We start from the raw sequence: 115,343 nt of genomic DNA, 5'->3' as shown, positions 1-115,343 counted from the left end.
GTGGCGCGGAAGGCCGCCACCAGCTGATGCGGCAATTCGCGCACGAAGCCGACCGTGTCGGAGATCACCACGTTGCCCACGTCCTGGCCCAGGTAAACCCGGCGCGAGGTGGTGTCGAGGGTGGCGAACAACTGGTCGGCGACATACACGCCGGCCTTGGTCACGGCATTGAACAGCGTCGACTTGCCGGCATTGGTATAGCCGACCAGGGACACGGAAAATGTGTGATTGCGGCCGCGCGCGCGGCGCTGCGTTTCGCGCTGCTTGTGCAGCTTTTCCAGGCGCGCGCGCAAGGCCTTGACGCGGTCGCCGATCAGCCGGCGGTCGGTCTCGAGCTGCGTCTCGCCGGGACCGCGCAAGCCGATACCGCCCTTTTGCCGCTCAAGGTGGGTCCAGCCGCGGATCAGGCGCGTGGCCAGATGCTGCAGCTGGGCCAGTTCGACTTGCAGCTTGCCCTCGTGGCTCTTGGCGCGCTGCGCGAAGATGTCGAGGATCAGGCTGGTACGGTCGAGCACGCGCACATTCAGGCGCTTTTCCAGATTGCGCTGCTGTGCTGGCGAGAGGGCGTGGTTGAAGATGACGATTTCCAGGCCATCGTTGACGACGACGTCGCCAATTTCATCGGCCTTGCCGCTGCCGACGAAATACGCGGAATCCGGACTGGAACGCTTGGCCGTGATGGTGGAAATCGGGTCGGCGCCAGCCGAACGCGACAACAGCATGAGTTCCTCCATGCTGGCGGCGAAGTCGCTGTGACCGAAGTCAACCCCGACTAGTGCCGCGCGCATGATGGCAACTGATGAGTTGTGGCGGACGCCGACGCCGATGCAAACGCATCAGCGCCGCTGGCGCGGACGGGGGCGATGGAGGGTGAAAGGCGCTGGGCCGTCAAGCTCAACGCTTTACTCCGCTTCAGATTCAATATTGAGATTGACGGCACGGGCCGGCACCACTGTCGAGATGGCATGCTTGTACACCATCTGTGTCACGGTATTGCGCAGCAATACGACATATTGATCGAACGATTCGATATGGCCCTGCAATTTAATGCCATTGACCAGGTAGATCGAGACAGGAACATGCTCTTTGCGTAATGCATTGAGGAATGGGTCTTGTAACAGTTGCCCTTTGTTGCTCATAACAGCTCCGTTGTTTATGTTGTTGTGTAAGAATTGGAGGCGACTCGCTTGATTTCAAGTGCTCTCACACCTTTCAAAGAAAGAAAGATGCGTCATAGCTACTGTAACCTGTTTTCGCGATCGCTGTCGCGCATGGCGCATTAACACTTTATTATTTCCGTGCAAAAGCCATTGAATTGGCTGTCGGCGCCGCATTATCTCCGCGGCGCCTTAATATGCACTTAATTTTACTTGCTTGGCGTGCGTGCGAACGGGTTTTTACCCGTGCGCAATTCGATACGCAGCGGCGTGCCGACCAGCGCAAACGTATCGCGGAAATGTTTTTCCAGATAGCGTTTGTAAGGATCGCCGACGGCGTCGAGCGCATTGCCGTGAATGACGATCACAGGCGGGTTCATGCCGCCCTGGTGGGCATAACGCAGCTTCGGACGAATCGAACCCTTGCGGCGCGGTTCCTGCTTCTCCACGGCCTCGATCAGGGCGCGCGTCAGCTTCGGCGTCGACAGGTCGCACATGGCGGCTGCATACGCGGCGTTGAGCGATTTCATCAGCGGACCGATGTTGGTGCCCTTCAGCGCGGAAATGAAATGCATTTGCGCGAACGACAGGAAATCGAGCTTGCGGTCGATATCGATCTTGATTTCGTCGCGCTGGTGCGATTGCAAGCCATCCCATTTATTCACGGCCACGACCAGCGCGCGGCCCGATTCCAGGATAAAGCCGGCGATATGCGCATCCTGTTCGGAAATATCTTGCTGCGCGTCAAGCATCAGCACGACCACGTTGGCTTCGGAAATCGACTGCAGGGTTTTCACCACCGAGAATTTCTCGATCGCTTCAAACACCTTGCCGCGGCGGCGGATACCGGCCGTGTCGATCAGGGTGTATTGCTGGCCGTCGCGCTCGAACGGGATTTCGATCGAGTCGCGCGTCGTGCCCGGCATGTCGAAGGCGATCACGCGCTCTTCGCCCAGCAGGGTGTTGATCAAGGTCGACTTGCCCACGTTCGGACGGCCGACGAGGGCGATCTTGATGCCGCGGTCGGTCTTGTCCAGCTCTTCAGGCTCATCCGGACGCTGCGCGAACGCCAGGTCCAGCATCACTTCGACGAGGTCGTTGACGCCGTCGCCGTGCGCCGACGAGATCGCATACGGATCGCCCATGCCCAATTCATAGAATTCGGACACGACGGCCGTGTAGCGCATGCCTTCGCTTTTGTTGACCACCAGCAAGACCGGGCGGCCGCTCTTGCGCAGGAAGTCGACGATGGTCTTGTCATGCGGGGTCAGGCCCTGACGGCCGTCCACGATGAACACCACCACGTCGGCCTCGGCCACGGCCTGCTTGGTCTGCAGTGCCATCTGGTGCATGATGCCTTCCTTGGCGACGGGTTCGAACCCCCCCGTATCGATGACCAGGAAGGGACGTTCGCCGACACGGCCTTCGCCATAGTGACGATCGCGCGTCAACCCAGGCAAATCCGCCACCAGCGCATCACGCGAGCGGGTCAGACGATTGAATAAAGTCGATTTCCCAACATTGGGTCGACCTACTAGTGCAATTACCGGCTTCATTGTATTACTCGACCGCGAGAGCGGTCACTGTCCCTGATTGGGTTTGAAAAATCAAATTCGAACCGGCAACAACGGGAGCCGAAACAATCGGGCTACCGTCGGTGCTGACACGACCTATTAATGCGCCATCTTCCCGTGACAGGAAGTGGATATAACCTTGATAGTCGCCGACGGCGACGCTGCGGCCGTAGGAGGCCGGCGTCGACAGGCGGCGGCGCGCCAGCGCCTCATTCTTCCAGGCGCTCTGGCCGCCTTCGCGGCTGAACGCCACCACGGCGCCCTGGTCATCGGCAACAAACATGAAACGCTGGTCGATGGCCACGCCCACATCGGACGAGATCGGCTTGGTCCAGCGCGGCACGCCCGTGGCGGCATCGAAGCAGCCTGCCTTGCCCTGGTACGTGACGACGCACACTTCGCCTTCGAACGCCACCGGCGTGCCGGCGATGTCGGAGACGCGCTCCAGTTCGGTAGCGCCGCGCGGTTCGCTGACGACGATCTCCCAGCGTACCACACCAGTAGCCGCCGTCAGTGCCAGCAGCTTGCCGCCCGGCTGGGCCACGTAGATATTCGCGCCGCCCAGCACCATGCCCGGCGCATTGCGCAAGGTCAAGGCCGGCGTGGCGCGCTGCACCGTCCACTTGCGCTCGCCCGTCTTGGCGTCGAAGCCGACGATGCGGTTGTCCACGCTGCGCACCACGACCACGCCCTGCCCCACGACGGGCGCCGTCAATACTTCGCTGGACGCCTGCGCCTTCCACAGTTGCTTGCCATCGGCGTCGAACGCCAGTACGGCGCCCTTGGCGGCGCCCACGGCCACAAGCGCGCCATCGCTGCCGGCGCTCGAGGTGATGTCGCTGCCGGCCTTGATGCGCCACGTTTCACGGCCGCTGGCCGCATCCAGGCGCGCCAGCGCGCCATCGGCATTGACCACGTACAGGCTGTTACCGGCCAGCGCAGGCGTAAACGCGTACACGCCGGCCTTGCCGATCGAATACTTCCAGGCGTCGCGCACGGCGATGCTCGATTTTAACTCGACCAGCTTGGCCGGTTCGACTTTCGGATCTTTCGAGGCGAACGGGTTCCAGGACGAGCAACCGGCCATCAGGGCCAACAGACTTGCAGCTACCAGCTTTTCAGTGACACGCATAAGTGTTATCCAACCTTTTTCTTGTACTTGTAAGGGCAAGACCGGCGACGTATAACGCCGCGCGGCCACGCCATCAGTGTTCCTGTCAGGCGGCAGCCTTGTCAGCCTTGGCCTTGTCTTCCGGTACCGTACCGCCGATCGCTTCCAGTTTGACCTGGATCAATTGACGGCCTGGATTGTTCTTGTCCGTCGCTGCCAGCGCGGCCAGGTAGGCCGTGCGTGCCTCGGCCAGCTTGTTTTGCGCCACCAGCACGTCGCCCTTGCGGTCGGCCACGGCGCCGGCAAATTGCGCCACGGAAGCCGTCGCCAGCACTTTCAGCGCTTCATCGTAGGCTTTTTCGTCCAGCAAGACGCCGGCCAGGCGCAGCTTGGCGATGGATTTGTACTCTTCCGTGCCATGCTCGGCCACCCATTGCAGCTGGGTCTTGGCCGTTTTCAGGTCATTCGCGTCGAACGCTACCTTGGCCGCGGACAGGGCGCTCATCTGTGCATACGCCGTGCCGCTGAAGCGCGATTGCATGTCGCCGGCCGCGCGCATCACCTTGGCCGTGTCCTTGGCGGCGATGGCGTTCTGCAGTTCGTCGTACAGCTGGCCCGCTTGCGCAGCCTGCGTGCGCTGGTAGTACTGCCAGCCAGCCCAGCCGCTGTAGCCTGCCAGCGCCACGATCAGGACCCAGGAGGTCAGATTGCCATTGCGCTGCCACCAGGCCTTGAGGGTTGCCAGTTGTTCTTGTTCTTCGTGATCGTATGCCATGGGTCGTCAGTTTTAATGAGTAGTTGATCGAGGGTAGAACGGTATTGCGTCAAATCAATGGTGATGATGCACGTGGCCGCCAGGACCGTGGTCATGGCCGCAATCGTGGTCGCCGATGATCTGGTCCACCACGTAGTCGACGACATCGTCGAACGGCACCGTGTTCTGCTGCGCGCCGGCATCGGCTTCGCGCATGGCTTTCACCGTCGCGACGTTATTGGCGATTTCATCGTCGCCCATGATCACGGCAAACGCCGCGCCGCTGGCATCGGCCTTTTTCATTTGCGTCTTGAAGCTGCCGCCGCCGTTGCTCGCTGCGCAATGTAGCACAACGTCCAGGCCCGCATCGCGAATCCGCTCGGCCAGCACGAAGGCTTGCAAGCCCGCCTGCTCGCCCTGATGCACCAGGTAGACGTCGCACTGGGCCGGGGCTTCCGGCTCGGCTGCATCCTTCATCAGCAGCACCAGGCGTTCCACGCCCATGCCGAAACCGACGGCGGGCGTCGATTTGCCGCCGAACATTTCCACCATGCCATCATAGCGGCCACCGGCGCAGACCGTGCCTTGCGCGCCCAGCTTGTCGCTGACCCACTCGAACACGGTGCGGTTGTAGTAATCGAGGCCGCGCACCAGGCGTGGATTGATGGTGAACGGAATGTTGTTGTGGTTCAAGATCTTCTGCACGCCGTGGAAGTGGGCCAGCGATTCCTCGCCCAGGTAGTCCAGCAGCTTCGGCGCACCGTTGACCAGGTCCTGCATGGCAGGGTTCTTGGTGTCGAGGATGCGCAACGGATTGCTGTGCAGGCGGCGCTTGGCTTCTTCGTCGAGCAGCTCGCTGTGGCTTTCCAGGTAGGCGATCAGGTCGGCGCGGTGGCGCAGGCGCTCGGCCGCGTCGCCGATCGAATTCAGTTCCAGGCGGATGCCTTCCAGGCCCAGGTCATCCCACAGGCGGCGCGACAGCATGATGATTTCCGCGTCGATATCCGGGCCCGTAAAACCGATGGCTTCCACGCCGAACTGGTGGAACTGGCGGTAGCGGCCTTTTTGCGGGCGCTCGTGGCGGAACATCTGGCCCTTGTACCACAGGCGTTTCGGGCCTTCGTAGACCAGGTTGTGCTCGACCACGGCGCGCACCACGCCGGCCGTGCCTTCAGGGCGCAGGGTCAGGTTGTCGCCGTTCATCGAATCGGTGAACGAATACATTTCCTTTTCAACAATATCGGTCACGGCGCCGATGGCGCGCGCGAACAATTTCGTTTCTTCCACGATCGGCGTGCGAATTTGCTGGAAGCCATAACTTTGCAGCACGGATTGCGCCGTGTTTTCAAACAATTCCCACAGCGGGGCGTCGGCGGGCAGGATATCGTTCATGCCTTTGACTGCGGTGATCTTATCGGCTTTTTTATTTTCTGACATGGTATCTACTTTATTAGCTACGATTGCTGTTCAATTTTGGGCTTATTGAGGAGTATAGGCTTGCAAGCCTATACCGCTACGCTGGCGAGCGACATGTCGCTCGAAACCCCAGCTACGCCATAGTGACTCTTTACATAATTCAAGACGATGTCCTGGAATTCCTCGACGATGCGTTCGCCGCGCAGGGTGACGACTTTTTCGCCGTCGACAAACACGGGCGCGGCCGGCGACTCGCCCGTGCCGGGCAGGCTGATGCCGATGTTCGCATGCTTCGATTCGCCGGGACCGTTGACGATGCAGCCCATGACGGCCACGTTCATCGCTTCCACGCCCGGATACGACTTTTTCCACTCCGGCATCTGCTCGCGCAGATACGTCTGGATGTTGTCGGCCAGCTCCTGGAAGGTGGTCGACGTCGTGCGACCGCAACCGGGACAGGCGATCACCATGGGCGCGAACTTGCGCAAGCCCATGGTTTGCAGGATTTCCTGGCCGACGATGACTTCACGCGTGCGGTCGCCGCCCGGTTCCGGGGTGAGCGAAATGCGGATGGTGTCGCCGATGCCCTCTTGCAACAGCACGGCCAGGGCCGCCGTCGAGGCGACGATGCCCTTGCTGCCCATGCCCGCTTCCGTCAAGCCCAGGTGCAGCGGATAGTCGCAGCGCTGCGCCAGTTCGCGGTACACGGCGATCAGGTCCTGCACGCCAGACACTTTACAGGACAGGATGATCTTGTCGCGCGCCAGGCCCAGCTCTTCGGCGCGCACGGCGTTTTCAATGGCCGACGTCACCAGTGCCTCATACATGACGGCTTGCGCCGGCCACGGTTCGGCACGGCCCGCGTTTTCATCCATGATGCGCGCAAGCAAGGCCTGGTCCAGGCTGCCCCAGTTCACGCCGATGCGCACCGGCTTGTCGTAACGGCAAGCCGCTTCGATCATTTGCGCGAATTGCGTGTCGCGCTTGGCGCCCTTGCCCACGTTGCCCGGATTGATGCGGTACTTCGACAGCGCGCGCGCGCAATCGGGGTAATCGTTGAGCAGGGTATGGCCGTTATAGTGAAAATCGCCCACCAGCGGCACGTCGATATCCATCTTGTCGAGCTGCTCGCGGATGTAGGGCACGGCCGCGGCCGCTTCCGGACGGTCCACCGTCAGGCGCACCAGTTCCGAACCGGCACGCGCCAGTTCCTTGATCTGGATCGCCGTGCCGATGGCGTCGGCCGTATCCGTGTTCGTCATCGACTGCACCACCACGGGGGCGTCGCCGCCCACCCAGATCTGGCGCTGGCCGTGCGCGATCAACACCTTGCGGCTGTCGCGCCGGCCGGATGGACCGGAGCCGATCGCTGTTTTCGAGGTAGCCATAATATTATCTTCTGAGTTTGCGTGAACGATTACTGCAATTATTTGATGCTGACACGGGAAATCGTGCCGCCGGCAACGGTCGGCAAGTCAAGCTTGGCGCCGCGCAAAGTTGCCTGCACGACACCAGGCTTGCCCACCACCAGGGTGGCCGGACCCGTGATATCGAACGTTTCCGTGCTGCCCGCCTTGACCATGCGCGAAATCAGCGGCGAGGTGCCGGGACGGCGAATTTCCACCCAGGAATCTTGCTCCACCTTCAGCACCAGCGCATTCGCGCCCACGGCAGCCGCCGGCGGCGTGACGGCGGCCGTGGCCGCTGGCGTCACGGCTGGCGTCGTTGCCGGCGCAGCTGCTGGCAGCACGGCGGCGGCCGGCGCCGAAGCGATGGCGGAGGCCGGTGCGCCCGTCTGCGTATCGTTGCCTGGCGGCGGCGGCACGGAAATCAGGGGCACGGACGGCGACTGCACGGGCGTCAAATCCTGGCCCGGCTTGATCAGGGTCGTTTCCACGGGGCCCACTTCCGCATGCGCCGCTTCTTTCTCGACATGCGCGGACAGCAGGCTGGCCGGCACATAGCCGAGTTTATAGGCGCCAAAGGCGGCCGCCACGACGACAGCCACGGCGCCGGCGATCCAGAGGGGAGTCTGGTTCGACGAACGCTGCGTCATCGACGGGAAGCGCGATTCGGAAAACGTGGCGGAAATCTCGCGCCGCACGGGTGCGGCCGGATCTTGCGCCGGCGCCGGATGGACTTCGATCATGGCCACCAGCGGCGCCGCGTCGAGGCGCACCACCTTGGCGTAGGCGCGCACGAAACCGCGCACCACGGCCACGTTCGGCAAAGCCGCCATGTCGCCCTCTTCCAGCGCGATCACCTGGCGCGGCGCCAGCTTGAGCTGGTCGGCCACCTGTTCCACCGGCCAGCCCAGCGCTTCGCGCTGCGCCTTCAACTGTGCGCCTGCCAACGCAAGATTGCCCTGGGGCTGCTGCTGAGGCGTTTCTGCCCACTCTGAATTCATTGGTATCCCTGTCTCACTCATCAAACGCCCCATTTTGATAAGCAGCATATTCGGGGGAGCTGGAATGGTGGTTGCGCAAATGCGCCCCCAGGCCAGCTTCCGCACCCGCATCCCCGAGCTTATGCTGCACCTTGATCCCGAGCCACAGCACATCGGCCGTCTGGCTCTCCATTGTTGCTATCCTGCCGAGCCGCTGCAAATAATAAGCCGCTTGCCGGTAGTCTTGCTGTTGGTAATACACGCGCACCAGGCCGGCGTTCGTCACTGCCACGTCCGGTGCGATGCGCACGGCGCGCATCAAATATGCGCCCGCACGCGGGTAATCGTTCAGGGCCAGGCTGCAAGCCCCCCCATTGTTGAGCGCTTTTTCCGGCGACACATACGCCGCATCGGCCAAGGCCGCATCGAAATACGCCAGCGATTGCGCGGCGCGTCCCGTCTGGCACAAAAACAGGCCGTAATTATTGCTCAACTCAGGATTGTGGGGCGCAAGGCGCAAAGCGTAAAGGAAATCTTTCTCAGCAGGCACAGTTTGCCGCTGGGCCGCGAGGATCAGGGCGCGCACGCCATAGGCTTGCGCATCGTCCGGCGCCAGTTGCACGGCTTGTTCCGCTTCCGCCAGGGCCACGTCGAGCTGGCCTTGCGCATAATACGCGCTGGCCAGCTGCAAGCGCAGCGCGGCACGCTCCTGCGTACTCGCCAGCGCCTCCTGGCGCAAGGCGGCGCCCGCATCGACGGGAGCGGAAGCACAGCCGACCAGCAGCACGGCCAGGCAAACAGCGGCCACAGCGAGCGAGCGTTGGTAAGCCATGCCTTCCCTCATCAGGAGCGGATTTCCACGATCTTGCCGAAATTGGCGCCAAATTTTTGTTGATACTCAGTCATCTTTTCCATGCGCTCCTGCACCCGCGTGCGGTCCTTGACTTCGCCGGCCAGCTGGCCGCAGGCCGCATCGATATCGTCGCCGCGCGTCTTGCGCACGGTGGTGATGATGCCGCCATCCATCAGCACCTGGGCAAAGGCCTTGATGCGCGGGTTTTTCGAGCGGAACAGGCCCGACTCGGGGAAGGGATTGAACGGGATCAGGTTGAACTTGCAGTTCACGCCGAACTCGCGGTCTTGCACCAGCGCCAGCAGTTCGCGCGCGTGCTCGTCGCTGTCGTTGACGCCGTCCAGCATGCAGTATTCGAACGTGATGAAATCGCGCGGGGCGAATTCCAGGTAGCGCTTGCAGGCCGCCATCAATTCCTTCAGCGGGTATTTCTTGTTCAGTGGAATCAAACCGTCGCGCAAGGCATCGTTCGAGGCGTGCAGCGAGACGGCCAGGGCCACCGGCACTTCCTGCGACAGCTTGTCCATCATCGGCACCACGCCCGACGTCGACAGGGTCACGCGGCGGCGCGACAGGCCGTAAGCGTTGTCGTCGAGCATCAATTTCAAGGCCGTGACGGTCGGCTCAAAGTTCAGCAGGGGCTCGCCCATGCCCATCATCACCACGTTGGTGATCTGGCGCTCGCCTTTCGGGCCCGGTTCGATGCCCTTGGTGCGGCGCAATTCGAATTCGGCCATCCACAGCTGGCCGATGATTTCGCCAACGCTGAGGTTGCGGTTGAAGCCTTGCTTGCCCGTCGAGCAGAAACGGCAGTTCACGGCGCAGCCGGCCTGGGTCGAGATGCACAGGGTGCCGCGGTTTTCTTCCGGAATGAACACGGTTTCCACGGCATTGCCATTGCCTACGTCAACCAGCCACTTGCGCGTGCCATCCGTCGACGTATGGTCGCTGATGATGGCCGGGGCGCGCACTTCGGCACGCGTGGCCAGCTTGTCGCGCAGCGACTTGGCCAGGTCCGTCATGGCGTCGAAATCGGAAGCGCCGAACTGGTGTATCCAACGTTGCAATTGTTTCGCACGAAACGGTTTCTCTCCCAACTCGGCGCAGTAGGCGATGAGTTGCGCGGGATCAAGGTCCAGCAAGTTGGTGAGGGTCGTCGTATTCATGATCATGTCTATTCTAAAAATCCGTCCCCGCGCGCATCCGGAGCGAAAACTCCACAGCGCAGCGGGAACAGGGGGTGATAAGTTATTTCACAGATAACGCCAGGAAATAACGTTATCTAAGGCAATTAAGCCTTCAGTTCTGGGAAGAAGTAAGCGATTTCCACTTTAGCAGCTTCGACAGCGTCGGAACCGTGTACGGCGTTAGCGTCGATCGAATCGGCGAAATCGGCGCGGATCGTGCCTTTTTCTGCTTTCTTCGGATCGGTCGCGCCCATCAGGTCACGGTGGGCCAGAACGGCGTTTTCGCCTTCCAGGGCTTGGATCATGACTGGACCGGAAACCATGAAGTCGACCAGATCCTTGAAGAAGCCGCGTTCTTTGTGCGCTGCGTAGAAGCCTTCAGCTTGTTCGCGCGACAGTTGGGTCATGCGTGCTGCAACGATTTTCAGGCCAGCGTTTTCAAAACGGGAGTAGATTTGACCGATTACGTTTTTTGCAACTGCGTCTGGTTTGATGATCGACAGGGTGCGTTCGATTGCCATGTGTGAAAACTCCAATAAAAAGTAAGGTTTAAAACGGTAAATTGATAACTCAATCAACCTTTGATTTTACCATACTCCACCCCATATCACCCAGACAGGCAGGGGGCATCTTGCCGCCCTGCCCCCGTTTAATGAAATCTTAAGCTGCTTTTTTGGCAAATTCCGGCCCTCATGCTATCCTTGGGCAAAGCAGTAATTTGAATTGACAACACGGAGGCACTATGAATCAGAACATGCAACGCACCTTTGACCTGTCGGGGGGCATGCAGCAAGTCCGCCATCAGGTCTTGCGAAACACTTACTGGCTGCTGGCACTGTCCATGATCCCGACCGTGCTGGGCGCCTTCATCGGCGTGCAGATGCATTTGCCGATGCTGACCGGCGGCATGGGTTTCATCATCTTCATGGCCGTCGCATTCGGCTTCATGTACGCGATTGAAAAGACCAAGAACTCGGGCCTGGGCGTCGCCGTCCTGCTGGGCTTTACCTTCTTCATGGGCCTGATGCTCACGCCCATCCTGACGCGCACCCTGGGCTATTCGAACGGCGGCATGCTGATCATGACGGCATTCGGCGGTACGGCCACCATCCTGGCCGTGATGGCGACCATCGCCACGGTCTCGAAGCGCGACTTCTCGGCCATGGGCAAGTGGCTGTTCGCCGGCGTGATCGTGCTGATCCTGGCATCGGTGGCGAACATCTTCCTGGGCCTGTCGGCACTGTCGATCGTGATCTCCATGGTCGCCATCGCCATCTTCTCGGCTTACATCCTGTATGACGTGCAGCAAATCATCAACGGCGGCGAGACCAACTACATCTCGGCCACCCTGCGCATCTATCTGGACGTGTACAACATCTTCACCAGCCTGTTGTCGTTGTTAGGATTTGCAGGCGGCAGCCGCGACTAAGCATTGCGCTTATACGCATGAAAATAAAAGCCGACCCTCGGGTCGGCTTTTTTACGTCTGTCGCATCTATTTACCCCTTTCCGCCACCTCCAGCAGGCAGGCGCGGGCGCGGTCCAGGGTCGGGTTGTCGCGCTGTGCCGCATACACGGCGTAGGCGGAATGCGAGAATTCGGGCGCGTCGCGCACGCGGAACAGGAGGCCCGCATCGAGATAGGGTTGCGCGCTGCCGATACGGAAGTAACTGGCGCCGCCCACGTCCAGCAGGTAGACGAGCGCCAGCGGCCCCAGCGAGATCGAGATGGGCGGGCTGCTCAGCTCCGGATACGCGGCCTGGTGATTGGCGGCGAAACTGGGGCCCCAGTCCACGTACACATACGTATCGGCCTGCATCTGGCCGTCATCGCGCGTGGTCACCATCACCAGCTTTTCCTCGGCCAGCAATTCGCTGGCCAGGCCCGGACGCTGGGGCGGGTTGTACAGCACGGCCAAGTCGAGCGAGCCGTCGTGCACGGCGTCGAGCAGGCGCGCGGGACTGTCGACTTCCGCGCGCAAGGCGATCTCGGGGCAGTCGCGGCTCATGCGTATCAGCCAGTCGCCGAGCAGCGGCTGCCACAAGCTCAGCTCGCAGCCGATGCTGACGGCGTCGTCGCGCCCCGGCGGCAAGGCCACCTGGTGGCGCGCCCGCTCCCACACCTGCACCATGGTGGCCGCGTGGCGCATGAAGCGCTCGCCGGCCGGCGTCAGGCGCGCGCCCGCCTTGTTGCGCACGAACAATTGGCGCCCCAACTGCTGCTCCAGGGTACGGATGCGGGCGCTGACGGCCGTCTGCGTCACGTGCATGCGTTCGGCGGCCATGATGAAGCTGCCGCAGGAAGCCACTTCCAGGAAGGTACGCGCTTGATTGATATCCATCAATCCATCATATCAGTTGCCGCGCATCTCAACTGACACGCTCATAGCCACCGAGCACGCCCTGCTTCGACAAGACCCATTGCCACAGCTGCAAATCGCGCGCGCGGAAGGCGCCCGCGCAGGACAGCAGATAGTATGACCACATGCGGTGGAAGCGCTCGCCCAGCTGGGCAGCAAAGCGCGGCCACGCCTGCTCGAAATTCGCATGCCAGGCCATCAGGGTCTTGTCATAGTCGGCGCCGAAGTTGTGCAAGTCTTCGGCCACAAATAAATCGTCCATGGCGTCGCCGATCTGACCCAGCGACGGCAAGTCGCCGTTCGGGAAGATGTATTTGTCGATCCACGGGTCGCACGTGGAATGGCGCTTGTTCTTGCCGATCGTGTGCAGCAGGAACAGGCCATCGTCTTCCAGGCAGCGGTGCGCCACTTCCATGAAGGTGCGGTGGTTCTTGTGGCCCACGTGTTCGAACATGCCGATGCTGACGATGCGGTCGAATTTTTCATCGGTATCGCGGTAATCCTGCAGGCGGAAGTCCAGGCGCTCGCCGCCCGGCATGCCGCGTGCATACGCGGCCTGCTCTTTCGAGATCGTCACGCCCACGCACTGCACCTGGTATTTTTCCGCCGCATAGCGCATGAAACTGCCCCAGCCGCAGCCGATGTCGAGCACGCGCATGCCGGGTTCCAGCCCGAGCTTGCGGCAGATCAAATCGAGCTTCGCTTCCTGCGCCTCGGCCAGGTTGCCCGCATCCTTCCAGTAGCCGCACGTATAAGTCATGCGCGGATCGAGCATGGCCGCATAGAAGGCATTGCCCAGGTCATAGTGCTCCTTGCCCACCATCCAGGCGCGGCGCTCCGTCTGCAAGTTGAACAGGCGCGCGTACAGGGCGTGGAAGGCCAGGCGCATGGGGCGCACATCATCGGCCACCCTGGCGCGCAGCAAATGGCAAAAGAATTCATCGAGCTGCTGCGCATCCCAGTCGCCGTCCATGTACGCTTCGCCCAGGCCCAGGTTGCCGCTGGCGAAGGCGCGCTCCGGCACGCCCGGCTTGCGCAGCTGCATGTCCCAGGCGGCGCGGCCATTCAAATGGATGTCGGCCTTCGCCAGCAATTCGGCCGCTTCGCGCGTCAGCCGCGTGTCCACGGTGATTTTCGGTGTTTGCTGCAACTGCATTGCTGCTTGTGTCGTGTGCTGCGTGTTCATGCCCTGCCGCCTCCAGATGGTTGTCGGTGCTGGCGCGCGCCGGCAAACCCCATCAGCGGCCCGGCGCAGCGCCAGCCATAAAATTATCCGCCCGCCATCGCCATCTGGATAATGAAACATCATGGTCATTCATATCAAAATAATTGCTGCAAAATGATTTGAATCAATTATTTTATGGAAATATTTTATACAAGTATGGCCCCGTAACGTGCAAAAAGCCGCCCGTAAGGCGGCTGTTCGCGGCAGGTTCGCGCCATGCGGCGCCACGATCAAAAGTCGTGATTCGATGGGTACTTGCTGTAAAAATCGTTATCCCATCTGAAATTGGTAAACGCCACCGTCATCGATACGTCGAGCGCTTCGACGAAATGCCAGCAGCCGACGGGCAGGAACAGGATCTCGCCCGGCGCCAGCACGCATTCGCGCACCTGCACGTCGGCCATCAGCGGATAGCGCCGCAGGTCGATATCGCGCCCGTCGACGGGCGTAAAGCAGTGGCGCTGGTTGTACACGCGCGCCACCTCGCAGGCGGCCATGATGCGCAGGCGCTTGCGCCCCTTGACCTGGGCCATGAAGTTGTTCGTCAGGTCGTGGTGGAATGGCGTCACCGTGCCGGCCGGACCAAACCATAGAAATCCCGTGGGGCCGCCATCCTGGCGCAGGTATTCGGGAAGCTGGCCGATATCGTCCCACAGCTCGCGCAAGGCTTGGCGGTTCTGCGAATTGTTATTCGCCGTCATGTAGAAATCGTTGGTCGCACCGCTGCTCTCGACCAGGCTGGCGTACTCGCCGAACGCCATCTTGCGCTTGTGCGCCACGCTGTTCATTTCATATTGGGCATCCGCTTCGCGGCCGAACTGCACTTCCACTTCGCGCTGCGCGTAATACTCGCGGAAATACGCGGGACTCCATTTCGCTATGGCGGGCCAGTCATCCATCATGCCCGTGATGATGACGGGCTGGTTGGTGGAATAGTATTCGTCCAGGAATTCCTGCGCGGACAGCTTGTCGCGGCGGGGAATCTCGGGGGTGCGCAGGTGGTTCAGCTTGCGCTGGATGTCGATCACCCAGTCGCGCTTGGCCAGGCGGTTCGACAGGCGCACGGCGCCGGCCAGGTAGGGACTCTGCAGCGCCAGCTCCACTTCGCGGCGCGCCAGGGCCTCCGCGATGCCGGCCTGCTGCAGCACCGGCATCAGCGCCGACGGATGGCTGCCCAGCATGAGGTTTTCCGCGATCCAGCTGCGCCACTCGCGGCTCAGCTCCTGCTCCTGCTGCTGCTCCTGTTGCTGCTTCTGCTTGACTCCGAATGTCGATACCGCCGCCATCGCCCGCCTCCCGTGTTTTTATATGAATAAGCGGCCGGACAGCATGGCTATCCGGCCGCGTCTTACGCTACATCAACATTACCGCACTTTCCACACCTCGGTTGCCAGCACGCCATTCGCGTCGCCATCGAGTTCCCACGAGAACGCGCCGCGCAAGCCCTGGTCCTTGACGTATTTCACCTTGGTGCCGATGACGGTCGGATCGTCATAGCTCCACCACTGGCCGCCCGCCCCCGTGTACAGGTACAGCTGCTTGGTCACGGGATGGTAGTAGCGCGTGCCGGCCTTGGCGACGAGGATTTTATAGTCCTCGATGCCCGACTCGTAGGTGCCTGGCGCCGTGCCCGTGGCCGCCTGGTACAGGCCATCGCCATTCGGTCCCGGCGCCACGCCCGTCCAGCCGCGGCCATAGAACGGTATGCCCAGCAGCAGCTTGTCGCGCGGCACGCCGGCGGCAATCATGTACTGCACCGCCTTGTCGCCCACGTATTCGCGCGCCATGCCTGTCGACGGATCGGCAGGGTCGGCAAACAGCTGGGCGTTGAAGTTGGTACTGTTTTCCCAGCCGCCGTGGAAGTCGTAGGTCATCAGGTTGATCCAATCCATGTACTGCGAGTACAGGGCCGGTTCCGTGTTGTCGATCTTGTCCTTGCCGGCACCGACAGCGGCCGTCAACAGGTAACGCTTGCCGTTGGCGGCGCCGAGCGCATCGAGCTGGGCGCGGAATTCCGCCATCAGCAAGGTGAAATTGCGCTTGTCGTTGGGGCTGACCGTGTTGTACGGCTGGCCGCCGCCGACCGGATATTCCCAGTCGATGTCGATGCCGTCAAAGATATTCGCCGCCGCGCCCACGCCGCCACGGCCGCCCTGCACCGGCAGGTTGCCCTTGATGTAGATGTCGATGCACGAGCGCACCATCTGCTTGCGCAGCGCATCCGTGGCGGAACCGACGGAGAAGTTCTTCGACCAGCTCCAGCCGCCCAGCGAGATGAACAGTTTCAAGTTCGGGTGCGCCGCCTTGAGCTTTCTCAACTGCAGGAAGTTGCCCGACAACGGTGCATCCCACGGGATGGCCTGGCCATCGACGGTGCGCTTCGGCGTGCGGATGTAGTCGGCCTCGGCATCGCCGCCCGTGCCCGCATCCGGCGAATTCGGATTCGTCGCGCCCGGCTCCGTCTTGGTGATCATGGCGCATTCATAGCCGCCGTTTTTCGGATAGATATTGCCGAAAGCGTAGTTGATGAAGGTCAACTTGTCGGCCACGCCGCTGGTATGCACGTTTGCCACTTCATAGTCGCGGCCATACACGCCCCATTGGGCGAAATAGGAACCGACTTCGCGGCCCGTTGGCGTCGGCGTCGGCGTTGGCGTTGGCGTCGGCGTCGGCGTCGGGGTCGGTGTCGGCGTCGGCGTCGGGGTAGGCGTTGGTGTCGGCGTGGTGCTGCAGATCTCCAGGCTGGTCCATGGCTTGCCCGTGCCGGCGGCGCCGCTGCTGGTCGACGGGTTGTCGCCCTGCGTCCAGTAATTGGCGCGGTAATTCGTGCCCGCATAGCTGACGGTGGCGCCCGCGCTGTAAGCCGTGCCGGCCACCCACGCCAGCGCGCACGTGCCGCCGGTTGGCGTTGGCGTCGGGGTGGGCGTCGGATTCGGCGTAGGCGCCGGTGTCGGCGTGGGCGTGGGCGTCGGGGTCGGTGTCGGCGTAGGAGTTGGCGTGGTGCCGCCATCGCACGTGCCGCCGGCGCTCCACAGGCTCGGCGTGGAAACGGGGTTCCAACCCGAGCCGACGTGATCGGTCTGCGTCACCAGGGCCGTGTAGTTGGCGCCCAGGTAGGTGACCACCGTGCCCGCGTTATACGTGCCGCCCTCTTGCCACGGCACGCACGCGACCACCGTGCTGGCCGCCAGCAATTGCGAACCGGCCGGCGCGCCGGCGTCACCGCCGCCGCCGCAGGCCGCCAGCACGCCACCGCTGGCCAGACATACCATCATGTTCCTGATCGTTTTCTTGAGTATTAAATTTTCCACGTTGTCTCCTGTTCAGGTTTGCGGAAATACCACTCTGCTTCAATGAAAAAGCTACCCTGTGATTTTGTTTTTTGCAGTTGCAAGAACAGCATGCTGCTGAAAAAATAGGCGGTCAAGTGGTTTTGAAGTGGCCTCAAAGTGGGCAATACCACTTTACGCAGAAAGCATCACGGCGGAGACGGACGGCGCGTTGTCCTACTGGACAAGCAAAAAAACGGCAGAGGAAGGATGAAAAAAGACGCTGGATCAGGAAAAGACAGACCAGTTTTATAACACGCTGTAAGTGGTATTGCTGTGGAGTCAGGAGAAAAGGCAGAATTTGTGCAAGCGCCCTGAATAGCCTCGGTGCGCCTGAAAAACGTTCAGAGCAAGGCGCCTTGCCGAAGACAGTACGAATAGTACGGCTAGGCAAGGCAACGCAGCTATGGACGTTTTATCAGGTGTGCCCTCAGATCAAATCAAACACCGCCATCGATTCCACGTGCGAAGTATGCGGGAACATGTTCACCACGCCCGCCTTGCTCAGCACATAACCGGCTTCCAGCGCCAGGATGCCGGCGTCGCGCGCCAGGGTGGACGGGCTGCACGACACATACACGATGCGTTTCGGCAGCAGATCCGGACGCACTTGCGACAGGCCGACCAGCGCCTGGCACAGGGCCATGGCGCCATCGCGCGGCGGGTCGACGAGGATGCGGTCGAACTTGCCCAGCGCGATCAGGTCGTCCGTCGTCACTTCGAACAGGTTGCGCGTGGAGAACGAGGTTTTTTCCGCCAGGCCATTGGCCAGCGCGTTTTCCAGCGCCCGCTCCGTCAGGGTGGTGCTGCCTTCGATGCCCACCACTTCGCTGCCTTGCGTGGCCAGCGGCAAGGTGAAATTGCCCAGGCCGCAGAACAGGTCGGCCACGCGGTCCGTCGGCTGCACTTCCAGCAGGCGCAAGGCTTTCGACACCAGCACGCGGTTGATGTGGTGGTTCACCTGGGTAAAATCGACGGGCTTGAACGGCATCTTGACGCCGAATTCCGGCAGCAGGTAGTGCAATTGCTTGTCCAGCGGATAGAACGGCACGGCCGTTTCCGGGCCTTTCACCTGCAGCCACCATTGCACGCCGTATTCGTCGGCAAAGGCCTTCAATTTCGTTTCGTCATCCGCCGTCAAGGGCGCCATGATGCGCAAGACCATGGCGGTGACGTCTTCGCCCACGGCCAGCTCGATCTGCGGCATCTGGTCGAAGATGGACAGCGAAGCAATCAATCCACGCAGCGGCAGCAGCATGGCGGAGATGTGCGGCGGCAAGATTTCACAGCTATCCATGTCGGCCACGAACGCCGATTTCTTTTCATGGAAGCCCACCAGCACGGCGTCTTTCTTCTTGACGTGGCGCACGGACAGGCGCGCGCGGTAGCGGTAACCCCACGTCGGGCCATACATGGGGCGCATGATGCTTTGCGGACGCACTTTGCCGATATGCCACAAGTTGTCTTCCAGCACGCGCTGCTTGATCGCCACCTGCGCCGACGGCTCCAGGTGCTGCATCGAGCAGCCGCCGCAATTGTCGAAATGCTTGCATTTGGGCGTCACGCGCATCGACGATTCGCGGTGCAGTGCCGTCATGCGGGCCATTTCCCAGTTCTTCTTTTTCTTGAACGTCACAAAGCTGACGCGCTCGCCCGGCAACGCGCCTTCGACAAACACGACCTTGCCCGGCGAGCCGTCTTCGTTCTCAATATGGCCAACGCCACGGGCGTCCATGTCGAGCGATTTGATTTCGATGATATTTTCTTGCATAGCGATCAATAGGTAAGAGTGGGCCAGGACGCAGGGCCGCGCTGGAACTTGAAAGAATGGGGGAAAGGTCAGGCGCCGCGAGCGGGGCGTATGATAGCAGATCGCGACAGGCAAAAGCCGCTCAAGCCCTCACCGGGCAGCAAGCCTGAGAAAATGCGCTGGGCAAGGCGCGTGGCCGAAGACAGTACGCCAGTACGGCGAGGCCATGCAACGCCGCCATGGGCGTTTTATCAGACTTGCTACAGTAAGGAGTCGCGCACGACGCCGCGTGCGGCCATGGCCCGTTTGAGCTTGATCAAGGCTTCCTGCTGGATCTGGCGCACCCGCTCGCGCGTCACGCCCATTTCCTCGGCCAGGGTTTCCAGGGTGGCAGGGTCGTCGTTGTCGAGGCCGAAGCGGCGCATGATGACCACGCGCTGCTTGTCGGGCAGCTTGGTCAGCCAGTCGCGCACCAGCACCGTCATTTCATGGTGTTCCGCGCGCGCGTCGGGGCTGTCTTCGCTGGCGCCGGGCAACATGTCCATCAGCGACGATTGCGGGTCGTTGTCGAGCGGCGCGTCGAGCGACGTGGCGTGCTCGGACAGGGCCAGGATATCCTGCACCTCTTCCACGGGACGGCCCACCAGGTGGGCGATGTCTTCCGCGGTGGCATCCTTGCCATCGTGGTGCTGGGCTTCCAGGTGGTACTTGCCGCGCAGAATTTGATTCAGTTCGCGCACCATGTGCACGGGCAGGCGCACCGTGCGCGCCTGGTTCATGATGGCGCGCTCGATGCTCTGGCGTATCCACCAGGTGGCGTAGGTAGAGAAACGGAAACCGCGCTCTGGCTCGAACTTGTCGATGGCCCGCATCAGGCCGATGTTGCCTTCCTCTATCATGTCGAGCAAGACCACGCCGCGGTTGATGTAATGCTTGGCGATCGACACGACCAGGCGCAGGTTGTGCTCGATCATGGTTTGCCGGGCTTCGAAATTGCCCTGCTTGGCGAGGGTGGCGTAATGCACCTCTTGCGCCGCCGTCAGCAGGGGCCGCGTGCCGATCTGGTTCAGATAGTGCTGGGTGGTATCGGTCGACAACTCGGCCGCCAGCACTTTTTTCAATTCATCGACACTTTCGACCAGCACGCTGACGCTGGCCACCTCGCCGCCCTCGCCCGCGTCGACGGCGTCGATGCCGTCAAGTTCGCCGGCATCGTCCGTCACGACTTCGTCTGCCCCGTCTTCCGGCAGTTCCGGGTCATCGTCCAGCTGGTCGTGCGGCGCGTGTGTCATTGCTTTACCTAACGGTTAGGCAGGAATTTCGAAGGGTCGACAGGCTTGCCCTGCTGGCGAATTTCAAAGTGCAGCTTCACGCGGTCGGCATCGGAATCGCCCATTTCGGCGATGGCCTGGCCTTTGTTGACGTTCTGCCCTTCCTTCACCAGGATGCTGCGGTTATGCGCATACGCCGACAATAAACTATTACTGTGCTTCACGATGACAAGATTACCATAACCACGGATTCCGCTCCCGGCATACATGACTTTTCCCGCGCCGGCGGCCACCACTTGCTGGCCCGCCTTGCCGGCGATATCGACGCCCTTGTTCTTGCCTTCGTCGAAAGTGCCGATGACCTTGCCTTCGGACGGCCACATCCAGCTGATCTTGTCGTCGCCAGGCGCCGATGCCGCAGGGGCTGCCGCGGCGGCGGCCGGTGCGGCGGCGACGGTTGCCGCCGGGGCTGGCGCAGGCTTGGCGTCGCCCGTGCCGCCATCGGCGCGCAATTCGGCCAGGGTGGCGTCGGAATACGCGCGCTTCTCGCCGCGCGGACCCGTTTTCTTCGGTACGACAGGCGCGGCCGGCTTGACTTCCGTCGCTGGCGGCATGACGATGGCCGACGTTTGCGCGCCGCCCGTGTCGCCATTCGGCGGCAACACGCGCAGCACCTGGTCGACCTTGATGTCGTTCGGGTTGCTCAAGTCATTCCAGGCCACCAGGTCGCGGTAATTCTGCCCGTGCTCGAGGGCGATGCGCAACAGGGTGTCGCCACGCTTGACCGTGTAATAGGCCGGGTCGCGGTCGCGCGGATCGCTGGCGGCGGCGCTGCTGCTCGAGGGGTGGCGCTCGACGACGGGCGCCTGGACGCCCGTCGTGCCGCAACCGCTCAACAGCGCGGCCAAAGTGATGCTACATAGAAGTATGTTACTTTTCTTAATCATTCGCATGTATTTATATGTCCTGCTTGCTAGCTGATCCGGGGATCATATGGTGCCCGGGCGCAAAGGTACGAAATGGCAATCTTCCAGGGTTTGGCTAGTCCATTCCATTTTCCCCACCCGGGTAATGAGTTGTAAGTGTTGCAATTTAGCCCCCACCGGCGCAACCAGACGCCCGCCGGGCGCCAGCTGTTCCAGCAGGGCTTGCGGGACTTCCAGGCCGGCTGCGGCAAGGATGATCCCGTCGAAGGGCGCCGCCTGCGGCAGGCCAAGCATACCATCTCCGTACTGCAAGCGCAGATTCGACACGCGCAGCGGGCGCAAATTCGCCTTCGCCAGCTCGTGCAGGGGCCGGATGCGCTCGATCGAATACACCTCTTTCGCCACCAGCGACAGCACCGCCGCCTGGTAACCGCAGCCCGTGCCGATTTCCAGCACGCGCTGCAACGCCCCGCCCTGGCGCATCACTTCGATCATGCGCGCCACGATGTACGGCTGCGAGATGGTCTGGTGGTGGCCGATGGGCAGGGAGGCGTCGATATACGCCTGCGACGCCAGCGCCTCGTCCATGAACATGTGGCGCGGCACGGCTTGCATGGCGTCCAGCACCACCTGGTCCTTGACGCCCTGTTTCGCGATGCGCGCCACCATGGCACGGCGCACGGCCTCCGAAACGAGCGGATTTTGCCGCGGCGGCGACACCGCCACCGGCTGCGCCCGCTCATTGGCGATGGCCTGGGCCCGCGACGGGGCGATAGGCACAGCGCCATGGTGCGGCGCCCCGCCGCGCGCCGCGCTCTGCGCCGCATTCTGCGTGGCCGTCTGCGGCGTGGCGATCCTGGACTGGGCCAGCGACTGCCCCCCGCCCTGCCTGGCGGGCTTGCCGGCCAGCGAATCGAGGGACAGGGGGAAGGTGCGCGGCTTATCGGTCATGGTTATCGGTCATCGTGAGCGGTCATGCCAGGCCTTTTGCCAGTGCATCGAGTTGGGTGGTATGGGTCAGGTCGACCTGCAGCGGCGTGATCGATACTTGCCCATGTTCAACAGCATGGAAGTCCGTGCCCGGCCCCCCCTCCTTGGCGGCGCCGGCGGGGCCGATCCAGAAGATTTCACGGCCGCGGGGGTCGAGCGCGCGGATCACGGGTTCGGCCGAATGGCGCTTGCCCAGGCGCGTGGCCACCACGCCTTGCATTTGCTCGTAAGGAATCGCCGGGATATTCACGTTCAGCAGATACGGTTTCTGCAGGGCGTCAAACTGGCGCTCGACGATTTCCCTCGCCACGCGGGCGGCCGCGTCCAGGTTGGCCCAGCCAAACTGCGACTGGGAAAAGGCGATGGCGGGAATGCCGAACAGATAGCCTTCCGTGGCGGCGGCCACGGTGCCCGAATACAGGGTGTCGTCGCCCATGTTGGGACCGTTGTTGATGCCGGAGACCACCAAATCGGGGCGCTCGATCAGCATGCCCGTCAGCGCCACGTGCACGCAGTCGGTGGGCGTGCCGTTGACAAAATAAAAGCCATTGGCGGCCTTGTGCACAGACAAGGGCCGGTCCAGGGACAGCGAATTGGAAGCGCCCGAACGGTTGCTGTCGGGCGCCACCACGACGATGTCGGCAATGGGGGCGAGCGCGTCGGCCAGGGCCGCCAGGCCAGGCGCCAGGTAGCCGTCGTCGTTACTGATAAGAATTCTCATAACGAGATTTTACCTGAAGCAATGCCAACACTGCGCGTACCGCACGCCGATAGACAGCATTATTTGTGCCGCCGCGCGGACATAGCGCGCCGCATCAGCGCTGCTCGATGCGCGCCTCGGACAGCGCCCCTTCCAGCGCCTGCACTTCATCCTCCTGCAAGGCCAGCAAGGCATTCAAATCGCCTTGCAATTTGTACATCCTTTTCAGCTGCGCCATGCCGCGCCTGCGCAGCTTGCCCGGCACGCCCGGACGCAGCAGGCAAGACTTCAACTGTTCGGCCAGTTCGCCCGCCTGCGCATACTGTTCGCGCTCGATCATGCCTTGCAGCATAGAAATCATGCTGGCCAGGGTCTCCGGCTCGGCCCCTTCGTGCCCGTTGGCGCGGCCGGCCAGGATGGTTTCCTGCAAATGCCGCGCGCCGTCCAGCACGCTGTCCGCATGTCCCGTGACGGGTGCGTTCAAGAGCCGGTCACTGCCGCTGAGGACGGCGTCTTCCAGCAGGCGCGCCGCCGCGCTGTCGCCCTGCTGCTGCAAGGTGCCGGCCAGTTGCGTCTTGCTGTGCAAGGTATCGAGGTGGTCTTCGCCCAGCAGGCGCGCATGCACTTCCAGCACCTGCTCCTGCACGCTGCGCGCCGCATCGAGTTCACCGCGCCGCAGCAGCGCCTCGGCCAGCTTGCGCTGGCTCATCAGGGTTTCCGGATGATCGAGCCCGTGCGTGCGCTCGCGCGCCGCCACCTGGTCTTCATGCAACTGGCGCGCGCCGGCCCAGTCGCCCTGCCCGGCGACGATGTCGGCCAGCAAATCGCGCGTGGCCAGGGTGGCCGCATGGTCGCTGCCCAGGCGCCGCTCCTGCGCCTGCAGCACGGCAGCGAACAGGCGCCGCGCCCCTTCCAGGTCGCCTTCGCGCCCCAGCGCCTGCGCCAGGGCCAGCTTGCTGCGCAAGGTATCGCCATGCTCGGCGCCAAACAGGCGCTCGCGCGCCGCCACCACCGTGGCCAGCACTTGCTGCGCCTGCGCCAGCCGGCCCATGCGCAGCAAGGTGGCGGCGCGGCCATCCATCGCTTCCAGGGTCAGCGGATGCTCGCCGCCCAGCTGGCGCGCGTAGCTTGCCAGCACCGCATCCTGCAGCAGCAGCGCCGCCGCCAGTTCACCCTGCAGCAACAGGGTTTTCGCCAGGCAGGCCCGGGCGGCCAGGGTATCGGGATGTTCGCTGCCCAGCACCCGTTCGCGCACGTCGAGCACGTCCTCTTCCAGGAAGCGTGCTTCCTCGAGCTTGCCCAGCTGGCGCAACAGGCGCGCCATGCCGCTCTTGCACGCCAGGCTGTCGGGATGTTCCTCGCCCAGCAGGCGCACGCGGATCTCGACGCTTTGACGGAAGGCATCAAGCGCCTGCCCGCTGCGCCCATCCTTGCGGTACAGCTCGCCCAGGCGCGCCAGGTCGCGCGCCAGCGGCAGGGCCACGGCGCGGCCCGGTTCGGCCTGCAAGGCCTGGCGCGCTTCGCTGATGGCGCCCAGCAAGGCGATTTCACGGCTCGATTGCCATGGGAAGTAGCCGCCCGTCAGCCAGTGCAAAAAGGCTTCGAAGGTGCGCGTGAGGGAAAAGCGGTCGCCGCCCTGATCGATGCGCACGGCCAATTGCTCGCCGTAGGCAAAGGTTTTCGTCTGCTGCAGCTGGACTTCGTCGAAATAACTGTCGAGGGCGATCTGCGGCAAGCCGTAGGAAGTGCGCAGCAGGCGCTCGAACATGGGCTGGAAACCGGCGATGCCCTTGTGCACATCGCCGCGGCGCCACTCGGCGCGCTGCGCCCCGTCGCCCATTTCTATGCGCGAGGGCAAGGGGTACACGAGCAGCGGGCGCTGTTCGTCTTCATGGCTGCGGCGGTATTCGATGGCCCGCGTGACAAGCGCGTCGACGCCTTCCAGGCTTTGCCGGTTCGGCGTGAAGACCACCACCAGCTTTTTCGGCAGCAAGGTGGTGCAGATGCCCGCGCTGTCCGTGCGGCCCGTGCGCGAATCGACCAGCACGTAACGGAAATGCTGGGCCAGGGTATCGGCGAAGCAGCGGAACAGGGCCGGGCAGCTGTCGAACAGCTGATCCCAGCGCATCTGCGCCAGGCGCTCGCTGTAGCTGGCGTCGAAGCGCCCCGCGCGCATCAGGTACAGCGGACTGCCCTGATCGACGCGCACCACGTACTGCTGCCAGTCGATGGCGTCGAGCACGCGCTGGGCCAGCGCCGCGTCCTCGCGCCCCCCATCTTCCCGCCCCCTGGCCTGCGCACCGGCGCGCGCACCCGCCGTTTCCAGGCTGATGCGTTCGAGCTGCTGGCGGCACGCCTCGAAGAACTCGAGCACGCCCGGTCGCTCCTCGTGCTGTTCGAAATAATGGTGCAGGCCCGGCGCTTCCATGTCCCAGTCCAGCATCAGCACGGGCACGCTGGCGTTTTCGCGGCGCGCCAGCAGCACGGCAATGTTCGACAGGGCCATGGTGCGGCCGGTACCGCCCTTGTAGGAGTAGAAGGTGACGACTTCGCCAGGGGCGCTCAAAGGCGGCAGGGAGAGGCGTTGGCATTCCATGACAGGACCTTTTACGTGATTAACGTGGAAAGTGGGGAGGCGGAATGGCGCGCCATTCCGGCGGAATAGCGGGCAACACGAAACGGCTGCAATCGTGGCCGGGCGGTGTTGACCGCTTGAGCAAGTGGTAATGCGTGGCGATGCGCTGCACGATGCGTTCGATGTCGGGCAGGTATTGCGGATTCGATTTCAGGTCGCCGCTGGCCAGGGTATAGCCGGAAAAGTCCACGTACAGGCCCGATTCCGTGATTTGCGGCGGCAAGCCGTCCGGATGGCGCGTCATGATGATGGGAATGATCAGGTGGCTGGGCAAGTCGTACCAGGCGCGCCGCTCCTGCTCGATCAGTTGCATGGCGGCAAATTCGCGCCGCGTGTAGCCGTGCGCTTCATATTTCGGCGTGTACAGCACGATCATGCACACGCTCTGGCACATGGCGCGCGCCACGCGCAAGTCGATATCGTCGCCGCCCCCCAGTTGCTCGCTATCGATGAACAGGACTTCCTCGCGGTCCAGGTGCGGTTCCAGATAGCAAGCCAACGCCTCGATGAGGTCATTCTTGAACTTGTTCATGAACGCATATTGGCCGTGCGCGTAGCTCAAGAAACAGCCGTAGCGGATCTCCATGGCATCCCCCTGTTCCCCGTGCGGCCCTGCCATCGCCGCGCCTTGACCCTGCAAGGCATGAGCTCACTGTAGACCGCTCGGCAACAAGCCTGTTTGCGCTGGCGCAAAGATGTGTCTGGCGTCCTGGACATGAGGAAAAATGCCAGAAACTGGCACGATCGCGCCGATTTCTGGCATGCCGGGCGCGCAAGCGGGCGCCGCGCGAAAAACGCCATGTGATTGATAACAAAGGGAAATACGCCGGCGCGCGGATGGCGCCGGCAGGCAGGACTTAAGCGAGGACTTAGGCGCCCCTGGCGGGCAGGTTGCGGAAGAACTCCACCACTTCGGCGGTGTCGCGCGTGCGCTTGAACGGCGGCAGACTTTGCCAGATACGCTTGCCGTACGGCTTGGAAATGAGGCGCGGATCGCAGATCATCAGCACGCCCCGGTCGCCCTCGTCACGGATCAGGCGGCCCGCGCCCTGCTTCAGGTTGATGATGGCTTCCGGCAGCGAATGGTGCATGAAGCCGTTCTTGCCCTGCTTTTCCATCACTTCGATGCGCGCCGCCAGCACGGGATCGTCGGGCGGCGCGAACGGCAGCTTGTCGATGATCACCAGGGACAGCGCGTCGCCGCGCACGTCGACGCCTTCCCAGAAACTCTGGCTGCCGATCAGCACGCCATTGCCGGCCGCGCGGAACTGGTCCAGCAATTCCGTACGGCCCTTTTCTCCCTGCACGAACAGGGGGAAGTTCAGGCCCCGCTGCTTGAATTCGTCGGCCAGGCGCTCGGCCGCGCGCTTGACGGCGCGCAAGGTGGTGCACAGGAAGAAAGTGCGCCCGCCCGCCGCCTCGATGATGGGCAAGGCGCAGTCGATGACGGCGTCCGTGTAGCCCAGCGAGTTCGGTTGCGGCAGGTTTTGCGGGACGAACAGCAAACCTTGCTGGCCATAGTCGAACGGCGACGGCCACGTATGCGACGGTTCGCCCGTCAAGCCCATCTGTTCAGAAAAATGCTTGAAGTCGTTTTTCACGGCCAGGGTGGCGGACGTGAAAATCCAGCTGCGCGGCGTGCCTTCGCGCTGGTTGTTGAAGATGGGCGCGATCGACAATGGTGTTTTATGTAATTGCAAGGAGCTGGAAAACGCTTCCACCCAGAATACGGCTTCTTCGCCGGCCGCAACCTTGGCCTTCGGATCGAACTTCCAGCCGCTCAGCTGCTGCGCCAGTTCGACGCCGCGCACGCGGCACTGCTCCAGCGTTTCCGCCCGTTCCGCCTGGGTTTCCAGCACGGCGACCATGCCGTCGAGCTCATCCTTGAGGGTGTCGAGCGCGGGGAAAAAGTCGCTCGACGGGGCGATCTGCGGCAAGGACAGGCGCACGATATCCTGCGGGAAGGTCAGGCGCAGGTCGCGCGCCGCCTTTTCCACCACCGTGACGGTCTTGGCCCAGTCGATGCCGCGCGCATGCGCGAGGCCCTCGGCCAGCACGTCGCGGCACAGTTCCAGGATTTGCGACGTCGACACCGTATTGCCAAAAAATAAAGTGGCGGTATCGGGCAGCTGGTGCGCCTCATCGAAGATGATGGTGTTGGCCGAGGGCAGCAATTCCGCCACGCCCGTATCCTTCAGGGCCACGTCGGCAAAGAACAAGTGATGGTTGACCACCACCACGTCGGCCTGCTGGGCTTCCTTGCGGGCCTTCATGACGAAGCAATCCTGGTAATACTGGCACTCGGCGCCCATGCAGGTGTCGCGCGTGGACGTCACCAGATTCCAGATCATGGCGTTTTCCGGCACCTTGGTCAGCTCGGCCTTGTCGCCCGAGCTGGTCATCTTGATGAAGCGCGAAATTTCGCGCAGGTGGCCCACGTCGTCGCGCGACGTCATGCGCCCGTTTTGCAGGGTGCGTTCCAGGTGATAGTGGCAGACGTAGTTCGAGCGCCCCTTCAGCAAGGCGACGGACACGGGCGCCTGCAGCGCGGCGCGCACGGTGGGGATATCGCGCAGGAATAGCTGATCCTGCAAGTTTTTGGTACCGGTGGACACAATGGTCTTGCCGCCCCACATCAGGGCCGGCACCAGGTAGGCGAAGGTCTTGCCCGTGCCCGTGCCCGCCTCGGCGATCAGGGTCGTCTGGCTGTCGATGGCGCTGGCGATGGCTTTCGCCATTTCCGTTTGCGAGCGGCGCGGCTTGTAGCTGCCCACGGCCGGACCGAGCGGGCCGCCGGCGCCAAACAGGCGCTCGATGTCGGCATCGTGCTTGCCAGGCGGCGCCTGGAGCTCGGCGGGCAGACTGGCTGGCAGATCGGCAGGCTGGCCATCTGGGCTTGCGGGCAATAAATTGTGATCGGTCAAAATATACTTAGGTGAAGGCTGGACTGGACGCTACTGGCGCCCCTCAGGCGGGAACGTCGGGCACCAACTGCATTTTCAGCAAGGTGATGTGATCCTTCAATTGCAATTTGCGTTTTTTCAGGCGGCGCAGTTGCAGCTCGTCATGGTGGCCATCGAGTATCAGCAACTCGATGACGGCATCGAGGTCGCGGTGTTCCACGTTGAGTTCAATCAGGCGCCGCTCTATTTGCTGTGCATCGCTCATGTGTTGCGTTCCAGGCAGTGTTGGTAACGGTGTTGGGAAACCGGCGCGCGCAGCGTACGCAGGCAGCCAGTGGGCGTAGTTTAACCTGCCGCGCGGCTTAGGGCACGCCCTTTCCGGCCTGCCCCCTGCGCGGCAGCGTTATTTGGCCGGCGGCACAGGCACAGGTACAGCAACGGCCGGCGTGCTGGCAGCGGCGGCCGCCGCCTTGGCAGCCTTGGCCTGCGCCTCGGCCTGGCGCTCGGCCAGGCGTTGCGCCACCCGTTTCTGGCGCGCCACGGCGTCAGCCTGTTTTTTCGAATAGGCTGCTTCGCGGGCGGCGCGGCGCGGGGCCTCGGCAGCGTCGGCGGCGGCCTGTTTCGCCACCTTCGCCGCGTGCTCAGCCTCGCGCTCGGCCACGCTCTTGCCTTCCGGCTTGGGCGGCGCCGGCTCGGGCGCGACCACTTTCACGGGCTTGGGCAAGGCCGCGGCACGCTGTTCGGCGTCCAGGCGCGCACTTTCCTGCGTCCGGGCCAGGTCGATATCGCGCAGACGCACGGACTCGGCGCGCTTGAAGTAATTCGCTTCCGCTTCGACGGCGCGCAGGCGCACGAGGATCAGGCGGCGCTTTTCCTTGGCCTTGTCCAGGCAGTTATTCACGAAAAACTTGTCGTAGCACTCCAGTTCGCGCGTGGCAAACTCGTTTTCCGCTGCCGCGCGCTCGCTGGCGACCAGCTTCAGCTTGGCGTCCGCCTCGTCCACCGACAAGGTGGCGGGCACCTGCGGCGCGCCGACCTCATCCAACGCCGCGGCACCCTGGTGCGCGCAGGCGGACAACGCCAGGACCAGGCCCAGCGCCGCACCCAGCTTGTATAGTGTATTTGCCATCATGTTCCTTATCCCTGCCTCAAACGATCGCGTCGGCCGCGCCGCGCTGTTCTTTTTCCATGTATTCGCGCGATTGCATCTCGATGATACGCGAAACGGTGCGGTGAAACTCGTTGGCCAGCATGCCGTTCGTGTACAGCTCATCAGGCGCCACTTCGGCCGACATGATCAGCTTGACCTTCTGGTCATAAAACACGTCGATCAGCCAGGTAAAGCGGCGCGCTTCGGACGACTGCGCCGCCGACATGGCCGGTATGCCGGACAATATCACCGTATGGAAGCGGCTGGCGATTTCCAGGTAATCATTTTGCGAGCGGGGACCGCCGCACAGGGTGGCGAAATCGAACCAGATGATGCCGCCGGCGCGGCGCAGGCAATGGATTTCGCGGCTCTCGATGCGGATGCGCGCGTCTTCGTCTGCCGTCTCGGCGATGCGCGTGTAAGCGTCGCGCAAAGCCTTGTCGGTCTCGGCGCCCAGCGGCGTGTAGTAACTTTCTACCTGTTCCAGCGCGCGGCCGCGGTAATCGACGCCCGCGTCGACGTTCATCACGTCGAGCTTCTCCTTGAGCAGCGCGATGGTCGGCAGCATGCGGTCGCGGTGCAGGCCGTCCGGATACAGCAGGTCCGGGTCGTAATTCGAAGTCATGATGAAGGACACGCCGTTGGCGAACAGGGCCGACAGCAGGTTGTACAGGATCATCGCGTCGGCGATGTCGGAGACGTGGAATTCATCGAAACAGATCAAACGGTATTTCTTGGCGATGCGCTTGGCCACCTCGTCGAGCGGGTCGGCCACGCCTTTCAATTCATCGAGCTGCTGATGCACGCCGCGCATGAATTCGTGGAAGTGCAGGCGCGTCTTGCGTACCAGGGGCACGACCGAGTAAAAACTGTCCATCAGGAACGATTTGCCGCGCCCCACCCCACCCCACATGTACACGCCTTTCGGCACGGCAGGACGGTTCAGCAGGCGCTTGAAGGTGCTCGAGCGCTGGCCCTTGTAGGCCACCCACTCGTCATAGCACAGCTGCAGGCGGTCGACCGCGCGCCGCTGGGCGGCATCGGCCTTGAAATCACGCTTCTGCAGCGCGTGCTGGTAAAACTCTTCTACGTTCATGGGATTCGCTTTAACGCACAGGGGCGCCGGCGGAAAAAATCCGCGAGCGCCCCCGTAGGACTAACTACAATTAAAAGTTCAACGTACGCTTGTCAACCGCCAGTGCCGCTTCCTTGGTCGCTTCCGACAGGGATGGGTGAGCGTGGCAAATGCGCGCGATGTCTTCGGCCGAAGCCTTGAATTCCATCGCCACGACGGCTTCGGAAATCAGTTCGGAGGCCATCGGGCCGACGATGTGCACGCCGAGGATTTCATCGGTCGTCGCATCGGCCAGGAATTTCACCATGCCCGAGGTGTCGCCCAGCGCGCGCGCACGGCCGTTGGCCATGAACGGGAAGGTACCGGCCTTGTAGGCGATGCCTTCGGCCTTCAGGGTTTGCTCGGTCTTGCCGACCCACGCGATTTCCGGCGAGGTGTAGATCACCCAGGGAATCGTGTTGAAGTTGGTGTGACCGTGCTGGCCGGCGATACGCTCGGCCACGGCAACGCCTTCTTCTTCCGCCTTGTGCGCCAGCATCGGGCCGCGCACGACGTCGCCCACTGCCCACACGTTCGGCAGGTTGGTCTTGCAGTCGCCGTCGACGGCGATGAAGCCGCGCTCGTCCAGCTGCAGGCCGACCTTGTCGGCACCCAGGCCATTCGTGTTCGGCGTACGGCCGATCGAGATGATCAGCTTGTCGAACACGGCTTTTTGCGCTTCGCCCTTGGCGTCCACGAATTCCACGGTGACGTCTTTCTTGCCTGGCGTGATCGCACCGATCTTGCAACCGAGGTTGATCTTCAAGCCTTGCTTGGTGAACAGCTTCGACGCTTCCTTGGCGATCTGCTCGTCGACAGCGCCCAGGAAGACCGGCAGGCCTTCCAGCACGGTGACGTCGGAACCCAGGCGGCGCCAGACGCTGCCCATTTCCAGGCCGATCACGCCGGCGCCGATGACGCCCAGCTTGGCTGGTACCGCGTCGATGGCCAGTGCGCCCGTGTTCGACAGGATCAATTTCTCGTCGAAAGGTGCGCCCGGCAGTTCGCGCGCGTTCGAACCCGTGGCGATGACCACGTGCTTGGCCGTCAGGGTTTCGTTGGCTTCGCCCGTCACGCTGATGTCATACGTGCCAGCGGCGGCGGCAGCGAAAGCGGCGCGGCCGTGGAAGAAGGCGATCTTGTTCTTCTTGAACAGGTACAGGATGCCGTCGTTGTTTTGCTTGACGACGGTGTCTTTGCGCTTGAGCATCTGGCCCAGGTTCAGCTTCAGGCCGGCGACGTCGATGCCGTGCTCGGCGAAGCTGTGGCCCGCGTGTTCGAAATGCTCGGACGATTGCAGCAGCGCTTTCGACGGGATGCAGCCGACGTTGGTGCAGGTACCGCCTGGCGCGGCGCCGCCCTTGGCGTTCGACCACTCGTCGACGCAAGCGACGGAAAAGCCCAGCTGCGCTGCGCGGATGGCGGCGATGTAGCCGCCAGGGCCCGCACCGATGACAACTACGTCAAATTGTTTAGTACTCATGTTTTGTTATTCCAATCTCTTCGTCTGGTACGAAAATCCACAATAGAAGGTAAATCACCACGCCGAAGCCGAAGGTCAATGTAAACAGGACGAAGACGAGACGCCAGATCCACGCTTCCATGCCGGAAGCGCGACCCAGGCCGCCGCAGACGCCGCCGAGCCAGCGGTCGTTGCGCGACCGGCGCAGGCGGTTGAATTCCTGCACCAGGTCGTTCGCGGGGCCGGAGGCGGCGCCGGACGCGTTGTCCGGCTTGTCCAGGTTGATATTGCTCAGGAGCTTGGCTTTCGCTTGCGCGAATTCCGCGTCGCTCAGGGCACCTGCCAGGTGCAACTCGTGCAGACGCTTGATTTCTTCAGAGACGTTCATGGGAATCCTCTTTCATTGAGATCAGCCAGCTGCGTCTTCTGGCAAGGGGTATCAGCTACATTGCCCCGGCGGCTACGCCGGGGGACTACAGTGCTTACAGGTCCAGCAGCAGGCGTGCAGGATCTTCCAGCGCTTCTTTCATCGCCACCAGGCCCAGGACGGCTTCGCGGCCGTCGATGATGCGGTGGTCGTAGGACATGGCCAGGTAGTTCATCGGACGCACCACGATCTGGCCGTTTTCGACAACTGCGCGGTCCTTGGTCGCATGCACGCCCAGGATGGCCGATTGCGGCGGGTTGATGATCGGGGTCGACAGCATGGAGCCGAAGGTGCCGCCGTTCGAGATCGAGAACGTGCCGCCCGTCAGGTCGTCCAGGGTCAGCTTGCCTTCCTTGGCTTTCGCGCCGAATTCACCGATTTTTTTCTCGATGTCGGCGATCGACAACTGGTCCGCATTGCGGATGATAGGCACGACCAGGCCGCGTGGCGAACCGACAGCGATGCCGATGTCGAAGTAGCCGTGGTAAACGATGTCGTTGCCGTCAACGGAAGCATTGATGATCGGGTACTTTTTCAGGGCAGCGACGGCGGCCTTGACGAAGAAGGACATGAAGCCCAGCTTGACGCCGTGCTCTTTCTCGAACTTGTCCTTGTACTTGTTGCGCAGGTCGATGACCGGCTGCATGTTCACTTCATTGAACGTGGTCAGGATGGCGTTCGTCGATTGCGATTGCAGCAGGCGCTCGGCGATACGTGCGCGCAGGCGGCTCATCGGCACGCGCTCTTCAGGGCGGTCGCCCAGGCTGGCGGCCGACGGCGTGGCAACTTGTTGCAGCGCTGGCTTGGCAGCGGCTGGCGCCAGTGGCGCGACAGCTGGCTTGGCGGAAGCGGCCAGGGCGTCGCCCTTGGTCACGCGGCCGTCTTTGCCCGAACCGGCGACGTCGCCAGCGGACAGGCCTTTTTCGGACAGGATCTTGGCGGCGGCAGGCATGGCGACATCGCCTTTGGTCGCAGCGGCTGGCGCGGACGCGGTAGCGGCCTCTTGTGCGGCAGCAGCCAGGGCTGGTGCAGGCACGGCCGACACTTCCATCGGGCTGACCTTGGCCGAGCCGTCGGTGTCGATGATGGCGATGACTTCGCCGGCGACGACGGTAGCGCCGTCAGCCTTGATAATTTGAACGATCACGCCAGCAGCTGGCGCCGGCAGTTCCAGCACCACTTTATCGGTTTCGATATCGATCATGTTTTCGTCGCGCGCAACTGCTTCGCCGACTTTCTTGTGCCATGCCAGCAGGGTCGCTTCTGCAACCGATTCCGACAACTGGGGAACTTTGACTTCGATTTGTGCCATGTAAAACTCCGTTTATTTTGTTATTGCGGCGCCGCCCCTGCGTAGCAAGGGCGGCGCTCCGTCACGATGTATGCGAACAGGCGCCATGCATGCGCATGGCACCCGCTATCCTGCCACTTACTTGGTCAGGATAAAACCCTTCAGCTTCGAGAATGCCGTTTCCAGCAGATCTTTTTGCTGGGCGTAGTGCTTGTCATAGTAACCGACAGCAGGCGACGCCGAAGCAGGACGGCCGGCGTAAGCCAGACGCTGACCCGATTCCAGGCCTTCGAAGATGTTGTGCTGGATCTGGAACCAGGCGCCCTGGTTTTGCGGCTCGTCCTGCGCCCAGACGACTTCGACCAGGTTCGGGAACTTCTTCAGTTCGGCAGCGAACGACTTGTGCGGGAACGGATACAGCTGTTCCAGGCGCACGATGGCCGTGTCGGTCTGGCCGCGTGTCTTGCGTGCGTTGACCAGGTCGTAGTAGACCTTGCCCGAGCAGGCGACCACGCGCTTGACTTTCTTGGCGTCGATTTTGTCGTCGACTTCGCCGATGACGGTCTGGAAACCGCCCTTGGCCAGGTCGGTCAGCGGCGAACCGGCATCCTTGTTGCGCAACAGCGACTTCGGCGTCAGGATGACCAGCGGCTTGCGGAACTGGCGCACCATCTGGCGGCGCAGCAAATGGAAGATCTGCGAAGCCGTCGTCGGCTGCACCACTTGCATGTTGTTGTCTGCGCACAGCTGCAGGAAGCGTTCCGGACGCGCGGACGAGTGCTCAGGACCCTGGCCTTCGTAACCGTGCGGCAGCATCATGACCAGGCCCGAAGCGCGGCCCCACTTCACTTCGCCGGAGCTGATGAATTGGTCGATCACCACTTGCGCGCCGTTGGCGAAGTCGCCGAACTGGGCTTCCCAGATCGTCAGGGTGTTCGGTTCAGCGGTCGAGTAGCCGTATTCGAAGGCCAATACGGCTTCTTCGGACAGCACCGAGTCGATGACGGTGAACGGCGCCTGGTTGTCCGACACGTTTTGCAGCGGAATGTAGGTACCTGCATCCCAACGCTCGCGGTTTTGGTCATGCAGGACGGCGTGGCGGTGCACGAAGGTGCCGCGGCCGGCGTCCTGGCCCGTCAGGCGGATGGCGTAGCCGGACGATACCAGCGAAGCGTAGGCCAGGTGTTCGCCCATGCCCCAGTCGAGGTTCATTTCGCCACGGCCCATGGTGCCGCGGTCGCCCAGTACTTTTTCAACCAGCGAGTGAACCTTGAAGTCTTCCGGCACGGTGGTGATGCGGGTAGCCAGGCGTTTCAGTTCCGTCATCGGCACGGCGGTGTCGGCCGAATCGGTCCATTTCTTGTTCAGGAACGGCAGCCAGTCGACGGCGTACTTGTTCTTGAAGTTCGAGATGACCGGATCGACGGTGTGCTTGCCGGCGTCCATGGCGTCGCGGAAAGCGGCCACCATCTTGTCGCCGCCATCGGCAGGAATCACGCCTTGCGCTACCAGCTTGTCCGCGTACAGCTTGCGGGTGCCTGGATGCTGGCCGATCTTCTTGTACATCAGTGGCTGCGTCAGTGCCGGCGTATCTTGCTCGTTGTGGCCAAGCTTGCGGTAGCAGATGATGTCGAGGACGATGTCCTTCTTGAATTCCATGCGGTAGTCGAGCGCGATCTGCGTCGCCAGCACCACGGCTTCCGGATCATCGGCATTGATGTGCAGGACCGGTGCTTCGATCATCTTGACGACGTCCGAGCAGTACAGGGTCGAGCGGGCATCGCGCGGATCCGAGGTGGTGAAACCGATCTGGTTGTTGATCACGATATGCACCGTGCCGCCGGTATGGTAGCCACGGGTTTGCGCCAGATTCAGCGTTTCCATGACCACGCCCTGGCCGGCGAAAGCGGCATCGCCGTGCACCAGGATAGGCAGCACTTGGGCGCCTTGCGCGTCGCCGCGGCGATCCATGCGGGCCTTGACGGAACCTTCGACCACAGGGTTGACGATTTCCAGGTGCGACGGGTTGAACGCCAGCGACAGGTGGACCGGGCCGCCTGCGGTGGAGATGTCCGACGAGAAGCCTTGATGGTACTTCACGTCGCCGGCAGGCAGGTCGTCGCCATGCTTGCCTTCGAATTCTTCGAACAGTTCCTGCGGCGCCTTGCCCAGGGTGTTCACCAGCACGTTCAGGCGGCCGCGGTGGGCCATGCCGATCACGATTTCCTGCACGCCTTTTTCGCCGGCGCGCTGGATGGTTTCATCCATCGAGGCGATGAAGGTTTCGCCGCCTTCCAGGGAGAAGCGCTTCTGGCCCACGTAGCGGGTGTGCAGATAGCGTTCCAGGCCTTCAGCCGCGGTCAGGCGGTCGAGGATGTGGATTTTTTTCTCTGGGGTGAAATTCGGGGTGGAGCGGATCGCTTCCAGTTTCTCCTGCAGCCAGCGCTTTTCGGCCGGGTCGGAGATGTACATGAATTCGGCGCCGATCGAACGCGTGTAGGTATCGCGCAGATAGTTCAGCAGATCGCGCAGGGTGGCGGTCTCGGGGCCAAAATAGGTATTGCTGATGTTGAACACGGTGTCCATGTCCGCATCGGTGAAACCGTAGAAGCTCGGCTCCAGTTCCGGGATCATCGGACGTTCCTGGCGTTGCAGCGGATCCAGGTTGGCCCAGTGCGAACCGAGATAGCGATAAGCGGCGATCAGTTGCGTGGCGGCGACGCGCTTGCGGCCCATTTCAGCATCGAAGGAAGCGGTCACGGTGCGGATAGGACCAGCTTTTGCGCGCTCGGCGAACGAGGCGACGACGGAGGCATGCGCCACGTCAGGCTTGTTGGTGCCATCGACGGCAGGCACGTGCTGCATTGCGTCGAAGTAGGAACGCCAGTTATCGGGTACCGAGCCTGGGTTGTTCAGATACGCCTCGTACAGGTCTTCCACGTACGGAGCATTCCCACCGAACAGGTAGGAGTTGGTCGTTAATTGCTGCATATATTGCTCACCTTTCTTCGCGCTTCGCGAGGAATTAGCGGGTTAATCTAACCTTCCGCGACACGGCCTGACCGGTTAGCGGATTGCACATCAAGTTGTGGGGAAGGGCTTTTTTATTGCACCAGCATTCTGCATACCGTCATTTAGAATAGCACGCGGTATTGTAACGCAACAACCGCTAGTTGAATTTTATTTGGCAAGCAAATGTAAGCTGTGTTGTTGATTTTCCCGGGCTTGCAAGCCTGTCACTGTTGCGCTTACAGCACATCGGCAGCCCTGCCGGCGTGCCGCTTGCGTCCAACTGGTCTGCCCGGCAAAGGCGCGGCCGCGATGGCCGCCAGCCAATCGGGATCGCCGGCAAACCAGTCCACCAGGAAGTCGAGCATGGTGCGCAGCAGGGGCGACATGTGCTGCCGCGAGGTGTAGATGCCGTAGATGCCCATGTCCTGCGGCTGGTACGCGGGCAGGAGCTCCACCAGCTGCCCGCTGGCGATCAGCGGCGCGGCCGAATAGCGCGGCTGCATGGCGATGCCCGCCCCCGCCACCGTCGCCACCAGCAGGACCAGCGACTCATTCGCCGACAGGCGGCCGCTCACGGGGACAGTGAGCGCTTCCCCGTCGTGCGTGAACTGCCACAGGCTCTTGCCGAAATACGTGTACGTCAGGCAGTTGTGCAGGGCCAGGTCTTCCGCCCGGCGCGGCGTGCCGTGCGCGGCCAGATACGATGGTGCGGCGCACACCACCGAGGCGCAGCTGGCCAGCTGACGCGCGATCAGGTTCGGCTCGAGCGCGTTCGTGATGCGGATCGCCAGGTCGATGCGCTGCTCCACCAGATTGACGGCGCGGTTCTCCATCTGCAGGTCGACGGCGGCGCGCGGGTAGCGCCGCAGGTAAGCGGTCACTGCGCCGGCCAGCGCCGTCTGCGCCAGCGATTGCGAGCAGGTGATGCGCAGCAAGCCGTGCGGCGTGTCGAGGCCCTCGGGCGAGGTGACGGCCATGGCGCCGGCCACTTCCAGCATCTGCCGGCAGCGCGCCAGGGTGGCCTCGCCCGCATCCGTCAGGCTCAAACGGCGCGTGGTGCGATGCAGCAAGCGCGCCCCCGCCCACTGCTCCATCTCGGCCAGGTAGCGCGTCACCATGGCGCGCGACATGTCGAGCGCGTCGCTGGCAGCCACCATGCTGCCACGCTCGGCGATGGCGACAAACACTTGTGCGGCGGTGATGCGGTCCATCTGCGACTCTCCATTGATTCGTTCGATTCATGCAACTAAGTATTGCAATCTACCCTATTTCCCGTGCCTGGTCGAAAGGATAATATGCGAGAGAGTATCTAATATTGAAAGAATAATATGCTTGCACGCGCCGCCCTCCCCTTCCGCATGCTGGAAACCTTCCAACTGGATGTGCTGGGCCGCGCACCGTCCACCTCGCTGCTGCTGAGCGGCGTGGCGGACGCCATCCTCGTCAATACCCAGTTTCTGCGCGACGATGCGGCGCAGTTAGCGCACACCATCGCCGCCAGCGGCAAGCGCCTGACCACCATCTATATCAGCGCGGCCGAGCCGCAAGCCTATTTCGGCCTGGGCGTGCTGCAGCAAGCCTTTCCGCAGGCCCATATCCTCGCCAGCGGCGCCACGGTCGAGGCGATACGCCGCCAGGCCGGCGCCAGGGTCGCCCACTGGGGCGGCATCCTCAAGCACAATGCGCCGCACCGCATCGTCCTGCCGCAGCCCTATGAGGGCGACAGCCTGCAGCTGGAAGGCCGGCAGGTCGCCCTGCACCAGCTGGAAGCGGCCTTGAACTGAGGCTGGACCAGCGCTCTTACAAGGCGGCCAGGAAGCGTTCATACTCTTGCGCGCTGCGCGCCAGCCGCCCGGCATAACCCGTTTCCTTCGGCCCGTCTTCCGCACCATAGAAGGCAAAGAAGCGGCGGTTGTCGGCGCCGATATACGCCAGGGTGACATCGAACGGCGCCAGCAGCTGCGCCAGGGTGACCTTCCACTTGCCTTCCGGCGTGAAGTCTTCCTGGCGGATGCCTGCCGTGACGGCCAGCGCCACCTTGCGGCCCTTGAAGGCGTCGCCGCCCGTGCCGTAGGCCCAGCCATACGCCAGCACGTCATCGAGCCACCGCTTCAGCAAGGGCGGACAGTTGAACCAGTACACGGGGAACTGCAAGACCACATTGGCGTGCGCCTCCACCAGCGCCTGCTCGCGCGCCACATCGATATTTCCATCCGGATAAGCCCGGTGCACATCGTGGAGGGTGTAGCGCTCAGGATGCTGCGCCAGCTCCTGCAGCCAGCACTTGTTGGCGACCGATGTGTCGATCGAGGGATGGAAGACGATAACGAGGGTTTTCTTCATGCTGCTTTCCTGAATATGGGATGGATGCACCGGACGCGCATGCACAGAAAAGCAGGCAAGCCGGTACCCTGCCCCAAGGCGCGCAGCACATGGCCGCGCGCCCGCAAGGGCAAAAACAGCATAACCATGGCGAGTACTTTTCACAAGTACGCACATTGACTACCCATACAGTATAAAAAGTAAGTTACTTGACTGCAGAAATCCCCTTTGCCAGGCATATCCGGATCAGGCAGGCTGGTGCCGCTCACCCCATTCGCACAAGGTATGCAGCACGGGGATCAGCGAGGCACCCTTGCTTGAGAGGGAATATTCCACCTTGGGCGGTACTTGCGGATATTCCTTGCGCACGATCAGCGCATCGGCTTCGAGTTCCTTCAAGACCACGCTGAGGGTCTTGAAGGCGATGCCGCCGAGATGCCGCTTGAGTTCGTTATGCCGCAGCACCGTGTTTTCCGCGAGCGCGTACAGGATCAGCATCTTGTACTTGCCGCCGATCAGCGACAAGGTATAGCCAAATGCCGTATCCCCTAGGGCCACGCCGCTGGGGGCGCATGTTTCGTCATTCATCGCGTTATGTTTTCTGTTGAAGCCAGGCCTGAGCATACCAGCCCGGCTTGCGGCCGGCGGTGCGGACAGGCATAAAAAAAGCGAGCCGCGAGGCTCGCTTTTTTGCGCCGGGCCGCAAGGCCCGGCAAGAACAATACGCGGTAACTTAAGCGCGCTTGTCCAGTGGCAGCACTTCGCGCGTGGTCGAACCGACGAACAGCTGGCGCGGACGGCCGATTTTTTGCTCTGGGTCGGCGATCATTTCGTTCCACTGGGCGATCCAGCCGATCGTACGGGCCATAGCGAAGATACCGGTGAACAGCGAGACAGGGATGCCCAGCGCCGATTGCACGATGCCCGAGTAGAAGTCGACGTTCGGGTACAGTTTGCGCGAAACGAAGTATTCGTCGTTCAGTGCAATCTTTTCCAGTTCCATCGCCAGCTTGAACAGCGGGTCGTCTTGCAGACCCAGCTCTTGCAGCACTTCGTAGCAGGTTTCACGCATCAGCTTGGCGCGTGGATCGAAGTTCTTGTACACGCGGTGGCCAAAGCCCATCAGCTTGACGCCGGAGTTCTTGTCCTTAACTTGCGCGATGAAGGCAGGGATGTTCTCGACGGTGCCGATTTCCTTCAGCATGTTCAGTGCCGCTTCGTTGGCGCCGCCGTGGGCAGGGCCCCACAGGCAGGCGATACCGGCAGCGATACAGGCGAACGGGTTGGCGCCCGACGAACCAGCCAGACGGACGGTCGAAGTCGATGCATTTTGCTCGTGGTCCGCGTGCAGGATCAGGATGCGGTCCAGGGCGCGCACCAGCACGTCGTTGACCTTGTACTCTTCGCACGGGTTGGCGAACATCATGTGCATGAAGTTGGCGCTGTACGACAGGTCGTTGCGTGGGTACACGAACGGCTGGCCGACCGAGTACTTGTAGGTCATGGCGACCAGGGTAGGCATCTTGGCGATCAGGCGGATGGCCGACACTTCGCGGTGACGCGGGTCGTTGATGTCCAGCGAGTCATGGTAGAACGATGCCAGCGCGCCGACGGTGCCCACCAGGACCGACATCGGATGCGCGTCGCGGCGGAAGCCACGGAAGAAGAATTGCATCTGTTCGTGCACCATCGTGTGCTTGGTGACGGTGTCGACGAACTTGGCTTTTTGCGCTGCGTTCGGCAGTTCGCCGTTCAGCAGCAGGTAGCACGATTCCATGAAGTCGGCGTTGACGGCCAACTGTTCGATCGGGTAACCACGGTACAGAAGCTCGCCCTTGTCGCCGTCGATGTAGGTGATCGACGAGTTGCAGGCGGCCGTCGACATAAAGCCTGGGTCGTAGGTGAACTTGCCGCTACCGGCGTACAGTTTGCGGATGTCGATGACATCCGGGCCAACCGTGCCTTTGTAGATTGGAAATTCAAGCGATGGGCTGCCATCGGAGAACGACAGGGTAGCTTTTGTGTCAGAGATATTCATGGGCTCTTCCTTCTCGGGAGTGAGTCGAAATTAAAATCAAAAATTCTGGCTGCAATTCGCACCGCAATTCGGCAGTGCTACAGCGCGCCACTCGCACCGTTTGCAATATATCGCCCAGGCGTCTAGGCAATGCGCAGTCGTTGCAGCAGTGCGCGCACATGCGGCAGATCGACTTCGCCTTCCGGCTCTTTACGGGCCAGTACCAGATCCATTAACGCATTGTCCGATAAATCCAGCAAACGCGTCAGCGCGTCAACTTCTTCATCGGTCAATTCGGTTTCATACGCATCGAGAAAACGGGTCAGGATAATGTCGTTTTCCAGCAGGCCACGGCGTGAACGCCAGCGCAGGCGGGCGCGGTTGGCCGGGTCGGCCTGATGCGAGGACAAAATTGATTCTGTCATTTGGTTTACCACTTTACGTGTGCCTTGCGGCACGGTGCTGCTTTGCAGGCGCCGCCTGCAGGCAAGAGAGGATACCCTCTTCCCGCAAACGGCGCCCGGCGGACGCGATCAGGAGGATCAGATCGCGCGGCGGACCATCAATTCCTTGATCTTGCCGATCGCCTTGTTCGGGTTCAACCCTTTCGGGCAGACGTCGACGCAGTTCATGATCGAATGGCAGCGGAACAGGCGGTACGGGTCTTCCAGGTTGTCCAGACGCGCGCCGGTGGCTTCGTCGCGCGAGTCGGCGATGAAGCGGTAGGCTTGCAGCAGGCCGGCCGGGCCGACGAATTTGTCCGGATTCCACCAGAACGATGGGCACGACGTGGAGCAGCATGCGCACAGGATGCACTCGTACAGGCCATCGAGTTCTTCGCGCTGTTCCGGCGACTGCAGGCGCTCTTTTTCAGGCGGGATCGAATCGTTGATCAGGAAAGGCTTGATTGAATCGTACTGCTTGAAGAATTGCGTCATGTCGACGATCAGGTCGCGGATGACTGGCAGACCTGGCAACGGACGCAGCACGATAGGCTCCGACAGTTCGTTCAGGTTGGTCGTGCATGCCAGGCCGTTCTTGCCGTTGATGTTCATCGCGTCCGAACCGCACACGCCTTCGCGGCACGAGCGGCGCAGGGCCAGCGAGTCATCGACGTCCGCCTTGATGCGCTGCAGTGCGTCGAGCAGCATCTTGTCGGTGTCTTTCAGTTCGACCGTCAGGTCTTGCATGTACGGCTTGGCATCCTGGTCAGGATCGTAGCGGTAGATTTTGAATTTGAGAGTGCGTGCCATGGTATAGCCTTAGAAAGTACGTGGTTTCGGTTTGAAGGTATCAACCGTCAGCGGCTTGGTCACGACTGGCTTGTATTCCAGTCGGTTGCCTTCCGAATACCACAGAGTGTGCTTCATCCAGTTGTCGTCGTCACGTTGCGGATGGTCGTCCTGGGCGTGGGCGCCGCGCGATTCCTTGCGGGCTGCTGCCGAAACGATGGTCGCTTTCGCCGTTTCGATCAGGTTGTCCAGCTCCAGCGCTTCCACGCGGGCCGTGTTGAAGACCATCGATTTATCCTTGAAGGAGACGTGCTTGCGGCGCTCGTCAAGCTTCATGATTTCTTCGACGCCCTTGTTCAGCATCTCGTCGGTACGGAACACGCCACAGTACTTCTGCATCGTTGCGCGGATGTCGTTCGCCACGCCCTGCACGGTTTCCGTGCCGGTCGAGTTTTCCAGGCGCGCCAGGCGGCCCATGGCGAAATCGGCAGCGTCGGCTGGCAAAGGCTTGTTTTCCTTGGCTTTCAGGCCGCTGTTGACGATGTGGTTGCCGGCCGCGCGGCCGAAGACCACCAGGTCGAGCAGCGAGTTCGTGCCCAGGCGGTTGGCGCCGTGCACGGAGACGCAGGCACATTCGCCGATCGCGTACAGACCGTTGACAACCTTGGCCGAATTATCCGGGCCGGTCGGGGTGACGACCTGGCCGTGGATGTTCGTCGGGATGCCGCCCATCTGATAGTGAATCGTCGGCACGACAGGAATCGGTTCCTTGGTGGCGTCGACGTTGGCGAACTTGTGGCCGATTTCCAGGATCGACGGCAGGCGCTTGGCGATGGTGTCGGCGCCGATATGGCGCAGGTCCAGCATCACGTGGTCCTTGTTCGGACCGCAGCCGCGGCCTTCCTTGATTTCCTGGTCCATCGAACGCGAGACGAAGTCGCGCGGCGCCAGATCCTTCAGGGTCGGCGCATAGCGCTCCATGAAGCGTTCACCTTCGCTATTGATCAGGATGCCGCCTTCGCCGCGCACGCCTTCGGTGATCAATACGCCCGCGCCGGCCACGCCGGTCGGGTGGAACTGCCAGAATTCCATGTCCTGCAGCGGCAGGCCGGCGCGTGCCGCCATGCCCATGCCGTCGCCGGTGTTGATGAAGGCGTTGGTCGACGCGGCGAAGATGCGGCCTGCGCCGCCCGTTGCCATGACCGTCGTTTTTGCTTCCAGGATCATGCATTCGCCGGTTTCCATTTCCAGCGCGACAACACCGATCACGTCGCCTTCGGCGTCACGGATCAGGTCGAGCGCCATCCATTCGACGAAGAAGTGCGTACGGGCGCGCACGTTGCGCTGGTACAGGGTGTGCAACAGGGCGTGACCGGTACGGTCGGCTGCCGCGCAAGCGCGCTGCACCGGCTTTTCGCCGAAGTGGGCCGTGTGGCCGCCAAATGGACGCTGGTAGATGGTGCCGTCAGGGTTGCGGTCGAATGGCATGCCGAAGTGTTCCAGCTCGTACACGACTTTCGGTGCTTCGCGGCACATGAATTCGATGGCATCCTGGTCGCCCAGATAGTCGCCACCCTTGACGGTGTCGAACATGTGCCAGAACCAGTTGTCTTCGGCCATGTTGCCGAGCGACGCGCCGATACCGCCCTGCGCCGCAACGGTGTGCGAGCGGGTCGGGAAAACTTTCGACAGAACTGCGACGTTCAGACCGGCTTCAGCCAGTTGCAACGACGCGCGCATGCCGGAACCGCCGGCGCCAACGATTACCGCATCAAAGCGGCGGGTAGGGATTGCAGATTTATATGCTGCCACGATTACACACTCCAGAGTATCTGTACCGTCCAGCCGGCACAAGCGATCAACCACAGCATGGTGGCAATTTGCAGGGTCAGACGGAGGCCAGCGCTTTTCACGTAGTCCATCCAGATGTCGCGTACGCCGACCCATGCGTGGTAGAACAGGGCGACGAAGGTCACCAGGCTGAACAATTTAAACCACTGCTGCGCGAACAGACCAGCCCAGCCTTCATAGCTGAAGTTGCTGCCGGTCAGGAAAGAAATAAGCAGGATGGCAACATAGGCCACCATGACGATGGCGGTAACGCGTTGCGCCAGCCAGTCGCGCAAGCCGTAATGGGCACCGACGACGAGGCGTTTCGGTCCGATATTATTGTCTGCCATGTTTAAAATACTCCAAACAGTTTCAAAGCGACCAAAGCCGTCAGCACCAGGCTCACGACCAGCACGGAGGACGCGGTCTTGCGTGCCGAATCTTTTTCGATGGCAACGTGCACATCCATGAACAGGTGGCGGATGCCGGCGCAGAAGTGGTGCAGGAAGGCCCAGACCAGACCCAGGGTGATCAGCTTGACGAACCAGTGCGAGGCGATGCCCTGGAAGTAGGCATACGACATTTCGGAACGCAGGCTCAGTTCCAGCATGTACAGGATGCACGGCAGCAAGGCGAAAATGATGAAACCGCTGATGCGATGCAGGATCGAGACGATGGCGCCGACAGCCATGCGGTAGTTCGACAATTCGGTAACATGAATGTTACGGAATTGCGGCCGTTCTTTTTTTGGTACTTCTCTTACGGCTTCAGACATAACAAAAACCTCCCCTTTGAATTTCAACTAAATATTGAAGCCGCGATTTTCGCCGATTTTCGCAACCCATACCAATATCTATTGTTACATATAACCAAAATGGTTTTTTACTACAAAATACCGCGCTACTTTCCGTAGTTCACGTAATTTAATTACAGAATCGCCGGCAAAACACGGCCCGCCGGGGCGGGCCATGCTGTCGCTGCGCTTTCCGTTGTCTCCGTTGCCCGCCTTGCGGCAGGCATCTTGCAAGCGATGCACTTCAGCCTTGCTGCTTGTTCGGACGCCCACGGGCGCCCCGCCGCTTCAACTGAGTTCATTCTGATAATGATGACGACTGGTCAGGTACAAGCCCCGGCGCAGTTCGACCGGCTTGTCGCCGTAGGTAAACGACACGCGCTCGGAACTGAGCAAGGGCGTGCCGAGGTCGATATTTAACAATTGCGCGGCGCCCGCGTCGGCGCACACGGCGCGGATCTGTTCGGACGCGCGGATCATGCGCGTGCCAAATTCCGTTTCGAACAGGCCATACATGGGGCCCTTGTATTCCACCAGGCGCTCGGCCGTCAAACCCTTGAAGATCAGGCCGGGCAGCCACAATTCCTCGACGATGGTCGGCACGCCGTCGAAATACTGCACGCGCTTGATGAAGATGACGGCGTCGCCGGACTTCAGGTCCATCAGGCGCGCCACGTCGGCCGGCGCGCGCACGCGCTTGACCTCAATAAACTTGCTTTCAGGATAATGCGGCACGCCTTCGTCCGGCACCAGACGCAGGAAGCGGAAATGTGCGCGCGCCTCATGGTGGGTGGACACGAAGGTGCCCTTGCCCTGGCGGCGCATGACGAGATTCTCGGCGGCCAGTTCATCGATGGCCTTGCGCACCGTGCCCTGGCTGACCTTGAAACGCCCCGCCAGCTCGACTTCGCTGGGAATCAGTTCGCCCGGTTTCCATTCGCCCGATTGCAGGCTCTGCGTGATGAGCGCCTTGATCTGCTGGTACAGGGGACTGAAGGTAGGCGAGGCATTCGCGGCAGGCGCTGGCACGGCGGTGGTGGCAGTGGTATTGACGCTGGCGACAGGGGCGGCGGCGGTGCTGGCCGCTGCGGCAACAGGCGTGGCCGGGGTGCCCGCGGTCGGACTGACCGCCCCGCTTGCAGCAGTGGCATTGTTGGTCAGATTGGACGAGGCGGAATTCATAGTCCGACATTTCAACACAAATCACTGCCCGCGTCCAGTAAAACACACGCAGTTATCTGTCTTATATAAGACATAAGATATGATTGACAGATAGAGATCGGAGGCCTAAACTGCCCTCGATAAAACTTGTGAGCCAGCGTTTTATGTTGTCGGCCAGCCACTCTGGCCTCGTGCAGCACAAGCGTGACGGCAGCGTACACCAGCAATTCGGTGGCGCGGGCCGGTTTTGGTATCATTATAGTTTTTCCGGATAAGCGTAAGCCCAGCTTCAAGCCCGTTTTCTTTCCCATTTTTGGAGATTCATCATGGCTAAAACCCCAATGCGTGTTGCAGTGACCGGCGCCGCCGGCCAGATCGGCTACGCCCTGTTGTTCCGCATCGCCAATGGCGACATGCTCGGCAAAGACCAGCCTGTCATCTTGCAACTGCTTGAAATCCCGGACGAAAAAGCCCAGAAGGCGCTCAAGGGCGTGATGATGGAAATCGACGACTGCGCGTTCCCGCTGCTGACGGAAATGACCGCCCACTCCGATCCGCTGACCGCCTTCAAGGATGTCGACGTGGCCGTACTGGTTGGCGCGCGTCCACGCGGCCCAGGCATGGAACGCAAGGACCTGCTGGAAGCGAACGCCCAGATCTTCACCGTGCAAGGCAAGGCGCTCGACGCCGTCGCTTCGCGCAACGTCAAAGTACTGGTGGTCGGCAACCCTGCCAACACCAACGCCTACATCGCCATGAAATCGGCGCCGTCGCTGCCGGCGAAAAACTTCACCGCCATGCTGCGCCTGGACCACAACCGCGCGCTGTCGCAAGTCGCTGCCAAGACCGGCACCGCCGTGAAAGACATCGAAAAGCTGACCGTGTGGGGCAACCACTCGCCAACGATGTACGCCGACTACCGCTTCGCCACCGTAAACGGCAAGGCCGTCAAGGACCTGATCAACGACCAGGAATGGAACGCCAACACCTTCCTGCCAACCGTCGGCAAGCGCGGCGCGGCCATCATCGATGCGCGTGGCCTGTCGTCGGCAGCGTCGGCAGCGAACGCCGCCATCGACCACATCCATGACTGGATGCTGGGCACCGCCGGCAAGTGGACCACCATGGGCGTTCCTTCGGATGGCTCGTATGGCATTCCTGAAGGCACCGTGTTCGGCTTCCCGGTCACCACCGACAACGGTGAGTACACCATCGTTCAAGGTCTGGAAATCGATGCATTCTCGCAAGAGCGCATCAACCTGACCCTGAAAGAACTGACCGAAGAGCGCGAAGGCGTGAAACACCTGCTGGCGTAAATCCAGTATTGGCGGCGCGGCCTGAGCGCCGCCCGCCAAGAAGGCCGCCCGCGACATTCGCGGCGCGGCTGTTTTCTCAAGTAGTTTTTACCTGCAGAAATGCCTTAAGCATGCACCCTTCCGAGGTTTTATTCCAAGGCAAACGCCAGCCGCTGTTGCTCGCCGCTTGCGACCACTACGCCGGCTCTGAAAAGCTGATGCGTAAATCGATTGCTTTGCAACAAGAGCTTGGCCCCCTGTTCGACATCACGTTCGACTGCGAAGACGGCGCCAGCGCCGGCAACGAAGAATCCCACGCCCACATGATCGCCGGCCTGCTGGCCAGCGACGAGAACCAGTTCAACCGCATCGGCGTGCGCGTGCACGACGTCGACAGCCCGTTTTTCGCGCGCGACGTGGAAATCATCTGCGGCGCCGCGTCCCGCCTGGCCTATATCGCCGTGCCGAAGGTGGGCGGCGTGCAGGATGCCATGCTGGCCATCGACCTGATCAACCTGCACGCGCGCCGCGCCGGCCGCGACAACCTGCCCGTGCATATCCTGATCGAGACGCATGGCGCGCTGCGCGACGCCTATGCCATCGCCGCCCTGCCCCAGGTCGAATGCCTGTCCTTCGGCATCATGGATTTCGTTTCGGCCCACTACGGCGCCATTCCCGCCGCCGCCATGCGCACGCCAGGCCAGTTCACGCATCCGCTGGTGGTGCGCGCCAAGCTGGAAGTGGCCGCCGCCTGCCACGCGCACGGCAAGGTGCCGTCGCATAACGTGACGACGGACGTGCGCGATTCGGCCGTGGTGGCGAATGACGCCCAGCGCGCGACAGCCGAGTTCGGCTACACGCGCATGTGGAGCATCCACCCGGACCAGATCAAGCCCATCATCAAGGCCTTCACGCCGCGCCTGTCCGAAGTCAACGAAGCCAGCAATATCCTCAATGAAGCGCTGCGCGCCAACTGGGGACCGATTACGCAAAATGGCCGCTTGCACGACCGCGCCAGCTACCGATATTATTGGACCGTTTTGCAACGCGCCAAACTGGCAGGCCTCGGCCTGCCCGAGGCGGCCGCTGCATTACTCAACGCCCCCTCTTCCAGCACCACTGAAAACTGACAGGAATTACACGATGTCCCTCTCCAAATTAGCAATTGCCTGCAGCGTCGCGCTGGGCGCCATGACCCTCACGCTGGCGCCGGCCAGCTTCGCCGCCACGGATACCAAGGAGCCGGCAAAAGCCAAGGCCGTCAAGGCCAAGCCGAAAGCCAAGGCCACCAAGGCCAAAGCTGCCGCCAAGGAAGCGCATCCGCTCGCCATGTCGGTGGTCGATAAGGAAGAATCCGATGAGCCGGATACCGCCGGTTCCGCTTCCACCGATTTCAATTGCGAACTTGGTAATAAAATTACCATCTACACCAATGCGACTGACGACAAACACATCGCCCTGCGCTGGAAGAAGCGCCTGCACCGCCTGAGCCGCGTGGGCACCACCACCGGCGCCAACCGCTTCGAGAACCGTTTATATGGTCTCGTCTGGATCGGCATCCCGGCCAAAGGCATGCTGCTCGATTCCAAGCAGGGCCGCCAGCTGGCCAATGAATGCAAGGATGCGGAGCAAGCCAAGCCAGCGGCAGTGGTGGAAGCCGCGCCATCGCTGGGCGTGCTGCCGGCGACCGGCGGCTGATGTGAGCAGCAAGGGCCTCTTCGGGGGCTCAGTCATGTTTTGTAATTTGAATAATCAATAAATAGACGATACCCAACAAGGAGAGGTCATGTCCCGCAACACTCTGAACACGCTCAAGGACTTTAATATTTCGGATAGCAAGAAGGGCAAGCTGTACTCCCTGCCTGCGCTGGAAAAAAGCCTGGGCATCAATGTCTCCCGCCTGCCAGTGTCGATTCGTATCGTGCTCGAATCGGTATTGCGCAACTGCGACGGCAAAAAAGTCACCGAAGAACACGTCAAGCAATTGGCGAGCTGGGGCCCGACCGCCGAGCGTACCGACGAGATCCCGTTCGTAGTGGCGCGCGTCGTGCTGCAAGACTTCACCGGCGTGCCCCTGCTGGCCGACCTGGCAGCGATGCGCAACGTGGCCGCCAAGATGGGCATCAACGCGAAGAAAATCGAACCGCTGGTGCCGGTCGACCTGGTGGTCGACCACTCGGTGACCATCGATCACTACCGCGAAAAGAAAGCGCTGGACCTGAACATGAAGCTGGAATTCTCGCGTAACAACGAGCGTTACCAGTTCATGAAATGGGGCATGCAAGCCTTCGACACCTTCGGCGTCGTGCCACCAGGCTTCGGCATCGTCCACCAGGTCAACCTGGAATACCTGGCACGCGGCGTGCACCACGCAGGCAAGAAAGCCGGCGACGTGTACTACCCTGACACCCTGGTCGGCACCGACTCGCACACCACCATGATCAACGGCATCGGCGTGGTCGGCTGGGGCGTGGGCGGCATCGAGGCGGAAGCCGGCATGCTGGGCCAACCGGTCTACTTCCTGACGCCTGACGTCATCGGCGTGAACCTGTCGGGCGCGCTGCGCGAAGGCTGCACCGCCACCGACCTGGTACTGACCATCACCGAATTGCTGCGCAAAGAAAAAGTCGTCGGCAAGTTCGTCGAATTCTTCGGCGAAGGCACGGAATCGCTGACCCTGACCGACCGCGCGACGATCGCCAACATGGCCCCGGAATACGGCGCGACCATGGGCTTCTTCCCGGTCGACGAAGCCACCATCGATTACTTCAAGGGCACCGGCCGCAGCAAGGCTGAAATCGCCGCGTTCGAAGGCTACTTCAAGGCGCAAAACCTGTTCGGCGTGCCAAAAGCGGGCGACATCGACTACACCCGCGTGGTGGAACTGAACCTGGCGTCGGTCGCTCCGTCGCTGGCCGGCCCGAAACGCCCGCAAGACCGTATCGAAATCGGCAACGTCAAGGCGAACTTCGCCGAGCTGTTCGCCAAGCCAACGACGGAAAACGGCTTCAACAAGAACCCGGCCGACCTGGCTGCCGTGTACGAAACGACGAACGGCGTAAAAGTGTCGAACGGCGACGTGCTGATCGCCGCGATCACCTCGTGCACCAACACCTCGAATCCGAGCGTGATGCTGGCTGCCGGCCTGCTGGCCAAGAAAGCCGTGGAAGCCGGCCTGAAAGTCGCTCCGCACATCAAGACATCGCTGGCCCCTGGCTCGCGCGTCGTGACCGAGTACCTGACGGCTGCCGGCCTGCTGCCATACCTGGAAAAACTGGGCTTCGGCGTGACCGCCTACGGCTGCACCACCTGTATCGGCAATGCGGGCGACCTGACGCCCGAGCTGAACGCCGCCATCGCCACGCACGACATCGTCGCATCGGCCGTGTTGTCGGGCAACCGTAACTTCGAAGCGCGTATTCACCCGAACATCCGCTCGAACTTCCTCGCTTCGCCACCGCTGGTCGTCGCTTACGCCATCGCCGGCAACATGACGCGCGACCTGATGACGGAACCGGTCGGCAAGGGCAAGGGCGGCAAGGACATCTACCTGGGCGACATCTGGCCGACCTCGGCTGAAGTCTCGGCCATGATGAAGTTCGCCATGAACGCCAAAGTGTTCAAGGACAACTACGCGGACGTCAAGGGCGCGCCAGGCAAGCTGTGGGAGAAAGTCACCACCGTGTCCGGTCAAGTCTACAACTGGCCGAAATCGACCTACATCGCGGAACCACCGTTCTTCGACAACTTCTCGATGACGCCAGCGGCAGTGGCCACCGGCATCGAAGGCGCGCGCGCACTGGGCGTGTTCGGCGATTCCATCACCACCGACCACATCTCGCCAGCCGGCTCGATCCAGGAAAACGGTCCTGCAGGCAAGTGGCTGAAGGAAAACGGCGTCCTGAAAGCGGACTTCAACTCCTACGGCTCGCGTCGCGGCAACCATGAAATCATGATGCGCGGCACGTTCGCCAACGTGCGCATCAAGAACCGTATGATCCCTGCGAAAGCGGACGGTTCAGCAGTCGAAGGCGGCATCACGATCCACCAGCCTTCCGGCGAAGAAATGTCGATCTACGACGCAGCGATGAAATATGTTGCTGAAGGCACGCCAACCATGGTCTTCGGCGGCGAAGAGTACGGCACGGGCTCGTCGCGCGACTGGGCAGCCAAGGGCACCCAGCTGCTGGGCGTGAAAGCCGTGATCACCCGTTCGTTCGAGCGTATTCACCGCTCGAACCTGGTGGGCATGGGCGTGCTGCCGCTGCAATTCATCGGCGACGACAGCGTGCAAACCCTGGGCATCACCGGCAAGGAAACCTTCGACCTGAAAGGCCTCGAAGGCGAAATCAAGCCGCAGCAACTGGCTACCCTGGTGATCCACCGCGCCGACGGCTCCAGCCAGGAAGTCAAAGTCCTGCTGCGCATCGATACGCCGATCGAAGTCGACTACTACAAGCATGGCGGTATCCTGCCATTCGTGCTGCGTCAACTGCTGGCCGAGTAATCAGCCCAGCTGTGAGGTAAGATAAAAGCGCCGGTTCCGACCGGCGCTTTTTTTCGTCCCGGCACCCCGTTTTTCCTTGAAATTCAGACTATTGGCATGATCTAAGGACAGCTTACGTATTGCGTGCGGCTGAATCCTCTACAATACGGTTATAAGGGTTTATCATTGTTTGACTGATCCATTTTTTTCACCTTCCGAGACTCTTATCCCGCTATGCGTCGTCCTTCCAAAGATTCATCCCATAAACTGACTGCCGACAGCCAGCGCCTGGTCACCTTTGCCCAGGCGATCGTACAGGCAGCCAGCCGTCTCGAAGAGCGGTCCTGGGAACACAGCCTGGATACGCAGCTCCAGAAATTACTCAAAACCGGCCACCAGGACACCATCGACAACACCCTGGGCAGCCTGTTCAAGGAAGACTTGAACGCCTACGACGTGCTGATGGACTGCGTTGAAGCCGTCAGCGAATCGACCGTCGTCACGCATGAAGACGTGCGCTACGACGCCCTGCTGGTCGCCGTGCCCATCCTCGCGTGGACGCGCTTTTCCATCGCCTCCGGCCCCATGGCCGGCGACGCGCACGGCGTATTGTCCGCGCATTTCGCCGCCCACCTGCTGGCCGACGGCACGAAGATGGCCATGGCGCCGACCCTGTATTCGATCGACCAGTTGCCGCGCAGCCACGTCGAAACCTATGCCAAGACGCAGAAGCTGGCACTGGCCGCCCTGAAAGGCACGGCCGTCAAGCCATCAGGAAAAGAGGCGGAAACGGCGCCCTTCCTGGCCGATACGCGCTACCTGCTGGTGGCCGTGGTGGCCCCAAGCGGCGCTCCCCTGTTCCGCTGGCAGACGCCGGCCGGCCAGCCCGACTTCATCAAGGAGCGCAGCGCCGCCCTGGAACAATGGCGCACGCAGGCGACGCCGACGATTGCCCGCCTGCTGCCGGGCTGCGGCCTGGAACTGCTGCTGCCGGAAGCGTACTACGTGGCCTGCCGCGAAGCGGACAAGCTGATACGCCCCGTCTCCGTGCGCGCCGCCGTGCACTACCTGACGCACACGCTGGCCATCGAGCCGTCGGAACTGCGCGCCGTCATCGCCGGTTTCGGCGAGGAAGCGGCCGATGGCCAGGTGGACGAGTACCGCATCGCCTTCACCCTGCGCCAGGCGCCGGATGTCATCTACGGCATCGTCTGGCCTTTGTACGGCCAGGAAGACGAGGATGGCACGCCGATCGAAGGCCTGATCCAGGTCGGCATCGCCGCGCTGGACAAGCAAAAGACGCCCGTCGATGAAATTATCGAGCATCTGAACGCCGCCGGCGTGACGCAGATCAAACGCCACGCGGAACGTTTTGTCGGCGAATACTGCGACGATTGCGGCGCGCCCCTGTTTGCCGACCCGGTGGGCGAGCTGGCGCATGCGGAAATGCCGGAAGATACGCCGCAAGGTACCGAGCATTTTCATTAATTGATGCAGCATGGGGCCGGAAGTTTTCTTCCGGCCTTTTTTTCGCCCCGACCGCCGATGCCTTCCAGCCCAGTCTCGCTCTCTCCCCTGCGGCCAGCATTGCTGGCGCTATCGTTTCCCATGCTGGCAATGTTACTGGCGAGCGCATTCATCGCCATGCGCGTCATGGGCACGCTGGGTCCGTTGGGTTTGTTCTGGATGCTGCCGCTGAGTTTTTGCGTGATGGCGGCCTTGCCATGGATCTTGCTGTCGCCGCATGGACGCCGCAACATCGGCCTGCAAGCGCCCTCCGGCAAGGCGCCGTATGCGCTGGCCTTGATCTGCGGCGCGGCAGCCGCGCTCCTGTGCTTTGCCCTGGGCATGCTGCTGTATGGCGCCACGCCGGACAACTGGTTTGTCAGCATAGCGGCCAGCTTTCGCCGCACGGCGCCCACGGCGGGGCTAAGCATCTGGATGCTGCACCTGATGATCACCGTGCCGGCTTGCATCTTCAGCCCTATCGGCGAGGAAATCTTCTTTCGGGGCGTGCTGCAAAAGGCGCTGGAGGAAAAACTGTCCGTGCGCAGCAGCACCTGCGTGGAAGCAGGACTGTTCGGCCTGGCACACCTGTGCCATCATGGCTTGAGCATGACGGCTGCCGGCCTGTCGCTGAATGCGGCCTCGGCGGCGGTGTGGGTGACGCTGATGTTTGCGACAGCTTGCCTGTTCGCATGGTTACGGCGCCGCCATGCTTCGCTATGGCCAGCGATGGCGGCGCACGCGGCATTCAATCTGACGATGAATGCCGTGATTTTCCAGTTTCTATGGCCAACATTACCACTGTGAAAACGGATGGCGGATCAGGTTGGCGTTGTAGTAGCGCGCATCGCCCGACACTTCCGCGCCGATCCAGTCGGGCTTCTCGAACGGCTGGTCTTCCGAGGCCAGTTCGATCTCCGCCACCACCAGGCCCGCATTGGCGCCCAGGAACTCGTCGACTTCCCACATCATGCCCGCGTGTTCGATGCGGTGGCGAACCTTTTCGATCAGCGGCTGTTCGCACAGGCTGTCGAGCAGTTCGGCCGCGTCGGCCAGCGGAATCGGATACTCCCACTCGCCGCGCGTCGCGCCCACGTTCGCTCCCTTGATGGTCAGCATCGCCTGCTCGCCCTCAATGCGCACGCGCACCACGCGCTCGCGCGCGGACGACAAATACCCCTGGCGCAGCAGGACCGACTGGCCCAGGCCCCGCCAGGCGTCGCCGGCAAGCAGAAATTTACGCTCGATCTCGATACCCATGAACAACGCCGTTCAATCCAGCGACAGCAGGATAGGCTGCAGCATGGCCGCACCCAGGGCCGCGCTGCGCGCACCGTTCCAGCCGACGGCCGGATCCGGCAAGTCGGCGTTTTCCTTGAACGGCATTTCCAGGGTCAGCGCCAGGCAGCCGAAGTGGTGGCCGACGTACTTCGATGCCAGGGTCAGCATGTCCGACTTGTACTTGCTGGCCGCATAGCCGAATTTATCCTGGAAGTCGGGGCTGGCCTGCTTGTAGCGCTCGATAAAGGCTTTCTGGTGCGCCGCTTGCGCCGGCGTGAAGTTTTCCAGCATTTCATTGCCGGCCACAAAGTTGTACGGCAGCGCTTCATCGCCGTGGATGTCGAAGAACATGTCGACGCCCGTTTCGTGTATCTTGTTTTTCACGCACAGCACTTCCGGGCTGGACTCCAGCGATGGCGTCATCCATTCACGGTTCAGGTTGGCGCCTGCCGCATTCGTGCGCAGGTTGCCGCGGATGGAGCCGTCCGGGTTCATGTTCGGCACGATGTGGAACACGGCGCGCTGCAAGAGCTTGCGCGCGATCGGGTTGGCGTCGTCGAGCAGCGAGTCGATCAAGCCTTCGACGAACCATTCGGCCATCGATTCGCCCGGATGCTGGCGCGCGATGACCCAGATTTTCTTTTCCGCCTGCGGATTGCCGATGGTCACCATGTTCATGTCGCGGCCGTCGACCGTGCTGCCCAGGTCGGACACGCGCGCCAGCGGATGCTCGGCCACTTCGCCCAGCAGGCGCAGATGGCGTTCCCACGAATACGGCTCGAAATACGCGTAGTACACGCTGTCGAGTTCCGGCGTGTGCGAAATCGTCATGACTTGGCCATCGAACGAGGTCGGCACGCGGAACCAGTTTTCGCTGTCGTAGCTGGCCACGGCCTGGTAGTCTTCATAGCCGGCCGGATAGGTGGCCTGGCCCGCGTTCAGGAAACGCATCGTGCATGCCTGGCCGCGCGCGCCCTGCAGGCGGAAGTGGAACCACTGGTGGATGTCGGCGTGGCTATCCTTGCGCAAGTTCAGGTCGATGGCACCGGCACTGGTGGCGCTCACCACGTCGATGGCGCCCGAGTCGAAGTTCTGGCTGATTTTAATGGTCATGTAATGATCCCGTCCGAATGTAAGTGTTCCGGCGTTGCCTCGTGGGCTGGCGCCGTTGCGCTAAAAAACGCAGTGTAAGCTATCCCGCTATTTTCCGCCCTTTGGCACCGTTCGCAAAGCCTGGCCCGGAGTTTTATGCACCAATCCGGGGCATCGATGGAAAAGTGCCGGGCAAAAGCGCGAAAAATCGGTCTGCTGTTGCATCTACCGGACAAAAAACTGCTTTGTAACAGCGGCTGACACATTGGCGCCCGGTCGCCCCCCTATAATTCTTGCTTTCATAGAGTCGCCAGGAAAGAGTCGTGGACAAGAAGTTAACTAACATCCAGGAAAGAAAGTTACGCGAGGCTCAGGCGCGGCGCGAGCACATCATCGACGTCGTCAAAGATCTCATCAAAAAGGGCGGCGCGCGCGCCGTCTCCATCCGCAAGGTAGCCGAGGCGGCCGGTTTTTCCACCACCGTCGTGTACGCCCTGTTTCGCGACAAGGCCACCCTGATCGCTCAGGCCATGGACAAGGATTTACTGGAGCTGGTGCGCGCCATGCGCACGGCGTGCGCCAGCAGCGATGATCCGTGGCAGCGCATCGCCCTGGTCGGCCGCGCCTACATCGAATACGGCTTCCAGCATCCGGACGAGTATTCGCTGATCTTCATGGAATTGCGTCCGCATGCGGAAATCGACGCCGTCGAGGTCGAGCACGGCAATATCGAGCAGGATCCGTACGCCTACGCGCTGCACCTGTTTACCGAACTGGCGCAAGCGGGCCAGGTGCGCCAGGACGAGCCGGCGCTGCACACGATGACGCAAGTCTTCTGGCAATCGCTGCACGGCCTCGTGTCGCTGCGCATCGTCATGGATGCGGGCGACCCGTGGACGCCGCACCCGGAAATGAACGCGCATATCGACGACTTGCTGGCCGTCGTCACGGCAGGCATCCGTCTGCGCTTTGCACCGGCTTCCTGACGTTTGATCCAGCGCAAACTGCGCCAGCAGAAAAGGCGGACAGTGGAGTGAAGCCGCCTGCGCTGGTGCAGCGCGGCTCGCGCGAAGGAGGGCGAGATGAACGAAGCCTATGCCACGGACCGGCTTGACAAACAGCAAGGCGCGCACAATGCTGTACGCATGGAAGCGCGCCTGACAAAACTGGAAACGGACCGGGAACATGACCGGCTATGGTTCAAGACCCTGGAACAGCGTCTTGGCGACGGCCTCGACAATGTACGCACGGAGCTGCGCAGCGAATCGCAGCTGCTGCGCGCCGACCTGACGCAGTTTCGCGGCGACTTGCGCGGCGACTGCCACGCCTTGCGCACGGAACTGGGCGACATCCGCAAGCACATGCACACCCACTTCCTGTGGTTCATGGGCATACAGGCCACCACCACGTTTGCCCTGCTGGGCCTGGGCGCCAAGGCGCTGCATATGTACTGAACAATAGAAAAAGGCAGGCGCGGTATGCACCGCCCTGCCCTGCCTGTCTTGAGGTTAGCGAAGTCTGCTACGCTGCCAGCATGCTCTGTGTTTCCTGGTAGCGCGTGTGCCACGACAGCGCCTGCTCCAGCATGTGCGGCGTGTGGCCGCCGCGCTGACATGCCGCGTCGTAATAGGCACGCAGTTGCGCGCGGTAGTCTGGGTGCGTGCAGCGTTCGATGATCAGCGGCGCCCGTTCGCGCGGCGCCAGGCCGCGCAAGTCCGCGTAGCCCCACTCCGTCACCAGCACGTCGACGTCATGCTCCGTATGGTCGACATGCGAGACCATCGGCACGACGCTGGAAATGCGCCCGCCCTTGGCCGCCGATTTCGACACGAACATCGACACTTGCCCATTGCGCGCAAAGTCGCCCGAGCCGCCGATGCCGTTCATCATGTGCGTACCGCATACATGCGTGGAATTGACGTTGCCGTAGATATCGAACTCGAGCGCCGTGTTCAGGGCGATGATGCCCAGGCGGCGCACGATTTCCGGGTGGTTGCTGATCTCTTGCGGGCGCAGCACGATTTTTGACCGGTAATGGTCGATATTGTCCATCAGCTTTTGATGCACGGCGGCCGACAGGGTGATCGACGAGGCCGAGGCAAACGCCAGCTGGCCCGAGTCGAGCAACTCGATGGCGCTGTCCTGCAGCACTTCCGAATACATCGTCATATTGCGGAAAGGCGAGCCGATCAGGCCATGCAGCACGGCGTTGGCGATGGTGCCGATGCCTGCCTGCAGGGGCAGCAATTCCGGCCCCATGCGCCCGGCCGCCACTTCGCCTTGCAGGAAGGCGATCACGTGGCCGGCGATCGCCTGCGTTTCCGCATCGGGCGGCAAGGCGTTCGACGGGCTGTCGGGACTGTCCGTGATGACGATGGCGGCGATGCGGGCCGGGTCGATGGCGATGGCCGTGCTGCCCAGGCGCTGGTCCACGCGCGTGAGGGGTATCGGTTCGCGCCCCGGCAGGGTTTGCGGAATGTAAATGTCGTGCAAGCCTTCCAGCGCCAGCGGCGTGGACAGGTTGATTTCAATGATGACTTGGGTGGCCTGCTGGGCGAACGCGGCGGAGTTGCCCACCGACATGGTCGGGATGATGGCGCCGGCCGCCGTGATGGCGGTGGCCTCGATGACGGCGATATCGACGGCCGCCAGGTTGCCCGAGCGCAGCTGCTCGGCCGTTTCCGACAGATGCTGGTCGATGAACATGACTTCACCGTTGTTGATCTTGCCGCGCAGCACAGGATCGACCTGGAACGGCATGCGGCGCGCCAGCACGCCCGCTTCGGCCATCAGGCCGTCGCTGCCATTGCCCAGCGAAGCGCCCGTGATCAGGGTCAGGCTCAACGGGTCTTGCAGGGCGCGTTCGGCCAGCGCGCGCGGCAGAGCCTTGGCGTCGCCGGCACGGGTAAAGCCGCTCATGCCGACACGCATGCCGTTGTGGAACAATTTGGCTGCCTCATCGGCGCTCATGATTTTGCTGAGCAAGCCTGGGTGGCGGATACGGTCCTCGTACATCGTGATGCTCCTGATATTCTTAATATTCTCAAACTGGATGGCTGTCATACACCAACCCCATAAGTGGATTCAGTATAAAATCCCGCTTACATGCATGGCATGAATTAATTTCGTCACATCCAGTCGATATTTTCATGCCCTGCCAACGCCGAGCCCCTCTTGGATATCCGTTCCCTGCGCTATTTCGTCGAAACCGTGCGCCTGTCGAGCTTCACGCAGGCGGCGGAATCGCTGCACCTGACCCAGTCCACCATCAGCAAGATGGTGCGCCAGCTGGAAGACGAGGTGGGCGCACAATTGCTCGTGCGCGACGGGCGCAAGCTGATCCTGACGGACACGGGCCGCATCGTCTACCAGCACGGCCAGGAAATGCTGGCCAATATGCGCCAGCTGACGCTGGAGGTGCGCGACACCCAGGCCTTGCAGCGCGGCAGCCTGACGGTCGGCATCCCGCCCATGATCAACGTACTGTTCACGCCCGTATTGAAAGCCTTCCGCGCGCGGTATCCGCACATCAGCCTGACCCTGCAGGAAGACACGGGCCAGCAGATCGAGCGCAAGGTGGCGGGGGGCGAGCTGGAAATCGGCATGACGGTGCTGCCGGCCGACCCGGAACTCGACCTCGTGGCCGTGGAAGTGGCCAATTACCCGATCTGGGCCCTGGCCGAGCCGGGCACATTCCAGAAGCAGCGCACGACACTGCCCTTCAAGGCGCTGGCCGACTTGCCGCTGGTGTTATTAAAGGATGATTTCGCGCTCACGCGCAGCCTGCGCCAGCATTTCGCGCAAGCGGGCTTCACGCCGACGATTGCGGCCCAGAGCGGGCAATGGGACTGGCTGGTGGCGATGGCCTCGGCCGGCCTGGGCGTGGCCCTGCTGCCCGAGCCGTTCATCCACCGCCTGGCAGGCGAACCGTTGGAAGCGGTGCGCATCATCGAGCCGGAGGTGGCGTGGCAGGTGGCGCATATCTGGAGCGGGCGCTACCTGTCGCACGCGGCGCGCGCCTGGCTCGAAGTGTGCCAGGACGTGCTGGGCACGCCGTTCGCGCACTGACGTAAAAAAAGGGTGGCCGAGGCCACCCTTTTGATTGATCGCGCCACCTTGCTTATTTGGCGGCGTCGTCCTTGTACATGCTGGCGTACTTCCAGCCGAAGTACAGAATGAAGGTGTAGCACAGGGCCGGCACGAGGAAGGACAGCTGCAAATTGATGTGGTCGGCCAGGAAGCCCTGGATGAACGGCACGATGGCGCCGCCGACGATGGCCATGCACAGGATGCCCGAACCTTGACCCGTTTGCGCGCCCAGCTTGTTCAGCGCCATGCTGAAGATGGTCGGGAACATGATGGAGTTGAACAGGCCCACGGCGATCAATGCCCACATGGCCGTGTGACCACTGGAGAACACGGCGACGAGGATCAGCGCGATGACGACGGCGGCGTTGAAGGCCAGGGTCTTGCCCGGGCTGACATAGCGCATCACGGCAAAGCCGACGAAGCGGCCCAGCATGGCGCCACCCCAGTAATAACTGACGAAATACGCGGCGTCGGCGTGGCTGAGGCCAGCGATATGGCTCTCGCCCAGGAAGTTGATCAGGAAGCTGCCGATGCTCACCTCACCGCCCACATACAGGAAGATGGCCAGCGCGCCCAGCACCAGGTGGCGGTGCGACCAGATCGAGACCTTGTGGCCATCCTGCGCCACGGCGGCCGCATCGTCGGCATGCGAAATCCTTGGCAATTTTGCCAGCGCGAACAGCACGGCCAGGATTACCAGGGTGGCGGCCAGCACCAGGTACGGGCCTTGCACGGAAGCGGCTTCCTTGGCGCGGTAAGCCAGTTGCTCGGCCGCCGGCAGCAGGTCGAACTGCTGCACCGTCAGCACGGTGCCCGACAAAATCAGCATGCCGCCCAGCGCAGGCGCCACGGTGGTGCCCAGCGCGTTGAACGCCTGCGTCAGGGTCAGGCGGCTCGACGCCGTCTGCGGGTCGCCCAGTTCCGTCACGTACGGATTGGCCGCCACCTGCAGCACGGTGATGCCGGCCGCCAGGATGAAGAAGGACAAGAGGAACAGCGCATAGCTGCCGGTGGACGCCGGGTAAAACATGGCGCAGCCGGCGGCCGCGATCAGCAAACCGGCGACGACGCCGCGCTGGTAGCCGATTTTCTTGATCAGCATGCCGGCCGGCAGCGAAACGATGGCGTAGGCGCCGAAGAAGCAGAACTGCACCAGCATCGCCTGGACATACGTCAAGGTGTAGATCGAGCGCAGATGGGGAATCAGCACATCATTGAGCGAGGTCAGCAATCCCCACATGAAAAACAGCACCGTGACAATGATCAGGGCGCCTGTATTGTTTTGCGTGCCGGCCCGTGCGGACGGTACGCCCTGGCCTTGCTTTACATATTCCATACCTTCTCCATTTTTCAATTCCAAGTTGATCGCGCCAGGCATGGAAGCGTTTCCACCCGGGCAGCACCAGGACGCGCAAGCGCCACGCAGATATCAGCGTGGGCCATGACTGCCATCAGCGATACGGGGCAGGCATGGCATCTCGCGCGTGCGGCCGACCGTTTCTCGTCAGAACGATGTCTTGTGGGCGCGGCATGCCTGCGGGCTGCGTCTGAAAACAACATCCAGGACAAAAACGTCTTGTAGTAAAACTACGATCCTGCGCCGGCATTATGCCTTAAAGCCCCGTATTGCGCAGCTTTCCCGCCTGTTATTTAAAAAATGAATAGCTGACATTTGAAATCAAAAGTAGCCTTATAACTTGGAATCGCTATACTTATATTGCAGTGCAGCACAACGCGGCACGCCACTCAAGGAGTCTGCCATGTCTACCGCATTTACTTACCACACCACGCAAAACAGCAATATCGTCGCCACCCTGGTCCACGCCGCCAAGCGCGTCGGTGCCTGGCTGAACCAAAGCAGCGACCGCCGCGAACGCGCTTATGAAGAAGCCTACCTGGCTGAATCGACCGACCGCTACGATCTGGAATACCGCATGCGCGAACTGGCGCGTGCCAACCCACAGCCCACCTGGATGAGCGGCCTGAGCCGTTAATTAGTACTGCAGCACGCAGCCCATCATCGGCTGTTGCAACAACGATAGCGCCATCCTGCTCGCCTTGCGCTTGAGCACAGGATGGGCTATACAGGCGGGATGCAAACGCCCATCACCATTCTCGCCATCGCCGGCAGCCTGCGCGCCGCCTCGCTGAACACCGCCCTGCTGCGCGCCATCGCCCAGCTTGCCCCAGCGCCATTCGACATTCGCATCTATCAGGGACTCGGCGACCTGCCGTTGTTCAATCCCGACCTCGACGCCGACAGCCTGCCGGCCGTGACGGGCTTGCGCGACGCCATCCTGGCGGCCGACGTGCTGCTGCTGGCCAGCCCCGAATACGCGCACGGCGTGAGCGGCCCCATGAAGAACGCGCTGGACTGGATGGTGGGAAATGAGTCGTTCATCGACAAGCCGCTGGTGCTGCTGAACGCCTCGCCGCGCGCCACGCATGCGCAGGCGGCGTTGCGCGAAACGGTAAGCACCATGTCGGCGCGCCTGATCGACGAAGCCTGCATCAGCCTGCCCCTGCTGGGGTCGGGTCTCGATGCGGAGGGCATCGCCGCGGACCCGGCATTGCACCGGGCCCTGCTCTATATGCTGCAGTGCATCAGGTCATTTTCATGACCATCTGCACGTTTTACTATCAATTCATCTAGTTTTACTACGTACTTCTACGGATCGCTCAGTGTGGGATCATGCCCGTGAACACATACGCCTGCAGCATGGTGATGACGCCGATGACGACGGCAAACAGCAGACTGTGCTTCAAGGTAAAGCGGAACAGGTCCGATTCCTTGCCCACCAGGCCAGTCGCGGCGCAGGCGACGGCGATCGACTGGGGCGAGATCATCTTGCCCGTCACGCCGCCCGTCGTATTGGCCGCCACCAGCAAGGTGTCGGACACGCCGATCTGGTGCGCCGTCGTGTTTTGCAGGGAGCAGAACAAGGCATTCGACGACGTATCGGACCCCGTCAGGAACACCCCCAGCCAGCCCAGAAACGGCGAGAAGAACGGGAAGGCGGCGCCGCTGCCGGCCAGCAGCAGGGCCAGGGTGGACGACATGCCCGAATAGTTGGCCACGAAGGCAAACGCCAGCACCAGGCCGATCGACAGCACGGGGCGGCGCAATTCCACGAGCGTTTCGACGAAGGCCTTGATGCCATCGCGCGGCTTCATGCGCAGCATCCACATCGACAGCACGGCCGTCAGCAAGATCGCCGTGCCCACGGCCGACAGCAGGTCAAGCTTGAAGACGGCGTCATACGCTTTCGGCTCCGCCACGATGGGCATCGTCTTGATCACCAGTTTATCGAGGTAAGGCACGTGGATCTTGACGACCAGGCTGGATAACGCCCCGCCGGCGGCGAACAGGGACTTAAAGCCGGGCAGGCTCCATACGGTGACGATGGCCGTCAGCAGGCCGAACGGCGCCCAGGCGCGCGCCGTCTGCGCCAAGGTGTAGGGCGAGGCGGCGCGGCTGCCGCTGCCGCGCAAGTCCGCATTGCCTGCCCCGCCGCCAAAACCGGACAGCGCGGCGGCGCCGCCACCGACGGCGTTGACCACCTTGGCATTCTTCGGCTGCCACACTTTCAGGAACAGGGTCAGCGACACCAGGCTGACGAGGGCCGAGGTGATGTCCGGCAGCTCCGGCCCGATATGGTTCGACGTGAAATACTGGGTGACGGCAAAGCTGGCGCCCGTTACCAGGGCGGCCGGCCACACTTCGCGCACGCCGCGCACGCCATCCATCATGAAGACCAGCCAGAAAGGCACGGCCAGCGACAGCAGCGGCAACTGGCGGCCCGCCATCGCGCCGATCAGGAACGGGTCGATGCCCGTCACCTGGCCCGCCACGATGATGGGGATGCCCATGGCGCCAAAGGCCACGGGCGCCGTATTGGCGATCAGGCACAGGCCCGCCGCATACAGCGGATTGAAGCCCAGGCCCACCAGCAGGGCCGAGGTGATCGCCACGGGCGCGCCGAAACCGGCCGCCCCTTCCAGGAAGGCGCCGAAGGCAAAGCCGATCAACAGCACCTGCAGGCGCTGGTCGTCCGTGACCGACAGCACCGAGGCGCGGATGATCTCGATCTGCCCCGTTTTCACGACGATCTTGTACAGGAAGACGGCCGTGACGATGATCCAGGCGATCGGCCACAAACCATACGCAAAACCATAGCCGGCCGCCGCCAGCGCCTGCGGCACGGGCATGCCGTACGCAAAAATCGCCACCGCCAGCGCCAGCGCCAGGGTGACGGCGGCCGCCACATGGCCCTTGATGCGCAGCGCGGCCAGGGCGATGAAGAAGAAAATGATGGGAATGGCTGCCGCCAGGGACGACAGCCACAGGCTGCCGAGCGGTGTATAAAGTTGGGTCCAGGTTTGCATGTCGGGTCTCCTCCGGTGGATGCGGGTTGATTGAAAAAACGGCTTTTGATGTAATTGTGTGTAGCGTGTTTTTTGCGGTGCTTCGGTGCTGCCAGGCCGGGCTATTCCTCCTGCCCGCGCGCGTTGAGCAGGTCGGCCAGGCTGCGCGGCGCCGGCGTCAACGGCTTGCGATGCTGCGTCCAGCCCAGCTGCTTGCCCGGCGTCAGTGCGCGCAGCCGGGTGGCGGCCCAGCGGAACAGGCGATAACTGATCGGGCGTGCGAAGGCGCCGCTCCAGAAACGCCAGACCAGGCTTTCGCCGCGGCTGAACTTGGCCCCCTGACCGCGCAGCGGATGCGCCACCTGCTCGCCGGGATTGCGATTGGCCTCCGTGCGCAGGCGCACCAGCAGTTGCGGGATCGGGATGCGCACGGGGCACACTTCGCCGCAGGCGCCGCACAGGCTCGACGCGGTGGCCAGGTCGGCCGTCGCAGCCAGTCCCAGCAAGTGGGGCGAGATGATCTTGCCGATCGGCCCCGGATACGTGGTGCCGTAGGCGTGGCCGCCGATGCGCGTGTAGACGGGGCAGTGGTTCATGCAGGCGCCGCAGCGTATGCATTGCAGGGTGGCGCGCAGCTGCTCGTCGGCGTAGGCCTGGCTGCGGCCGTTGTCGAGCAAGACCAGGTGCACTTCGCGCGGTCCATCCTGTTCACCGGCGCGGCGCGGGCCGGAAATCAGGTTGAAATACGTGGTGATGGCCTGCCCCGTGGCCGAACGCGTCAGCAAGCTGGCCAGCGGCACGATATGTTCGAGCTTGGCCACCACCTTTTCCATGCCCATGATGGCGATGTGCACGTCCGGCACGGACGTCGTCAGGCGGCCATTGCCCTCGTTTTCCACCAGCCACAGGGTGCCCGTGTCGGCCGCCGCGAAGTTCACGCCCGACAGCCCGATATCGGCCTCGACGAAGGCCTGGCGCAGCGCGCGCCGCCCCGTCCGGATCAGGCTGTCGACGTCTTCCGTGTAGGGCGCGTCGGGAATGTGCTCGGCGAACAGGCCGGCGATATCGGCCTTCGTCTTGTGAATCGCGGGCATGACGATGTGCGACGGCTTTTCGCCGGCCAGCTGCACGATGTACTCGCCCATGTCCGACTCCAGGCAGGTCATGCCGCGCGCTTCCAGATAGTGATTGAGCTCGATTTCCTCGCTGGCCATCGACTTGCCCTTGATGAAGCGCATCGCCTTGGCCTTTTGCGCGATGGCGTGGATGATGGCGTTGGCCTGCTCGCCATCCTCGGCCCAGTGCACCTGCACGCCGGCCGCCGTCAGCCTGTCTTCCAACTGCACCAGCAAGTCGGGCAGGCGCGCCAGCGCGTGCCGGCGCACGGCTTCGCCTAGGTCGCGCAAGCGTTCCAGCTCGTCGCCGTCGGGGAACTGCGCCGTGCGCTTGTCCTGCAAAAAATCCATGGCGCCGCGAAAGCTCTGGCGTAGCTTCGGGTCGTCCAGCGCGGCGCGGGCGCGCGCATGGAAGTCCGCCGGTTTGACGAATTGCAGTGGCTTGGCGTTCATGGCTGGCCTCCTTCACGGGCTGGCAAGTCATCGACGATCAGCACCCACAGCCAGCGCGGGCCATGCGCGCCATAGGCGAGGGTTTGCTGGATGTCGGACGTTTTCGAGGGACCCGACACCAGCACCAGGTTCGATGGCATGCCGTCCACCCAGCGCTCGGCGCGCGCCGCCGCATGCAAGTCCGCATGCAGGGTGCTCGCATACACGAGGCAAATGTGCAGCGGCGGCGCCAGCGACACCGTGCGCGGCGTGGCCGCGTCGGGCGCGATGACCAGCGTGCCCGTGGCGGCGATGCCGGAACGGGCGACGGTAAAACCCGCGTCGACGGTGTCGAACAACTCGCCCTTCCACTGCGCCAGCGGACGCTCGAAAGAGAGCACCTCGACGCCGTCCGGCAAGGCGGCCCGCAAGGCCAGTCCCTCCCTGCTATCGGCATCCATCAGCAGGCGGCGCACGCCATGCGCACCGAGGCGCTGCGCCAGCAGGGCGGGCCAGGCGTCGCCGCGCACGCAATCGACATCGGCATGCGCGGCCTGCAGGGCTGCCTGCATGGCGGCGGTCCTGCCCCGTGGCGACAGCGGCGCTTGTGCGCGGCGCGCCAGGTAGTGCTGGTCGATGGCCGTATCGATGACGTCCACCGCCTCGGGCGTGGACGGCGCGGCGGCGCGCAAGCGTCCCAGCATGCGTTCGCGGGCGCTCAAGGCGGCGCTCATGCTTCGCCTCCCGTGCGGCGCCACAAAAAGCTGGCCAGGTGTTCGACGGGCAGCGGCGCGCCCTGGTGCTGCGCGGCGTGGCCGATATTGAGCAGGCAGCCGCAGTCGGCCGAGACGAGCCGGTCGCAGCCCGTGGCGCAGGCCGAGGCGATCTTGTCGCTGACCATGGCGCCGGAAATGTCCGGGTGCTTCAGTGAAAACGTGCCGCCGAAGCCGCAGCATTCCGATTCGCGCTGGTGTTCGATGCGCGTCACGCCGGGTAAGGCGTCGACCAGGGCCACGCCGTGCACCCGCGTGCCCATTTCGCGGCGCGCGCCGCACGAGGTGTGCAGTACCACGCTTTCCTGCGCCTGTCCTGCGCCGGCCAGGCCCGCCAGGTCGAGTTGCAGCACGCAGACGAGAAATTCGCTCAGTTCATACACGCGTTCGGCAAGTTCGGCCGCCCTGGGACCGGCGACGGGGTCGTCCTGGAACAACTGCGGCCAGTGGTGGCGCATCATGCCGGCGCAGGAGCCGGACGGCACGATCACGGGCCATGGCTGCGCGAACAGGTCGAGCTGGGCGCGGGCCACGGCGCGCGCCTGTTCCGGGTTGCCGCTGCTGTAGGCGGGCTGGCCGCAGCAGCTCTGGCCGCGCGGATAATGCACCAGCAAACCTTCCCGCTCCAGCAGGCGCACCGCGTCGAGCCCCGCCTGCGGCACGAACAGGTCGACCAGGCAGGTGGCGAACAGGTACACCTGGAGCGGTGCGGGTGGATAGCGGCGTGGCTGGCGCGGATCTGGCTGCATGAGTGTGTCTCCCCGGCGCTCTGTGTGTTGCTGCGGCGCCGCTGTGTGTTGTTAAGAATGACTGGTTCACGCATAATTCCAGCTTCCGCAAGCCACTTCAAATTGCTCGGACCACTTTAAAACAACACCGGAAGACATCGATGGCGACAGGCATGCAAACGCGGGGCAGGGTCGAGATGGTGATGCGCAGGCTGGAAACCGCCCTGCTGGACGGCAGCTTGCCGGCGGGCGCGCAGTTGCCGGCCGAACGCCTGCTGGCGCAGCAATATGCCGTCTCGCGCAACACCGTGCGCGAAGCGGTGCAACGGCTGGCGGCGCGGGGACTGGTGCGCAGCCGGCGCGGCGCGGGCGTGTTCGTGACGGATCAGCTGCGCACGGGCATGGCGTCGCCGTGGAGCCAGCTGGTGGCCGACCACCCCGCCCTGCGCGACGACATCCTGGAATTTCGCCGCGTGCTGGAAGGGGCGACGGCCTACTTTGCGGCGCAGCGGGCCAGCGTGGACGAGCGCGCGCAAATCATGGCCCTGCTGGCCGAACTGGAACAGGCGCGCGCCAGCGACGACAAGCACGGCGAGGCGCAGGCCGATGCGCGCCTGCATGAAGTCATCGCGCAAGCGTCGCACAACACCATGTTTCTGCACTTGCACACCAGCATCATCGGCATGCTGCGCGAACACATCACCATCAATGGCACGGGCTTGCGCCAGCAGGACGAGGCCACTTCGCTGCAACTGCTGTCGCAGCACCGCACCCTGTGCGAGGCCATCTGCGCCAGCCAGCCCGAAGAGGCGCGCACGGCCATGCAAGGCCACATCGATTTCGTGCGCACGCGCGTCACCAGCGATGACGATTGAGGCCACTGGTAGGACCAGTACAGGAGCATGGCGGCCGCAAAAACTGCTACCATCGCGCGCCGCCACTCCTTTCGTCCGCCCATGACCGTCCTTAGCCACACTCATCCGCTGGTACTGCAGCTGGAAAACGACTTGCTGCCCCTGTTTCGCGCCGCCCTGCCGTCACTTGCGGCCGCCGCGCCGCAGGTGCTCGCCTCCGTCTTCGCCTTTTCCAGTGGGACGGCGAGCGCCTTCCAGGATTATCATTTCGGCATTTCCTGCCTGCTCGCGGACGTGCCCGAGGATGCCCCGGAAGAAGTCGCGTTGCTGGTCAGCGTCACGGGACTCGACGCCGGCGCCCGGCTCAGCGCACAGGTCGTCTGGGGCCAGCCCTCGGGCCGGGTGGAAATGCAGGCCGGGCTGGACGCCGACAGCCTGCAAGCCTTGCATGCAGCCCTGCCAGGCTTGCTGGCCGGCTTGCAACAGGCCGCCAGCCGGGGCAGGCCGGAAATGTGACAGGAGCATGAAAAAGTGCCAGGAAACAACAACTTACGATTTCCGTAGCGCAACTTTATTGACTTCCACTAGCCCTAGCCCCTATCCTTTCAGTTACGTTTGGTGAGAATGTGTGCATGTTCAGGCAAGCATGCAAACGGCCTCGCCTTGCCTTCACAAAAGTCCATTCCGCATTTTTATTGCAACCATCAGGGCAACGCGCCTGGACGGCCGCTGCCGGCAAATACGGAGCTGACTGCCATGCCATCGCACCACCATTTCCCCGGATCATCCTTGCTGGGCTGCGCCTTCCTGCTGGCGGCCGCGCTGCCTGTGCAGGCCCAGACCACGGACAGCACTGGCGCCACCTTCAGCGCCAATGCCAGCCTCACTTCGCAATACATTTCGCGCGGCTTCCGCCAGACCTGGGGCAAGCCGGCCCTGCAGGCGGGCGTCGACTACGCGCACCCGAGCGGCTGGTCGCTGGGCACCTGGGCTTCCACCGTCAGCGACCGCTATATCCAGGATGCAAGCGTCGAATGGGACCTGTACGGCGGCTACGGCGGCACGGTGGGCGAGCTGGGCTACAGCGTGCTCGCGTATTACTACAAGTATCCGGGCGCCGTGTACCGCGCCACGGGTGTCAAGTACGACTACGGCGAACTGTCGCTGGGCCTGACCTACCGCATGCTGTACGCCAAATACAACCATACCGTCACGCGCGACTTCTTCGGCATCACGCATGCGCGCGGCACGGGCTACCTGGACGTGGGCGCGAATGTCGACCTGGGCAATGCCTGGACCTTGAACCTGCACGCCGGCAATGGCCGCGTGGCGGGCACGGGCAATGCCATGTGGAACTGGCGCGATGCCAAGGTGGGCGTCACGCGGGCCTTCGACGGCGGCTGGAGCCTGAGTGGCGCCGTGACGCGCGCCTGGGGCGCCACCGACGCCTACGACCATTACACGCTGGGCATCCCGAATGCGGCCGGCCGGTTCGACACCTCGAACCCGGCCGCGGCCACCTTCGTGCTGGCCGTCAGCAAGACTTTCTAGGCGCGCTACCCGCGACGCCCGAGACACCGATACCCCTCCCCATCAAGGAACAGCCTCATGCAACTATCACTGAACAGTAAAATCTGCGTCGCCGCCACCGCGCTCGCCATCCTCAGCCTCGGCGTCACGGCGGCCGTGATCGGCTACAAGAGCAGCGCCAGCGCCGAGGCGGCTGCTTTGGAACTGGCGCGCACCTCGGCACGCGAAGTGGCCGGTGCGCTGCAGGCCCGCATCGCCAGCAACCTGTCGAGCGTCAGCAGCCTGGCCGGCGCCATGCGCGGCACCAAGGGCGCGAATTTGCCCCTGCAGCGCGACCAGATCAATGAACTGACCAAGGCGACGTTGACCAGCTCGGAAGACTTGCTGGGCTCGGCCGTGACGTGGGAGCCGAACGCACTCGACGGCAAGGATGCGGAGTTTGCCAACCAGAAACCGAACTACGACGCCAGCGGCCGCTTCATGCCCTACTGGACACGGGGCGCCGGCGGCAAGCTGCAAGTCGAACCCATCGTCTTCGACCCGAAAGCGGGCGCCAACGACTGGTACGACGTGCCCAAGCGCACCGGAAAGACTTACTTTACGGAACCGTATATCTACCCCGTCGACGGCAAGGATGTGCTGATGGCTTCGCTGGTGGCGCCCATCATGATCGACGGCAGCTTCAAGGGCACGGCCAGCGCCGACTTCATGCTCACGCGCCTGGCGAAAATCCTCGCCGACCTGAAAGTGATCGAGGGCGGCAAGCTGGCCCTGATCTCGAACGGCGGCCTGTACGCCAGCCACCCCGAACCTGCACGGCTGGGCAAGAAGGCGGACGACGTGCCCGCCGCCGGCCTGGAAAAGGTACGCCAGGGCCAGGCGTATGAATACGAGGACGACAAGGGCTACATCCACTTGCTGCAGCCGCTGCAGATCCACCCCGACATCGCGCCGTGGAGCGTGGAACTGAATTTCCCGAAAAGCGTGGCCACCGCCTCGGCGCGCGACCTGATGGTCTACACGCTGATCGTTGCCCTGCTGTGCGCGGCAGCCACGGCCGGCATTCTGATTCTCGTCGTCAACCAGCTGACGCGCCCGCTGCGCACTCTGGGCCGCACCATGACGGACCTGTCCAGCGGCGACGCCGACCTGCGCGTCAAGCTGGAAGTCAAGGGCACCGACGAGCTGGCCGTCATCGGCAAGGGTTTCAACGCCTTCGTGGAAAAGATCCACGCCGTGCTGCTGCAAGTGCAAGCCAGTGCCGACAACGTGGCGCGCGCCAGCGCGGAAATTGCGCAAGGCAATAACGATCTGTCGGCCCGCACGGAACAGCAAGCCAGCTCGCTGGAAGAAACAGCTGCCTCCGTGGAAGAACTGACGGGCACCGTCAAGGAAAATGCCGACCATGCGCGCCAGGCGAATCAACTGGCTGCTTCCGCATCGAGTGTGGCACAGAAGAGCGGCGAAGTGGTCGGCAAAGTCATAGAAACCATGACGTCGATCAATGACTCGTCGAACAAGATCGTCGACATCATCAGCGTCATCGACGGCATCGCTTTCCAGACGAATATCCTGGCGCTGAACGCGGCCGTGGAAGCGGCGCGCGCGGGCGAACAGGGGCGCGGTTTCGCCGTCGTCGCCACGGAAGTGCGCAACCTGGCGCAGCGCTCCGCCGCGGCGGCCAAGGAAATCAAGCTGCTGATCGACGATTCCGTGGGCAAGGTGGCCGCCGGCAGCAAGCTCGTCGATGAAGCGGGCGCCACCATGGAGCAAGTGGTCGACAGCGTGCGCAAGGTCACCGCCATCATGGCCGACATCAGCGTCGCCACCACCGAGCAAAGCGACGGCATCGCCCAGGTCAACCAGGCGCTGGCGCAGATGGATGGCGTGACGCAGCAAAACGCGGCCCTCGTCGAGGAGGCGGCGGCGGCCGCCGAAAGCCTGCAAGACCAGGCCAGCCATCTGGCCGAGGTGGTCAGCGTGTTCAAGCTGGGCGAGCAGGCGCGCCAGGCAACGCCAGCTGCAGCGCCAGCAGCGCCGCGCGCCGTGACGCCCAAGACCGCCGCGCCAGCCAAACGCCTGAGTGTTGCCAAGCCGCAAGCAGCACAGCATGCGCCAGCCAAGGCGCCGGCAGGCGATGACTGGGAAGAGTTTTAAGCCGGACCTTTCCGGCGGCCGCCGGCGCCAGATTCAGGCGCCGGCACGAATTTTATAAACGGCCAACTCAATACCTGCCTCGCGCCGGATTCGGCGTGGCACCCGCCTGTTTCTCCTCGGCGCCATTGAATGGCCGCACGTGAGATTACCTTCCTTTATTTCCCGCCGCATCAGCACCAGGAGAATGTTCTACCGCTCCTGCCGGAATTTATCCGATGACCATTTTCAATACCGGCATTGCGGCCAATTTCAAATTTCACAAAAATAAGATACGCATGTACTTTATAATATCGCCGCGTATACGGCACGCTTCCAGCCGGTTGAAGATTTACAGGAATCACGGATGAAAAAAGTATTGGCTTTATTAATGGTATCGGGCACAGTGGTATTGACTGGTTGCGGTGGCGGCGGAAACAGTAGCGCTAATGGTAGTGCTAACGGCAATGCAGACGTAGCGGTCCCGCCAGTGGTGGTAGCGCCCCCTCCAGTGGTGGTCGCACCTCCGCCTCCTCCCGCACTGGCCGCCTATGTTGGCACCTGGACTCCCGCATGTAACGACTCTTTCCGCCAGCGCCTCGTCGTCGCCCTCAAGAACGATGGCAGCGGCGCCCTGGAAATATCGACCTACGATGAAACCTTCAGCACTGCCGATTGCAGCGGCCCTGTGCAATTTACGGAAACCACGAGTGAAAAGATTACCGCGACGCCGGATGGCGCAGGCAATATCCAGCTCAAGCTGACGGCGGACAGCCCTGCCACGGACATCCGCATCGACAAGGTCGTATCGTCGCTGCCAGCCCACACCATCCAGATTACGGGCCCGGCCGTCACCACGGTGCTGGTCAATGGCAAACCCAATTGGCGCATCACCGATGGCAGTGGCGACACCACGGACATCCCGGATACCGGCATACAACAGGCAGTAAGTGGCAACGGCGGCTTTTATTTGCGCGGTAACGAATTGTTTACCGTGATGCAGAAAGACGGTGCTTATGTGCTCGATATGCACTATGTAAAACAATAAATCAGTCAGTAATCAGCCATTGCGTCGCGTGAGCGGCGCAATGCGCACCAGTTACACCACATCCTCCCTTCATTCCCGCAAACCATTTCAGCGGATTGCCGCGACATGATCCAAATCAAGTCAGCGATAGATTCGGTGAGAATTCCTTCCTATTAATAATCCTATAATCAGGCCGCGTTGACGGCACGCACCGCTGCCGGATAAAAAGGACTCTGAATGAAAAAAATATTGGCAGTATTGGTCGGCTCGACCGCGGCACTCCTGACCGGCTGCGGTGGCGGCGGTGGGGGTAGTTCGGCGCAGCAGCTTGCCGGCGATTCCGGTTCCACCTCGCCACTGGCCGCATATCTTGGCACGTGGCAATCGGCGTGTGACGATCACGACCGGCAAGTGCTCGTCGTCGCGCTCAAGAGCGACGGCAGCGGTTCGTTGGAACTGACGCCGACCGGCGAAACCTACTTCAAGGCCGATTGCACCGGCCCCGTGGTCGCGACGGACGGCATGAGCGCGAAAATCACCGGCAAGCCGGACGGTACAGCCGACATGCCGATCAAGCTGGCGGAAAATGCCGCGGCAACGAACTTGCGCGTCGACAAGTTCACCTCGTCGGTGCCGGCCTATACCTTCCAGCGCAGCGGCGCCACCGTGCAATATGTATTGCGCGATGGCAAACAGCAATGGTGCGTCAAGGTGGACAATGGCGAATCGTGCATGTGGGATGAGGGCATGCACGCGGCGCTGAGCGTCCCCGGCGGCCTGTCCTTGCGCGGCAACGACCTGTACTCGGTGGTGCTGGACCCGGAAAAGGGCGTGTATGTCCTGGACGTGCACTACGTGAAAAAATAAGCGCGTGATCAGCTGCGGGGCCGCCCGGCCCTGCAGTTGCCACGGTGCATCTTCTCGCCCGCCGCTTCATGGACTCGCTAGCGTGAGCGGGTATCTGTGTAAAATCAAACAGACATTGCAAAAATAAAAAGCTATCCTGTAGAAAAACAGGAGCTTGCCATGTCACACCATGCCTTTCCCCTGCCCTCCCACGCTGCACTGGACGCCCTGCTGCAGCCTCAGGACAGCGCTTTCCACCCCATCGAAGGCTTGCGGCGCTTGCGCGACGCGGGACTGGACCAGCTGCCCCTGCCCGGCCACGGCGCCACCCTGCAGCGCTGGCAAATGCTGGCCGCCATCGCCGCCGTCGACCTCTCCCTGCTCAAGCTGTATGAAGGCCATACCGATGCGCTCGCCATCCTGGCGGAAATCGGCGGCTCCGCCGTGCCGGCCGGCAGCAGCTGGGGCGTCTGGTGCGCGGACCTGCCGGGCGCGCGCGTCCGCTTGCGGCAGACGGCCGAGGGCCGCCATGTGCTCGACGGACGCAAGGCCTGGTGTGCCGGGGCGAAGGGCCTCAGCCATGCTTTGGTCAGCTGCTGGAACGACGCTGGCCGGGCTTGCCTGGCCTCGGTGACCCTGTCGCAGCCCGGCGTGCACGTCACGGACGAAGGCTGGCAAGCCGTCGGCATGCATGCCTGCGCCAGCGTCGACGTGACCTTTTCTGCCGCGCGCGCCTTTCCCGTGGGCGCGCCAGGCGCCTATCTGCAGCGGCCCGGCTACTGGCATGGCAGCGCGGGCATCGCGGCCGCCTGGTATGGCGCGGCCTGCGCCGTCGCCAGCCACCTGCATGCGCGCGCGCAACACGCCGCGCCCGACCCCGTCCGCCTGGCGCAGCTGGGACAAATCGATTGCGTCTTGCGCGCCACCGGCGCCCTGCTGCGCGAAGGCGCCGCCGACATCGACCTGCACCCGCAACGCGACGCCATGGGACTGGCCCTGCGCCTGCGCCTGGCAACGGAAGATGCCGCCACCCTGGTCTTGCACCTGGCCACGCGGGCGCTGGGCGCTGGCCCCCTGTGCCGCGATGCCCGTTTCGCCCGCCTGGCTGCCGACCTGCCCGTGTACCTGCGCCAGAGCCACGCGGAACGCGACCAGTCCGTGCTGGGCGGCATCGTCGCCGGCGCAGAAGACCATCCTTGGTCGCTGTGACAAAAAAAATCGCCGGACCGGATGGACTCCGGGCCGGCGATCAGGGCTAGCCTGAAGGCTGACTGATTACTTGAGCGGCATGGCGATACCGAACATCACCGACTGGGTACGTCCGCTATCGATATTCAGATTGCTGTTGTAGTCCAGCGTGATGGTCATGCCGTTCGACAACAGCAGCTTGACGCCCAGGCCCGCCGTCCAGTTGCCCGTCTGCTGCGGCACTGTGCGGATCACGTACACGGGACCGTCGGCCACCAGGTCGGCATACGCCAGGCGCGCATCATCGGCGCCCTGGAACTGGTGGCGGTACTCGAGCCGCGCACGCGGGAACCACGTGCCCAGACCACCGACATAGATACCCTCGGCCCGCACGCCCAGCGCGCCGATGCGCGAACGCACCGTCTGCTTGAAGTAGCTCAGGGCGTTGATGCCCGCCGCCTTCTCCGTGTACGGATCGAGCTTGGCCGACATCAGTTCCACGCGGCCATACGGCGACCACATCCAGGTTTCCTGGCGCATCTCGATACCGCCCACCAACGCACCGAACACTTGCTTACCGTCGCGTTCGCCCGTGGCGAAACCGCTGCCATCGGTCAAGTAGCGCGACGCGTCGTATTGCAGGGTGCCGTAGCCGAGCACGCCGTCGAGGAAGACGCCCTTGCTCGGACGCAGGCTGCCATACACGGCCGCCACGGCGCTGTCGGCCGTGCTGCGGCTGCCGTTCTGGCCCACGTCGCTGCGGTCATGGCTGAAACCGGCGCCCACGCCCAGGGTCGCCAGGTCGCTCAAGCGGTAATCGCCGCCCACGCTCACGCCATTCGTGCGGAAGCGGAAGCCCGTGTCGCGGCCATTCACATAGTGCTGGCCGAAATCGACCGCGCCACCGAGCCACAGCGACAACGCCTGCTTCTGCGTGTCCGGCTTCTGCGGCATGTCCGGCAAGCCATTCGTTGCCTGGCTGACATCCGTGCCGCCCACTGGCTTATCGCTGCTGAAACCGGCATCGGGCTGGCGCAGGGACGCCTTGCGCATGAACGGTTTTACGGCCGTGCCGAACACGCGGTCCGCTTCCTGCTCTTGCCAGCGCGCCAGCGCCGCCGTCGGATTGCCGCTGTCGTTCGGCGGCGTCAGGCTCAGGCCAAAGTTCGACCGTCCCCAGCCATCGCCATGCAGGCTTTCCAGGCGCTGCGTGAAGTTCGACAGCTGCGCCGTGGCGAAGCGCCGCGCCGCATCCGCTTGCGCCGCTTGCAAGCCGATCACTTCCGGATCGAGCGACGGATCGCGCCGCGCCGTCACGGTGACGTTGACCACGCCCGGCTTCGAGGTGGCAAAGGCATTGCTCAGGGTATAGCTGACGACGGCCGCGCCGGCAAACTTGCCCGAAGCCGCAAAGCTCAGCTGGTACGACGGCTTGCCGGCCGTGCCCACGTCGCGCACCACCACCTTGCCAGCCTCGGCCGGCGCCACGCTCAGCACATTGGCCGCCGTGAACGGGCCGCCCGTGGCGCCCGCCGTCAGGTCGACCGTCACCGTCAGGCCCGCCACCACCGTGGCGCTCTGGCTGGCCACCTGCGGCATCGGATTGACGCTGATGGTCGCTTTCACCGGCGCCGAGGTGCCGAACACGTTCGACACGGTGTAGCCGATGCTGATGTCGCCGCTGGTGTTGATGCCTGGCGTGTAGACGATGTCCATGCCATTGACGACTGCCGTGCCGCTGGCTGGCTGCGTGGTGATGGCCACGGCCGTGAACGGGCCGCCGGTGGCGCCCTGCGTCACCTGCAGGGTCACCGGCGTGCCGGCCAATACCGTCGCCGTCTTGGCGACAGGCACCGGCACCGGTTGCGGCGCCACCGTCACGCTGACCGTGGCCGGCGCGGAGGTGCCGCCTGGACCCGTCGCCGTGTAGCTGAAGCTGTCCGGACCGAAGTAGTTGGCATTCGGCACATACGTCACCTTGAAACTCGCACCGGCGACGGCGCGCGCCATGCGCGCCGAGGCACCGCTCGAGACCACCGTAACGCGCCCGTGCTGCGGCGGCGTGACGATGGTCACGTCCGTGATTGGGCTGCCATCCGTGGAAGCGATGGTCAGGCTCACTTCCTGGTTGGCCGAGGTGGTCGCCGTTTCATTAGGCACCGGTGGCGGCGCCTGGTTCACCTGCAGGGTCAGCGCTTGCTGCACCGTGAACTGGTGCGCGTCCTTCGCCTGCAAGGTGAAGGCGAAGCTGCCCGCCACCGTCGGCGTGCCGCTGACGATGCCGGTCGCCGCGTCGAGCGCCAGGCCGGTCGGCAAAGCGCCGCTGCTCAGGGAGTACACGTAAGGCGCAACACCGCCGGCCGCCGTGAATGGCTGGCTATACGCGTCGCCCGCGCGGATCGCCGCCAAACTGGCCGGCGTCAGGGTCAGGGTGGGCGCAGCTACCGTCAGCGTGTAGTTTTTGCTGAGGCTGAATGGTGCCCCCACGCCCGTGCTGCTGTCGGTGACCTTGATGCTGAACGGGAAACTGCCCGCCGCATTCGTCGTGCCGGACAGCACGCCCGTAGCCGTATTCAGGCTCAGGCCCACGGGCAAGGTGCCCACCACGGCATAGCTGTACGGCGCCGTGCCGCCCGTCCCCGTCAGGGTCGTGCTGTAGGCCGCTTCCGCCGTCGGATTGGGCAAGCTGGCCGGGTTCAGCGCCAGTACCGCCGAAGCGACGGACAGCGTGTAGCTCTTCGTCCCCGTGAATTGACGCGAATCCGTCACTTGCACCACCAGCGCAAAATCGCCAGCCGCCGTGGGCGTGCCGCTCAAGACGCCGCTGGCGTTCGAGCTCATGCCGGCAGGCAGGCTGCCCGTTATCGCGAACGTGTACGGACCGACACCGCCGCTGGCCGTCAGTTGCTGGCTGTACGCGGTGGCAACGGTTGCCCCCGACAAGCTGGCCGGGGTGACGCCGATGGCCGAGGTCACGGTCAAGGTATACGTTTGCGTTGCCTGGGCATTGACCCCGGCGACCGGGGCTTGCGTCGCGGTGATGATGCTGGTGCCGGCGCTGACCGGAGTGATGACGCCGGTGCCGCTGACAGTCGCCACGCCCGCGTTCGAGCTGGCATAGCTCAAGGCGCCATAACTGCCGCCCGTCAGGCTGGAGGTCGCCGCATTGCTAAAGTTGTTGCCCAATGGAACGGATGCCGCGGTCGGTGTCGCAAACGTGATGACACCGGTCGGGATATACGTAAATTGGTCCGCCGCGCCGCTGGCGCTGGTGCCGCCAACCGTGGTCACCTTCACGTCCACCACGCCCAGGCTGCCCGATGGACTCGTGGCCGTGATCTGCGTGGCGCCGTTGACAACAAAACTGCCGGCATTGCTGCCGCCGAATCGCACTGCCGTGGCACCTGTAAAGCCGGTACCGGTGATGACCACGCTGGTGCCGCCGGCGATGGGGCCGAAGGCAGGTGAAATGCCGCTGACTGCCGGCGCCACCACGTAGGTGAACTGGTCCGACGCGCTGGTGGCGCTCGTGCCACCGACAGTGGTGACGCGCACGTCCACCGTGCCGGCACCAGCTGGCGCCGTGGCCGTGATCTGCGTGGCGCTATTGACGGTGAAACTCGTCGCCGCCGCACCGCCAAACGTCACTGCCGTCGCGCCGCCAAGGCCCGCGCCGCTGATAACGACACTGCTGCCGCCCGTCGTTGGACCGGAGGACGGGGAAATACCGCTCACCACCGGCGCCCCCACATACGTGAACTGGTCGTTCGCGCTGGTGGCGCTGGTGCCACCGGTGGTGGTGATGCGCACGTCCACCGTGCCCGTGCCGGCTGGCGCCGTCGCCGTGATCTGCGTGGCGCTGTTGACCGTAAAGCCCACCGCTGCCGTGCCGCCGAACGTCACCGCCGTCGCGCCACTGAAATTCGTGCCGCTGACAGTGACCGTGGTGCCGCCAGTGACCGGGCCGGAGGTGGGCGAAATGCTGCTCACCGCCGGTGCTGCCACGTACGTAAATTGGTCCGCCGCGCTGGTGGCGCTCGTGCCGCCGATGGTGGTGACGCGCACGTCCACCGTGCCCGTGCCGGCTGGCGCCGTCGCCGTGATCTGCGTGGCGCTGTTGACCGTAAAGCCCGCCGCTGCCGTGCCGCCGAACGTCACCGCCGTCGCGCCACTGAAATTCGTGCCGCTGATGGTGACCGTGCTCCCCCCCACGGCGGGACCGGCCGTGGGCGAAATGCTGCTCACCACCGGTGCGCCCACATACGTGAACTGGTCATTCACGCTGGTGGCGCTCGTGCCACCGGTGGTGGTGATGCGTACGTCCACCGTGCCCGTGCCGGCTGGCGCCGTCGCCGTGATCTGCGTGGCGCTGTTGACGGTAAAGCCGGAGGCGGACGCTCCACCGAACGTCACCGCCGTCGCGCCACTGAGATTCGTGCCGCTGATGGTGACCGTGGTGCCGCCAGCAGCCGGGCCGGAGGTGGGCGAAATGCTGCTCACCACCGGTGCCGCCACGTACGTAAATTGGTCCGCCGCGCTGGTGGCGCTCGTGCCGCCGATGGTGGTGATGCGCACGTCCACCGTGCCCGCGCCGGCTGGCGCCGTCGCCGTGATCTGCGTGGCGCTATTGACCGTAAAGCCCGTCGCTGCCGTGGCGCCGAAGGTCACCGCCGTCGCGCCACTGAAATTCGTGCCACTGATGGTGACCGTGGTGCCGCCGGCAGCCGGGCCGGCCGTGGGCGAAATGCTGCTCACCACCGGTACTGCCACGTACGTAAATTGGTCCGCCGCGCTGGTGGCGCTCGTGCCGCCGATGGTGGTGATGCGCACATCCACCGTGCCGGAACCGGCTGGCGCCGTCGCCGTGATCTGCGTGGTGCTGTTGACGGTAAAGCCGATGGCTGCCGTGCCACCGAACGTCACCGCCGTCGCGCCACTGAAATTCGTGCCGCTGACGGTGACCGTGCTGCCGCCTGCGATGGGGCCAGCAGTAGGCGACAGGCTCGTCACCGTCGGCACCGCCACGTAGGTAAATTGATCGGCCGCGCTGCTGGCGCTGGTGCCGCCCGACGTGGTCACGCGCACATCCACCGTGCCCGTGCCGGCTGGCGCCGTCGCCGTGATCTGCGTGGCGCTGTTGACCGTAAAGCCGATGGCGGCAGTAGCGCCGAATCTCACCGCCGTCGCGCCACTGAAATTCGTGCCGCTGATGGTGACCGTGCTCCCCCCCACGATGGGACCGGCCGTGGGCGAAATGCTGCTCACCACCGGTGCTGCCACGTAGGTGAATTGGTCCGCAGCGCTGGTGGCGCTGGTACCGCCGACCGTCGTGACGCGCACGTCCACCGTGCCCGTGCCGGCTGGCGCCGTCGCCGTGATCTGCGTGGCGCTGTTGACCGTAAAGCCGGTCGCCGCCGTGGCGCCGAAGGTCACCGCCGTCGTGGTGGAAAAGTTCGTGCCACTGATGACGACCGTGGCGCCGCCGCCTGCCGGCCCCGCAGTGGGCGAAATGCTCGTCACTGTCGGCAATGCCACAAAGGTGTACTGGTCGTTCGCGCTGGTGGCGCTGGTGCCGCCGGGCGTCGTGACGCGCACATCCACCGTGCCCGTACCGGCTGGCGCCGTCGCCGTGATCTGCGTGGCGCTGTTGACCGTGTAGCCGGTCGCCGCCGTCGCGCCGAAGGTCACCGCCGTCGCGCCGGTAAAGTTCGAGCCGTTGATGGTGACCGTGGTGCCGCCACCGCCTGGGCCCGCCGTCGGCGAAATACTGGTGATCGCTGGTGCCGGAACATAGGTGAACTGGTTTGACGGATCGGCGGCGTTGGTGCCGCCTGGCGTAGTGACGAATACGTTCACGACGCCGGTGCCGGCTGGCGACGTGGCGGTGATGGTCGTGGAATTGAGCACGGTAACGCTGAGGCCATTGTTGCTGCCGAATTTGAGCGCCGTTGCGCCGGTAAAGCCGGTACCGGTAATGGTGACGGCGGTGCCGCCGCTAACCGGACCGAGCGCAGGCGACACACCTGTGACGGCAGGCGGCGGCTGGGCATTGATCACCAGGGAATAGCTTCTGGACGTGTTGTATGGTCCATTGCCGCCCGTGCTGTCCGTCGATTTCATCACAAAGTTGTAGGTGCCCAAAGCACCGGGCGTGCCCGAGAGCAAGCCGCTGCCCGACAGGGTGAGGCCCGCCGGCAGGCTGCCCGATTCCACCACATACGCAAAGGGCCCGGTGCCGTTCGCGGTCGACATCTGCTGGCTGTAGGGCACCGACAATCCGCCTGCCGCCAGCACCGTGGGCGTGATGGACAGGGTGGGCACGGCGATCGACACGGAGTAATTCTTGGTGACGGTCAGCGGCGTGCCTGAGGTCGAGTCGGTCACCTTGATGCCGAACACATAGGCACCGGTCGCCGTCACGGTGCCGGAAATCACGCCGCTGGACGACACAGTGATGCCAGGTGGCAAAGCACCAGACACCAGCGCGTAGTTGTAAGGCGCGACACCGCCGGTCGACGACATCGCCTGGCTGTACGCCACGCCGATCACGGGCGCCGATATGCTGCCAGGTGTCACGGTGAAGGCTGCCGCAGGGGGCAGGACGGTCACCGTAAAAGTCACCGCCTTGCTGTCTTCATCCCACAGGACAAAGCTGTCGGACAGCGCCCCGTCGCCATTATTGATATAGGTCGCAATACCGGTACCGTTATTGACGAGACCAGTAATCGTGCCGTGCAAGGCAGTCGCGCCATTGTCCGTCAGGCCAAATGAGCTACACAGCGACAAATCGATGACATAGGAGTCGCCTGATGCGACGGTAAAACTCCTCTGATTGGGAATACATTTCGTGCTCGGATCGCCGTTGGCTGCCTGCGCCGGGCCAGCGCCAAGCGCCAGCATCAGCAGGCACAGCGCAACGCAGCAATGCAGAAAACGGCCAAACGCTGATGCCAGGCCTACCCGGCGAGCCGCTGCAGGCCCTCGAGTTCCTGCGACAAAAGCAAGGAACAAAAAAAGTGCCGGACGGGCGACGATATCGTTGCAAATACGCAACATGATTTCTCCAATACAGAGTTTTTTAGTCAAAAAGAACCATGGATTCAGGCTGCAAGCGATCCCTATTCAGGGCTCTTCCATAGAGCCAACAGATGTTGACGCTTGCCATACGACAACGTATGCTACCTCGAGTTTTCAATAAAGTAACTATAACAAAAAGGGTTTTTCAAAAAACAATATTGATTGCAAATGGAAAATATTATTTTTTTAACATTCAATAGCATTCCAACAGCGGGAGAACGATGATGGCTGAAGTGTATTTGGGACAAATCATGATGAGCGGATTTGCGTTTGCACCGCGTGGATTTGCAGCATGTAACGGGCAATTGCTGCCAATTACGCAGAATCAGGCACTGTTTGCCCTGTTGGGTACCTTTTACGGGGGGAACGGCACGACCAACTTTGCATTGCCAAATTTACAAGGCAGCACCCCTGTCGGCTCGGGCAGTTCGGTGGACGCTTCCTGGCAACCCGTCCCCTACCAGGTCGGCGCCCGTAACGGCGCGGAAGCTATCACTTTGACACTGAGTCAGATTCCACCGCATACGCACGCGGCCAATGCGCTGACCACGCCAGGCACCACCAAGAATCCGACCAACACCCTGTATGGCGGCAGCGGCACGGAAGCCATCTATGGCACGGCAGGCCCGCAAGTGCCCTTGAACAACCTGGTCCTGGCCCAGACAGGCGGCAGCCTGCCGCATAACAATATGCAGCCCTTCCAGGTACTCAATTTCAATATCGCCCTGAACGGCGTCTTCCCATCGCGCAACTAACATGCCAGCCACTTCCCACGGAGCAAAGTCATGACTACACCTTATGTCGGCGAGATCCGCCTGTTTTCCTTTCCCCGCATACCGCAAGGCTGGTTTGCCTGCGACGGCAGCCTGAAGTCCATCGCCAATAACGAGGTGCTATATACCCTGCTGGGCACCACCTATGGCGGCGACGGCGTCAATACATTCGGTGTACCCGACCTGCGCGGCCAGGTGCCTTTGCATCAGGGCACCGGCCCTAGCCTGACACCCCGGGTCATGGGGCAGAAGGGGGGCAGCGAAACGGTGACCTTGCTGCCGACCCAGATGCCTGCGCATACGCACGTCTTCAGTGCGATCAGCACACTGGCGACGGTCAACACGCCAGGCACCAGCGCACAGCTGGCGGCACCGGTCAATAACGACAAGATGTACACGAGCAGCCTGGCTGGCCTCACGACCTATGACATGGCGCCTGCAGCAACGGGGACTGCCGGCAGCAGCTTGCCGCATGACAACACCATGCCTACCCTGACCGCCTCGTTTTGCATCGCATGGGCAGGTATTTACCCATCCCAACAATAACAGCCAGCACGCAAGCGCAGCCCATAAAATCGATCAGGAGAACCTACCGTGACATCACCATATCTTGGCGAAATACAAGTCTTTGGCTTCAATTTCACCCCTGCTGGGTGGGCAAGCTGTAATGGCGCCACCCTGCAGATCAGGCAATTCAGCGCCCTGTTTTCATTAATCGGCACGCAATATGGCGGCGATGGCGTCAACACCTTCCAGTTGCCCAACTTCACAGGACGCGCGCCCTGCAGCCAGGGCCAGGGGCCAGGCTTGACGCAGCGTGTAATGGGCGAAACGTTCGGCAGCAATACCGTCCAGCTGAATCTCACGGAGATTCCCAACCACACCCATCAACTGACCTTGAGCCGCCAGACCAATGCCACCCTGCAGCGCAACGTGCCGCAAAATGGCGATGGCCTGACCAGCATCACGGGCACGAACGCGTTCGTGCCCGCGGCAACACCGAACGTCACCTTGTCGCCACTGACCATCGGCAGCGCGGGTGGCGGCCAGGCGCATGAAAATCGCCAGCCCCTGCTGGCGGTAAATTTCTGCATCGCCCTGCAGGGCGAGTTTCCCGCGTTTGATTGAGGCTTGAATGCCCAGGGCAGGCGGCGCCATCGGGCTCCCCCGCCTGGCCCTGCCTGCCCCGCATCAGCGGCATTCTCAGTTGAACACGGCCTGATACAGAAAGCCGTGGTTGTCACGCGCCACCGGCACCAGGAAGATACCCACCTCGCCAAATGCATCATGCTGCAGCTGAAAGATTTTCTGGCTGAAGAGGATGGGGGAACTGTTATGGAATAACAAGCTGAACGGCGCCCGCAACAGGCCTTCCAGCGTGGCCGACGGCAACGGGCGCGCCTCCTTCAGGATGAAAGCGGCATTCCCGTCGCCGACCGAGATAAACGTGTCGTTGACGCGCGCGGCAAAGTGTTCCAGGGTCAATACATTCATCATTGCAGGCATTCCATTTCATGGGCTGTGTAATTGAAGCAATGATTTATTCTAATGGAAGCATTGCCGCTTTTACACAGTTTTTGACATGAACGCCGTCACCACCGCACTCGGCGGCACACAGGCGGCCAAGGACATCCGCCCCGGCCGCCTGTGCAGTGCCTGCCTCGCGGCTTTCTCCGCCTACCGCATCGCCTCTTCCAGCCCCGGCGCAAACCCGGCGCCGTGCTTGACCTGCGCGGTGGACGCCTTCAGCGTGGCGCCGATCGGCTCGGCGCGGCCCGCCAGGCATTGACCCAGGAAGTTTTCCGTCACCGCATTGAAGGCGATGTTGTTCACGGGCCGGGCAAAGCCATGGCCTTCGTCGGGGAACAGCACGTAGGTGACGGGAATATTCTTTGCCGCCATGGCCGCCACGATCTGGTCCGATTCAGCCACGTTGACGCGCGGGTCGTTCGCGCCCTGGCCGATCAGCAGCGGACGCTGGATGTTCTGCGCAAAGTTCAGCGGCGAGCGTTCCTTCAGCAGCGCCTTGCCCTCTTCCGTGGTCGGGTCGCCCATGCGCTTGTAGAACTGCTGCTTGCCCGCTTCCCAGTACGGCGGAATGGTTTGCAGCAGGGTGAACAGGTTCGACGGGCCGACGATGTCGACGCCGCAGGCAAACGTCGTCGGCGTAAACGCCATGCCGGCCAGGGTGGCGTAGCCGCCATACGAGCCGCCCATGATGGCCACCTTGTCGGCCGTCGTCACGCCGCTCTTCACCGCCCATTGCACGGCGTCGAGCAAGTCGTCATGCATCTTGCGGCCCCACTGCAGGTCGCCGGCCGAGATGAATTGCTTGCCGAAGCCCGTCGAGCCCCGGTAATTCACGGACAACACCGCATAGCCGCGGTTGGCCAGCCATTGATGGTAGCTGTTATAGCCATAGGTATCGCGCGCCCACGGGCCGCCATGCACCAGCAGGACCATCGGCACCGCCTGCGACGGCACGCCGCCGGCACCCGCCTTCGATGCCTGAGGCAAGGTCAGATAGGACACCAGGGTCAGGCCGTCGCGCGCCTTGATTTGCTGCGGATACATGGGCACCAATGGCGCGCCTTCCAGCTCGGGCCGCGTCACGTACAGCTGCGTGAGCTTTTTGCTCTTGCGCTCGTACAACCAGCTCGATGCCGGCGCCGTGACGGCATCGACGCCCACCAGCCATTTGTCATCGGCGTCCGTGCGCGACGTCACGTTGAACTGGCCCTTGGCATGCTTCTTCAGGAAGGCCAGGTCGGCCTTCAGGTCATCCGTCAGCGGCAGGTATTCGTGCTGCAGATAGTCGACGGAATACGCCTGCACCCTGCCAGTGCGCGTGTCGTACAGGGCGTCGGAAATGTCGGCGCGCGGGTCTTGCGCCACCACCGTGGTCTTGCCGCTGGCCACGTCCTGCGCCAGCAGCGCCGAAGTATTGCGGCCGCGCGAATCGGTCCAGTACAAGGTCTTGCCGTCGACCGTAAAGCCCAGCGGCGACGTCGTCTGCGCATCTTCCAGGCCGACCTCGGCCAGCGGCGTGCTCTCGGCCTTGCCGTCCGTGATGCGGAAGTACTGCATGCCGCCATCGGCGCGCGCCTTGCTGGCGATGCGCACGTTGAGCAGCTCATCGGCCACATAGCCGCCATAGCCATCGTTCTGCAGCACCAGGGTCAGCTTGCCGCTGGCCAGGTCCAGGCTGTACACGTCGTGCCAGCGCGCATCGCGGTTATTGATGCCGATCAAGATACGGTCCTTTACCTTGCTGCTGATCTGGATCACGCGCACGCGGGTCTTCTCGAACGGCGTGTAACTGACCTGCTTGCCGCTCACGACATTCACGCCGTACAGCAGGAAGTTTTCATCGCCGCCCTTGTCCTGGATGAACAGCAGGGTGTTCGAATCGGGCGACCAGAAGCTGCTGCGGATGGGACGCACCTTTTCTTCCGTCAGCGGGCGCGCCTGCGCCGGATTGCTGGCCGGCGCCACCCACACATTGAGCACGCCGTCGCGCGGCGCGATCCACGACAGCCACTTGCCATCCGGGCTGATGCGCCCGCCGGACTTGCTGGGATTGCCAAACAGCTTGGCCCGCTCGATCAGCGGCGTGTCATTGACAGGAGCTTGGGCGTGCGCCGGCAGTGCGCTGGCGAACAACAGGACAGGCAGGACATAGCGAATCATGGACACCTCATGGTTGATGAATGAAGGGAAACTTCACACGTGCATGTGCCAGCACATCATAGGCCAAAGCCGTATTGCCAGGTTGACTACGCGACAGGGGACGAAAATCGGGGAACAGGAGGGTGGAAACGGGAGATGAAAGGCACAGCAGATGATGCATGCTGTCATGGCGACGGCGCACAAAAAGAAAAAGGCCACTCCGAAGAGTGGCCTAAGTCCTTGAATCCAATGGTCGGGGCGAGAAGATTCGAACTTCCGACCCCATGCACCCTACACGACGACACCAAGCCGTAACCCGCATGGACGCTATATAGAGAGTGGGGCATATAATATACAGTACGTTCCAACAGGTATTCAAGCCCGCATGTCGCGGTGTTTTTTCTGCAAAAATCATACATTTTCGCCCCCGTTTTTTCTCGCAGCTTCCCATCCCATGCTCACTGCCGGATGATGCCAGTGGCTCATCGCTCCTTGAAATGACTGGCAGACTCCAGTTTTCAAGTCGTCAGAATATTCATTCCATATCAGTAGTCTAGCGTAGCTCGAAAATCGCCTCCACTATCAACAACATAACTTTATCTGATGATATGGCGCAATTTCGCGCATCAACCATAAGGTTCCATTTCATCGACACAGCCATAAGTTACTTACTTTTGAGGAAGTCGTAGATAGAAACAATCATTCCGAAAAAAAATACCACAAAACCAAGCTTTGCAAATAAATCAAAAAAATAATTTCTCGATTCAAAACTCATCAGCACCATTGATCCAGCAATTAAAAAACCACAAAACGTTATCAAGGATCCCCTTTTAATACCTTTATTTTTCATATCAGTTCCAAACAAAATAAAATCCCACTATTTGAAAGCAATAATTCATACAATGAAATTAAAATTCAATGAATTACAAGAAATCAGTCTGAAATACATTTTATTACCATATCGCAACTCGCACATTCCGGCCCGCGGTCAGGTCCCGTGTGCATTTTTCACACGTGACGGAAGTAGATCAGCGACAGCCACGAGGTGCTCTGCTGGATACGGGCCGTGGAAGCGCCCATGCTGGCGGCGATGCATTACGTGCCGGTCAGCAAGGAACTCGCGCTGTGCTACGAAACCGTCGTTAAGGGCTTCCAGGCATACACAGGCCACATCGGCATTTCCATCTCAGCCACTGAAGAGTCCCGCAGGAAAACCGGCGAAGCACGCAAATTGCTGCTCTTGCCGGATCAGGTCAACACCACCGTCAATGGCAGCGCCACGGTGGTGAGTAGCGGGCCTAGCCGTAAAATCACGTGCTTTTCTCATGAGGTCGATCTAACTCTATGACTGCTCCTGGCCGGTTTCAGCCTTATATTTATTGCCAACGGATTTCCCATCCAGTCTCGGCAATAAACTGAGACACGTCACTCAAAGTCTCCACCCATGAATCAAAAGCACTATTGGGATTTGGACCACCACGACCACCCCACCATTCAAAGATGAAATAGCCTCCTGTTTTTTCCGGATCATACTCAACTCGAACCTGATGAGTTGGGTGCTCAGAATTTATGATCGTTCCTGTTGTGTTTATTTTTACCATGCCTATCTCTACTCGACGCGGTTTCATTGTCCTTCATCCGTCCGCTCTTGGCCAATTGTGTTGAAGAAGTCGAGCGGCAACAAGTTCGGGATGTCTCAGACATCCAAGCAGTCGGCACGCGTTCAATAGCAGCGGTTCCGGCCAGTCTAGGCGGGTAAAATTTCTATCTGAATGTCAACGTACCTGCGTTTTTCAACACAATAGGCCGATAGCGGACATCGGCATACGGCAACGAAAATCATACGTGATGTAAACGGAAAAACCCAGCACCGATATTATACAAACGTATAATATACAGTACTGGGTTTCTATACAGCTTGCGCTGTAACTCCTTGAATCTAATGGTCGGGGCGAGAAGATTCGAACTTCCGACCCCATGCACCCCATGCATGTACGCTACCAGGCTGCGCTACGCCCCGACGAGGTGGGAATTATAGCAGAGGCTTTTAGGTTTTTGCCATGCTTTGCGCATGATTCATATCGAACTGCGCAAACTTTTTTGCATGGCCCTGGCAAGCGGCCTATTCGTTCAGCAGCAGCGCCGTCAGGACAATGCGGAAGCCGGCGATCAGCGGCTCGACTTTCACGTCCGGATTGTGAATGAAGCGCACGGGCAAGCCTTGGTACATGGCGACGAGGGCATTCAGGCGGCCTTCCAGCATCTCTTCATCGGCCGGCAAGCCGCGCTTGATGCGCGCATCGCGGATGATAGAGAGAAACAACTGGCGCGAGCGCTGGTCCGAGCATTGCAGCATGTCGGCGATCACCGGATTGCGCGATGCTTCGGCGAAAATTTCCAGCGGCATCATCCACGTTGTCGGGTCCAGCGCTTCGAGCACATGCTCGCCCGCATTGTCGATCACGGCCTGCAGCGGGTCTTCGCGCTGCGCCAGGTCCTGCATCAGGTTCGACACCCGCTCCGTATTCTGCATGACGAAGGCGGCGATGATCGCATCCTTGCTGTCAAAATAATTATAGATATGGCCCGCGCTCATGCCGGCCGCTTTCGAGATCTCGGCCATGCTGGCGCCGTGGAAGCCGCGGCGGCTGAAACAGCTTTCGGCCGCATCGAGCACCTGCTTGCGCCGCGTGTTGGCGCGCTCGGGATCCGGATGCTTCTTTTCAACTTGGTTCATGATTTTCCAGTAGCGCGCCGGCCCTGCCCTTGCGGGCAAGGCCGGCGTCGGCGTCCCCGTGATTATTGGACGCCGCCAGCCGCCGCGACGGCTGTCTGCTCAGGCTGCCAACCGCCGCCCAGCACCTTGTACAAGGTCACCAGGTTGGTCGATTTGGCCAGGCGCGCCGTGATCAGGCTTTGCTGCGCCGTGTACAGCGCGCGCTGGGCCACCAGGGCGTTCAGGTAGGACTCGGCGCCCTGCTTGTAGCGCGCGTCGTGGATGGTGTAGCTCTTCGTCGACGCCTCGACCAACGAGACCTGCGATTGCAGGCGCTCGTCGATGGTGCCGCGCTGGGCCAGCGCATCGGACACTTCGCGGAAGGCGACCTGGATCGCCTTTTCGTATTGCGCCACGGAGATTTCACGCTGCACCTTGGCGATATCGAGGTTGGCGCGGTTCACGCCGCCATCGAAGATCGGCAAGCTGATCTGCGGAATGAAACTCCACGTGCCGCTGCCCGCCTTGAACAGGCCCGACAGGTTGTCGCTCAGCGAGCCGGCCGTGGCCGTCAGCGAAATGCGCGGGAAGAACGCCGCGCGCGCCGCGCCGATGTTCGCGTTGGCAGCGCGCAAGGTGCGCTCCGCCGCCAGCACGTCGGGACGGCGTTGCAGCACGTCCGACGGCACGCCGGACGGAATGTCCGCCAGGGCCGTCACGGCGCCGAACTCGCCTTGCGGCAGCAGGTCGGCCGGCACGGGGCCGCCCACCAGCAGGACGAGCGCGTTTTGATCCAGCGCAACCTGGCTCGTGTAAACGGCCACGTCGGAACGGGCCGACTCGACGCTGGTCTGGGCATCGTACTTGTCCAGGCCGGAAGTCGCACCGGCACTGAAGCGGCGCACGGCCAGGTCATACGACGACTGCTGGCTCTTCAGGGTGTCCTGCGCCACGCGCAGGCGCTGCTGGTCCGCCACCAGGTTCAGATAGGTGCTGGCCACTTCGGCCACCAGGCTGATCTGCTGTGCGCGGCGGGCTTCTTCCGTGCCCAGGTATTGCTCCAGCGCACTGTCGGACAGGCTGCGCACGCGGCCGAAGAAGTCCAGCTCGTAAGCCGACACGCCCAGGTTCGCCGTGTACTGGCGGTTGATGGACGCTTCGCCGTTGGCGCTGGCGTTCTTCGGCACGCGGCTGGCCGTCTGGCCGCCGGACGCCGACAGGGTCGGGATCAGCGCGGCGCGTTCGATGCCGTAGGTGGCGCGCGCCTTCTCGATGTTGAGGATCGAGACGCGCAGGTCGCGGTTGTTGGCCAGCGCCAGTTCCAGTACCTGGCGCAGGCGCGCATCGGCAAAGAACTCGCGCCAGGCGACGTCCGCCACCGGCTTGGCGTCGGCGGCGGCCGTGTCGGCCTTGTAGGAAGGGCCCGTCGGCCACGCCGTGGGCGCCGGCGCTGCCGGACGCTCATACGTGGGAGCCAGGCTGCAACCGGCCAGCAAGGCCAGTGCCGCCATGGAGAGTAGCGTTTTTTTCATATTAATGCGCATCCTTAGAAAGCGTGACGGCTGGCGAGCCAGGCGTCGCCGGCGTGGCGGGCGCGTCCGGCTTCGAGAAGAAGCCGCGCACCAGCACAAAGAACACCGGCACGAAGAAGATACCGAGGAACGTGGCCGTCAACATACCGCCCAGCACGCCGATACCGATGGCGTTCTGGCTGCCGGAACCGGCGCCGCTGGAAATAGCCAGTGGCAACACGCCCAGGCCGAAGGCAATCGAGGTCATCAGAATCGGACGCAGACGCAGACGCACCGCATGCAAGGTCGCGTCCAGCAGCGACATGCCCGATTCCTGCATTTCCTTGGCGAATTCGACGATCAGAATCGCATTCTTCGCCGACAGGCCCACCACCGTGAGCAAGCCCACCTGGAAGTACACGTCATTCGACAGGCCGAAGAACCAGGTGCCCAGCACGGCGCCAATCACGCCCAGCGGTACCACCAGCAGCACGGAGAATGGAATCGACCAGCTTTCATACAGCGCGGCCAGGCACAGGAACACGATCAGCAGCGACAGCGCGTACAGCTGCGGCGTCTGCGAACCGGATTCGCGCTCTTCCAGCGACACGCCGGTCCAGCTGAAACCGATGCCTGGCGGCAGCTTGGCGACCATTTCTTCCATCGCATTCATGGCGGCGCCCGTGCTTTGGCCCGGCGCCGGCGTACCCAGGATCTCTACCGACGGCAAGCCGTTGTAGCGTTCCAGGCGTGGCGACGCGTAAATCCACTTGCCGGTAGCGAAGGCCGAGAACGGCACCATCTGGCCAGCGGTATTGCGCACGAACCACTTGTTCAAGTCTTCCGGCAGCATGCGCGAACTGGCGTCACCCTGGATGAACACTTTCTTCACGCGGCCACGGTCGAGGAAGTCGTTCACATACGAACTACCCCAGCCAACGCTCAGCACGCGGTTGATTTCCGAGATCTGCAGGCCCAGCGCGGTAGCTTTCTGCTGGTCGATGTCGATCTTGTACTGCGGCGTATCTTCCTGGCCGTTCGGGCGCACGCCCACCATGGCCGGATTCTGCGACGCCATGCCCAGCAACTGGTTACGCGCCGCCATCAGGGCGTCATGGCCGACACCGCCGATATCCTGCAGCTGCATGTCGAAACCGGTGGCGTTACCCAGTTCCAGCACAGCAGGCGGTGCAAACGTAAACACCATCGCATCCTTGATCTGCAACAACTTGCCCATGGCGCGACCGGCCACGGCCGGCGCTTTTTGCGCCACGTCCTTGCGCAGCGACCAGTCTTTCAGGCGCACGAAGGCGATACCCGTATTCTGGCCGTTACCGCCGAAGCTGAAACCGGCGACGGCAAACACGGAAGCGACGTTGTCTTTCTCGCTGTTCATGAAGTGGTCTTCGACCTGTTCGATCACTTTCAGGGTGCGCTCTTGCGTGGCGCCCGTCGGCAATTGAATCTGCGTAAACAGGATGCCCTGGTCTTCTTCCGGCAGGAAGGAGGTCGGCAGGCGCATGAAGATGAACACTAGGCCGGCCAGCAACAGCACATACAACAGCATCGAACGGGCGCGGTGGCGGATCATGCTGCCGACCAGGCCCTGGTACTTGTTGCTGCTGCTATCGAAGCTGCGGTTGAACCAGCCGAAGAAGCCCTTGTTCGTCGCGTGATGGCCTTTTTCGACCGGTTTGAGCAGGGTGGCGCACAAGGCTGGCGTAAACACCAGCGCGACGACGACGGACAGCACCATCGACGAGACGATCGTGATCGAGAACTGGCGGTAAATCACGCCCGTCGAACCGCCGAAGAAGGCCATCGGCACGAACACGGCCGACAGCACCATGGCGATACCGACCAGCGCGCCCGTGATCTGCGTCATGGACTTGCGCGTCGCTTCCAGCGGCGACAAGCCCTCTTCGCTCATCACGCGCTCGACGTTTTCCACCACCACGATGGCATCGTCGACCAGCAAACCGATGGCCAGCACCATGGCGAACATGGTCAGCGTATTGATCGAATAGCCAAACGCGTTCAGGATACCGAAGGTACCCAGCAGCACGACCGGCACGGCCATGGTCGGGATCAGGGTGGCGCGGAAGTTCTGCAGGAACAGATACATCACCAGGAAGACCAGGATCACTGCTTCGACCAGGGTCTTGACCACTTCTTCGATGGACAGTTTCACGAACGGGGTCGTGTCGAACGCCACCTGGTAGCTCATGCCTTCTGGGAATTGCTTGCTCAGGTTGCCCAGCATGGCTTTCGCCGCATTGGCCGTATCGAGCGCGTTGGCGCCCGTCGCCAGCTTGATCGCCACGCCGGTTGCCGCATGGCCGTTGTAGCGGGCCACGGTATTGTAGTTCTCGCGACCCAGTTCCATGCTGGCCACGTCCTTCAGGTACACCATGGCGCCGTTGGTCGTGGTTTTCAGCAAGATGGCACCGAACTGCTCCACCGTTTGCAGACGGCTTTGCGCCGACACGGTCGCGTTCAGCTGCTGGCCCTTGATGGACGGCGTGCCGCCCAGCTCACCGGCCGACACTTCCGCATTCTGCGCCTGCACGGCCGTGATCACGTCCGCCGGGGTCAGGTTAAAGCTTTGCAGCTTGGCCGGATTGAGCCAGATACGCATGGCGTACTGCGAACCGAACAGTGTCACATCGCCCACGCCGGGCACGCGGCTGAGCGGATCGACGACGTTGGCGGCCACATAGTCGCTCAAGTCGGTCTGGTCCATCTTGCCGTTTTCGGAAATGAAGCCGAACACCATCAGGAAGTTCTTCGTCGCTTTCGACACGACCAAGCCTTGCTGCGTGACAGCCGTCGGCAGCAGTGGCGTGGCCAGCTGCAGCTTGTTCTGTACCTGCACCTGGGCGATGTCGGGATTGGTGCCGCTGGTAAACGTCAGCGTGATGCTGATGCCGCCAGTGGCATCGCTCGACGAGGCCATGTAGCGCAAGCCGTCGATACCCTTCATCTTTTGTTCGATGACCTGGGTAACGGCGTCTTCCACGGTCTTGGCGGAGGCGCCAGGATAGGAGCCGCTGATCGAAATCGACGGCGGAGCAATGCTCGGGTACTGCGCGATCGGCAGGCTGAGGATCGAAATCACGCCGGCAAGCATGATGACGATCGCGACCACCCAGGCAAAAATCGGGCGGTCAATGAAAAAACGGGCCATTAATATTCTCCTGAATTAGTGGGCGCTGGCAGCCGATGCTGCGGCAGAGGCGGCAGCGGCAGGCGCATCAGCGGCCTTGGCCGGCACGGCAACGGCTGGTGCGCCTGGCTTGACTTTTTGCAAGCCTTCCACGATCACGCGATCGCCTGCGGCCAGGCCGGACGTCACCAGCCAGTTGGTGCCGACGGTGCCGCTGGTGGTCAGAACGCGTTGCTCGACCTTGTTTTCCTTGTTCAGGATCAAGGCGGTTGCCTGGCCCTTCTGGTTGCGCGTCACGCCCACTTGCGGCACGGTGATGGCTTTTTCATCGACGCCCGTTTCCAGCTGGGCACGTACGTACATGCCTGGCAGCAATTCGCCTTTCGGGTTCGGGAACAGCGCGCGCAAGATCACGTTGCCGGTGGTCGGATCGACCGTCACGCCAGCGAACTGCAGCTTGCCCGGTTCGCTGTACTTGCTGCCATCCGGCAAGATCAGGTCGACCTTGGCCTGGCCTTCGCCCACTTTTTTCAGCGAGCCGTCGGCCATCTGGCGCTTCAGGCGCAGCAGGTCGGTGCTCGACTGGGTCACGTCGACATAGATGGGATCGAGTTGCTGCACGGTGGTCAGCGCGTCGGCCTGGCCTGCCGTGACCAGCGCGCCGGCCGTCACGGTCGAGCGGCTGGTGCGGCCGCTGATCGGCGCCGTCACGGTGCTGTATTTCAGGTTGATGTTCGCCGTTTCCAGCGCCGCGGTGGCGGACTCGACGTCTGCCTTGGCTTGCTCGAACGCAGCGACGGCATCGTCGTATTCCTGGCGGCTCACGCCTTCGATGGCGACCAGTTCCTTGTAGCGCGAGGCTTTCGGACCGGCCGTCAGCAGGTTGGCCTTGGCTTTCGACAGCGCGGCCTTGGCTGAATTATAGGCAGCCTGGTAGGTGGCGGGGTCGATCTGATACAGGGCCGTGCCCGCTTTCACATCGCTGCCTTCGACGAACAGGCGCTTCTGGATCAAGCCGCCGACTTGCGGACGCACATCGGCGACCTGGTAGGCATTCGTACGGCCGGGCAATTCGGCGCTCATCGGCAACGCGGCCGGATTAACAGTAAACACGACCACCTGTGGCGCTTGCTGCGCGTGAGGTGCTTCCTGTTTTTTACTGCAGCCGGCCATGATTACAGTGGCGCACAGAACGGCAATAGCGCCGCTCGTACGCGGCGACGTCAAGGAAAATGTTGGTTGCATCTTGGACTTTCTGAAAAAGAAGCTGGCTAGTGTCGTTAGAAATGACTAAATTTATTAACGCAGATCAAAGAATGAACGATCATTCTAAAATCGTCAAGCATCGTTACAATTGAAACATAGTAACTATCAAGCGAATTAAATTATCAATGAGGCAATGAAATGAAGGCAGCAACAGCGTCGGCACGCCAGCCAATTCGAACGGGAAGCGGGCCGGCGGCGGCAAAACGGCAAAGCGGGAAAGTTGGATTGAATGATTACTGTAGCAGGGTAATGCGTTTTTTGCTGAGACCGTGATCGCGTACGCAACACTGCCTTGCTCGCCCCCGCCCGGCCACGATGAATATTTACCAATGGTATCGAAAAGACATGCCGCGCCGGACGCGCTAGTATAGTGATCACGGCGTGGCAAAGCGGGGGCGCAACGATGACGGCACAGGCGCGAAACACAGGGCAGCACGATGGCGCGAGCGGCCCGGACGCGCCGCCGCTGCTGTCGACGGGCGTTGCCGGCCTCGACACCATACTCACGGGCGGCTTGCTGGCCGACCGCCTGTACCTGGTCGAAGGCGAACCGGGCACGGGCAAGACCACCCTGGCGCTGCAATTCCTGGCCGAAGGCGCGCGCAGCGGCGTGCCCGTGCTGTATATCGCCCTGGCGGAATCCGCGATCGAGCTGCGCGGTGCGGCCCTGTCGCATGGCTGGGACCTGGCCGGCATCGCCATCGAAGAAGTGGCGCCCGGCGACGACATCCTCCACCCCGAGCGCCAGTACACCATCTTCCACCCGTCGGAAATCGAACTGGCCTCGACCAACCAGCGCATCCTCGCCGCCATCGAAAAGCACCGCCCTGTCCGCCTCGTGCTCGATTCGCTGTCCGAACTGCAGTTGCTGGCGGAAAACCCCCTGCGCTACCGGCGCCAGGTCGTCGCGTTGAAACAATACCTGGCCAGCCGGCACTGCACCACCCTGCTGATCGACGACCGTTCCGCGCTGGACGACGGCTTGCAAGTGCGTAGCGTGGCCCACTGCGTGATTTCGCTGGAGCTGCAAAACCAGGCCTACGGCAATGACCGGCGCCGCGTGCGGGTGGTGAAATACCGGGGTGTGCCGTTTCGCAGCGGCACGCACGACTACAAGATTGCCCATGACGGTCTGGTCGTCTTTCCCCGCCTGGTGGCGGCCGACACGCGCCGCGACGGCGACCATCGGCGCCTGTCGAGCGGCGTGCCCGAACTCGACACCATGACAGGGGGCGGCCTGGAAGAAGGCATGAGCACGCTCATTTCCGGCCCGACCGGCAGCGGCAAGTCCACCCTGGCGGCGCAATTCGTGCACGCGGCCATAACGCGCGGCGAACCGTGCGCCATGTTCCTGTTCGAGGAAGCGCGCAGCAAGCTGCTGAACCGGGCCGACAACGTGGGCATGCGCCTGCAGCCGGCGCTCGATTCCGGCCTGTTGAGTGTGCAGCAAGTCGATCCGGCCGAGCTGACACCGGGAGAATTCGCCCAGGCCGTGGTCGACGCGGCAGAACGGGGCGCCCAGGTCATCGTCATCGATAGCCTGAACGGCTACATGCATGCCGTGCCCGACGAGCGCTTCCAGAGCACCTATCTGCATGAACTGCTCAATTACCTGGGCCAGCGGGGCGTGGCCACCCTGCTCGTCGGCGTGCAGCAAAACATGCTGGGCACCTCGATGACGACCTCGGCCGATGCCAGCTACCTGGCCGACGGCGTCATCATGCTGCGCTATTACGAAACGGAAGGCGAGGTGCGGCAAGCCATTTCCGTCTTCAAGAAGCGCGGCAGCGCGCACGAGCGCAGCATCCGCCGCTTCGAGATCAGCCCGCAGGGCATCCGCATCGGCCCGGCCCTGGCCGGCTTTCACGGCATCCTGTCGGGCTTGCCCACCATCGGCGGCACGCCCTTCCCCTAGGAGTTGCCATGGAGCAGCGTATCCTGATCTACGCGCCTGGCGGCCAGGACGCCGCCCTGGCCGCCAGGGTGCTCGCCGGCGAGGCCATCGCCAGCCACGCCTGCCGCTCCGCCGGCGAACTGGCCGAGCAGCTGGCGCTGGGCGCCGGCGGCGTGCTGACGGTGGACGAATCCTTGCCTGCCGGCGTGTACGCCGTGCTCGACGCCTACGCCCGCCAGCAACCGGACTGGTCCGATTTGCCCATCATCCTGCTGACGCACGCGGGCCTCGATTCCCTGCCTTTGCGGCAAGCCGTCGCCACCCTGGGCAACCTGACCCTGCTGGAACGCCCCGTACACATATTGACCCTGATCACCTCGGCCCACGCCATGCTGCGCGCACGCCAGCGCCAGTACCAGGTGCGCGAGACGCAGCGGCGCAAGGACGAATTCCTTGCCAGCCTCGGGCATGAACTGCGCAATCCGCTGGCGCCCATCAAGACCTCGGTGGCCCTGCTCAAGCACCTGTATCCCGCATCGGAGCAGGTCAGCAAGGTCAGCGGCGTGATCGAGCGCCAGGTAACGCACCTGACGCGGCTGGTGGATGACTTGCTCAACGTGGCGCGCATCACCAGCGGCAAGGTACTGCTGCAGCGAGAAAACATTGATTTACAGCAAGTACTCGACCATGTGATCGAACTGTGCCAGCCCGCGGCCGACAGCCGGCACATCAGCATCACGCAGACGTTGCCGCCGCATGCCGTGACCTTGCACGCCGACTATGCCAGGGTGGTGCAGATCTTTGCCAATATCGTGTCGAATGCCGTGAAGTTCACGCCGGAGGGCGGCCACATCCACATGACGGCGCGCCTGGCGCAAGGCTTGCTGCAGGTGACGGTCGAAGACAATGGCATCGGCATCGAGCCGGACGCCATCCCGCGCATCTTTTCCATGTTTGAACAGGGGCGCACGGTAGAAGGCCAGATGGCCAGCGGCCTGGGCATCGGCCTGAGCCTGGCGCGCCAATTTACCGAGATGCATGGCGGCAACATCGAAGCGTACAGCGACGGCCCCGGCCGCGGCAGCCGCTTCATCGTCACCTTGCCCGCCAGCGCCGGCGACGCCCAGGCAGCCGCCCCGGCCACGCCGGCGGCCGCCCGCAGCGAGTCGCCCGCCGGCGCTGGCCAACCCGTGCAAGTGCTGGTGGTGGACGACAACCTCGATGCGGCCGATGCCTTGCAAAGCCTGTTCCAGCTCGAGGGCTATGCCGCCAGTGTCGCGTATGGCGGCGCGCAAGCCCTGGCGGCCGTCGACATGGCATGGCCGCAACTGGTCGTGATGGACCTGGGTATGCCGGACATGGATGGTTATGAGGCGGCGCGCCAGATACGCCAGCGTGCGCAGGGGCGCGAAGTGCTGCTGATCGCCCTGACGGGCTGGGGAGAGGCGCGCTCACGCACGGAACAAGCCGGTTTCGACCATCACCTGACGAAACCGGTGGACTTCGCCGCCATCGCCGCCCTGCTGGAACAGCGCCTGGCGCGGCGGACGGGAGCAGCTACGCGGACAAAATAGCGTTTATTTCCACTTGCCGCGCAATTCCTGCACCTTTTGCTGCAACAGTTCCGGCGTGGCGGCCTCGGGCGCCACGGGCATGCCCACGGCCAGCGACAGGCGCGAGCGCAAGCCCGCCTTGAAGGCGCGCTCGAACAAATGGCCATTGCGATGGCTCAACAGATGCCCCCACAAGCCGCGCAGCGCCAGCGGAATCACGGGCACCTTGCTGCGCTCGACGATTTTCGCGATGCCGCCCTTGAATTCGCTGATCTGCCCCGTGCGCGTCAGCTTGCCTTCCGGAAAGATACACACCAGCTCGCCCTCGTGCAGCGCCTGCGCGATGTCGATGAAGGCCTTTTCCATGAGGAAAGGATCCTCCTTGGCCGGCGCGATGGGAATCGCCTTGGCCGTGCGGAAAATCCAGCCCATCAGCGGCATCTTGAAGATGCGGTGGTCCATGACGAAGCGGATGGGACGGGGGCTGGCCGCCATGATGACGATGGCGTCCACATAGCTGACGTGGTTGCACACCAGCACGGCCGCCCCTTCCGTCGGGATGCGCTCGCCATCGACGACTTTCACGCGGTGCACGGTCTGTATCAGTATCCACGCGAGGAAACGCATGAGGAATTCCGGCACCAGCGAGAAGATGTAGGCGGCCACCAGCGCATTCAGAATGGCGGTGACGAGGAACAGCTGCGGGATCGTAAAGCCTTGTCCCAGCAGCACGATGGCCACGCCGGCCGCCGCCACCATGAACAGGGCGTTCAGGATATTCATGCCGGCGATCGTGCGCGAAATGTGTTTCGGGTCGCAGCGCGTCTGGATCAGCGCGAACAGGGGCACGATGAAGAAGCCGCCGAAGACGCCGATCATGACGATGTCGAGCAAGATACGCGGCACGCCGGCCTGGCTGACGAACGCCAGCGCATCGACCACTTGCGTATTCGCATACGCATTGCTGGCGAAATACAGGTCGATGCCGAACAGCGACAGGCCGATGGAACCGAACGGCACCAGGCCGATTTCGATCTTGTGGCCGGACAGGCGCTCGCACAGCAAGGAGCCCGTGCCGATGCCGACGGAAAACACGGTCAGCAGCAGCACGAACACGCTGTGGTCGCCATGCAGGAAATCCTTCGAATACACGGGGAACTGCGCCAGGATCAGGGCGCCGTAGAACCAGAACCAGGAGTTGCCCAGCATGGCCAGGAAGACGGGACGGTTCTTGCGCGAAAAATTCAGGTTGCGGAACGATTCGGCGACGAAATTCAGGCTCACCTTCAAGTCCGGCTCGGGCGCCGGCGTGCGCGGCACGCGGTAGCTGGCGATGAGGCCGAAGACGGCCACGGCAATCGTCGCGCCCGCCACCAGTTCCACGCCCAGCGGCTTGTGCACGATCAACACGGCGCCGAGGATTTCGCCCAATAAAATGCCGACAAAGGTGCCCATCTCGATCAGGCCATTGCCGCCGACCAGTTCCTCGGGTTTGAGCTGCTGCGGCAGGTAGGCATACTTGACGGGGCCGAACAGGGTCGAATGCACGCCCATGCCCACGACGGCGGCCACCAGCAGCCACAGGGTATGCGTCATCCAGCCCGCGGCGGCCACGGCCATGATGGCCAGTTCCATCCATTTCACGAAACGGGCCAGGCCCGCCTTTTCGAACTTGTCGGCCAGCTGGCCCGCCGTGGCTGAAAACACGACGTAGGGCAGGATGAACAGGCCGGGAATCAGGTTGGTGATGGTGGACGGATCGAGCGTGGTCCAGCTCAGCGCATCGTAGGCGAGGATCACCATCAAGGCCGTCTTGAACAGATTGTCGTTGAAGGCGCCAAAGAACTGGGTCCAGAAGAAGGGCCCGAAACGGCGCTGCGACAATAAGGAAAACTGGCTGCTTTGACTCATGGCATGGGGAACTGGCAATTAAGGAATTGCTAAAATACAGCACTATCTTGCGCACGACAATCTGAATGTCGACATCTTGCTTGGCATCAATATGAAAAGCCCGCTCCGGCCCCATGCTTGCCTTGCCGCCGCACGCGCTTCCTGGCACTTGCCCTGACACAACAGAAATCGCTTGTTTCTTGATAATAAGGTAATGTGCGCATACATCGGGCGCCTTCGCCCTGCCCTTTCAGGAAAGCTGCCCCATGTTTGGATTGATCACGCTGTTCATCCTTGGCTTGCTGATTACCGCCTTCGTGCTGGTGCTGCAGTACCGCCGCAAGGTGGCGGATCTGGAATTGCTGACGGCGCGCCTGCGCAAGGAAGTCGACGGCATCCAGCAGCGCCTGCGGACGCTGGAAGGCCAGGGCGAAGCGCCTGCGGCTACGCCCGTCGTGCCCGTTGCACCCGCCGTGCCCGCCAGCGCGGCACCGGTGGCGGCGCCGACGCCTTTGCCGACACCCGCCCCCATGCCGCAAGCGGCCGCGATCAAGGTGGCCGAGGTGGCGCAGGTCGCGCCGGCAGCAGTGCCGGCAGCAGCCTCCGCAGCAGAAGCCCCCGTGGCGCCGAAACCGGCTCCGCCGCCCCCCGCCAAGCCCGCCCCTGCCGTCCCGAATACCCCGTCCTGGATCGCGCACCCGGACGGCCTCGTTGCCAAGGCGAAAAACTGGCTATTCACGGGCAACCTGGTCGCCAAGCTGGGCTTGCTGATCCTCTTCCTCGGCGTCAGCTTCCTGCTCAAATACGTGTCGGCCCAGGTCACGCTGCCCATCGAGCTGCGCCTGGCCGGCATCGCGCTGGCCGATATTGCCCTGCTGGCCTGGGCCTGGCGCATCCGCCTCAGCCGTCCCGGCATCAGCCTGCCGCTGCAGGGCACGGCGCTGGCGATATTGATGCTGGTCACGTTTGGCGCCTTCCGCCTGTATGAACTGATCCCGGCCGGCCTGGCGTTTGCCGTGCTGTTCGTGCTGACGGCGTTCACGTGTCTGCTGGCCGTGCTGCAAAACGCCGTCTGGCTGGCCGTGTTCGGCATCGTCGGCGGCTTTGCCGTGCCCCTGCTGGTATCTACTGGCAGCGGCAACCATATCGGCCTGTTCAGCTATTACGCGCTGCTCAATGCGGGCGTCTTTGCCATCGCCCTGAAACGCGCCTGGCGCGTGCTGAATGTACTGAGCTTTGGCTTTACCTTTGTCGTCGCCATCACCTGGGGCCTGCTGCGCTACTCGCCCGAACACTACCTGTCGACGCAACTGTTCTTGATCCTGTTCGTGCTGTTCTATATCGGCATCGCCATCGCCTACTGCGCGCGCCAGGCGCCGCGCCTCAAGCACTACGTGGATGGCACCCTCGTCTTCGGCACGCCGCTGGCGGCCATGGGCCTGCAGTACGGCCTGGTGCGGCACTTTGACTTTGGCCTGGCGTTCTCCGCGCTGCTTGCCGGCCTGTGCTACACGGGACTGGCCGTGGCGCTGTGGCGCCGCGCAGGTTTCAAACTGCTGGCCGAAGCCTTCCTCGCGCTGGGCATCGTGTTTGGCACCCTGGCCATCCCGTTCGCCCTCGACGGCCGCTGGACGTCCGCCGCCTGGGCGCTGGAAGGCGCGGGCATCGTCTGGGTCGGCTTGCGCCAGCGCCAGACGCTGGCCTGGGCCTTTGGCTTGCTGGTGCAGGGGGCCGCCTGGCTTGCCTTCCTCGGCGCCATGCTGGAACTCGATACGGCAGCGGCCCTGGACGCCAACATCTGGCTCGGCTGCGTGCTGCTGGCCGCCGCCGCGCTGGTGATGGCCTTCAACTTCCGCCGCCACGGCAGCCACTTGCATCCGGAGTTCATGAGCAGCCTGTCCGTGCTGTTCCTGACGGCCGCCACAGTCTGGCTGCTGGGCGGCATCTGGAGCGAAATCCTGCTGCGCACGGATGCCGCAACGCAACTGAACCTGCTCACCGTCAGCGCGCTGGCAGTGGCAGCCCTGCTGGCGGTGCTGGCGCGGCGCGAGCAATGGCATGCGCCGCGTGCCCTGCTGCTGGCCGTGCAGGTCCTGGCCGGCATGATCTTGCTCAGCCGCGCCAGCTGGGCCTGGGACCAGCATCCGGCCAACCTGTTCGGCGGCTCCTTCCTCAGCGCCCTGCTGCTGGGCGCCGCCGCCTTTGCCAGCGCCCGTTTCCTTGCGCTGCGCGCGCGCGGCGGCGACGAGCTGCTGGCCCTGGTGGCGCGCCCCCTGCTGGCCTGGAGCGGCTTGCTGTGGTTTGCCGCCATCCTCGTGCCCTTCACCAGCTGGCTGCTGCGCCTGATCGACGGCAACCTGGAGCTGCAAGCGCACGCGGGCGAACACTGGCTGGCGCTGTACCTGATCGCCGTCTGCGTCACGACGCCCGCGTTCGCCCTCCTGGCGCGGCGCCTGGTTTGGCCGCAGCTGCGCTGGATCAGCGTGGCCGCCTGGATTGGCCTGGGCTTGTGGAGCGCCAACCTGCTGCTGGCGCTGTACCTGCGCGATTACCTGCCGACCGGCTTGAGCTGGCTGGCTTTGGCCAGCGCCCTGGCGGCAGCAGAATACCTGCTGCTGGCCTGGCCGCAAGCGGGCTGGCAACTCGACGTGCGTGCGCTGCGCCTGCTGCATACGCTGCGCACGGCCGCGCCATGGTTGATGCTGTGGCCGCTTGGCGCCATCCAGGTCAGCGCCTGGCTGGCACAGCATGAAGGCAGCGTCAGCCCTGCCTGGGCCCGCTACTTGCCGGCCTGGGCCATGATGCTGGTGCTGGCCTGGCTGATCCGCCGCTGCCGCGCTGGCGCCTGGCCGGTGGCGCCGATTGCGGCGTGGTACCAGCGTTATCTGATACCGCTGGCGGCGGCATGGTCGCTGCTGCTGATCGCCGCATGGAACATTTTCGACGACGGCGCCATGGCACCGCTGCCGTACTTGCCATTGCTCAATCCGCTGGACCTGAGCACGGGTTTTGCCGTCCTGCTGGCCATTGCCAGCTACCGCTTGCTGCCGGCGGGCCAGTTGCCGCTGCCCGCCGTGTGGCAGACGCGCCTGCCCGTCGTGGCCGCGTGCCTGCTGTATGGCTGGTTCAACCTGATGCTGCTGCGCACGGTGTCGCAGTACCTGGGCGTGCCCTACACCTTTGACGCCATGCTGGCCTCGCAGTTCGTGCAAGCGATGCTGTCGCTGGTGTGGAGCGTGACGGCCCTGCTGCTGATGCGCCACGCGGCGCGCCAGCAGCGGCGCCAGCAATGGAGCCTGGGCGCCGTGCTGCTGGGTCTGGTCGTCCTGAAACTGTTCCTGATCGACCTGTCGAACGTGGGCGGCATCGAGCGCATCGTCTCCTTCGTGGGCGTCGGCTTGCTGATGGTCTTGATCGGCTACCTGGCGCCGTTTCCCAAGGCTGCCGCGCCCGCTTCAGCCGAACCGCAACAAGGAGCCGCATGAAGCCCTCATTGATCTGCTGCAGCCTGCTGGTGGCAGGCGCCGCGCTGGCCGCGCCTGGCCAGGACCGGCCACAGGACTATGCGTGGAGCATGCCCGTGCAGGTGCCGGCCGGCGCCGGCATCGTCCAGCTGATATTGCCCAGGGACGTCTACCTGCACGCCAGCTCGGCCAGCCTGGCCGACCTGCGCCTGTTCGACGCCGACGGCAAGCGCCTGGCCTACGCCATCGGCGCGCCGCCCGCGCAATCGGCCACGCAACGGACTGCCATTCCTGCCCGCATTTTCCCCGTGACGGGCGCGCCGGCAACTGGCGATGGCTTGCAAGGCATCGATATCCGCACGGCGGACGATGGCCGTTTGCTGTCGGTCAGCACGCGCGCCGGCACGGCGGCGACCACGGCGATGCTGCAGGCGCTGATCCTCGACCTGGGCAAGCAGACGCAAGACAAGCGCATCGCCGCCTTGCGCTTCACGCCGCCTACCCGCACGGACAATTACAGTGCGCAAGTGCTGCTGGAAGTAAGCGATGACCTGAAGCAATGGGACGCCATCGGCACCACCACCCTGAATTGGCTCAGCAACAGCGACACGCAAACCCTGGCCAACGACAGCATCGCCTTTGCGCCGCGCGCCTTCCGCTATGCGCGCCTGAGCTGGCAAGCGGGCGAACCGCTGGCCTTTGCGGCAATCACGGCGCAAGCCGTCAGCGAAACAGAGATCGCCCCAGCGCGCGCCTCCATCGTGCTGCAAGGCTTGCCCGGCAAGCAGGCGAATGAATGGCGCTACGCCACGCCCCTCGCCATTCCCGCCGACAGCATCGCCCTGCAATTGACGCGCAACAATGTGGTGCTGCCCGTGACCCTGGGCGTGTATCGCCAGAACAGCTATGTTCCCCGGCACCGGCTGCACCTGCGCCACCAGGCGCGTCCCGCGCAAGGCGCGTATTTCGATCCCCTGCTGAGCACGACGTTTTACCGCATCGGCCTCGATGGCAAGGAGAGGATCTCGGGCGACCTGGCCATGCCCGTGACGCAAACGGGCGAATGGGTGCTGCAGACGGCCACGGAACTCCAGCTCGACGCCAGCGATGCGCCCGCCCTGCGCCTGGGCTGGACACCGGCCACCGTCGTTTTCCTGGCCAGCGGCAAGCCGCCTTATCAACTGGCATTCGGCAACAGCAACGCCGCCGCCGTCGCGCAACCGCTGTCGCAGGTGGCGCCCGGCTTCAAGACGGACGAATTGCTGGCGCTCAAGACGGCCAGCGCCGGCCCGCTCCACCCCAACGGGGGCGCGGCGGCACCCGCACGCGCCACAAAAGACGGGGCACCGTGGCGCCTGGCCGCGCTGTGGGGCGCACTGCTGCTGGGCGTGGGCGTGCTGGGCTTCTTTGCCTGGCGCTTGCTGACGCAAATGAAACAGGAACAACAGGAACAAACGGAGCTGCAGAAATCGGGCCAACAGCAAACGGGCCAGCAATAAATGAGCCCGCAAGCAGTGGGCCGGCAAGCAATGGAGGATGGCGCAAACAGGCGCGGCCAGCGGCCAAACTAGCGGCCAGGAAGGCCTGGCACCACGAATGGCTTTATTGTGGCGTACTGACTTGCTGACCTGCTGGCTTCACTGCTTGCTGGCTTGCTGGCGGCTGGCGGCTGGCTGGCTAGCTAGCTTGCTTACAGGCTAGCAGGCTTGCTTATCGACCGGCTTGCACTCTCACTGCCGCAGCAACGCCTTGAACGTCTGCGGCATCCAGGGACGCGCCGCCAGCATGAAGCTGATGGCCAGGCGCTCATCGCCGGGCAGGCGCGCGTCTTCCTGGTGTTGCTGCGAGAATTCCACCGCCACTTGCTTCAGGCGTTCCAGCAAGGCTGCCGTGGATTTTTTCGACAGCATCACGTTCACCAAGCGCAACAATTCCGTCTCGCCATCGAATTGGGAATTCAAATAGTCACCATAGGCTTCCTTTTTGAAATACGTGTGGATGGGCCCGTTCGGTATCCACGCAAACGTGCGCGCCACCAGCAGTTTGACCCGGTTATTCGGCAGCAGTTCCAGAAAACCGATCTTATCGAGGCGCAGCAGGTATTTCACGGCTTGCGCCTCGCTGATGTCGTAGATGGCGACGATCTGTTCCAGCGGCAGCAGGTTCAGGGCAGACACGGCCACCACGAACAGCCGGGTGTCCTCGATGATTTCCTTTTCCTGCGCATATGTCAGTCCCGTGATCAGGGTGGGCGCGGCCTGGGCAGACTGCACGGCCAGCGCCAGCTGCTGGAAATCGCTGCCGATGGCCACCAGGATCTGGTCCAGGCGTTGCAAGGTAAATTGCTTCTGCGAAAACATCCGCTTGACGCTGGCTTCGGATACACCGATGCGCTGGGCCAGCTCGGCATACGTGACGGCGCGCGCTTTCAACAGGCGTTTCAAGGCTTCGATCAAGGCGTGGGTTTGCGGCATGCATTTCCTTTATAAAAATGGCATCGGTTCTGGCGGCAAAAAAGTAGCGCAATACGCTACCTGCGGTATGCCTGCCCGCTACGAGTAGCGTTTTCATTGACCAATTGCCCACAGTCTACAATGATGGCGTTGCCACTTGGCACACTTGAAGGAGAAACACATGAAACGCCTGCTGCCCCTCTGCCTGTCCCTGTCGCTGTTGACGCTCTCCGTGGCCGCTCCCGGCCTGGTCCACGCCGCCGCCTCGGAGAACCTGTCGAAAGGCTCGCAAAACCTCAGCCAGGGTTCCGCCATCGTCGTCGCCGGCTCCATGTCGATGCTGGTCGCCTCCGGCCAGGTGGTGGTCGCCAGCGTGGAAACGGTGGGCGAAGGCATCGTCATCGTGCTGAAAGGCGCGTCCGAAGCGGGCGGCGCTTCCATCCAGATGAGCACGCAAGCGGCCAAGGGCCTGTCGCTGGCGGCCGGCACCGTGGTCAACGTGGTGGCGCTGTCCACCGGCCACATGCTGGTTCTTTCCGGCAAGGCCATCGCCTTTATCCCGAACGAACTGGGCAAGGCGCTGCTGCACCACTCCAAAGTGTAACCACCAATGAAGAACGGAAATCCCATGAAACATCTGCTCGCCACCGCCCTGCTGTGCGCCGCCACCATGGCGCCGCTGGCCCAGGCCGCCAATTCCGACACCACCAACGCATCCGACAACGCCAGCATGGCATCGGCCATCGTGCTCGTCGGCTCCATGTCGGTGCTGGCCGCCGCCGGTGAAATCGTCATCGACAAGGTGGAAGACGTGGCCGACGGCAGCGTCCTCGTACTGAAGAGCGCAGCCAGGGGCGCCTCGCAGGCGGCCACGGCCTCCGTCAAACTGAGCCAGAAAGCCGCGCAAGGCCTGTCGCTGGCGGCCGGCACGGCCATCCAGGTGGTTGCCGTCTCGACGGGCCACATGCTGGTACTGTCGGGCAAGGCCATCGCCTATGTGCCGGATGCGGCCGGCAATGCCATCCTCCACCATTCGAAAGCGTGAACCCATGAAACGCCTGACTGTCATGATCATCAGCCTGGCCCTGGCCGGCGCCGCCCATGCGGGACGCTCGTGCGAGGAAAAGCCAACGGATGCGACCACCCTCGTCAAATCGATGGACCTGGCGCAAAAGACCCTGCAGGCGCTCGATGGTTCGGGCGCGCAAGTGGCGCTGGTGGCACGCGCCGGGCAAGACCTGTCGAAGTACAATTTGCGCTATTCGCACATGGCGCTGGCCTGGCGCGACCACCCGAAGGGCCGCTGGCTGGTGGTGCATGAACTCAATGAATGCGGCACGGCGCAATCGTCGCTGTACAACGAAGGCTTGGGCAATTTCTTCATGGATGACGTATTCATGTATGAAAGCCTGATCCTGATTCCCGGCCAGGATACGCAGCAGCAGCTGGTGCGACTGCTGACGTCGAACACGCCCAAGCGCCTGCATGAGGCACACTACAATATGCTGGCCTACCCGTTTTCCACCAAGTACCAGAACTCGAACCAGTGGGTGCTGGAAACCCTGGCCGCCGCCAGCAATGAGCCGGGCAAGATCGAAACGCGCGCCGAAGCGCAAAGCTGGCTGCGCAGCGCCAGCTACGCGCCGCAAACGCTCAGCATTCCGGCCGCCACGCGCCTGGGCGCGCGCATGTTCCGCGCCAATATCGCCTTCGACGATCACCCGTTCGAGCGCCGCATGACGCGCCAGATCGACGTCGTCACGGTGGACTCCATCGTGCGCTTCATGCGCCAGCGCGAACCGCAGGTGCAGGAAATCGTCGTGCGGGGAAATTAAGGACGCGGCAGCAGGCGAAACAGCGGTCCGATCAGCAATACCAGCACCACCATGCGCGCCACGTGGAAAGCCGTGACGATGGGCACGCCCAGATGCAGGGCCTTGGCCGTCAGCGACATTTCCGCGATGCCGCCGGGCGAGGTGGCCAGGATGGCCGTGCCGGGGTGGATGCCCAGCCAGTGCGACAGGCCCAGTCCGAAGGCGGCCGCCAGCAGCAGCATCAGGAAACTGCACAGAGCCACGCCGGCCAGGTAGCGGGGAGCAGCATGCAGGAAGGCGGGAGTGAAGCGCGTGCCCAGGGCGATGCCGATGAACAGCTGGCCCGCGCGTATCATCCATTCGGGCAGGCGCGACAGATGGATGCCGCAGGCCGTCAGCAGCAGCGCGGCCAGCAGCGGGCCGATGACCCAGGCGTTGGGCAGCCGGCCCCGTTTTAATGCGAGGGCCGCCAGCACCGTGATGCCGACCAGCAGCGCCAGCCCGCCATAGTCGACCAGCGCGGCGCCGGGCACGAAAGTCTCATGCCCTTCTGCCAGGCCATGGCTGCCCCAGTAGCGCACGCCGAACGGAATCGTCGCCACCACCAGCATCATGCGCAGGCTGTGCGCGGCGGCCACCTTGCCCACGTCGGCGCCATGGCGCTCGCTCTGCACCGCCATCTCGGATGCGCCACCCACGGCCATGGCAAAGAAGGCGGTGGCATGGTCGACGCCGGAGAGGCGACGCAGCAGCATGGCGCCGGACGCGCCCAGCGCCAGCGCGAACAGCACGGCGCCGGCGATCCATGGCGTATAGACGGTGAGCACGGCCAGCACGGGCGCCGTAAAATACAGACCCAAGGCCGTGCCGATGGCCCACTGTCCCGCTTCCCGCACGCGCACGGGGCAAGCCAGTTCGCGCCCCGCCAGGCGCAGCGCGGCCGTGGCAAACAGGGGGCCGATCATCCACGGCAGCGGCGTGTGCAGCCACAGGCAGATGGCGGCGCCCAGCAAACCCGTGGCCAGCGCTGCGCCGACTGCGCGCCAGCGCGGCCACCACGGCACCGTTAAAACACCCAGAGCTTATCGGCCGGCATGTGCAGCCAGTACTTGCCCGCCTCGAGCTTGTGGCGAGAATATGCGCGCAGGCTGATGTTCTCGGCGCCGCCGCGCTCGAACAGACACTCCCAGCGGTCGCCCAGATACATGCAGGTCAGCAGCGGCAGTTCGATGGCGTTGTCGACCTGCGTGGCGCTGATCTTCACTTCCTCGACGCGGATCATGGTCGTCACTTCCGTGCCCGCGTTGGCGCCGCGCGCCACGCCCTGCATGGACGCGCCATCGACCAGCAGGCGCACCTGCTTGCCTTCGCGCTGCACGACCTTGCCGGGCAGGCGGTTGTTACTGCCCATGAATTCGGCCGTGAACAGGGTATCGGGCGTTTCATACATGCTTTGCGGCGTACCCTGCTGCTCGATCTTGCCGTTATTGAGCAGCAGGATACGGTCGGAAATGGCCATCGCCTCGCCCTGGTCATGCGTCACCATCAGGGCCGACAGGCCCAGGCGCACGATCAGTTCGCGCAGGAAGGCGCGCGCTTCCTCGCGCAGCTTGGCGTCCAGGTTCGACAGCGGTTCATCGAGCAGGATCACGGGCGGGTTGTACACCAGCGCGCGGGCGATCGCCACGCGCTGCTGCTGGCCGCCGGACAGCTGGTGCGGATAGCGCTCGCCCAGATGTCCGAGTCCCAGCTGCGTCAGCACTTCCTTGATGCGCGCGGCGATTTCCGTGCTGCCCATCTTGCGCAATTTGAGGCCGTAGGCGACGTTGTCGAACACGGTCTTGTGCGGCCACAGCGCGTACGACTGGAACACCAGTCCCAGGTTGCGATGCTCGGCCGGCATCTCGAAATGCTTCGCACCGTCGAAGACATTGCGCTCGCCGATCTGGATGGTGCCCGCCTTCGGGCTTTCCAGCCCGGCGACGGCGCGCAGCAAGGTGGTCTTGCCGCTGCCCGAAGGTCCCAGCAGGGCGACCACTTCGCCTTTTTGCAGGTGCATCGAGACACCTTTCAGGATCTGGTTGGCGGCAGCGCCGGTGCCGTAGTCCAGGTACAGCTCATTGACGGTCAATTCATTCATGATGTGGTCTCAGTCTATTCTTAGTTATGCAGCTCAGTTATGTAACTTCACGCCAAAGCGCAGCGCGATGCCCAGGCCGATGGCCACCAGGGTGATATTGATGAAGGACAGCGCCGCCACCAGGTCGGTCGAGCCGCCCGCCCACAGCGACACCAGCATGGCGCCGATCACTTCCGTGCCCGGCGAGAGCAGGTACACGCCCGTCGAATATTCGCGCTCGAAAATCAGGAACACCATCAGCCAGGCGCCCAGCAAGCCGTATTTGATCAGCGGCAGGGTCACGTCGCGCGTCACCTGGCCGCGGCTGGCGCCGACGGCGCGCGCCGCCTCTTCCAGCTCCGGCCCCACCTGCAGCAACGCCGTCGAAATGAGGCGCATGCCGTAAGCCATCCACACCACCGAATACGCGAGCCACAGGGCGAAGATCGTCGAGCGCACTTCGCGCAGCACGGGGATCACATGGCCGCTGAGCCACAGGGCCACGCCGTTGTCCATGCCTTTCAATATGCCGTCGAGCCAGGCCGGCACGAACAGGAACACCCACAGGAACGACAGGCCGGCCAAGAGGCCCGGCACGGCGCGCGGCACCAGCACGCTGTAATCGAGCAGGCGCGTGATGCCGTCCTGCTTGCGGTGCATGGCAAGCGCGATGAAGCTGTAACAGCCCACGGCCAGCGCGCCGCCGACGACGCCGATCAGGATGGTGTTGACGATGCCGCGCACCAGCGAAGGCTGGTCGAAAATGTCGCGGAAATGCTGCAGGGTCAGCACGTCGGCCAGGTGCACGCCCTCGCCCCAGTACTGCACGAAGGAGCGCAGCACGATGCCCGTCAGCGGCAGGATGATGGTGAAGATCAGCCAGCCGGCCAGCAAGGCAAACGCCAGCCACTTCCAGCGGCCCAGCGGCATGGCCTTGCTGCGCGCGCCCTTGCCCTTGATCGACACGTACTTGTTGGCCGATTTCAGCAGCCAGCGCTGTATCATCACCAGCGGCATGGTCACCATCACCAGGCACACGGCGACGGCAGCCATCAGGTGGTACGACGGCGTGCCGAGCTTGTTCGTCAGCTTGTACAGATAGGTCGGCAGCACCAGATGGCCTTCCGGATCACCGAGCACCAGCACCAGGCCGAATACCTCGAAGCCGAGGAAGAACACCAGCACGCCCGCATACGCCAGCGCCGGCATGATCATCGGCAGCGACACATTGAGCATCACCTGGATCGGCGAAGCGCCGGCCACGCGGGCCGCTTCTTCCACGTCCGAGCCCAGGCTTTTCAGGGCCGACGAGGCATACAGGTAGACGTGCGGCACGTGCGTCAGGCCGGCGATGATGACGATGCTGGTGAAGGAATAGATATTCCAGGGCACGAAGCCCAGCAGCTCCTTGGCCCAGATCGAATAGAAGCCCACGGGTCCCATCGAGACGACGTAGCCAAAGCCCATCACCATCGGCGAGACAAAGATCGGCACCAGCAGCATGGGCGCCACCCAGCCGCGGCCCGGCAAATCCGTGCGCACCATCAGGAAGGCCAGCATGCCGCCCAGCGGCACGGCGATGACGGTCAGGCCGAAGGCCAGCATCAGGCCATTCTTGAAGGCCATGGCGAAATCGGGATCATCGAAGATGAAACGGTAGGAATCAAAGCCGAATTCGCGCACCGGCATGAAGAAGGGCGCGTTCAAAAAGCTCTGGTAAAAAATCAGGAACAGCGGCAGGAAAATGGCGACCAGGGTAATCGCCACGACCACGCCGCGCGGCCAGTTCAGGCGCGACAAGGGAGAGCGCGACCGTGCAGGCAGCGGCAAGATAGCAGTTTGCATGATGAATCCAATGAATGAAGGGTACGGCGTGCGCCCGCAAGCCAGGCTCGCGGGCGGCTAAGTCGGCGTTATTTTTTGCCGGCTGTTTCTTTCCATTGCTTCAGGAAGGCCATGCGCTTGGCTGGCCCCAGGAATTGCAGGATGATCGGATGCACGGGAATCGGCTTGACGTTGGCCGTACCGATTTCCTTGATCAGTTCCGCCGAGGTGGTCTCGCCCGTGACGTCGGCGCGGATGGCGAACAGCTTGGCGCCGTTGGCGATGATGGTCTGGCCGCGGTGCGACAGGATGTAATCGAGCCACAGCTTGCTGGCGTTGACGTTCTTCGCGTTCTTGTTGATGAACTGCACGCGCGACAGGATCAGGGTGTAATCCTTGGGCAGCACCACGCCGATCGACGGGTCGGTCTTGGCGCGCACCAGCGCGTAAGAGCCCAGCACGTTGTAGCCGATCAGGTTTTCACCGGACGAGATACGCTCCATCATGGTGCCCGTCGACGACTGCACGCGCACCTTGGCCGTGCCGAACGCGTTTTGCAGCGCCAGGAATTGCGGATATTCCTTGGCATCCTGCGCCATGAACATGAATCCCACGCCCGATTTTTCGATGTCGTAGGTGGTGACCTTGTCCTTGAACTTCGGCGTGGCGATCAGCTTGACGAAGTCGTCGTGGTTCTTCGGCACTTCCTTCGGGTCGAGCAAACGCTTGTTATAGACGATGGCGGCCGGCTCGAACGTGGTGCCGTAGGCCTGGTCGTCCCACATGGCCCAGCCGGGGATCTTGGCCGCTTCGACCGACTTGTATTTCAGGGCGTAGCCATCGGAGGCCAGGCGCATCTGCAAGTCCATCGCCGAAGACCACATCACGTCGGCCGTGTTGCCGCCGGCGGCCACTTCGGAAATGAAGCGGTTATACACTTCGGTGGAATTCATGTCGTTGTATTCGACCGAGATACCGGGATACAGGGCGCTGAAATCCTTGATCAGCGGCGCGGCGGCCTTGCTGTCGGTGGCGCTGTAGATCACCACCTTGCCTTCCTTCTTGGCCGCGTCGATGATCTTCTGGTAGTCGGCCGGATAACCTGCCGGTACCTGGGCGAAAGCGGCGCCGGCCAGGCTGGCAAACGCGGTGGCAAGGGCGGCTTGAAGCAGGGTCTTGGTTTGCATGGGGTTGTCTCCGTCTATGAATAGGTTTTTTATTTAATGGGATGTCGGTCAGCGCATCAGGCCAAGCTCATTTGCCTGCCTGGCATACTCGTCGACCGCCTTCCTGACATACGCCGTCAGCTTCGGCCCCGTCAGGGCGAATGGATACAGGCCGGCCTGCGCGCGCCATTCCGCGAACTGCGGCGTGGCCATGACGCGGTCAAAGGTGGCCACCCAGCGCTGGTAGTCCGCCTCCGGCACCTGGGGCCCCATCCACACGCCGCGGATGATGGGCCAGACCACGTCGACGCCTTGCTCGCGCGCCGTCGGCACGCCTGCCAGCACGCCGGGCAGGCGCTTCTCCGACAGCACGGCCAGCACGCGCGCATGGTTGGCGCTGGCGTTCAGGGTGGCTTCAGACGTGTCGCCCGAAACCACCTGCACATAATCGGCCTGCATCGCCGTAAACACTTCGCCGCCGCCTTCGAGCGCGACAAAACGCAGCACTTTCGGATCGATGCCGGCGTGGCGCGCCACCAGCGCCATCTTCAGCCAGTCCTGGCTGCCGATGGTGCCGGAGACGCCGATCAGCACCTTGTCCGGATGCTGCCGCAATGCCGCGATCAGGTCGCCCAGCGTCTTGTAGGGCGAATCGCTGCGCACGGCGATCATGCCGTAGTCGGCGCCCAGCGCCGCCACCCAGCGCACGTCGCCCGCCTTGGCATTGCCGAACTTGCCCTGCGCCAGATTGAGCAGCGAACCGCCCGAAAAGGCCACCAGGGTGTTCGGCTCCGCGCGGCGGCGCTGCGAACCCATCGAGTGCCAGGCCACGGCGCCGATGCCGCCGGGCAGATAACTGATGCGCATCGGCGCCATGGCGGCTGCCGCGCCCTCCTGCGCCAGGCCTTTTTTCGCCAGCTTGCAGGTCAGGTCCATGGCGCCGCCCGGCTTGGACGGCACCACGCACTCGGCCGGCGCCGACGCCTGCGCCCCCGCGAGGGCGGGCAGCAGGCACAGCAAGGACAGGAACAGGGAGCGCAGCATCGTCATGCCTTAGAAGCGGTGCTGGATGCCGGCGATCAGGCCGCGCTGCGTGTCGCCGAAACCAGCATCGTCACGCGACAGGCTGACCAGCTGGTTGTGCTTGGCCTTGGCGTAGGCGCCGGCCACGTACAGGTCGGTGCGCTTGGACAGGGCATAGCGCACGCGCGCCACGTACATGATCGGATCGGCATTGAGGTTGGCGGCCACGTTTTTCACGTCCTGGTAGTAGATCACGCCCGTCAGGGTGATCACCGGCGTGGTCTTGTAGCTGACGCCGCCCCAGTACAGGGTGCCGCGTACGTCGGCCTTGCCGGAGGCAGCCGGATCGAGCTTGTAGTCGCGCGCCGCCGCCTGCACTTTCCACGGGCCGTCGTCATACATGGCGCCCAGGTGGTAGACGGTGGTCTTGTCGCGCGCGCCGCCGGCGATGGCATTGCCGTTCACCTGCTCATACGTGGCCAGCAGGCTGACAGGACCAGTCTTGTAGGTGACGGCCGTCGACAGCTTGGCGCTGTCCGAGTTGCCCGTCGACTGCTCGCCGAAGCCGTACGATGCGCCGTAGCTGAAGTCGCCCGTCTTGCCCGAGTATTTGACCATGTTGTCGAAGGCCGTCGTCATGCCGTATTTGCTCGGGCCCGTCGCGTTGGCCGAAGTGGCCCACGAATAGAACGGCGCATAGGCCATCGGATCGAACGGCAGCACGAAGTCATACACGGTGGTGAACGAACGGCCCAGCACGACGCGGCCAAACGCGCCTTCCAGGCCCACATTGGCCTGGCGCTTGAACAGCGCGCCGTCGGCCGCGCCCGTGTCGACCAGGATGCCGCCTTCCAGGTTGAAGACAGCTTTCAGGCCGCCGCCCAGGTC

The 115,343-nt window shown here is 62.9% G+C and carries 95 protein-coding genes, 1 tRNA gene and 1 pseudogene (2 of these 97 running past the window's edge); 32 read left to right on the top strand and 65 right to left on the bottom strand.

Going from position 1 to position 115,343, the window contains the following annotated elements; translation table 11 throughout:
* The 11 genes from hflX to ndk all read right to left on the bottom strand — a co-directional run.
* A protein-coding gene (gene hflX / locus NCG91_RS17055) for a GTPase HflX (RefSeq protein ID WP_251350515.1) crosses the window boundary here: on the bottom strand, positions 1-788 show its 5' portion. The gene continues 436 nt to the left of window position 1, outside the view; the window shows 788 of its 1,224 coding nt (coding positions 1-788); its start codon is at positions 786-788; its stop codon lies beyond the left edge, outside the window.
* Positions 789-902: 114 nt separating this feature from the next.
* Positions 903-1,139, bottom strand: a complete 237-nt coding sequence (hfq, locus tag NCG91_RS17050) for an RNA chaperone Hfq (protein ID WP_008450615.1) — start codon at positions 1,137-1,139, stop codon at positions 903-905.
* Between the two features lie 227 nt (positions 1,140-1,366).
* Complete coding sequence (gene der, locus NCG91_RS17045; RefSeq protein ID WP_251350513.1) at positions 1,367-2,713, bottom strand: ribosome biogenesis GTPase Der; 1,347 nt, start codon at positions 2,711-2,713, stop codon at positions 1,367-1,369.
* Between the two features lie 4 nt (positions 2,714-2,717).
* Positions 2,718-3,863: an outer membrane protein assembly factor BamB gene (gene bamB, locus NCG91_RS17040; protein ID WP_251350511.1), complete on the bottom strand. Its 1,146-nt coding sequence runs from the start codon at positions 3,861-3,863 to the stop codon at positions 2,718-2,720.
* An 85-nt stretch (positions 3,864-3,948) separates the two neighbouring features.
* Positions 3,949-4,617, bottom strand: a complete 669-nt coding sequence (locus NCG91_RS17035; protein ID WP_099667088.1) for a YfgM family protein — start codon at positions 4,615-4,617, stop codon at positions 3,949-3,951.
* Positions 4,618-4,671: 54 nt separating this feature from the next.
* Positions 4,672-6,033: a histidine--tRNA ligase gene (gene hisS, locus NCG91_RS17030; protein ID WP_251350510.1), complete on the bottom strand. Its 1,362-nt coding sequence runs from the start codon at positions 6,031-6,033 to the stop codon at positions 4,672-4,674.
* A gap of 68 nt (positions 6,034-6,101) precedes the next feature.
* On the bottom strand, positions 6,102-7,400 hold the full coding sequence (ispG, locus tag NCG91_RS17025; RefSeq protein ID WP_251350508.1) for a flavodoxin-dependent (E)-4-hydroxy-3-methylbut-2-enyl-diphosphate synthase: 1,299 nt from the start codon (positions 7,398-7,400) through the stop codon (positions 6,102-6,104).
* 38 nt (positions 7,401-7,438) lie between these two features.
* The gene (locus NCG91_RS17020) at positions 7,439-8,365 is read right to left on the bottom strand and encodes a helix-turn-helix domain-containing protein (protein WP_354004623.1); all 927 of its coding nucleotides are present in this window, start codon (positions 8,363-8,365) and stop codon (positions 7,439-7,441) included.
* Between the two features lie 67 nt (positions 8,366-8,432).
* Positions 8,433-9,230, bottom strand: coding sequence for a type IV pilus biogenesis/stability protein PilW (gene pilW, locus NCG91_RS17015; RefSeq protein WP_251350506.1), 798 nt, complete (start codon positions 9,228-9,230; stop codon positions 8,433-8,435).
* An 11-nt stretch (positions 9,231-9,241) separates the two neighbouring features.
* Entirely contained in the window at positions 9,242-10,417 is a 1,176-nt protein-coding gene (gene rlmN / locus NCG91_RS17010) for a dual-specificity RNA methyltransferase RlmN (RefSeq protein WP_034752035.1), read from the bottom strand.
* Positions 10,418-10,542: 125 nt separating this feature from the next.
* Entirely contained in the window at positions 10,543-10,959 is a 417-nt protein-coding gene (gene ndk, locus NCG91_RS17005) for a nucleoside-diphosphate kinase (RefSeq protein WP_034752036.1), read from the bottom strand.
* A 221-nt stretch (positions 10,960-11,180) separates the two neighbouring features.
* Here ndk and NCG91_RS17000 point away from each other — a divergent pair, with 221 nt between their 5' ends.
* A complete protein-coding gene (locus NCG91_RS17000) occupies positions 11,181-11,867 on the top strand; it encodes a Bax inhibitor-1/YccA family protein (RefSeq protein WP_034752039.1) in 687 nt (228 codons plus the stop codon).
* A 66-nt stretch (positions 11,868-11,933) separates the two neighbouring features.
* Here NCG91_RS17000 and NCG91_RS16995 read toward each other — a convergent pair whose 3' ends face one another.
* The 20 genes from NCG91_RS16995 to NCG91_RS16900 form a co-directional block, all read right to left on the bottom strand.
* On the bottom strand, positions 11,934-12,779 hold the full coding sequence (locus tag NCG91_RS16995) for a LysR family transcriptional regulator (RefSeq protein WP_251350505.1): 846 nt from the start codon (positions 12,777-12,779) through the stop codon (positions 11,934-11,936).
* Between the two features lie 28 nt (positions 12,780-12,807).
* Positions 12,808-13,953: a cyclopropane fatty acyl phospholipid synthase gene (gene cfa / locus NCG91_RS16990; protein ID WP_099667083.1), complete on the bottom strand. Its 1,146-nt coding sequence runs from the start codon at positions 13,951-13,953 to the stop codon at positions 12,808-12,810.
* Between the two features lie 299 nt (positions 13,954-14,252).
* On the bottom strand, positions 14,253-15,308 hold the full coding sequence (locus NCG91_RS16985; protein WP_251350504.1) for a cupin-like domain-containing protein: 1,056 nt from the start codon (positions 15,306-15,308) through the stop codon (positions 14,253-14,255).
* Between the two features lie 78 nt (positions 15,309-15,386).
* Positions 15,387-17,333 carry a glycosyl hydrolase family 18 protein gene (locus NCG91_RS16980; protein ID WP_354004622.1) on the bottom strand — a complete coding sequence of 649 codons (1,947 nt, stop codon included), beginning with the start codon at positions 17,331-17,333 and terminating at the stop codon, positions 15,387-15,389.
* 448 nt (positions 17,334-17,781) lie between these two features.
* Complete coding sequence (gene rlmD / locus NCG91_RS16975) at positions 17,782-19,122, bottom strand: 23S rRNA (uracil(1939)-C(5))-methyltransferase RlmD (protein WP_099667081.1); 1,341 nt, start codon at positions 19,120-19,122, stop codon at positions 17,782-17,784.
* 239 nt (positions 19,123-19,361) lie between these two features.
* Complete coding sequence (gene rpoS / locus NCG91_RS16970; RefSeq protein WP_077407335.1) at positions 19,362-20,393, bottom strand: RNA polymerase sigma factor RpoS; 1,032 nt, start codon at positions 20,391-20,393, stop codon at positions 19,362-19,364.
* A gap of 8 nt (positions 20,394-20,401) precedes the next feature.
* On the bottom strand, positions 20,402-21,319 hold the full coding sequence (locus NCG91_RS16965) for a peptidoglycan DD-metalloendopeptidase family protein (RefSeq protein WP_251350532.1): 918 nt from the start codon (positions 21,317-21,319) through the stop codon (positions 20,402-20,404).
* A 42-nt stretch (positions 21,320-21,361) separates the two neighbouring features.
* A complete protein-coding gene (locus tag NCG91_RS16960) occupies positions 21,362-22,249 on the bottom strand; it encodes a protein-L-isoaspartate(D-aspartate) O-methyltransferase (RefSeq protein ID WP_251350503.1) in 888 nt (295 codons plus the stop codon).
* A gap of 22 nt (positions 22,250-22,271) precedes the next feature.
* On the bottom strand, positions 22,272-23,009 hold the full coding sequence (surE, locus tag NCG91_RS16955; RefSeq protein WP_251350502.1) for a 5'/3'-nucleotidase SurE: 738 nt from the start codon (positions 23,007-23,009) through the stop codon (positions 22,272-22,274).
* 94 nt (positions 23,010-23,103) lie between these two features.
* Entirely contained in the window at positions 23,104-25,584 is a 2,481-nt protein-coding gene (locus tag NCG91_RS16950; protein ID WP_251350501.1) for a tetratricopeptide repeat protein, read from the bottom strand.
* 19 nt (positions 25,585-25,603) lie between these two features.
* The gene (locus NCG91_RS16945) at positions 25,604-26,209 is read right to left on the bottom strand and encodes a toll/interleukin-1 receptor domain-containing protein (RefSeq protein ID WP_035820738.1); all 606 of its coding nucleotides are present in this window, start codon (positions 26,207-26,209) and stop codon (positions 25,604-25,606) included.
* A 283-nt stretch (positions 26,210-26,492) separates the two neighbouring features.
* The gene (gene yoaA / locus NCG91_RS16940; protein WP_370385278.1) at positions 26,493-28,529 is read right to left on the bottom strand and encodes a DNA repair helicase YoaA; all 2,037 of its coding nucleotides are present in this window, start codon (positions 28,527-28,529) and stop codon (positions 26,493-26,495) included.
* Positions 28,530-28,590: 61 nt separating this feature from the next.
* Positions 28,591-28,791, bottom strand: coding sequence for a YdcH family protein (locus NCG91_RS16935; protein ID WP_034752051.1), 201 nt, complete (start codon positions 28,789-28,791; stop codon positions 28,591-28,593).
* Between the two features lie 138 nt (positions 28,792-28,929).
* Positions 28,930-29,655, bottom strand: coding sequence for a hypothetical protein (locus NCG91_RS16930; RefSeq protein ID WP_251350500.1), 726 nt, complete (start codon positions 29,653-29,655; stop codon positions 28,930-28,932).
* 19 nt (positions 29,656-29,674) lie between these two features.
* A complete protein-coding gene (gene zapE / locus NCG91_RS16925; RefSeq protein WP_251350499.1) occupies positions 29,675-30,772 on the bottom strand; it encodes a cell division protein ZapE in 1,098 nt (365 codons plus the stop codon).
* 70 nt (positions 30,773-30,842) lie between these two features.
* The gene (lpdA, locus tag NCG91_RS16920) at positions 30,843-32,273 is read right to left on the bottom strand and encodes a dihydrolipoyl dehydrogenase (RefSeq protein WP_034752057.1); all 1,431 of its coding nucleotides are present in this window, start codon (positions 32,271-32,273) and stop codon (positions 30,843-30,845) included.
* On the bottom strand, positions 32,263-32,640 hold the full coding sequence (locus NCG91_RS16915; protein ID WP_077407361.1) for a PspC domain-containing protein: 378 nt from the start codon (positions 32,638-32,640) through the stop codon (positions 32,263-32,265). Before NCG91_RS16915 ends, lpdA begins: the two co-directional genes overlap by 11 nt.
* A gap of 94 nt (positions 32,641-32,734) precedes the next feature.
* Positions 32,735-33,991, bottom strand: coding sequence for a 2-oxoglutarate dehydrogenase complex dihydrolipoyllysine-residue succinyltransferase (odhB, locus tag NCG91_RS16910; RefSeq protein ID WP_251350497.1), 1,257 nt, complete (start codon positions 33,989-33,991; stop codon positions 32,735-32,737).
* Between the two features lie 117 nt (positions 33,992-34,108).
* Positions 34,109-36,961: a 2-oxoglutarate dehydrogenase E1 component gene (locus NCG91_RS16905; RefSeq protein ID WP_034789088.1), complete on the bottom strand. Its 2,853-nt coding sequence runs from the start codon at positions 36,959-36,961 to the stop codon at positions 34,109-34,111.
* 257 nt (positions 36,962-37,218) lie between these two features.
* Positions 37,219-38,193, bottom strand: coding sequence for a LysR family transcriptional regulator (locus tag NCG91_RS16900; RefSeq protein ID WP_251350495.1), 975 nt, complete (start codon positions 38,191-38,193; stop codon positions 37,219-37,221).
* A 117-nt stretch (positions 38,194-38,310) separates the two neighbouring features.
* Between NCG91_RS16900 and NCG91_RS16895 the strand changes: the two genes are divergently transcribed.
* On the top strand, positions 38,311-38,766 hold the full coding sequence (locus NCG91_RS16895; protein WP_251350494.1) for an MBL fold metallo-hydrolase: 456 nt from the start codon (positions 38,311-38,313) through the stop codon (positions 38,764-38,766).
* Positions 38,767-38,782: 16 nt separating this feature from the next.
* On the opposite strand, the gene NCG91_RS16890 is transcribed toward NCG91_RS16895, so the two are convergent.
* The 9 genes from NCG91_RS16890 to NCG91_RS16850 all read right to left on the bottom strand — a co-directional run bounded on the left by NCG91_RS16890 (position 38,783) and on the right by NCG91_RS16850 (position 46,358).
* Positions 38,783-39,325 carry an NAD(P)H-dependent oxidoreductase gene (locus tag NCG91_RS16890; protein WP_251350493.1) on the bottom strand — a complete coding sequence of 181 codons (543 nt, stop codon included), beginning with the start codon at positions 39,323-39,325 and terminating at the stop codon, positions 38,783-38,785.
* A gap of 225 nt (positions 39,326-39,550) precedes the next feature.
* Positions 39,551-39,892 (bottom strand): winged helix-turn-helix transcriptional regulator, encoded by a 342-nt coding sequence (locus tag NCG91_RS16885; RefSeq protein WP_099667071.1) that lies wholly within the window; start codon positions 39,890-39,892, stop codon positions 39,551-39,553.
* A 145-nt stretch (positions 39,893-40,037) separates the two neighbouring features.
* Positions 40,038-41,342, bottom strand: coding sequence for a citrate synthase (gltA, locus tag NCG91_RS16880; RefSeq protein WP_099667070.1), 1,305 nt, complete (start codon positions 41,340-41,342; stop codon positions 40,038-40,040).
* Positions 41,343-41,464: 122 nt separating this feature from the next.
* Positions 41,465-41,746 (bottom strand): FAD assembly factor SdhE, encoded by a 282-nt coding sequence (locus NCG91_RS16875; protein ID WP_034752073.1) that lies wholly within the window; start codon positions 41,744-41,746, stop codon positions 41,465-41,467.
* Between the two features lie 117 nt (positions 41,747-41,863).
* Positions 41,864-42,574: a succinate dehydrogenase iron-sulfur subunit gene (locus NCG91_RS16870; RefSeq protein ID WP_034752075.1), complete on the bottom strand. Its 711-nt coding sequence runs from the start codon at positions 42,572-42,574 to the stop codon at positions 41,864-41,866.
* Between the two features lie 9 nt (positions 42,575-42,583).
* Complete coding sequence (gene sdhA, locus NCG91_RS16865; RefSeq protein ID WP_099667069.1) at positions 42,584-44,365, bottom strand: succinate dehydrogenase flavoprotein subunit; 1,782 nt, start codon at positions 44,363-44,365, stop codon at positions 42,584-42,586.
* Between the two features lie 2 nt (positions 44,366-44,367).
* Positions 44,368-44,733 carry a succinate dehydrogenase, hydrophobic membrane anchor protein gene (gene sdhD, locus NCG91_RS16860; RefSeq protein WP_034752078.1) on the bottom strand — a complete coding sequence of 122 codons (366 nt, stop codon included), beginning with the start codon at positions 44,731-44,733 and terminating at the stop codon, positions 44,368-44,370.
* 2 nt (positions 44,734-44,735) lie between these two features.
* Positions 44,736-45,158 (bottom strand): succinate dehydrogenase, cytochrome b556 subunit, encoded by a 423-nt coding sequence (gene sdhC, locus NCG91_RS16855; RefSeq protein WP_034752080.1) that lies wholly within the window; start codon positions 45,156-45,158, stop codon positions 44,736-44,738.
* A 306-nt stretch (positions 45,159-45,464) separates the two neighbouring features.
* A complete protein-coding gene (locus tag NCG91_RS16850; RefSeq protein ID WP_077407381.1) occupies positions 45,465-46,358 on the bottom strand; it encodes a GntR family transcriptional regulator in 894 nt (297 codons plus the stop codon).
* Between the two features lie 305 nt (positions 46,359-46,663).
* Between NCG91_RS16850 and NCG91_RS16845 the strand changes: the two genes are divergently transcribed.
* The 6 genes from NCG91_RS16845 to NCG91_RS16820 all read left to right on the top strand — a co-directional run bounded on the left by NCG91_RS16845 (position 46,664) and on the right by NCG91_RS16820 (position 54,431).
* A complete protein-coding gene (locus NCG91_RS16845; RefSeq protein ID WP_251350492.1) occupies positions 46,664-47,653 on the top strand; it encodes a malate dehydrogenase in 990 nt (329 codons plus the stop codon).
* 110 nt (positions 47,654-47,763) lie between these two features.
* Entirely contained in the window at positions 47,764-48,762 is a 999-nt protein-coding gene (locus NCG91_RS16840; RefSeq protein ID WP_251350491.1) for an HpcH/HpaI aldolase/citrate lyase family protein, read from the top strand.
* Between the two features lie 13 nt (positions 48,763-48,775).
* Positions 48,776-49,330, top strand: a complete 555-nt coding sequence (locus tag NCG91_RS16835) for a hypothetical protein (RefSeq protein ID WP_099667066.1) — start codon at positions 48,776-48,778, stop codon at positions 49,328-49,330.
* 88 nt (positions 49,331-49,418) lie between these two features.
* Positions 49,419-52,139 carry an aconitate hydratase AcnA gene (acnA, locus tag NCG91_RS16830; RefSeq protein WP_099667065.1) on the top strand — a complete coding sequence of 907 codons (2,721 nt, stop codon included), beginning with the start codon at positions 49,419-49,421 and terminating at the stop codon, positions 52,137-52,139.
* A gap of 213 nt (positions 52,140-52,352) precedes the next feature.
* Positions 52,353-53,606, top strand: coding sequence for a DUF2863 family protein (locus NCG91_RS16825; RefSeq protein ID WP_251350490.1), 1,254 nt, complete (start codon positions 52,353-52,355; stop codon positions 53,604-53,606).
* A gap of 120 nt (positions 53,607-53,726) precedes the next feature.
* Positions 53,727-54,431 carry a CPBP family intramembrane glutamic endopeptidase gene (locus NCG91_RS16820; protein WP_251350489.1) on the top strand — a complete coding sequence of 235 codons (705 nt, stop codon included), beginning with the start codon at positions 53,727-53,729 and terminating at the stop codon, positions 54,429-54,431.
* On the opposite strand, the gene NCG91_RS16815 is transcribed toward NCG91_RS16820, so the two are convergent.
* Together NCG91_RS16815 and NCG91_RS16810 are read right to left on the bottom strand one after the other, a co-directional pair.
* Positions 54,420-54,884, bottom strand: a complete 465-nt coding sequence (locus tag NCG91_RS16815) for a CYTH domain-containing protein (RefSeq protein WP_251350488.1) — start codon at positions 54,882-54,884, stop codon at positions 54,420-54,422. The two genes, NCG91_RS16820 and NCG91_RS16815, sit on opposite strands and share 12 nt — an antisense overlap.
* A 12-nt stretch (positions 54,885-54,896) precedes the next feature.
* Positions 54,897-56,018, bottom strand: a complete 1,122-nt coding sequence (locus NCG91_RS16810; protein WP_251350487.1) for a M14 family metallopeptidase — start codon at positions 56,016-56,018, stop codon at positions 54,897-54,899.
* Positions 56,019-56,320: 302 nt separating this feature from the next.
* On the opposite strand from NCG91_RS16810, the gene NCG91_RS28110 reads away from it, so the two are divergent.
* Together NCG91_RS28110 and NCG91_RS16800 are read left to right on the top strand one after the other, a co-directional pair.
* Positions 56,321-56,983: a TetR/AcrR family transcriptional regulator gene (locus tag NCG91_RS28110; protein WP_251350486.1), complete on the top strand. Its 663-nt coding sequence runs from the start codon at positions 56,321-56,323 to the stop codon at positions 56,981-56,983.
* 96 nt (positions 56,984-57,079) lie between these two features.
* Positions 57,080-57,451, top strand: a complete 372-nt coding sequence (locus tag NCG91_RS16800) for a hypothetical protein (protein ID WP_099667060.1) — start codon at positions 57,080-57,082, stop codon at positions 57,449-57,451.
* Positions 57,452-57,518: 67 nt separating this feature from the next.
* On the opposite strand, the gene scpC is transcribed toward NCG91_RS16800, so the two are convergent.
* Complete coding sequence (gene scpC / locus NCG91_RS16795; protein ID WP_251350485.1) at positions 57,519-59,012, bottom strand: succinyl-CoA:acetate CoA-transferase ScpC; 1,494 nt, start codon at positions 59,010-59,012, stop codon at positions 57,519-57,521.
* Positions 59,013-59,171: 159 nt separating this feature from the next.
* On the opposite strand from scpC, the gene NCG91_RS16790 reads away from it, so the two are divergent.
* Complete coding sequence (locus NCG91_RS16790) at positions 59,172-60,065, top strand: LysR substrate-binding domain-containing protein (RefSeq protein WP_251350484.1); 894 nt, start codon at positions 59,172-59,174, stop codon at positions 60,063-60,065.
* 52 nt (positions 60,066-60,117) lie between these two features.
* Here NCG91_RS16790 and fucP read toward each other — a convergent pair whose 3' ends face one another.
* Positions 60,118-61,422, bottom strand: coding sequence for an L-fucose:H+ symporter permease (gene fucP, locus NCG91_RS16785; protein WP_251350483.1), 1,305 nt, complete (start codon positions 61,420-61,422; stop codon positions 60,118-60,120).
* A gap of 424 nt (positions 61,423-61,846) precedes the next feature.
* On the opposite strand from fucP, the gene NCG91_RS16780 reads away from it, so the two are divergent.
* Positions 61,847-62,080, top strand: coding sequence for a DUF3563 family protein (locus tag NCG91_RS16780; protein WP_077407407.1), 234 nt, complete (start codon positions 61,847-61,849; stop codon positions 62,078-62,080).
* A gap of 99 nt (positions 62,081-62,179) precedes the next feature.
* Positions 62,180-62,707, top strand: a complete 528-nt coding sequence (locus NCG91_RS16775; protein ID WP_251350482.1) for an NADPH-dependent FMN reductase — start codon at positions 62,180-62,182, stop codon at positions 62,705-62,707.
* A gap of 58 nt (positions 62,708-62,765) precedes the next feature.
* Here NCG91_RS16775 and NCG91_RS16770 read toward each other — a convergent pair whose 3' ends face one another.
* The 4 genes from NCG91_RS16770 to NCG91_RS16755 all read right to left on the bottom strand — a co-directional run bounded on the left by NCG91_RS16770 (position 62,766) and on the right by NCG91_RS16755 (position 67,520).
* Entirely contained in the window at positions 62,766-64,472 is a 1,707-nt protein-coding gene (locus NCG91_RS16770) for a lactate permease LctP family transporter (protein WP_251350481.1), read from the bottom strand.
* A gap of 101 nt (positions 64,473-64,573) precedes the next feature.
* The gene (locus tag NCG91_RS16765; protein WP_251350480.1) at positions 64,574-66,019 is read right to left on the bottom strand and encodes a LutB/LldF family L-lactate oxidation iron-sulfur protein; all 1,446 of its coding nucleotides are present in this window, start codon (positions 66,017-66,019) and stop codon (positions 64,574-64,576) included.
* Positions 66,016-66,732: a LutC/YkgG family protein gene (locus NCG91_RS16760; RefSeq protein ID WP_099667055.1), complete on the bottom strand. Its 717-nt coding sequence runs from the start codon at positions 66,730-66,732 to the stop codon at positions 66,016-66,018. Before NCG91_RS16760 ends, NCG91_RS16765 begins: the two co-directional genes overlap by 4 nt.
* A complete protein-coding gene (locus NCG91_RS16755; protein ID WP_251350479.1) occupies positions 66,729-67,520 on the bottom strand; it encodes a (Fe-S)-binding protein in 792 nt (263 codons plus the stop codon). The genes NCG91_RS16760 and NCG91_RS16755 overlap by 4 nt, the downstream gene beginning before the upstream one ends.
* 140 nt (positions 67,521-67,660) lie before the next feature.
* On the opposite strand from NCG91_RS16755, the gene NCG91_RS16750 reads away from it, so the two are divergent.
* From NCG91_RS16750 to NCG91_RS16720, 7 genes are all read left to right on the top strand, one after another.
* Positions 67,661-68,374 (top strand): FadR/GntR family transcriptional regulator, encoded by a 714-nt coding sequence (locus tag NCG91_RS16750; protein ID WP_180278722.1) that lies wholly within the window; start codon positions 67,661-67,663, stop codon positions 68,372-68,374.
* An 81-nt stretch (positions 68,375-68,455) separates the two neighbouring features.
* Positions 68,456-68,869: a hypothetical protein gene (locus NCG91_RS16745; RefSeq protein WP_251350478.1), complete on the top strand. Its 414-nt coding sequence runs from the start codon at positions 68,456-68,458 to the stop codon at positions 68,867-68,869.
* A gap of 240 nt (positions 68,870-69,109) precedes the next feature.
* The gene (locus NCG91_RS16740; RefSeq protein ID WP_251350477.1) at positions 69,110-69,904 is read left to right on the top strand and encodes a TorF family putative porin; all 795 of its coding nucleotides are present in this window, start codon (positions 69,110-69,112) and stop codon (positions 69,902-69,904) included.
* 57 nt (positions 69,905-69,961) lie between these two features.
* Complete coding sequence (locus tag NCG91_RS16735; RefSeq protein ID WP_251350476.1) at positions 69,962-72,040, top strand: methyl-accepting chemotaxis protein; 2,079 nt, start codon at positions 69,962-69,964, stop codon at positions 72,038-72,040.
* Between the two features lie 343 nt (positions 72,041-72,383).
* On the top strand, positions 72,384-73,064 hold the full coding sequence (locus NCG91_RS16730; RefSeq protein WP_251350475.1) for a hypothetical protein: 681 nt from the start codon (positions 72,384-72,386) through the stop codon (positions 73,062-73,064).
* Between the two features lie 216 nt (positions 73,065-73,280).
* A complete protein-coding gene (locus NCG91_RS16725) occupies positions 73,281-73,910 on the top strand; it encodes a hypothetical protein (protein ID WP_251350474.1) in 630 nt (209 codons plus the stop codon).
* 159 nt (positions 73,911-74,069) lie between these two features.
* A complete protein-coding gene (locus NCG91_RS16720; RefSeq protein WP_251350473.1) occupies positions 74,070-75,098 on the top strand; it encodes an acyl-CoA dehydrogenase family protein in 1,029 nt (342 codons plus the stop codon).
* A gap of 66 nt (positions 75,099-75,164) precedes the next feature.
* Here NCG91_RS16720 and NCG91_RS16715 read toward each other — a convergent pair whose 3' ends face one another.
* Positions 75,165-81,815, bottom strand: a complete 6,651-nt coding sequence (locus tag NCG91_RS16715; protein ID WP_251350472.1) for an IPT/TIG domain-containing protein — start codon at positions 81,813-81,815, stop codon at positions 75,165-75,167.
* Positions 81,816-82,375: 560 nt separating this feature from the next.
* Here NCG91_RS16715 and NCG91_RS28145 point away from each other — a divergent pair.
* The 4 genes and pseudogenes from NCG91_RS28145 to NCG91_RS16695 form a co-directional block, all read left to right on the top strand.
* Positions 82,376-82,507, top strand: a pseudogene (locus tag NCG91_RS28145) (phage tail protein); the annotation flags it as partial.
* A gap of 33 nt (positions 82,508-82,540) precedes the next feature.
* Positions 82,541-82,909 carry a phage tail protein gene (locus tag NCG91_RS16705; RefSeq protein WP_251350534.1) on the top strand — a complete coding sequence of 123 codons (369 nt, stop codon included), beginning with the start codon at positions 82,541-82,543 and terminating at the stop codon, positions 82,907-82,909.
* Positions 82,910-82,939: 30 nt separating this feature from the next.
* Positions 82,940-83,473 carry a phage tail protein gene (locus tag NCG91_RS16700; RefSeq protein WP_251350471.1) on the top strand — a complete coding sequence of 178 codons (534 nt, stop codon included), beginning with the start codon at positions 82,940-82,942 and terminating at the stop codon, positions 83,471-83,473.
* 48 nt (positions 83,474-83,521) lie between these two features.
* The gene (locus tag NCG91_RS16695) at positions 83,522-84,055 is read left to right on the top strand and encodes a phage tail protein (protein WP_251350470.1); all 534 of its coding nucleotides are present in this window, start codon (positions 83,522-83,524) and stop codon (positions 84,053-84,055) included.
* A gap of 75 nt (positions 84,056-84,130) precedes the next feature.
* On the opposite strand, the gene NCG91_RS16690 is transcribed toward NCG91_RS16695, so the two are convergent.
* Together NCG91_RS16690 and NCG91_RS16685 are read right to left on the bottom strand one after the other, a co-directional pair.
* Positions 84,131-84,424, bottom strand: coding sequence for a DUF6916 family protein (locus tag NCG91_RS16690; protein ID WP_226941017.1), 294 nt, complete (start codon positions 84,422-84,424; stop codon positions 84,131-84,133).
* A 180-nt stretch (positions 84,425-84,604) separates the two neighbouring features.
* Positions 84,605-86,617: a S9 family peptidase gene (locus NCG91_RS16685; RefSeq protein ID WP_251350469.1), complete on the bottom strand. Its 2,013-nt coding sequence runs from the start codon at positions 86,615-86,617 to the stop codon at positions 84,605-84,607.
* Between the two features lie 1,045 nt (positions 86,618-87,662).
* Here NCG91_RS16685 and NCG91_RS16680 point away from each other — a divergent pair.
* Positions 87,663-87,944, top strand: coding sequence for a hypothetical protein (locus NCG91_RS16680; protein ID WP_251350468.1), 282 nt, complete (start codon positions 87,663-87,665; stop codon positions 87,942-87,944).
* Positions 87,945-87,972: 28 nt separating this feature from the next.
* Here the strand turns inward: NCG91_RS16680 and NCG91_RS16675 are convergent, their stop codons facing one another.
* From NCG91_RS16675 to NCG91_RS16650, 6 genes are all read right to left on the bottom strand, one after another.
* Complete coding sequence (locus NCG91_RS16675) at positions 87,973-88,224, bottom strand: hypothetical protein (RefSeq protein ID WP_251350467.1); 252 nt, start codon at positions 88,222-88,224, stop codon at positions 87,973-87,975.
* Between the two features lie 315 nt (positions 88,225-88,539).
* A tRNA-Pro gene (locus NCG91_RS16670) sits at positions 88,540-88,616 on the bottom strand.
* A gap of 102 nt (positions 88,617-88,718) precedes the next feature.
* Positions 88,719-89,333: a TetR/AcrR family transcriptional regulator gene (locus NCG91_RS16665; protein ID WP_251350466.1), complete on the bottom strand. Its 615-nt coding sequence runs from the start codon at positions 89,331-89,333 to the stop codon at positions 88,719-88,721.
* A 62-nt stretch (positions 89,334-89,395) separates the two neighbouring features.
* Positions 89,396-90,844 carry an AdeC/AdeK/OprM family multidrug efflux complex outer membrane factor gene (adeC, locus tag NCG91_RS16660; protein WP_251350465.1) on the bottom strand — a complete coding sequence of 483 codons (1,449 nt, stop codon included), beginning with the start codon at positions 90,842-90,844 and terminating at the stop codon, positions 89,396-89,398.
* Between the two features lies 1 nt (position 90,845).
* Entirely contained in the window at positions 90,846-94,010 is a 3,165-nt protein-coding gene (locus NCG91_RS16655) for an efflux RND transporter permease subunit (protein ID WP_251350464.1), read from the bottom strand.
* A gap of 15 nt (positions 94,011-94,025) precedes the next feature.
* Positions 94,026-95,234 carry an efflux RND transporter periplasmic adaptor subunit gene (locus NCG91_RS16650; protein WP_099667035.1) on the bottom strand — a complete coding sequence of 403 codons (1,209 nt, stop codon included), beginning with the start codon at positions 95,232-95,234 and terminating at the stop codon, positions 94,026-94,028.
* Between the two features lie 424 nt (positions 95,235-95,658).
* Here NCG91_RS16650 and NCG91_RS16645 point away from each other — a divergent pair, with 424 nt between their 5' ends.
* Both NCG91_RS16645 and NCG91_RS16640 read left to right on the top strand, forming a co-directional pair.
* The gene (locus NCG91_RS16645; RefSeq protein WP_251350463.1) at positions 95,659-97,170 is read left to right on the top strand and encodes an ATPase domain-containing protein; all 1,512 of its coding nucleotides are present in this window, start codon (positions 95,659-95,661) and stop codon (positions 97,168-97,170) included.
* An 8-nt stretch (positions 97,171-97,178) separates the two neighbouring features.
* Positions 97,179-98,723, top strand: a complete 1,545-nt coding sequence (locus NCG91_RS16640; RefSeq protein WP_251350462.1) for a hybrid sensor histidine kinase/response regulator — start codon at positions 97,179-97,181, stop codon at positions 98,721-98,723.
* A gap of 3 nt (positions 98,724-98,726) precedes the next feature.
* Here NCG91_RS16640 and NCG91_RS16635 read toward each other — a convergent pair whose 3' ends face one another.
* Positions 98,727-100,613, bottom strand: a complete 1,887-nt coding sequence (locus NCG91_RS16635; RefSeq protein ID WP_251350461.1) for an MFS transporter — start codon at positions 100,611-100,613, stop codon at positions 98,727-98,729.
* 245 nt (positions 100,614-100,858) lie between these two features.
* On the opposite strand from NCG91_RS16635, the gene NCG91_RS16630 reads away from it, so the two are divergent.
* Both NCG91_RS16630 and NCG91_RS16625 read left to right on the top strand, forming a co-directional pair.
* Entirely contained in the window at positions 100,859-104,077 is a 3,219-nt protein-coding gene (locus NCG91_RS16630) for a DUF2339 domain-containing protein (protein ID WP_251350460.1), read from the top strand.
* Entirely contained in the window at positions 104,074-105,555 is a 1,482-nt protein-coding gene (locus NCG91_RS16625) for a DUF3999 family protein (RefSeq protein ID WP_251350459.1), read from the top strand. The genes NCG91_RS16630 and NCG91_RS16625 overlap by 4 nt, the downstream gene beginning before the upstream one ends.
* A 231-nt stretch (positions 105,556-105,786) precedes the next feature.
* Here NCG91_RS16625 and NCG91_RS16620 read toward each other — a convergent pair whose 3' ends face one another.
* The gene (locus NCG91_RS16620; RefSeq protein ID WP_077407465.1) at positions 105,787-106,530 is read right to left on the bottom strand and encodes a helix-turn-helix domain-containing protein; all 744 of its coding nucleotides are present in this window, start codon (positions 106,528-106,530) and stop codon (positions 105,787-105,789) included.
* A 160-nt stretch (positions 106,531-106,690) separates the two neighbouring features.
* Between NCG91_RS16620 and NCG91_RS16615 the strand changes: the two genes are divergently transcribed.
* Genes NCG91_RS16615 through NCG91_RS16605 form a run of 3 tightly spaced genes read left to right on the top strand, consistent with a single transcriptional unit; the run spans position 106,691 to position 108,344 of the window.
* Positions 106,691-107,113 (top strand): hypothetical protein, encoded by a 423-nt coding sequence (locus NCG91_RS16615; RefSeq protein WP_251350458.1) that lies wholly within the window; start codon positions 106,691-106,693, stop codon positions 107,111-107,113.
* 24 nt (positions 107,114-107,137) lie between these two features.
* Positions 107,138-107,554 carry a hypothetical protein gene (locus tag NCG91_RS16610; protein WP_251350457.1) on the top strand — a complete coding sequence of 139 codons (417 nt, stop codon included), beginning with the start codon at positions 107,138-107,140 and terminating at the stop codon, positions 107,552-107,554.
* A 4-nt stretch (positions 107,555-107,558) separates the two neighbouring features.
* On the top strand, positions 107,559-108,344 hold the full coding sequence (locus NCG91_RS16605) for a DUF2145 domain-containing protein (RefSeq protein WP_251350456.1): 786 nt from the start codon (positions 107,559-107,561) through the stop codon (positions 108,342-108,344).
* On the opposite strand, the gene NCG91_RS16600 is transcribed toward NCG91_RS16605, so the two are convergent.
* From NCG91_RS16600 to NCG91_RS16575, 6 genes are all read right to left on the bottom strand, one after another.
* On the bottom strand, positions 108,341-109,387 hold the full coding sequence (locus NCG91_RS16600; RefSeq protein ID WP_099667026.1) for an AbrB family transcriptional regulator: 1,047 nt from the start codon (positions 109,385-109,387) through the stop codon (positions 108,341-108,343). The two genes, NCG91_RS16605 and NCG91_RS16600, sit on opposite strands and share 4 nt — an antisense overlap.
* 2 nt (positions 109,388-109,389) lie before the next feature.
* Positions 109,390-110,463 carry an ABC transporter ATP-binding protein gene (locus NCG91_RS16595; RefSeq protein WP_077407473.1) on the bottom strand — a complete coding sequence of 358 codons (1,074 nt, stop codon included), beginning with the start codon at positions 110,461-110,463 and terminating at the stop codon, positions 109,390-109,392.
* Positions 110,464-110,496: 33 nt separating this feature from the next.
* Entirely contained in the window at positions 110,497-112,287 is a 1,791-nt protein-coding gene (locus tag NCG91_RS16590; RefSeq protein WP_070219148.1) for an ABC transporter permease, read from the bottom strand.
* Positions 112,288-112,355: 68 nt separating this feature from the next.
* Positions 112,356-113,453, bottom strand: coding sequence for an ABC transporter substrate-binding protein (locus NCG91_RS16585; RefSeq protein ID WP_099667024.1), 1,098 nt, complete (start codon positions 113,451-113,453; stop codon positions 112,356-112,358).
* Positions 113,454-113,501: 48 nt separating this feature from the next.
* A complete protein-coding gene (locus tag NCG91_RS16580; RefSeq protein WP_251350455.1) occupies positions 113,502-114,482 on the bottom strand; it encodes a Bug family tripartite tricarboxylate transporter substrate binding protein in 981 nt (326 codons plus the stop codon).
* 3 nt (positions 114,483-114,485) lie between these two features.
* On the bottom strand, positions 114,486-115,343 hold the 3' portion of the coding sequence (locus NCG91_RS16575) for a porin (protein WP_099667023.1). The gene runs 204 nt beyond the window's last position; the window shows 858 of its 1,062 coding nt (coding positions 205-1,062); the start codon falls outside the window, past its right edge; its stop codon occupies positions 114,486-114,488.

Origin of the sequence: Janthinobacterium kumbetense (genome assembly GCF_023703445.1) — a bacterium.
Taxonomy (GTDB): Bacteria; Pseudomonadota; Gammaproteobacteria; order Burkholderiales; family Burkholderiaceae_D; genus Janthinobacterium; species Janthinobacterium kumbetense.
Note: the sequence above shows the minus strand (reverse complement) of the source record. Positions and strands in the feature narration are given on the sequence as shown.

Bases quoted from the DNA above. Each gene is read 5' to 3' on its own strand.
- NCG91_RS16770 (WP_251350481.1), bottom strand. From the start codon at position 64,472: ATGCAAACCTGGACCCAACTTTATACACCGCTCGGCAGCCTGTGGCTG.
- acnA (WP_099667065.1), top strand. From the start codon at position 49,419: ATGTCCCGCAACACTCTGAACACGCTCAAGGACTTTAATATTTCGGAT.
- NCG91_RS16820 (WP_251350489.1), top strand. From the start codon at position 53,727: ATGCTGGCAATGTTACTGGCGAGCGCATTCATCGCCATGCGCGTCATG.
- NCG91_RS16840 (WP_251350491.1), top strand. From the start codon at position 47,764: ATGCACCCTTCCGAGGTTTTATTCCAAGGCAAACGCCAGCCGCTGTTG.
- NCG91_RS16725 (WP_251350474.1), top strand. From the start codon at position 73,281: ATGAAAAAAATATTGGCAGTATTGGTCGGCTCGACCGCGGCACTCCTG.
- NCG91_RS16995 (WP_251350505.1), bottom strand. From the start codon at position 12,779: ATGGATATCAATCAAGCGCGTACCTTCCTGGAAGTGGCTTCCTGCGGC.
- NCG91_RS16810 (WP_251350487.1), bottom strand. From the start codon at position 56,018: ATGACCATTAAAATCAGCCAGAACTTCGACTCGGGCGCCATCGACGTG.
- NCG91_RS16685 (WP_251350469.1), bottom strand. From the start codon at position 86,617: ATGATTCGCTATGTCCTGCCTGTCCTGTTGTTCGCCAGCGCACTGCCG.
- NCG91_RS16915 (WP_077407361.1), bottom strand. From the start codon at position 32,640: ATGAACGTCTCTGAAGAAATCAAGCGTCTGCACGAGTTGCACCTGGCA.
- surE (WP_251350502.1), bottom strand. From the start codon at position 23,009: ATGAGAATTCTTATCAGTAACGACGACGGCTACCTGGCGCCTGGCCTG.
- NCG91_RS16580 (WP_251350455.1), bottom strand. From the start codon at position 114,482: ATGACGATGCTGCGCTCCCTGTTCCTGTCCTTGCTGTGCCTGCTGCCC.
- der (WP_251350513.1), bottom strand. From the start codon at position 2,713: ATGAAGCCGGTAATTGCACTAGTAGGTCGACCCAATGTTGGGAAATCG.
- gltA (WP_099667070.1), bottom strand. From the start codon at position 41,342: ATGAATATCTCTGACACAAAAGCTACCCTGTCGTTCTCCGATGGCAGC.
- NCG91_RS16645 (WP_251350463.1), top strand. From the start codon at position 95,659: ATGACGGCACAGGCGCGAAACACAGGGCAGCACGATGGCGCGAGCGGC.
- NCG91_RS16625 (WP_251350459.1), top strand. From the start codon at position 104,074: ATGAAGCCCTCATTGATCTGCTGCAGCCTGCTGGTGGCAGGCGCCGCG.
- NCG91_RS16945 (WP_035820738.1), bottom strand. From the start codon at position 26,209: ATGGAGATCCGCTACGGCTGTTTCTTGAGCTACGCGCACGGCCAATAT.
- NCG91_RS16585 (WP_099667024.1), bottom strand. From the start codon at position 113,453: ATGCAAACCAAGACCCTGCTTCAAGCCGCCCTTGCCACCGCGTTTGCC.
- NCG91_RS16815 (WP_251350488.1), bottom strand. From the start codon at position 54,884: ATGGGTATCGAGATCGAGCGTAAATTTCTGCTTGCCGGCGACGCCTGG.
- NCG91_RS16800 (WP_099667060.1), top strand. From the start codon at position 57,080: ATGAACGAAGCCTATGCCACGGACCGGCTTGACAAACAGCAAGGCGCG.
- adeC (WP_251350465.1), bottom strand. From the start codon at position 90,844: ATGAAAAAAACGCTACTCTCCATGGCGGCACTGGCCTTGCTGGCCGGT.
- NCG91_RS16965 (WP_251350532.1), bottom strand. From the start codon at position 21,319: ATGATTAAGAAAAGTAACATACTTCTATGTAGCATCACTTTGGCCGCG.
- NCG91_RS16690 (WP_226941017.1), bottom strand. From the start codon at position 84,424: ATGATGAATGTATTGACCCTGGAACACTTTGCCGCGCGCGTCAACGAC.
- NCG91_RS16735 (WP_251350476.1), top strand. From the start codon at position 69,962: ATGCAACTATCACTGAACAGTAAAATCTGCGTCGCCGCCACCGCGCTC.
- rlmD (WP_099667081.1), bottom strand. From the start codon at position 19,122: ATGCAAGAAAATATCATCGAAATCAAATCGCTCGACATGGACGCCCGT.
- cfa (WP_099667083.1), bottom strand. From the start codon at position 13,953: ATGCAGTTGCAGCAAACACCGAAAATCACCGTGGACACGCGGCTGACG.
- NCG91_RS16740 (WP_251350477.1), top strand. From the start codon at position 69,110: ATGCCATCGCACCACCATTTCCCCGGATCATCCTTGCTGGGCTGCGCC.
- NCG91_RS16720 (WP_251350473.1), top strand. From the start codon at position 74,070: ATGTCACACCATGCCTTTCCCCTGCCCTCCCACGCTGCACTGGACGCC.
- NCG91_RS16755 (WP_251350479.1), bottom strand. From the start codon at position 67,520: ATGCAGCCAGATCCGCGCCAGCCACGCCGCTATCCACCCGCACCGCTC.
- NCG91_RS16895 (WP_251350494.1), top strand. From the start codon at position 38,311: ATGCTTGCACGCGCCGCCCTCCCCTTCCGCATGCTGGAAACCTTCCAA.
- NCG91_RS16930 (WP_251350500.1), bottom strand. From the start codon at position 29,655: ATGGCAAATACACTATACAAGCTGGGTGCGGCGCTGGGCCTGGTCCTG.
- sdhC (WP_034752080.1), bottom strand. From the start codon at position 45,158: ATGTCTGAAGCCGTAAGAGAAGTACCAAAAAAAGAACGGCCGCAATTC.
- NCG91_RS16780 (WP_077407407.1), top strand. From the start codon at position 61,847: ATGTCTACCGCATTTACTTACCACACCACGCAAAACAGCAATATCGTC.
- NCG91_RS16760 (WP_099667055.1), bottom strand. From the start codon at position 66,732: ATGAGCGCCGCCTTGAGCGCCCGCGAACGCATGCTGGGACGCTTGCGC.
- NCG91_RS16595 (WP_077407473.1), bottom strand. From the start codon at position 110,463: ATGAATGAATTGACCGTCAATGAGCTGTACCTGGACTACGGCACCGGC.
- NCG91_RS16935 (WP_034752051.1), bottom strand. From the start codon at position 28,791: ATGAGCGATGCACAGCAAATAGAGCGGCGCCTGATTGAACTCAACGTG.
- NCG91_RS16640 (WP_251350462.1), top strand. From the start codon at position 97,179: ATGGAGCAGCGTATCCTGATCTACGCGCCTGGCGGCCAGGACGCCGCC.
- NCG91_RS16900 (WP_251350495.1), bottom strand. From the start codon at position 38,193: ATGGACCGCATCACCGCCGCACAAGTGTTTGTCGCCATCGCCGAGCGT.
- NCG91_RS16630 (WP_251350460.1), top strand. From the start codon at position 100,859: ATGTTTGGATTGATCACGCTGTTCATCCTTGGCTTGCTGATTACCGCC.
- NCG91_RS16745 (WP_251350478.1), top strand. From the start codon at position 68,456: ATGACCGTCCTTAGCCACACTCATCCGCTGGTACTGCAGCTGGAAAAC.
- NCG91_RS16665 (WP_251350466.1), bottom strand. From the start codon at position 89,333: ATGAACCAAGTTGAAAAGAAGCATCCGGATCCCGAGCGCGCCAACACG.
- NCG91_RS16620 (WP_077407465.1), bottom strand. From the start codon at position 106,530: ATGCCGCAAACCCACGCCTTGATCGAAGCCTTGAAACGCCTGTTGAAA.
- NCG91_RS16875 (WP_034752073.1), bottom strand. From the start codon at position 41,746: ATGACAGAATCAATTTTGTCCTCGCATCAGGCCGACCCGGCCAACCGC.
- rpoS (WP_077407335.1), bottom strand. From the start codon at position 20,393: ATGACACACGCGCCGCACGACCAGCTGGACGATGACCCGGAACTGCCG.
- sdhD (WP_034752078.1), bottom strand. From the start codon at position 44,733: ATGGCAGACAATAATATCGGACCGAAACGCCTCGTCGTCGGTGCCCAT.
- NCG91_RS16950 (WP_251350501.1), bottom strand. From the start codon at position 25,584: ATGGAATGCCAACGCCTCTCCCTGCCGCCTTTGAGCGCCCCTGGCGAA.
- scpC (WP_251350485.1), bottom strand. From the start codon at position 59,012: ATGTACGAGGACCGTATCCGCCACCCAGGCTTGCTCAGCAAAATCATG.
- rlmN (WP_034752035.1), bottom strand. From the start codon at position 10,417: ATGAATACGACGACCCTCACCAACTTGCTGGACCTTGATCCCGCGCAA.
- pilW (WP_251350506.1), bottom strand. From the start codon at position 9,230: ATGGCTTACCAACGCTCGCTCGCTGTGGCCGCTGTTTGCCTGGCCGTG.
- NCG91_RS16610 (WP_251350457.1), top strand. From the start codon at position 107,138: ATGAAACATCTGCTCGCCACCGCCCTGCTGTGCGCCGCCACCATGGCG.
- NCG91_RS16675 (WP_251350467.1), bottom strand. From the start codon at position 88,224: ATGAAACCGCGTCGAGTAGAGATAGGCATGGTAAAAATAAACACAACA.
- lpdA (WP_034752057.1), bottom strand. From the start codon at position 32,273: ATGAGTACTAAACAATTTGACGTAGTTGTCATCGGTGCGGGCCCTGGC.
- odhB (WP_251350497.1), bottom strand. From the start codon at position 33,991: ATGGCACAAATCGAAGTCAAAGTTCCCCAGTTGTCGGAATCGGTTGCA.
- NCG91_RS16615 (WP_251350458.1), top strand. From the start codon at position 106,691: ATGAAACGCCTGCTGCCCCTCTGCCTGTCCCTGTCGCTGTTGACGCTC.
- NCG91_RS16905 (WP_034789088.1), bottom strand. From the start codon at position 36,961: ATGCAGCAATTAACGACCAACTCCTACCTGTTCGGTGGGAATGCTCCG.
- NCG91_RS16730 (WP_251350475.1), top strand. From the start codon at position 72,384: ATGAAAAAAGTATTGGCTTTATTAATGGTATCGGGCACAGTGGTATTG.
- ispG (WP_251350508.1), bottom strand. From the start codon at position 7,400: ATGGCTACCTCGAAAACAGCGATCGGCTCCGGTCCATCCGGCCGGCGC.
- NCG91_RS17035 (WP_099667088.1), bottom strand. From the start codon at position 4,617: ATGGCATACGATCACGAAGAACAAGAACAACTGGCAACCCTCAAGGCC.
- NCG91_RS16590 (WP_070219148.1), bottom strand. From the start codon at position 112,287: ATGCAAACTGCTATCTTGCCGCTGCCTGCACGGTCGCGCTCTCCCTTG.
- NCG91_RS16750 (WP_180278722.1), top strand. From the start codon at position 67,661: ATGGCGACAGGCATGCAAACGCGGGGCAGGGTCGAGATGGTGATGCGC.
- NCG91_RS16775 (WP_251350482.1), top strand. From the start codon at position 62,180: ATGCAAACGCCCATCACCATTCTCGCCATCGCCGGCAGCCTGCGCGCC.
- NCG91_RS17000 (WP_034752039.1), top strand. From the start codon at position 11,181: ATGAATCAGAACATGCAACGCACCTTTGACCTGTCGGGGGGCATGCAG.
- hfq (WP_008450615.1), bottom strand. From the start codon at position 1,139: ATGAGCAACAAAGGGCAACTGTTACAAGACCCATTCCTCAATGCATTA.
- NCG91_RS16765 (WP_251350480.1), bottom strand. From the start codon at position 66,019: ATGAACGCCAAGCCACTGCAATTCGTCAAACCGGCGGACTTCCATGCG.
- NCG91_RS16850 (WP_077407381.1), bottom strand. From the start codon at position 46,358: ATGAATTCCGCCTCGTCCAATCTGACCAACAATGCCACTGCTGCAAGC.
- bamB (WP_251350511.1), bottom strand. From the start codon at position 3,863: ATGCGTGTCACTGAAAAGCTGGTAGCTGCAAGTCTGTTGGCCCTGATG.
- NCG91_RS16825 (WP_251350490.1), top strand. From the start codon at position 52,353: ATGCGTCGTCCTTCCAAAGATTCATCCCATAAACTGACTGCCGACAGC.
- zapE (WP_251350499.1), bottom strand. From the start codon at position 30,772: ATGAACGTAGAAGAGTTTTACCAGCACGCGCTGCAGAAGCGTGATTTC.
- NCG91_RS16835 (WP_099667066.1), top strand. From the start codon at position 48,776: ATGTCCCTCTCCAAATTAGCAATTGCCTGCAGCGTCGCGCTGGGCGCC.
- NCG91_RS16700 (WP_251350471.1), top strand. From the start codon at position 82,940: ATGACTACACCTTATGTCGGCGAGATCCGCCTGTTTTCCTTTCCCCGC.
- fucP (WP_251350483.1), bottom strand. From the start codon at position 61,422: ATGGAATATGTAAAGCAAGGCCAGGGCGTACCGTCCGCACGGGCCGGC.
- NCG91_RS16890 (WP_251350493.1), bottom strand. From the start codon at position 39,325: ATGAAGAAAACCCTCGTTATCGTCTTCCATCCCTCGATCGACACATCG.
- NCG91_RS16885 (WP_099667071.1), bottom strand. From the start codon at position 39,892: ATGAATGACGAAACATGCGCCCCCAGCGGCGTGGCCCTAGGGGATACG.
- NCG91_RS16845 (WP_251350492.1), top strand. From the start codon at position 46,664: ATGGCTAAAACCCCAATGCGTGTTGCAGTGACCGGCGCCGCCGGCCAG.
- NCG91_RS16985 (WP_251350504.1), bottom strand. From the start codon at position 15,308: ATGGCGGCGGTATCGACATTCGGAGTCAAGCAGAAGCAGCAACAGGAG.
- hisS (WP_251350510.1), bottom strand. From the start codon at position 6,033: ATGTCAGAAAATAAAAAAGCCGATAAGATCACCGCAGTCAAAGGCATG.
- NCG91_RS16960 (WP_251350503.1), bottom strand. From the start codon at position 22,249: ATGACCGATAAGCCGCGCACCTTCCCCCTGTCCCTCGATTCGCTGGCC.
- NCG91_RS16650 (WP_099667035.1), bottom strand. From the start codon at position 95,234: ATGCAACCAACATTTTCCTTGACGTCGCCGCGTACGAGCGGCGCTATT.
- ndk (WP_034752036.1), bottom strand. From the start codon at position 10,959: ATGGCAATCGAACGCACCCTGTCGATCATCAAACCAGACGCAGTTGCA.
- NCG91_RS16870 (WP_034752075.1), bottom strand. From the start codon at position 42,574: ATGGCACGCACTCTCAAATTCAAAATCTACCGCTACGATCCTGACCAG.
- NCG91_RS16655 (WP_251350464.1), bottom strand. From the start codon at position 94,010: ATGGCCCGTTTTTTCATTGACCGCCCGATTTTTGCCTGGGTGGTCGCG.
- NCG91_RS16605 (WP_251350456.1), top strand. From the start codon at position 107,559: ATGAAACGCCTGACTGTCATGATCATCAGCCTGGCCCTGGCCGGCGCC.
- NCG91_RS16635 (WP_251350461.1), bottom strand. From the start codon at position 100,613: ATGAGTCAAAGCAGCCAGTTTTCCTTATTGTCGCAGCGCCGTTTCGGG.